General features: G+C 72.5%; 102 protein-coding genes (1 of these 102 cut by a window edge). 51 read left to right on the top strand and 51 right to left on the bottom strand.

What is annotated here, in order from left to right:
- Window positions 1-650: 650 nt before the first annotated feature.
- Both GON04_RS13130 and GON04_RS13135 read right to left on the bottom strand, forming a co-directional pair.
- Window positions 651-2921, bottom strand: coding sequence for a xanthine dehydrogenase family protein molybdopterin-binding subunit (locus tag GON04_RS13130; RefSeq protein ID WP_181654055.1), 2271 nt, complete (start codon window positions 2919-2921; stop codon window positions 651-653).
- Complete coding sequence (locus GON04_RS13135; RefSeq protein WP_181654056.1) at window positions 2918-3370, bottom strand: 2Fe-2S iron-sulfur cluster-binding protein; 453 nt, start codon at window positions 3368-3370, stop codon at window positions 2918-2920. Before GON04_RS13135 ends, GON04_RS13130 begins: the two co-directional genes overlap by 4 nt.
- 87 nt (window positions 3371-3457) lie before the next feature.
- Here GON04_RS13135 and GON04_RS13140 point away from each other — a divergent pair, with 87 nt between their 5' ends.
- Both GON04_RS13140 and GON04_RS13145 read left to right on the top strand, forming a co-directional pair.
- The gene (locus GON04_RS13140) at window positions 3458-5338 is read left to right on the top strand and encodes an ATP-binding cassette domain-containing protein (RefSeq protein WP_157398529.1); all 1881 of its coding nucleotides are present in this window, start codon (window positions 3458-3460) and stop codon (window positions 5336-5338) included.
- An 83-nt stretch (window positions 5339-5421) separates the two neighbouring features.
- Entirely contained in the window at window positions 5422-7143 is a 1722-nt protein-coding gene (locus tag GON04_RS13145; protein WP_157398530.1) for a phospholipase D family protein, read from the top strand.
- 15 nt (window positions 7144-7158) lie between these two features.
- Here GON04_RS13145 and GON04_RS13150 read toward each other — a convergent pair whose 3' ends face one another.
- Window positions 7159-8610 (bottom strand): aminotransferase-like domain-containing protein, encoded by a 1452-nt coding sequence (locus tag GON04_RS13150; RefSeq protein WP_157398531.1) that lies wholly within the window; start codon window positions 8608-8610, stop codon window positions 7159-7161.
- Window positions 8611-8713: 103 nt separating this feature from the next.
- Here GON04_RS13150 and GON04_RS13155 point away from each other — a divergent pair, with 103 nt between their 5' ends.
- The 10 genes from GON04_RS13155 (at window position 8714) to GON04_RS13200 (ending at window position 16108) form a co-directional block, all read left to right on the top strand.
- Entirely contained in the window at window positions 8714-9709 is a 996-nt protein-coding gene (locus GON04_RS13155) for a DMT family transporter (RefSeq protein ID WP_157398532.1), read from the top strand.
- Between the two features lie 20 nt (window positions 9710-9729).
- A complete protein-coding gene (locus GON04_RS13160; RefSeq protein ID WP_157398708.1) occupies window positions 9730-10914 on the top strand; it encodes an aminotransferase-like domain-containing protein in 1185 nt (394 codons plus the stop codon).
- Window positions 10911-11531: a glutathione S-transferase family protein gene (locus tag GON04_RS13165; protein ID WP_157398533.1), complete on the top strand. Its 621-nt coding sequence runs from the start codon at window positions 10911-10913 to the stop codon at window positions 11529-11531. Before GON04_RS13160 ends, GON04_RS13165 begins: the two co-directional genes overlap by 4 nt.
- 16 nt (window positions 11532-11547) lie before the next feature.
- Window positions 11548-12384, top strand: a complete 837-nt coding sequence (locus GON04_RS13170; protein ID WP_157398534.1) for a PhzF family phenazine biosynthesis protein — start codon at window positions 11548-11550, stop codon at window positions 12382-12384.
- Between the two features lie 2 nt (window positions 12385-12386).
- Entirely contained in the window at window positions 12387-13061 is a 675-nt protein-coding gene (locus GON04_RS13175; RefSeq protein ID WP_157398535.1) for a VOC family protein, read from the top strand.
- A complete protein-coding gene (locus tag GON04_RS13180; protein WP_181654057.1) occupies window positions 13062-14066 on the top strand; it encodes a threonine dehydratase in 1005 nt (334 codons plus the stop codon).
- Window positions 14067-14109: 43 nt separating this feature from the next.
- On the top strand, window positions 14110-14421 hold the full coding sequence (locus GON04_RS13185; protein WP_157398536.1) for a hypothetical protein: 312 nt from the start codon (window positions 14110-14112) through the stop codon (window positions 14419-14421).
- A gap of 217 nt (window positions 14422-14638) precedes the next feature.
- Window positions 14639-15310 carry a histidine phosphatase family protein gene (locus GON04_RS13190; RefSeq protein ID WP_157398537.1) on the top strand — a complete coding sequence of 224 codons (672 nt, stop codon included), beginning with the start codon at window positions 14639-14641 and terminating at the stop codon, window positions 15308-15310.
- A 31-nt stretch (window positions 15311-15341) separates the two neighbouring features.
- Complete coding sequence (locus GON04_RS13195; RefSeq protein ID WP_157398538.1) at window positions 15342-15722, top strand: thioredoxin family protein; 381 nt, start codon at window positions 15342-15344, stop codon at window positions 15720-15722.
- 167 nt (window positions 15723-15889) lie between these two features.
- Window positions 15890-16108 carry a KGG domain-containing protein gene (locus tag GON04_RS13200; protein ID WP_157398539.1) on the top strand — a complete coding sequence of 73 codons (219 nt, stop codon included), beginning with the start codon at window positions 15890-15892 and terminating at the stop codon, window positions 16106-16108.
- Between the two features lie 61 nt (window positions 16109-16169).
- Here the strand turns inward: GON04_RS13200 and cynS are convergent, their stop codons facing one another.
- Entirely contained in the window at window positions 16170-16613 is a 444-nt protein-coding gene (cynS, locus tag GON04_RS13205; RefSeq protein WP_157398540.1) for a cyanase, read from the bottom strand.
- Window positions 16614-16719: 106 nt separating this feature from the next.
- A complete protein-coding gene (locus GON04_RS13210; RefSeq protein WP_157398541.1) occupies window positions 16720-17187 on the bottom strand; it encodes a nuclear transport factor 2 family protein in 468 nt (155 codons plus the stop codon).
- Window positions 17188-17334: 147 nt separating this feature from the next.
- Here GON04_RS13210 and GON04_RS13215 point away from each other — a divergent pair, with 147 nt between their 5' ends.
- Together GON04_RS13215 and GON04_RS13220 are read left to right on the top strand one after the other, a co-directional pair.
- Window positions 17335-17877, top strand: coding sequence for an inorganic diphosphatase (locus GON04_RS13215; protein ID WP_157398542.1), 543 nt, complete (start codon window positions 17335-17337; stop codon window positions 17875-17877).
- 54 nt (window positions 17878-17931) lie between these two features.
- Window positions 17932-19197: an MFS transporter gene (locus GON04_RS13220; RefSeq protein WP_157398543.1), complete on the top strand. Its 1266-nt coding sequence runs from the start codon at window positions 17932-17934 to the stop codon at window positions 19195-19197.
- Between the two features lie 11 nt (window positions 19198-19208).
- Here the strand turns inward: GON04_RS13220 and GON04_RS13225 are convergent, their stop codons facing one another.
- From GON04_RS13225 to mdeB, 11 genes are all read right to left on the bottom strand, one after another.
- Window positions 19209-19688 carry a CBS domain-containing protein gene (locus GON04_RS13225; protein WP_157398544.1) on the bottom strand — a complete coding sequence of 160 codons (480 nt, stop codon included), beginning with the start codon at window positions 19686-19688 and terminating at the stop codon, window positions 19209-19211.
- Between the two features lie 100 nt (window positions 19689-19788).
- Entirely contained in the window at window positions 19789-20238 is a 450-nt protein-coding gene (locus GON04_RS13230) for a RidA family protein (protein WP_157398545.1), read from the bottom strand.
- A gap of 22 nt (window positions 20239-20260) precedes the next feature.
- Window positions 20261-21283 (bottom strand): ABC transporter substrate-binding protein, encoded by a 1023-nt coding sequence (locus GON04_RS13235; RefSeq protein WP_157398546.1) that lies wholly within the window; start codon window positions 21281-21283, stop codon window positions 20261-20263.
- A 74-nt stretch (window positions 21284-21357) separates the two neighbouring features.
- Window positions 21358-22773 carry an FAD-binding oxidoreductase gene (locus GON04_RS13240; RefSeq protein WP_157398547.1) on the bottom strand — a complete coding sequence of 472 codons (1416 nt, stop codon included), beginning with the start codon at window positions 22771-22773 and terminating at the stop codon, window positions 21358-21360.
- Complete coding sequence (locus tag GON04_RS13245) at window positions 22770-23954, bottom strand: amidohydrolase family protein (RefSeq protein ID WP_157398548.1); 1185 nt, start codon at window positions 23952-23954, stop codon at window positions 22770-22772. The genes GON04_RS13240 and GON04_RS13245 overlap by 4 nt, the downstream gene beginning before the upstream one ends.
- The gene (locus GON04_RS13250) at window positions 23954-24793 is read right to left on the bottom strand and encodes an ABC transporter permease (RefSeq protein ID WP_157398549.1); all 840 of its coding nucleotides are present in this window, start codon (window positions 24791-24793) and stop codon (window positions 23954-23956) included. The genes GON04_RS13245 and GON04_RS13250 overlap by 1 nt, the downstream gene beginning before the upstream one ends.
- Window positions 24786-25571, bottom strand: a complete 786-nt coding sequence (locus GON04_RS13255) for an ABC transporter ATP-binding protein (protein ID WP_157398550.1) — start codon at window positions 25569-25571, stop codon at window positions 24786-24788. The genes GON04_RS13250 and GON04_RS13255 overlap by 8 nt, the downstream gene beginning before the upstream one ends.
- Window positions 25568-26404 carry a creatininase family protein gene (locus GON04_RS13260; RefSeq protein ID WP_157398551.1) on the bottom strand — a complete coding sequence of 279 codons (837 nt, stop codon included), beginning with the start codon at window positions 26402-26404 and terminating at the stop codon, window positions 25568-25570. The genes GON04_RS13255 and GON04_RS13260 overlap by 4 nt, the downstream gene beginning before the upstream one ends.
- A gap of 33 nt (window positions 26405-26437) precedes the next feature.
- Window positions 26438-27343, bottom strand: a complete 906-nt coding sequence (locus GON04_RS13265; protein WP_157398552.1) for an alpha/beta fold hydrolase — start codon at window positions 27341-27343, stop codon at window positions 26438-26440.
- 48 nt (window positions 27344-27391) lie between these two features.
- Window positions 27392-28201 (bottom strand): N-acyl homoserine lactonase family protein, encoded by an 810-nt coding sequence (locus tag GON04_RS13270; protein ID WP_157398553.1) that lies wholly within the window; start codon window positions 28199-28201, stop codon window positions 27392-27394.
- Between the two features lie 94 nt (window positions 28202-28295).
- Entirely contained in the window at window positions 28296-30908 is a 2613-nt protein-coding gene (gene mdeB / locus GON04_RS13275; protein WP_157398554.1) for an alpha-ketoglutarate dehydrogenase, read from the bottom strand.
- A gap of 105 nt (window positions 30909-31013) precedes the next feature.
- Here mdeB and GON04_RS13280 point away from each other — a divergent pair, with 105 nt between their 5' ends.
- Window positions 31014-31478 (top strand): Lrp/AsnC family transcriptional regulator, encoded by a 465-nt coding sequence (locus GON04_RS13280; protein ID WP_157398555.1) that lies wholly within the window; start codon window positions 31014-31016, stop codon window positions 31476-31478.
- 28 nt (window positions 31479-31506) lie between these two features.
- Here the strand turns inward: GON04_RS13280 and GON04_RS13285 are convergent, their stop codons facing one another.
- Window positions 31507-32820 (bottom strand): PQQ-dependent sugar dehydrogenase, encoded by a 1314-nt coding sequence (locus tag GON04_RS13285; RefSeq protein ID WP_157398556.1) that lies wholly within the window; start codon window positions 32818-32820, stop codon window positions 31507-31509.
- Window positions 32821-32938: 118 nt separating this feature from the next.
- Here GON04_RS13285 and GON04_RS13290 point away from each other — a divergent pair, with 118 nt between their 5' ends.
- The 5 genes from GON04_RS13290 to GON04_RS13310 are packed head-to-tail and all read left to right on the top strand — an operon-like array spanning window position 32939 to window position 37716.
- Window positions 32939-33706: an alanyl-tRNA editing protein gene (locus tag GON04_RS13290; RefSeq protein WP_157398557.1), complete on the top strand. Its 768-nt coding sequence runs from the start codon at window positions 32939-32941 to the stop codon at window positions 33704-33706.
- A gap of 41 nt (window positions 33707-33747) precedes the next feature.
- The gene (locus tag GON04_RS13295) at window positions 33748-35916 is read left to right on the top strand and encodes a protein-disulfide reductase DsbD family protein (protein WP_157398558.1); all 2169 of its coding nucleotides are present in this window, start codon (window positions 33748-33750) and stop codon (window positions 35914-35916) included.
- Between the two features lie 21 nt (window positions 35917-35937).
- Window positions 35938-36546 (top strand): thioredoxin family protein, encoded by a 609-nt coding sequence (locus GON04_RS13300; protein WP_157398559.1) that lies wholly within the window; start codon window positions 35938-35940, stop codon window positions 36544-36546.
- A 22-nt stretch (window positions 36547-36568) separates the two neighbouring features.
- Entirely contained in the window at window positions 36569-37003 is a 435-nt protein-coding gene (locus tag GON04_RS13305; RefSeq protein ID WP_157398709.1) for a hypothetical protein, read from the top strand.
- Entirely contained in the window at window positions 37000-37716 is a 717-nt protein-coding gene (locus GON04_RS13310) for an aspartate/glutamate racemase family protein (protein ID WP_157398560.1), read from the top strand. The genes GON04_RS13305 and GON04_RS13310 overlap by 4 nt, the downstream gene beginning before the upstream one ends.
- 3 nt (window positions 37717-37719) lie before the next feature.
- Here GON04_RS13310 and GON04_RS13315 read toward each other — a convergent pair whose 3' ends face one another.
- Window positions 37720-40128 (bottom strand): glycoside hydrolase family 5 protein, encoded by a 2409-nt coding sequence (locus GON04_RS13315; protein ID WP_338050963.1) that lies wholly within the window; start codon window positions 40126-40128, stop codon window positions 37720-37722.
- A gap of 100 nt (window positions 40129-40228) precedes the next feature.
- Here GON04_RS13315 and GON04_RS13320 point away from each other — a divergent pair, with 100 nt between their 5' ends.
- The 4 genes from GON04_RS13320 (at window position 40229) to GON04_RS13335 (ending at window position 46288) form a co-directional block, all read left to right on the top strand.
- Complete coding sequence (locus GON04_RS13320; protein WP_157398561.1) at window positions 40229-40720, top strand: CoA-binding protein; 492 nt, start codon at window positions 40229-40231, stop codon at window positions 40718-40720.
- Window positions 40721-40728: 8 nt separating this feature from the next.
- Window positions 40729-42051: an O-acetylhomoserine aminocarboxypropyltransferase/cysteine synthase family protein gene (locus GON04_RS13325; RefSeq protein ID WP_157398562.1), complete on the top strand. Its 1323-nt coding sequence runs from the start codon at window positions 40729-40731 to the stop codon at window positions 42049-42051.
- 894 nt (window positions 42052-42945) lie between these two features.
- Window positions 42946-44109 carry a UDP-galactopyranose mutase gene (glf, locus tag GON04_RS13330; RefSeq protein ID WP_338050969.1) on the top strand — a complete coding sequence of 388 codons (1164 nt, stop codon included), beginning with the start codon at window positions 42946-42948 and terminating at the stop codon, window positions 44107-44109.
- 4 nt (window positions 44110-44113) lie between these two features.
- Window positions 44114-46288: a sugar nucleotide-binding protein gene (locus GON04_RS13335; RefSeq protein WP_157398564.1), complete on the top strand. Its 2175-nt coding sequence runs from the start codon at window positions 44114-44116 to the stop codon at window positions 46286-46288.
- Between the two features lie 16 nt (window positions 46289-46304).
- On the opposite strand, the gene GON04_RS13340 is transcribed toward GON04_RS13335, so the two are convergent.
- The 5 genes from GON04_RS13340 to GON04_RS13360 all read right to left on the bottom strand — a co-directional run bounded on the left by GON04_RS13340 (window position 46305) and on the right by GON04_RS13360 (window position 52271).
- Entirely contained in the window at window positions 46305-47000 is a 696-nt protein-coding gene (locus GON04_RS13340; protein WP_157398565.1) for a general secretion pathway protein GspB, read from the bottom strand.
- A gap of 11 nt (window positions 47001-47011) precedes the next feature.
- Complete coding sequence (gene galK / locus GON04_RS13345) at window positions 47012-48148, bottom strand: galactokinase (RefSeq protein WP_157398566.1); 1137 nt, start codon at window positions 48146-48148, stop codon at window positions 47012-47014.
- Between the two features lie 58 nt (window positions 48149-48206).
- Window positions 48207-49298 carry a galactose-1-phosphate uridylyltransferase gene (gene galT, locus GON04_RS13350; RefSeq protein ID WP_157398567.1) on the bottom strand — a complete coding sequence of 364 codons (1092 nt, stop codon included), beginning with the start codon at window positions 49296-49298 and terminating at the stop codon, window positions 48207-48209.
- Window positions 49298-51079 (bottom strand): glycoside hydrolase family 2 protein, encoded by a 1782-nt coding sequence (locus tag GON04_RS13355; protein WP_157398568.1) that lies wholly within the window; start codon window positions 51077-51079, stop codon window positions 49298-49300. The genes galT and GON04_RS13355 overlap by 1 nt, the downstream gene beginning before the upstream one ends.
- A 76-nt stretch (window positions 51080-51155) precedes the next feature.
- Window positions 51156-52271: a methyltransferase domain-containing protein gene (locus GON04_RS13360; RefSeq protein WP_157398569.1), complete on the bottom strand. Its 1116-nt coding sequence runs from the start codon at window positions 52269-52271 to the stop codon at window positions 51156-51158.
- 48 nt (window positions 52272-52319) lie between these two features.
- On the opposite strand from GON04_RS13360, the gene hemE reads away from it, so the two are divergent.
- A complete protein-coding gene (hemE, locus tag GON04_RS13365) occupies window positions 52320-53411 on the top strand; it encodes a uroporphyrinogen decarboxylase (RefSeq protein WP_157398570.1) in 1092 nt (363 codons plus the stop codon).
- Between the two features lie 343 nt (window positions 53412-53754).
- Window positions 53755-55797, top strand: coding sequence for a replication restart helicase PriA (gene priA / locus GON04_RS13370; protein ID WP_157398571.1), 2043 nt, complete (start codon window positions 53755-53757; stop codon window positions 55795-55797).
- Between the two features lie 195 nt (window positions 55798-55992).
- Here the strand turns inward: priA and rsmI are convergent, their stop codons facing one another.
- On the bottom strand, window positions 55993-56901 hold the full coding sequence (gene rsmI, locus GON04_RS13375; protein WP_232533112.1) for a 16S rRNA (cytidine(1402)-2'-O)-methyltransferase: 909 nt from the start codon (window positions 56899-56901) through the stop codon (window positions 55993-55995).
- Window positions 56902-56916: 15 nt separating this feature from the next.
- Between rsmI and GON04_RS13380 the strand changes: the two genes are divergently transcribed.
- Window positions 56917-57294 (top strand): YraN family protein, encoded by a 378-nt coding sequence (locus GON04_RS13380; RefSeq protein WP_157398572.1) that lies wholly within the window; start codon window positions 56917-56919, stop codon window positions 57292-57294.
- A gap of 22 nt (window positions 57295-57316) precedes the next feature.
- Here GON04_RS13380 and GON04_RS13385 read toward each other — a convergent pair whose 3' ends face one another.
- A complete protein-coding gene (locus tag GON04_RS13385) occupies window positions 57317-58078 on the bottom strand; it encodes a YoaK family protein (RefSeq protein ID WP_157398573.1) in 762 nt (253 codons plus the stop codon).
- Between the two features lie 124 nt (window positions 58079-58202).
- Here GON04_RS13385 and GON04_RS13390 point away from each other — a divergent pair, with 124 nt between their 5' ends.
- From GON04_RS13390 to GON04_RS13405, 4 genes are all read left to right on the top strand, one after another.
- The gene (locus tag GON04_RS13390; RefSeq protein ID WP_157398574.1) at window positions 58203-58481 is read left to right on the top strand and encodes a DUF2277 domain-containing protein; all 279 of its coding nucleotides are present in this window, start codon (window positions 58203-58205) and stop codon (window positions 58479-58481) included.
- Between the two features lie 171 nt (window positions 58482-58652).
- Entirely contained in the window at window positions 58653-59810 is a 1158-nt protein-coding gene (locus GON04_RS13395; protein ID WP_157398575.1) for a zinc-binding metallopeptidase family protein, read from the top strand.
- Window positions 59811-59962: 152 nt separating this feature from the next.
- Entirely contained in the window at window positions 59963-60562 is a 600-nt protein-coding gene (locus GON04_RS13400; RefSeq protein WP_157398576.1) for a phosphoheptose isomerase, read from the top strand.
- The gene (locus GON04_RS13405; RefSeq protein ID WP_157398577.1) at window positions 60559-61218 is read left to right on the top strand and encodes a BON domain-containing protein; all 660 of its coding nucleotides are present in this window, start codon (window positions 60559-60561) and stop codon (window positions 61216-61218) included. The genes GON04_RS13400 and GON04_RS13405 overlap by 4 nt, the downstream gene beginning before the upstream one ends.
- 75 nt (window positions 61219-61293) lie before the next feature.
- Here GON04_RS13405 and GON04_RS13410 read toward each other — a convergent pair whose 3' ends face one another.
- From GON04_RS13410 to GON04_RS13425, 4 genes are all read right to left on the bottom strand, one after another.
- A complete protein-coding gene (locus GON04_RS13410) occupies window positions 61294-62196 on the bottom strand; it encodes an NAD(P)-dependent oxidoreductase (protein ID WP_157398578.1) in 903 nt (300 codons plus the stop codon).
- A gap of 35 nt (window positions 62197-62231) precedes the next feature.
- Window positions 62232-62645, bottom strand: a complete 414-nt coding sequence (locus GON04_RS13415) for a tautomerase family protein (protein WP_157398579.1) — start codon at window positions 62643-62645, stop codon at window positions 62232-62234.
- 483 nt (window positions 62646-63128) lie between these two features.
- Window positions 63129-64265: a PilT/PilU family type 4a pilus ATPase gene (locus tag GON04_RS13420; RefSeq protein ID WP_157398580.1), complete on the bottom strand. Its 1137-nt coding sequence runs from the start codon at window positions 64263-64265 to the stop codon at window positions 63129-63131.
- A 44-nt stretch (window positions 64266-64309) separates the two neighbouring features.
- The gene (locus GON04_RS13425) at window positions 64310-65353 is read right to left on the bottom strand and encodes a PilT/PilU family type 4a pilus ATPase (protein WP_181654060.1); all 1044 of its coding nucleotides are present in this window, start codon (window positions 65351-65353) and stop codon (window positions 64310-64312) included.
- A 48-nt stretch (window positions 65354-65401) separates the two neighbouring features.
- Here GON04_RS13425 and GON04_RS13430 point away from each other — a divergent pair, with 48 nt between their 5' ends.
- Window positions 65402-66094 carry a YggS family pyridoxal phosphate-dependent enzyme gene (locus tag GON04_RS13430; RefSeq protein WP_157398582.1) on the top strand — a complete coding sequence of 231 codons (693 nt, stop codon included), beginning with the start codon at window positions 65402-65404 and terminating at the stop codon, window positions 66092-66094.
- 10 nt (window positions 66095-66104) lie between these two features.
- Here the strand turns inward: GON04_RS13430 and GON04_RS13435 are convergent, their stop codons facing one another.
- Window positions 66105-67355, bottom strand: a complete 1251-nt coding sequence (locus GON04_RS13435) for a glycoside hydrolase family 1 protein (protein ID WP_157398583.1) — start codon at window positions 67353-67355, stop codon at window positions 66105-66107.
- Window positions 67356-67561: 206 nt separating this feature from the next.
- Between GON04_RS13435 and GON04_RS13440 the strand changes: the two genes are divergently transcribed.
- Both GON04_RS13440 and GON04_RS13445 read left to right on the top strand, forming a co-directional pair.
- On the top strand, window positions 67562-68179 hold the full coding sequence (locus GON04_RS13440; protein ID WP_157398584.1) for an SCO family protein: 618 nt from the start codon (window positions 67562-67564) through the stop codon (window positions 68177-68179).
- A 33-nt stretch (window positions 68180-68212) separates the two neighbouring features.
- A complete protein-coding gene (locus tag GON04_RS13445) occupies window positions 68213-70048 on the top strand; it encodes a multicopper oxidase family protein (protein ID WP_157398585.1) in 1836 nt (611 codons plus the stop codon).
- A 38-nt stretch (window positions 70049-70086) separates the two neighbouring features.
- Here the strand turns inward: GON04_RS13445 and GON04_RS13450 are convergent, their stop codons facing one another.
- The 4 genes from GON04_RS13450 to GON04_RS13465 all read right to left on the bottom strand — a co-directional run bounded on the left by GON04_RS13450 (window position 70087) and on the right by GON04_RS13465 (window position 77278).
- Window positions 70087-70641, bottom strand: coding sequence for a DUF3617 domain-containing protein (locus GON04_RS13450; RefSeq protein ID WP_157398586.1), 555 nt, complete (start codon window positions 70639-70641; stop codon window positions 70087-70089).
- A 47-nt stretch (window positions 70642-70688) separates the two neighbouring features.
- Window positions 70689-72245 (bottom strand): glycerol kinase GlpK, encoded by a 1557-nt coding sequence (glpK, locus tag GON04_RS13455; protein WP_157398587.1) that lies wholly within the window; start codon window positions 72243-72245, stop codon window positions 70689-70691.
- A gap of 79 nt (window positions 72246-72324) precedes the next feature.
- On the bottom strand, window positions 72325-72537 hold the full coding sequence (locus GON04_RS13460) for a hypervirulence associated TUDOR domain-containing protein (protein WP_157398588.1): 213 nt from the start codon (window positions 72535-72537) through the stop codon (window positions 72325-72327).
- Between the two features lie 118 nt (window positions 72538-72655).
- A complete protein-coding gene (locus GON04_RS13465; protein WP_157398589.1) occupies window positions 72656-77278 on the bottom strand; it encodes a CheR family methyltransferase in 4623 nt (1540 codons plus the stop codon).
- A gap of 248 nt (window positions 77279-77526) precedes the next feature.
- Here GON04_RS13465 and GON04_RS13470 point away from each other — a divergent pair, with 248 nt between their 5' ends.
- From GON04_RS13470 to GON04_RS13480, 3 genes are read left to right on the top strand one after another with little or no spacing between them, the layout of a single operon-like run.
- A complete protein-coding gene (locus GON04_RS13470) occupies window positions 77527-77910 on the top strand; it encodes a hypothetical protein (protein ID WP_157398590.1) in 384 nt (127 codons plus the stop codon).
- On the top strand, window positions 77910-79631 hold the full coding sequence (locus tag GON04_RS13475; protein WP_157398591.1) for a RecQ family ATP-dependent DNA helicase: 1722 nt from the start codon (window positions 77910-77912) through the stop codon (window positions 79629-79631). The genes GON04_RS13470 and GON04_RS13475 overlap by 1 nt, the downstream gene beginning before the upstream one ends.
- Complete coding sequence (locus GON04_RS13480; protein ID WP_157398592.1) at window positions 79628-80461, top strand: MipA/OmpV family protein; 834 nt, start codon at window positions 79628-79630, stop codon at window positions 80459-80461. Before GON04_RS13475 ends, GON04_RS13480 begins: the two co-directional genes overlap by 4 nt.
- A gap of 10 nt (window positions 80462-80471) precedes the next feature.
- Here GON04_RS13480 and rocF read toward each other — a convergent pair whose 3' ends face one another.
- Entirely contained in the window at window positions 80472-81383 is a 912-nt protein-coding gene (rocF, locus tag GON04_RS13485; protein WP_181654061.1) for an arginase, read from the bottom strand.
- Window positions 81384-81834: 451 nt separating this feature from the next.
- On the opposite strand from rocF, the gene GON04_RS13490 reads away from it, so the two are divergent.
- Window positions 81835-82548 (top strand): TerC family protein, encoded by a 714-nt coding sequence (locus GON04_RS13490; protein WP_157398594.1) that lies wholly within the window; start codon window positions 81835-81837, stop codon window positions 82546-82548.
- A gap of 14 nt (window positions 82549-82562) precedes the next feature.
- On the opposite strand, the gene GON04_RS13495 is transcribed toward GON04_RS13490, so the two are convergent.
- Entirely contained in the window at window positions 82563-85232 is a 2670-nt protein-coding gene (locus tag GON04_RS13495) for an excinuclease ABC subunit UvrA (RefSeq protein WP_157398595.1), read from the bottom strand.
- 157 nt (window positions 85233-85389) lie between these two features.
- Between GON04_RS13495 and GON04_RS13500 the strand changes: the two genes are divergently transcribed.
- From GON04_RS13500 to GON04_RS13540, 9 genes are all read left to right on the top strand, one after another.
- Window positions 85390-86412: an NAD-dependent epimerase/dehydratase family protein gene (locus tag GON04_RS13500; protein ID WP_157398596.1), complete on the top strand. Its 1023-nt coding sequence runs from the start codon at window positions 85390-85392 to the stop codon at window positions 86410-86412.
- 12 nt (window positions 86413-86424) lie between these two features.
- Window positions 86425-87492: a dihydrodipicolinate synthase family protein gene (locus GON04_RS13505; protein ID WP_157398597.1), complete on the top strand. Its 1068-nt coding sequence runs from the start codon at window positions 86425-86427 to the stop codon at window positions 87490-87492.
- A 117-nt stretch (window positions 87493-87609) separates the two neighbouring features.
- Complete coding sequence (locus GON04_RS13510; RefSeq protein ID WP_157398598.1) at window positions 87610-88617, top strand: tripartite tricarboxylate transporter substrate binding protein; 1008 nt, start codon at window positions 87610-87612, stop codon at window positions 88615-88617.
- 7 nt (window positions 88618-88624) lie between these two features.
- Window positions 88625-89188 carry a tripartite tricarboxylate transporter TctB family protein gene (locus GON04_RS13515; RefSeq protein WP_157398599.1) on the top strand — a complete coding sequence of 188 codons (564 nt, stop codon included), beginning with the start codon at window positions 88625-88627 and terminating at the stop codon, window positions 89186-89188.
- Window positions 89189-89216: 28 nt separating this feature from the next.
- On the top strand, window positions 89217-90752 hold the full coding sequence (locus GON04_RS13520) for a tripartite tricarboxylate transporter permease (protein WP_157398600.1): 1536 nt from the start codon (window positions 89217-89219) through the stop codon (window positions 90750-90752).
- Window positions 90753-90762: 10 nt separating this feature from the next.
- On the top strand, window positions 90763-91614 hold the full coding sequence (locus GON04_RS13525; RefSeq protein WP_157398601.1) for a sugar phosphate isomerase/epimerase family protein: 852 nt from the start codon (window positions 90763-90765) through the stop codon (window positions 91612-91614).
- On the top strand, window positions 91607-93025 hold the full coding sequence (locus GON04_RS13530; protein ID WP_157398602.1) for an enolase C-terminal domain-like protein: 1419 nt from the start codon (window positions 91607-91609) through the stop codon (window positions 93023-93025). Before GON04_RS13525 ends, GON04_RS13530 begins: the two co-directional genes overlap by 8 nt.
- Before the next feature lie 47 nt (window positions 93026-93072).
- Window positions 93073-94023 carry an ATP-grasp domain-containing protein gene (locus GON04_RS13535; protein ID WP_157398603.1) on the top strand — a complete coding sequence of 317 codons (951 nt, stop codon included), beginning with the start codon at window positions 93073-93075 and terminating at the stop codon, window positions 94021-94023.
- Between the two features lie 80 nt (window positions 94024-94103).
- Window positions 94104-94976 carry a c-type cytochrome gene (locus GON04_RS13540; RefSeq protein ID WP_157398604.1) on the top strand — a complete coding sequence of 291 codons (873 nt, stop codon included), beginning with the start codon at window positions 94104-94106 and terminating at the stop codon, window positions 94974-94976.
- Between the two features lie 47 nt (window positions 94977-95023).
- Here the strand turns inward: GON04_RS13540 and GON04_RS13545 are convergent, their stop codons facing one another.
- From GON04_RS13545 to GON04_RS13580, 8 genes are read right to left on the bottom strand one after another with little or no spacing between them, the layout of a single operon-like run.
- Window positions 95024-95341 carry an AtuA-related protein gene (locus tag GON04_RS13545; protein ID WP_157398605.1) on the bottom strand — a complete coding sequence of 106 codons (318 nt, stop codon included), beginning with the start codon at window positions 95339-95341 and terminating at the stop codon, window positions 95024-95026.
- A gap of 1 nt (window position 95342) precedes the next feature.
- Window positions 95343-96725, bottom strand: coding sequence for an acyclic terpene utilization AtuA family protein (locus GON04_RS13550; protein ID WP_157398606.1), 1383 nt, complete (start codon window positions 96723-96725; stop codon window positions 95343-95345).
- Window positions 96726-96733: 8 nt separating this feature from the next.
- Window positions 96734-97711 carry a Bug family tripartite tricarboxylate transporter substrate binding protein gene (locus GON04_RS13555; RefSeq protein ID WP_157398607.1) on the bottom strand — a complete coding sequence of 326 codons (978 nt, stop codon included), beginning with the start codon at window positions 97709-97711 and terminating at the stop codon, window positions 96734-96736.
- 14 nt (window positions 97712-97725) lie between these two features.
- On the bottom strand, window positions 97726-98229 hold the full coding sequence (locus GON04_RS13560) for an FAS1-like dehydratase domain-containing protein (RefSeq protein WP_157398608.1): 504 nt from the start codon (window positions 98227-98229) through the stop codon (window positions 97726-97728).
- Window positions 98226-99473: a CaiB/BaiF CoA transferase family protein gene (locus GON04_RS13565; RefSeq protein WP_157398609.1), complete on the bottom strand. Its 1248-nt coding sequence runs from the start codon at window positions 99471-99473 to the stop codon at window positions 98226-98228. The genes GON04_RS13560 and GON04_RS13565 overlap by 4 nt, the downstream gene beginning before the upstream one ends.
- Window positions 99473-100612, bottom strand: coding sequence for an acyl-CoA dehydrogenase family protein (locus GON04_RS13570; protein WP_157398610.1), 1140 nt, complete (start codon window positions 100610-100612; stop codon window positions 99473-99475). The genes GON04_RS13565 and GON04_RS13570 overlap by 1 nt, the downstream gene beginning before the upstream one ends.
- 13 nt (window positions 100613-100625) lie before the next feature.
- Window positions 100626-101072, bottom strand: coding sequence for a MaoC/PaaZ C-terminal domain-containing protein (locus GON04_RS13575; protein ID WP_157398611.1), 447 nt, complete (start codon window positions 101070-101072; stop codon window positions 100626-100628).
- 26 nt (window positions 101073-101098) lie between these two features.
- Window positions 101099-101905 (bottom strand): enoyl-CoA hydratase/isomerase family protein, encoded by an 807-nt coding sequence (locus GON04_RS13580; protein ID WP_338050965.1) that lies wholly within the window; start codon window positions 101903-101905, stop codon window positions 101099-101101.
- Between the two features lie 184 nt (window positions 101906-102089).
- Here GON04_RS13580 and GON04_RS13585 point away from each other — a divergent pair, with 184 nt between their 5' ends.
- Together GON04_RS13585 and GON04_RS13590 are read left to right on the top strand one after the other, a co-directional pair.
- On the top strand, window positions 102090-102905 hold the full coding sequence (locus GON04_RS13585) for a helix-turn-helix domain-containing protein (protein ID WP_181654062.1): 816 nt from the start codon (window positions 102090-102092) through the stop codon (window positions 102903-102905).
- Window positions 102905-103699 (top strand): IclR family transcriptional regulator, encoded by a 795-nt coding sequence (locus tag GON04_RS13590; RefSeq protein ID WP_157398614.1) that lies wholly within the window; start codon window positions 102905-102907, stop codon window positions 103697-103699. Before GON04_RS13585 ends, GON04_RS13590 begins: the two co-directional genes overlap by 1 nt.
- Window positions 103700-103716: 17 nt before the next feature.
- Here GON04_RS13590 and GON04_RS13595 read toward each other — a convergent pair whose 3' ends face one another.
- The 3 genes from GON04_RS13595 to GON04_RS13605 all read right to left on the bottom strand — a co-directional run bounded on the left by GON04_RS13595 (window position 103717) and on the right by GON04_RS13605 (window position 105202).
- Entirely contained in the window at window positions 103717-103986 is a 270-nt protein-coding gene (locus tag GON04_RS13595; protein ID WP_157398615.1) for a hypothetical protein, read from the bottom strand.
- Window positions 103987-104372: 386 nt separating this feature from the next.
- On the bottom strand, window positions 104373-104777 hold the full coding sequence (locus tag GON04_RS13600) for a hypothetical protein (RefSeq protein ID WP_157398616.1): 405 nt from the start codon (window positions 104775-104777) through the stop codon (window positions 104373-104375).
- Window positions 104778-104890: 113 nt separating this feature from the next.
- The gene (locus GON04_RS13605; RefSeq protein ID WP_157398617.1) at window positions 104891-105202 is read right to left on the bottom strand and encodes a hypothetical protein; all 312 of its coding nucleotides are present in this window, start codon (window positions 105200-105202) and stop codon (window positions 104891-104893) included.
- 192 nt (window positions 105203-105394) lie between these two features.
- Here GON04_RS13605 and GON04_RS13610 point away from each other — a divergent pair, with 192 nt between their 5' ends.
- Entirely contained in the window at window positions 105395-106510 is a 1116-nt protein-coding gene (locus GON04_RS13610) for an NADH:flavin oxidoreductase/NADH oxidase (protein WP_157398618.1), read from the top strand.
- Between the two features lie 644 nt (window positions 106511-107154).
- On the opposite strand, the gene GON04_RS13615 is transcribed toward GON04_RS13610, so the two are convergent.
- The 4 genes from GON04_RS13615 to GON04_RS13630 all read right to left on the bottom strand — a co-directional run bounded on the left by GON04_RS13615 (window position 107155) and on the right by GON04_RS13630 (window position 111691).
- Window positions 107155-108138 (bottom strand): Bug family tripartite tricarboxylate transporter substrate binding protein, encoded by a 984-nt coding sequence (locus tag GON04_RS13615; RefSeq protein WP_157398619.1) that lies wholly within the window; start codon window positions 108136-108138, stop codon window positions 107155-107157.
- A gap of 82 nt (window positions 108139-108220) precedes the next feature.
- Window positions 108221-109096, bottom strand: coding sequence for an SMP-30/gluconolactonase/LRE family protein (locus GON04_RS13620; protein ID WP_157398620.1), 876 nt, complete (start codon window positions 109094-109096; stop codon window positions 108221-108223).
- Between the two features lie 11 nt (window positions 109097-109107).
- Entirely contained in the window at window positions 109108-110001 is an 894-nt protein-coding gene (locus tag GON04_RS13625; protein ID WP_157398621.1) for an SMP-30/gluconolactonase/LRE family protein, read from the bottom strand.
- The gene (locus GON04_RS13630) at window positions 109991-111691 is read right to left on the bottom strand and encodes a thiamine pyrophosphate-binding protein (protein ID WP_157398622.1); all 1701 of its coding nucleotides are present in this window, start codon (window positions 111689-111691) and stop codon (window positions 109991-109993) included. Before GON04_RS13630 ends, GON04_RS13625 begins: the two co-directional genes overlap by 11 nt.
- A 107-nt stretch (window positions 111692-111798) precedes the next feature.
- On the opposite strand from GON04_RS13630, the gene GON04_RS13635 reads away from it, so the two are divergent.
- Window positions 111799-112411, top strand: partial view of a LysR substrate-binding domain-containing protein gene (locus GON04_RS13635; protein WP_157398623.1) — the 5' portion only. It continues 308 nt past the right edge of the window; the window shows 613 of its 921 coding nt (coding positions 1-613); it begins with the start codon at window positions 111799-111801; the stop codon falls past the right edge of the window.

Raw genomic sequence — 112411 nt, forward strand, 5'->3', positions numbered from 1 at the left:
TTTCGAGGCCACTCATTAAAACGGAATTGAAGTGAACTTCACTTCTATTCTCATGAGCGTTTGTTTGGGTCCTTGCGGACCCAGTTCCGAAGAACTTGGCAATCGCCATCAAACGCCCACGCTTATCGGCTGTATATTGTTAACGAACCATCTTTCGCAACCCGCCGCGCCATCTGCTACTGCATCTGCGCTTCGTTTTGCTCGCTACCGCTGCGATCAGCGGAGCCTTCGATTATGACAGACTTTCGAGTCGTCCGTCAATCTTCACTTTCTTTTTTCTCTGCCTTCGCGTTGCCGCGAAGGCTTCGAATTCGTTTCCAGCGAAGCCCTCGATTATGGCAGAACTTTTCAGCTCCAGTCAACTTCGAGGTTTTTGCTGACTTCTTTTTGATCTCGTTGCCGGCACTGCCAGCCTCGAAGATCCCGTCGTCAGCGGAGCCTTAGATTCTATACCGGATTTTTCATCCGGATCAAGCAATCGACTCGCTTGTTGTTGTTCTCTTCCTTGGCCGCCTCCGGTGCCGCTTGCGCGTTGCCGTTTTCAGCCGAGCCCTCGACTATAGCACCACACAGCACCGGCCTTCAAGGCGCCGTCGCAACTCCTTACCAACGCGGCAAAGGCCCAGTGATGGCAGTCGAGGGTGACGGCGTCACTCCAGCCTGAGTGGCAGCGATCGCAGCCGCTGGCCCGTGAGGCTGAACAGGGCATTCGCCACGGCGGGCGCCAGGGGCGGCACGCCCGACTCGCCCACACCGGAGGGCGGCCGCTGGCTCGGCACGATCCAAGTCTCCACCCGGGGCGCACGGGCTGCCGTCACGAGTGGCGCGTCCGTGAAGTTGCGCTGGACCACCCGGCCGCCACGGATGTCGATGCCGCCGTGGAGCGCGGCCGTGAGGGCGAACACCACGGCCCCTTCCATCTGCTGCGCCACGATGCCGGGGTTCACCACCATCCCACAGTCGAGCGCGCAGACCACCCGGTGCACGCGCGGCGCGCCTTGCTCCAGCGACACCTCCACCACCTGGGCCACGATGGTCCCGAACGATTCGTGCAGCGCCACGCCCCGGGCCCGGCCGGGCGGCAGCGGCTGGCCCCAGCCGCCCCGGCGCGCCGCCAGCTCGAGCACCGCCAGGTGGCGCGCCTCCCCCTTCAGGAGGCGACGCCGGAATTCCACCGGGTCGACACGCCCGGCGGCGGCCAGCTCGTCGACGAATCCCTCGGAGAAGAAGGCGTTGTGCGAGTGGCCCACCGAGCGCCAGTAGCCCACCGGCACGCCCGAGCGGGTGGCCACATGCGCCATGCGCTGGTTGGCGATGGCATATGGCAGGTCGAACAGGCCCTCGGCCGTGGTCTTGTCGGGCAGGTCGACCGGCGGAGCCAGGGCCGGCACGGCCCGCTGCATCCAGCGCGGCGCCACCGCGTCGCCCGCCGACGTGATCGCCAGGCTGTCGACCCGGCCGCCAGGGCCGAGGACGGCCCGCAACCGCGCCACCTGCATCGGCCGGTAGAAGTCGTGGGTGGTGTCCTCCTCGCGCGACCACAGCAGTTGCACCGGCGCGCCGCCTGCATCCATCGCGACGCGCACCGCCTGCGCGACATAGTCCACCTCCAGCCGCCGGCCGAACCCGCCGCCCAGTAGCGGCACGTGCACCGTCACCGCGTCGGCCGGCACACCCGCCACCCGCGCCGCCACGTCGCGCGCCAGCGATGGCACCTGCGTGGGCACCCAGACCTCGACCGTCCCGGTGCGGACGCGCGCCGTGCAGTTCATCGGCTCCATCGTCGCGTGCGCGAGATAGGGCGCCCGGTACCAGCCCTCCACCACCTGCGTGTCCTCGGCCGCGGCCGCGTCGACATCGCCCGTCTCATGGAAGACAAAGCCGTCGCCGCCGCGCACCGCCTCTTCGAGCGCCTGAGAGATCGCGTCGGTGTTCAGGGCCGGGCCGGGAGGCGCGTGCCAGTCGACATCCACCGCGGCCGCGGCCCGCAGCGCATGCCAGGACGTGCGCCCGAGCACGGCGAAGCCGGCCGTCGAGCCAGCCAGCGCCGGCAGCAGCACCAGCCGCTCGGCGCCCGGCAGGGCCAGGGCGCGGCCCGCGTCGATGCGTCCCGGCTGGCCCCCCAGCAGCGGGCACAGCCGGATCGCGGCGTATTTCAGACCGGGCAGCCGCACGTCGATGCCGAACGTCGCCCGGCCGTCGACCTTGCCCGGGATGTCCAGCCGCGGCACGGCCTTCCCGATCAGCCGCCAGTCCTGGGGCGCCTTCAGCTGCACCGTTCCCGGCGGTGTCGCCGCCGCCCGGGCTGCAAGGTCCGCATAGCGCGCCGACCGGCCCGAGGGATGCGACACGACGCCGCCCGCGACGCTGAGTTCGTCCACCGGCAGGCGCCACTGCAGCGCCGCCGCGCCCAGCAGCGTGGCACGCGCCGTCGCCGCCGCCGTGCGCACCACCTCCCAGGCGTCTGCCACGCTGGTGGAGCCGCCGGTGGCGTTGATGCCCAGCTCGCGGGCGACCTTGCCGACCACCCAGCGAGCCGCCTTCACGCGGCCGAAGCCATCCTCGCGCTCGCCTTCCTGCGGATGGAACGGCAGCCCGGTCACCCAGGACGCCACGTTGCCGTAGATGGCGTCGGTGCCGGCGCGCTCGATGCGCACGGCGGACAGCGGCACGTCGAGCTCCTCGGCCGCCAGCATCGGCAGCGCCGTGTACACGCCCTGACCCATCTCGCTGCGCGGCATCGCCAGCACGATGCTGCCGTCGGCACCCACCTTGATCCAGCCGTTCAGCGCCACCTCGCCCTCGCCCGCCGGCAGCAGCGCCCGGGAGCCGAGGCGGGACCGCTGCGGCAGCGCCAGCCAGCCCACCAGCAGCGCTCCGGCGCCCGCGGTCCCGGCCAGCAGCAGGGTGCGCCGCTTCAACCGGCGACCCCGGCGGCCCGCTTGATGGCGGCGCGCACACGCTGGTACGTGCCGCATCGGCACAGGTTGGTGATCGCGGCGTCGATGTCGGCGTCGGTGGGCTTGGGCTTGCGCTCCAGCAGCGCCGCGGCCGCCAGCAGCATGCCGCTCTGGCAGTAGCCGCACTGCGGCACCTGCTCGGCGATCCACGCCGCCTGCAGCTTGTGCGGCGCGCCCGGGCTGCCCAGCCCCTCGATGGTGACGATGCGCTTGCCCGCGGCCGCCGCGGCCGGCAGCACGCACGAGCGCACCGCCGCCCCGTCGACGCGTACCGTGCAGGCCCCGCAGGCGGCCACCCCGCAGCCGTACTTGGTGCCGGTGAGCCCGAGCAGGTCGCGCAGGACCCACAGCAGCGGCATCTGCGGCTCCGCCTCCACCTCGACGCTCCGGCCATTGACCTGTAGCTGCACGGCGACCTCCTTGGCGGCCCACTATATCGAGCACGGTCGAGCCAGCGCAAATCGCCCGGCGGTCCTGCACCCATAATCGCGCGCTCCATGGCCCTCATCACCCTCGCCGACGCCCAGCTCGCCTACGGCCACGTCCCGCTCCTCGACCATGCCGAACTGGCGGTCGAGTCCACCGAACGCATCGGCCTGATCGGCCGCAACGGCGCCGGCAAGTCCTCGCTGCTGAAGATCCTGGCGGGCTTCGAGCGGGTCGACGACGGCACGCTGCAGTTCCAGCAGGGCCTGCGCATCGCGCACGTGGCCCAGGAGCCCACGCTGGAGCCCGAGGCCACCGTGTTCGAGGCGGTGCGCGCCGGGCTGGCCCCGGTGCTGGCCGACATCGAGCACTACTCGCACGGCGAGGGCGACCTCGACGCCCTGCAGGCCCGCATCGAGGCCGAGGACGGCTGGAACTGGGAGCAGCGCGTGCAGGAGACGCTGCAGCGGCTGCACCTGGAACCGCAAGCGCGCATCGGCGCCCTCTCGGGGGGCACGCGCAAGCGGGTCGCGCTGGCCCAGGCGCTCGTCACCCGCCCCGACGTCCTGCTGCTGGACGAGCCGACCAACCACCTCGACCTCGATTCGATCGAATGGCTCGAAGGCCTGCTGGTCGACTTCAAGGGCAGCGTGGTCACCATCACGCACGACCGCACCTTCCTCGACCGGGTGGCCACCCGCATCGTCGAACTCGATCGCGGCCGGCTGCGGTCCTACCCCGGCAACTTCTCGCGCTACCAGGTGCTCAAGGAGGAGCAGCTGGCCCAGGAGGCCATCATCACCGCCAAGGCCGACAAGCTGCTGGCCCAGGAGGAGGTGTGGATCCGCAAGGGCGTCGAGGCGCGCCGCACCCGCGCCCAGGGCCGCATCAACCGGCTCCAGCACCTGCGCGAGCAGCGCGCCAGCCGGCGCGAGGCCGTCGGCCGGGTGCGCATGGAGGTGGCAAGCGGCGCACCCAGCGGCAAGCTGGTCGCCGAGCTGGAGAACGTGAGCAAGGCCTTCGGCGAGCGCACGGTCGTCAGCCGCTTCACCGCCACGCTGCTGCGCGGCGACAAGGTCGGCCTGGTCGGCCCGAACGGCGCCGGCAAGACCACGCTGCTGAAGCTGATCCTGGGCGAGCTCGCGCCCGACAGCGGCCGCGTGCGCCAGGGCGCCAACCTGCAGGTGGCCTATTTCGACCAGATGCGCGACGCGCTCGACCTCGACGCGACGCTGGAGGACTTCATCAGCCCCGGCAGCGAATGGATCGAGATCGGCAACCAGCGCAAGCACGTCAAGAGCTACCTGGGCGACTTCCTGTTCTCGCCGGCCCGCGCCAACTCGCCGGTGCGGTCGCTGTCCGGCGGCGAGCGCAACCGCCTGCTGCTGGCGCGCCTGTTCGCGCGGCCGGCCAACGTGCTGGTGCTCGACGAGCCGACCAACGACCTCGACATCGACACGCTCGAACTGCTGGAGGACCTGCTGCAGGACTACGAGGGCACGGTGTTCCTCGTCAGCCACGACCGCGCCTTCCTGGACAACGTCGTCACCAGCACCATCGCCTACGAGGGCGAGGGCCGCTGGCGCGAATACGAGGGCGGGGTGGAGGACTGGCTGGTGCAATCGCAGCGCGCCCGTGCGATCGCCGCGGCCGCCGCCACGCCAGCAGCCCCTGCGCGGCCGGCGGCGGCGCCGGCTCCTGCCGCCACGCCGGCGGCCGCCGCCGTCGCGCGCCGCAAGCTGAGCTACAAGGAGCAGCGCGAACTCGACGCGCTGCCCGCCCGCATCCAGGCCCTGGAAGCGGAACAGGCGGCGCTGCAGGCCGAGCTGGCCGACGGCACGCTGTATGTCCGCGACGCCGCCCGCGCCGCCCAACTGGGCACGCGCAACGCCGCCATCGACGACGAGCTGCTGGCCGCCCTGGAGCGCTGGGAAGCCCTGGGCGGCCTGTAGGGCTGCGCCGTCGGCAAGAGGCGGTCAAGGCTGACCTTGCACGGGCCCCGTGCTGCCGGGCCCGGGGCTACAGTGGGCTGGCCATGGTCGTGCCGTTTCACCTCCCCCCGGTCGGCGCCATCGCGCACTCCCGCTCCTTCCTCGCCCGCGTCCTGCTGATGCTGCTGCTGGCGACCTGGGCCGCCGGTTGCGCCAGCGTGCCGGCCCAGCAACCGCGGCCTGCCAGCCACGCCTGGGCCGAGCCGCAGGCCACGGCGCTCGGCCGGCTGGTCGACAGCCGCCATGCCCAGGCCCGCACCCGCAGCGACTCCGCCTTCACCCTGCTCGACAGCGTCGATGCCGCCTTCGCCAGCCGCGTGGCCCTGGCCGATGCCGCCCAGCGGACGCTGGACCTGCAGTACTACGCCATCCACGCCGACGCCAGCACCGAGGTGCTGCTCGAGCATGTGCGGGCGGCGGCGCGCCGGGGCGTGCGGGTGCGGGTGCTGCTGGACGACTTCAACACCGTCGGCGAGGACGCGCAGGTGCTGCGGCTGGCGTTCGAGCCGGGCGTCGAGCTGCGCCTGTTCAACCCGCTGGCGGGCTCGCGCAAATCGCTGGTGGGGCGCATCTTCGGCTCGCTGCACGAGGTCGACCGGATCCAGAAGCGCATGCACAACAAGCAGTTCATCGCCGACAACGCCTGGGGCATCACGGGCGGCCGCAACCTGGGCGACGCCTATTTCGGCGGCGACGACAAGAGCACCTTCGTCGACCTCGACGTGCTGGCGGCCGGGCCCATCGTGCGCCAGATGTCGGCCAGCTTCGACCGCTACTGGAACGACGAGCTGGCCTACCCGGTCCAGGCGCTGCTCTCGGCGGACGAGGTGGAGCGGCTGCGCGCCGGCGGCGAGAAGCCGCGGCCGCCGGTCACCGGCGCGGCCGCGCCGTCATCGGCACCGGCGGATCCCGGCGCGGCGGCATCGGTCGCGCTGCGGCCGGCGGCAGTGCTGCCCAACGTCACGCCGACGGCGGTGGTGTCGGCGCAACGCCCGCCCCTGGACCTGGCCAAGGTGCCGCTCACCTGGGCGCCGGCCGCCTTGCTGGCGGACGAGCCGGGCAAGATCGGCCCCGGCGACGACGAGGCCAATGCGGGCGAGACCGTGGTCGACGGCCTGCTGCAGCTGATGCAGGGCGCCCGCCGCGACCTGCTGGTCATCTCGCCCTATTTCGTGCCGGGGGCCGAGATGATGCGGGTGTTCGCCGAGTTGCGCCAGCGCGGCGTGGCCGTCCGGGTGCTGACCAACTCGCTGGCCTCCAACGACGCGCCGGCCGCGCATGCCGGCTACCGGCGCTACCGGCGCGAGCTGCTGGCCATGGGGGTGGAACTGCACGAGATGCGCTCCGATCCCCAGGGGGCCGACCTGTCCGGGGGCGGCCGCGGGGGCTCGGGCGTCGGGCTGGGCAGCGCGGCGGGCGGATCCAAGAGCGGCACCTCCCGGGCCAGCCTGCATTCCAAGGCGGTGGTGATCGACCGTCGCCTGGCCGTGATCGGCTCCATGAACCTCGACCTGCGCTCGCAACGCAAGAACAGCGAGATCGCGCTGCTGGTGCGCAGCCCGGCGATCGCCGAGGCCGCCGCCCGGCTGATCGAGGCCAGCTTCGCGCGCAACGCCTACCGGGTGGAGCTGGCGGGCGACGGCCTGCGCTGGCGCGCGCCGCCCGGCGCCGACTATCCCGATACATCCGGCGAACCCGAGGCCGACTTCAAGCGCCGCTTCCTGGTCGACCTGGTGGCGCCGTTCGCCCCCGACGCGATGCTCTAGCGCCGCCGGCGCGCCTCACATGGCGCGCACCAGCTGCACGTAGGTCTTCCAGAACGCGGCGTCCTGTGTCGTGGCGAAGTTGATGCGCATCAGCGTGCTCGGCTTGCGTTCGGCGTGGAACAGGGCGCCCGGCGCCAGCAGGTAGCCGGCGTCGAGCATGCGCTGCGCCAGGGCATCGGTGTCCACGCCGGTGTCGACCCAGCCGAACAGCCCCGCCGGCTCGGCCGCGAAGCGGCAGCCCGCGCCCAGCGCCAGCCGCACGCTGCGGGCGCGCGCCGCGTCCAGCCGGGTGCGGATGCGCTCGGCATGCCGGCGCAGCTGGCCCTGCTCGATGCACAGGGCCAGCGCCCGCTCCAGCAGGGCCGGGGTGGTCAGCGTGCCCAGCAGCTTGGTGTCCAGCAGGCGCTCGATCAGGCCGGGATGGGCGGCCAGGAAGCCCACCCGCCAGTTCGGCGCCAGGACCTTGGCGAAGCCGCTCACGTGGATGGTGCGCTGCAGCCCGTCCAGCGCGCACAGGCGGGTGGCGTGCTCGGGCGCGATGTGGCTGTAGGTGTCGTCCTCGACGATGTGGAAGTCGTGCTGGTTGGCCAGCTGCAGGATGCGGTGCGCGCTACCCGGCGACAGGCAGTAGCCGGTCGGGTTGTGGAACACGCTCACGCTGACGTACAGCTTGGGACGGTGCACCTCGCAGTAGCGCGCCATCACCTCCAGGTCGGGGCCGTCGGCGCGCCGCGGCACCGGCAGCAGCCGCATGCCCAGCGCGGTCAGGCGCGCGAATTCCACCGCCCAGCCCGGCTCCTCCACCATCACCGGGTCGCCCGGCCGCAGCAGCGCGCGGCTGACGATGTCCAGCGCATGGGTGGCGCCGATGGTGGTGATGATGTTGTCGGGGCCGGCATGCACGTTCAGGGCCGCGAGCTTCTTCGACAGCGCGCGGCGCAACCCGGCGTCGCCCAGCGGCTCGCCGTACTGCAGCGAGACGTCGTTCAGCGCCCGCGTGCCGGTCACCTTGCGCACCGCCGCCGGCATGAAGGTCGACTCCAGCCAGTCCGGCGGGAACACGCCCATGCCGGGCTGCGGCTTGGCGCTGACCTGGTGGAACATGCCGCGGATCAGGGTGGACGCGTCGATCGGCGCGTACGGCCGCGCGCCGCTGGTGTAGCCGGTCGCCGTGGCCCAGGCGTCGGGCCGGCCCGGCCCCGCCCCGTGCGCGGCCGGTGCGGTCGCCACGTCGTGCGGCATCTCGCGCACGAAGAAGCCGCGGTTCTTGCGCGCCTCCACCAGGCCCTGGGCCAGCAACTGGTCGTAGGCGGCGACCACGGTGGACGGACTCACGCCCTGCTGCTGCGCGCACTGGCGCACCGACGGCAGGCGCGCGCCGGGCGCCAGCAGCCGGTCCCGGATGCGCTGGGCGAAGCGGCTGGACAGCTGCTCGGTGAGGGATTGCGACGAGGCCTTCATCAACATGGAAGCGGCTCCTGTGTATTGCCGGCACGACCGATACAGCGTGCAGAGTGATCTGGCCAACTGTATCGGTGGTGTACTGCCAGGCAAGCTTACAGTGATCGCCATGACGACACAACACGCACCCCCGGCGACCCTCGCGGGCGCCCCGTCGCCCGGCGCCGCGGGGCGGGCGGCCCCGCGCCTGCAGGCGCGCGAGCTGCGCGGCCTGTGGCTCGGGCTGCTGGGGGTGGCGATCTTCGCCCTCACGCTGCCGATGACGCGGCTGGCGGTCGGCACGCCGGCCGCGCCGCAGCTGTCCGGCGTCTTCATCGCGCTCGGGCGGGCAGTGGTCGCCGCCGGCCTGTCCATCGCCTTCCTGCTGGCCACCCGCGCGCCGTTGCCACGCCGGGGCGACTGGCCGGCGCTGGCGCTCACCGCCGCCGGCGTGGTGTTCGGCTTCCCGCTCCTGACCTCGGTGGCGATGCGCTACGTCGAGGCGGTGCACGCCGCCGTGATCATCGGCGTGCTGCCGCTGGCCACGGCGGCGGTCGGCGCCTGGCTGCACCGCCAGCGCCCCAGCGCCGGCTTCTGGGCCTGTGCCGGCGTCGGCAGCCTGCTGGTGGTGGCGTTCGCGCTGCTGCGCAGCGGCGGCAGCACGCTGCTGCACCCGGCCGACCTGCTGCTGCTGGCGGCCACGGCCTGCGCCGCCGTCGGCTACGGCTGGGGCGCGCGGCTGTCGCAGACGATGCGCGCCGAGCACGTGATCTGCTGGGCGCTGGTGCTCGCCCTGCCGCTCACCCTGCCGCTGACCTGGCTCAGCCGTCCGCAGGCGCCGGTCGCGGCGCCCGCCTGGTGGGCGTTCGGCTACGTCGCCGTGTTCTCGATGTGGCTGGGCTTCTTCGCCTGGTACCGGGGGCTTTCGCAAGGCGGTACCGTGCGGGTCAGCCAGGTCCAGCTGGTCCAGCCGTTCCTGTCCATGCTGTTCGCGGTGCCGCTGCTGGGCGAACGGCTGGACGCCACCAGCCTGGGCTTTGCCCTGGCCGTCATCGCCACCGTGTTCGTGGGCAAGAAAATGCCGGTGCATCCGACCCACCGCCCGCCATCCAAGGAGACTGCTTGAAACCGAACGACCTGCCCGCCATGCCCTGGACGCTGGCCGCGCGCGCCACGCGCATGAACCCCTCCGTCATCCGCGAGATCCTCAAGGTCACGGAACGGCCCGGCATCATCAGCTTCGCCGGCGGCCTGCCCTCGCCGGCCACCTTCCCGATCGCCGAGTTCGCCGCCGCCAGCGCCGACGTGCTGCGGCGGGACGGGCCGGCCGCGCTGCAGTACGCGGCCAGCGAAGGCTACGGGCCGCTGCGCGAGCAGGTCGCCGCCTCGCTGCCGTGGCCGGTCGATCCGGCCCAGGTGCTCATCACGACTGGCTCGCAGCAGGGCCTGGACCTGGTCGCCAAGGTGCTGGTCGATGCCGGCTCGCGGGTGCTGGTGGAGACGCCCACCTACCTGGGCGCGCTGCAGGCCTTCGCGCCGATGGAGCCGCAGGTGGTGCCGGTGGCCAGCGACGACGAGGGCGTGGACCTCGACGACCTGGCGGCCAAGGCGGCCGGCGCGCGCTTCCTGTACCTGCTGCCCAACTTCCAGAACCCCACCGGCCGCACCATGAGCGAGGCGCGCCGCGCCGCCCTGTCGGCGGCGGCGGCCCGGCTGGGCCTGCCGATCGTCGAGGACAACCCCTACGGCGACCTCTGGTTCGACCGCCCGCCGCCGCCGCCGCTGACGGCGCGCCATCCCGCCGGCTGCCTGTACCTGGGCTCGTTCTCCAAGGTGCTGGCGCCCGGCCTGCGGCTGGGCTTCCTGGTCGCGCCGCCGGCGCTCTACCCCAAGCTGCTGCAGGCCAAGCAGGCCGCCGACCTGCACAGCCCCAGCTTCAACCAGCGCATGGCGCACCAGGTGCTGCAGGGCGACTTCCTGGGCCGCCACGTGCCGCGCATCCGCACGCTGTACCGCGAGCAGCGCGACGCCATGCTCGCCGCCCTGGAGCGCGAGATGCGCGGCCTCGACGTGCAATGGAACGCGCCCGACGGCGGCATGTTCCTGTGGGCCCGCCTGCCGGCCGGCATGAGCGCGATCGAGCTGCTGCCCGAGGCGGTGGAGCGGGGCGTCGCCTTCGTGCCGGGCGCCGCGTTCTATGCCGACGAGACGCCCGATGCCCAGGCGCTGCGCACGCTGCGGCTGTCGTTCGTGACCGCCAGCCGCGAGCAGATCGACACCGGCGTGCGGGCGCTGGCCGCCGCCATCCGCGCGCGGGGAGCCGGTCGATGATCCGCGTCTGGGGCCGCATCACCTCGATCAACGTGCGCAAGGTGGTCCTCACCCTGCAGTTGCTCGACCTGCCGTTCGAGCGCACCGATGCCGGCTCCGAGTTCGGCATCGTGCGGACTCCGGAGTACCTGGCGCGCAACCCGAACGCGCTGGTGCCCCTGCTCGAGGACGACGGCTTCGAGCTGTGGGAGAGCAACGTCATCGTGCGCTACCTGTGCGCGCGCCACGCCGACGGGCTGCTCTACCCGCGCGACCTGCGCGTGCGCTTCGACGCCGAGCGCTGGATGGACTGGCAGCAGACCACGTTGAACAAGGCCGGCCGCGAGGCCTTCCTGCAACTGGTGCGCACGGCACCGGCCCAGCGCCGCCAGGAGGTGGTCGATGCCTCGGTCGCGGCCACCGAGCCGCTGTGGGACCTGCTGGAGGCGCACCTGCAACGCCGCGCCTTCATGGCCGGCGACGCGCTGACCATGGCCGACATCCCGATCGCCTGCGAGCTGCACCGCTGGCGCGGCCTGCCGCTGGCCTGGCGGGCCCGGCCCCACCTGGACACCTGGTGGGCCCGCATGACGGCGCTGCCCGCCGCCCGGGGCGTCCTCGACCTGCCCCTGACCTGACCCCCGGAGTCCGCCCATGGCCCAGCGCCCCTTCCAGCAGGTCGACGTCTTCACCGCGGTGCCGTACCGCGGCAACCCGGTGGCCGTGGTGCTCGACGGCCGCGGGCTGTCGGACGAGGCCATGCAGCGCTTCACCGACTGGACCAACCTGTCCGAAGCCACCTTCGTGCTGCCGCCCGGGAACCCGGCCGCCGACTACCGGCTGCGCATCTTCTGCCCGGGGCGCGAGCTGCCGTTCGCCGGCCATCCCACGCTCGGCAGCTGCCATGCCTGGCTGCGCGCCGGCGGCCGGCCCGCCGGCGAGTTCATCGTGCAGGAGTGCGGCGCCGGGCTGGTGCGCATCCGCCGCGACGGCGACCGGTTGGCCTTCGCCGCGCCGCCGCTGCTGCGCGGCGGCCCGCTCGCGGAGGCGGACCTTGACCATGTCGCCCGCGGCTTGCGCATCGCCCGCTCCGACATCGTCGCGCACGCCTGGTGCGACAACGGACCGCCGTGGCGCGCCGTGCTGCTGCGCAGCGCCGAGCAGGTGCTGGCCCTGCAGCCCGACAGCGCGCTGCTGGCCGGCAGCTTCGTCGGCGCCGTCGCGCCGCAGGGCCTCGGGGCCGACAGCGACTTCGAGGTGCGCGCCTTCTTTCCCGGCCATGCCGGCATCGCCGAAGACCCGGTCACCGGCAGCCTGAACGCCGCCCTGGCCCAGTGGCTGATGGGCGCCGGACTGGCCCCGGCCCGCTATGTCGCCGCGCAGGGCACCGCGCTCGGTCGCCTCGGCCGCGTGCATGCCGAACGCGACGGCGACACGATCTGGATCGGCGGCGCCTCGGTCAGCTGCATCGCCGGCGAGGTGGCGCTGTGACCATGCCGGCCCGCCTCGACCACCTCGTCATCGCCGCCGACACCCTGGCCCAGGGCGCCGCCTGGTGCGAACGCACCCTGGGCGTGGTGCCCGGCCCGGGCGGGCAGCATCCGCTGATGGGCACGCACAACCAGCTGCTGCGCATCGCGACCGTGAACTATCCGCGCGCCTATTGCGAGGTCATCGCGGTCGACCCGCAGGCCAGGCCGCCGGGCCGGCGCCGCTGGTTCGACCTCGACGATGCGGCGCTGCGCCAGGACCTGCGCCAGCGCGGCCCCCGTCTCGTGCACTGGGTCGCCCAGGTGCCCGACGTGCAGGCCGCCGTGGCCGCGCTGGCCCGGCTGGGCATCGACCGCGGCACGCCGACCGCCGCCTCGCGCATGACGCCGCGCGGGCTGCTCGAGTGGCGCATCACCGTGCGCGACGACGGCGCCCGCCTGTTCGACGGCTGCCTGCCGACGCTGATCGAGTGGGGCGACACCCATCCGGCCTCGGCCCTTCCCGACAGTGGCGTGACGCTGCACGGCCTGGCCGTGCGCCACCCGCAGGCGGCCGAGCTGCGCGAGGCGCTCGACGCCATCGGGCTGGACCAGGTCGGCGTCGAGGGCGGCCCGGCCTCGGTCTGCGCCACCCTGCACGGCCCGCGCGGGCCGGTGCGGCTGCAGTCGGGCGCCTGAGTGCGGTTCGACGCCGCCACCCTCGAGGCCGCCCGCCGGACGGTCTACGCCCACCTGGCGCCCACGCCGCAGTTCGCCTGGCCACTGCTGCGCGAGCGGCTGGGCTGCCCGGTGTGGGTCAAGCACGAGAACCACACGGCCGCCGGCGCCTTCAAGGTGCGCGGCGGCCTGACCTACTTCGAGGCCCTGGCGCGCCGGCATCCCGGCCTGGCCGGCGTGGCCGGCGCCACCCGCGGCAACCATGGCCAGTCGGTCGGCTACGCCGCCCGGCTGCACGGCCTGCCCGCCACCATCGTCGTGCCGCACGGCAACTCGAGCGGCAAGAACGCGGCCATGCGCGCCCTGGGGGTGCGGCTGGTCGAGCACGGCGATGACTTCCAGGCCGCGCGCGAGCATGCCCTGCAGCTGGCCGGCGAGCAGGGCCTGCATCTCGTGCCCTCGTTCCACCGCGACCTGGTCGTGGGCGTGGCCACCGCCTGGCTCGAATTCTTCAGCAGCTTCGCCCGCGGCAGCGAGCCCGACGTGGTGTTCATCCCGATCGGCCTGGGCTCGGGCTTCTGCGCCGCGGCCGCCGCCCGGGCCCATTGCGGCGCGCGCAGCGCGCTGGTCGGGGTGGTGTCGGCCCATGCGACCACCTACCTCGATTCGCTGCGCGCCGGGCGCGTGGTGGCGGCACCGGTCACCACCGAGCTGGCCGACGGCATGGCCTGCCGGCTGGCCGACCCGCAGGCGCTGGAGGTCCTGCAGCGCGAGGCCGACGACGTGGTCGCAGTCACCGACGACGAGGTCGCCGAGGCCATGCGGCTGCTCTTCGACGCCACCCACAACGTGGCCGAGGGCGCCGGCGCGGCGGCGTTGGCGGCGGTGCTGCAGCAGGGGCCGCGGCTGGCCGGCCGCAGCGTCGGCGTGGCCCTCACCGGCGGCAACGTCGATGCCGACGTGTTCGCCCGGGTCCTTGCCCAGCGTCGGCACCGTCCTACACCGCTGTCAGCTCCGCCCCCCTAAATTCCCACCCTCGCGCCAGCATCACGGCGCCAGGAGTGGATTCATGGATCGTGTCACCGGGCCGTTCGACGGCTGCTACGTCGCCAGTTCCGCCTCCGAGATGGGCGCCGGCTCCGGCCGCTACCTCGGGTTCGCCAAGGTGTGCTGCAGCCGTCCGGCGAGCTTCTGGCTCGCCACCCTGTGCGAGGAACCCGGCTGCTGCGCCCACCTGTGCGGCGGCGGCCTGTTCGACACCCCGGAAGCCGCCCTGGCCAGCGCGCAATTGCTGGCGCACAACCACATCCGCGGCCGGCAGGCCGCCCTGGCCGCCACCGGACCGACGAGCCGGATGCAGGCACACGCCGCCCAGGCCTGACGCCGCCCGTCCCGGCGGGCCGCGGCGCGCTCGCCGCGGGGGTGCTTGCGCGCGGTCGAGCGCGTGGTTCTTGCGCACGGGCGCCTTGCGCGCCGGGGCCTTGCCGGTGCCGTGGCGATGGTCTGACGGGCGCAGGAAGCCGCCGTCGGATCGCGTCGCCCGCACGACAGTCGCGGCGGGGACGACGGCGCCGCGCCCGCCTCGCCAGAATCCCCGCATGGGCACCCTCTACCTCGTTCGACACGGGCAGGCGTCGTTCGGCGCCGCCGACTACGACCAGCTCAGCGACCTCGGCCGTCGCCAGAGCGTGCGCCTGGGCGAGTGGTTCGCCCACCAGGGCATCCGCTTCGACGGCCTGATCGCCGGCACGCTCCAGCGCCACAAGCAGACCCTGGCCGGCATCCTGGAAGGCATGGACCATGCGGGCGGGCACCTCGACTGGGAGGGCCTGAACGAGTACGACGCCGATGCCGTCATCGCCGCCATCCACCCGCAGCCGCTGGACAAGCCGACCTCGCCGGAGATGGTGCGGCACCACTTCCGGCTGCTGCGCGACGGCCTGGCGCAGTGGATGGCCGGCGTCGTCAGCCCGCGCGGCATGCCGAGCTACCGCGACTGGGCGGCCGGCGTGGCCGGCGCGCTGGACCATGTGCGGGCCAATCACTACGGCCAGTCGGTGCTGCTGGTCACCAGCGGCGGCCCCATCGCCACTGCGGTCGGGCATGTGCTGGGCACCAGCCCCGAGACCACCATCGAGTTGAACCTGCGCATCCGCAACACGTCGGTGACCGAGTTCGCCTTCACGCCCAAGCGCCATGCGCTGGTGGCCTTCAACGCCCTGCCCCACCTGGATGCCCCCGAGCTGCGCGACTGGATCACCTACGCCTGAGCCAGGAGCTGCGGTTCCGTACACTCGGGCGATGGCCCTCCCGCATGCCGCCGCCACCGCGCCCGCCCCGCTGCGGGTGATCTGCCTGTGTGCCGACTGGTGCGGCGTCTGCCGCGAATGGACGGGCATCTTCGAGGAGCTGATGGCACGCCATCCGCACGTGCTCTTCGACTGGGTGGACGTCGAGGACGAAGCCGACGCCATGGGTGACGTCGACATCGAGACCTTCCCCACCCTGCTGGTCGCGCAGGGCTCGCGGGCGCGCTTTTTCGGCCCCGTGCAACCGTCGGCCGCGCATGTCACGAGGCTGCTCGAAAGCCTGCTCGCCGACCCCGCGCAAGGGCGCGATGCGGGCCCGGAAGCGGGCGCGCTCCTGGACCGACTTCACGCTTCCGTGCTTCCAAAACGCTAGCACCCGCTACAGGCGTTGACTGGATGTAACCCAGCAAGGCCAAGTCCTACAGGGGTCACCATCGCCCCCTGACGAGCCCTTCTCTGCTTTGCCATCCAAATGCCTTCGTGGTCGGCACACGGCCGCCATGCAATCGTCCCCTCACGCTTTTTTTCAGGAGTACCCACATGGCATCGAACAACCAGGGCAGTTCGGGCGGCAAGACGTCGAACCGCGGCTTCGCCTCGATGGATCCGGAGCGGCAGCGCCAGATCGCGAGCGAGGGCGGCAAGGCCGCCCACGAAAAGGGCACGGCGCACGAATTCACGTCGGAAGAAGCCCGCGAGGCCGGCCGCAAGGGTGGCCAGGCCCGCAGCCAGAACCGCAAGAAGGCCGCCGCGCAGTGAGCCCGCGCCGGCCCGCGGGCCGGTTCGACGACGGGGCCGCCTGTGGGCGGCCCTTGCGCATTCAGTAGGTCTTGTAGGGCAGGAACTTGCCCGAGAGCAGCACGCTCACCCGATCGCCCCTGGGGTCGGCCTCGCGCGTGATGTCCATCGAGAAATCGATGGCACTCATGATGCCGTCGCCGAACTCCTCGTGGATCAATTCCTTGATCGTGGTGCCGTACACGTTGACGATCTCGTACCAGCGGTAGATCAGCGGGTCGGTCGGCACCGCGGTGGGCAGCGAGCCCTTGTACGGGACCACCTGCAGCCACTTGCGCTCCTCCTCGCTCAGGCCGAACAGGTCGCCGACGGCCTGCGCCTGCTCCGCGTTCGCCGTCATCTGCCCCAGGCACAGCGCGGTCGTCCACTCCTTGGACTGGCCGACCTTGTGCGCGACCTCGTCCCAGGTGATGCCCCGGGACACCTTGGTGGCGATGATCTTCTCGGTGATGGCGTTGCGGTTCATCCGTGTTCTCCTTGCGTGGTGGACGTGGCGCCCCGCCGCAGGGCGCGCACCCCACTCGCGAAGCAACGGCCATGCCATCGGCGGCGTGCGTTCGCCGCGCCGCCGCTCAGAGCCCCAGCTCGCTCAGCCCCGGGTGCGCCTCCGGCCGCCGCCCGAGCGGCCAGTGGAACTTGCGGTCGGCCTCGGCGATCGGCAGGTCGTTGATGCTGGCGAAGCGCCGCCGCATCAGGCCCTGCGGCGTGAACTCCCAGTTCTCGTTGCCGTAGCTGCGGAACCAGTGGCCCGAGTCGTCATGCCACTCGTAGGCGAAGCGCACCGCGATGCGCTCGCCGCTCCAGGCCCAGAGCTCCTTGATCAGGCGGTAGTCCAGCTCGCGCGCCCACTTGCGCTCGAGGAACTGCCGCACCTGCTCGCGCCCGACCGGGAACTCGGCCCGGTTGCGCCACACGGTGTCCTCGGTGTAGACCTGCACCACCCGGGACGGGTCGCGCGAGTTCCAGGCGTCCTCGGCCAGGCGCACCTTCTGGGCAGCGGTCGCGCCGGTGAACGGCGGCAGCGGGGGTTTGGTGTCCATGCGGCCATCCTAGGCGAGCCGGGTCGCCCGCGCCACCGGCCAGCGCGGCCCCCCAACGCCGGCTCCTCCACGCCGGCCCGGCACGGCGGCGGCAGATGCGCCGCGGGCCTACAGGGCGTCCGGCACGGCGCGGCCTAAGCTGGCCTCATGGCCGCCCTGCCTGCCCTGGACCAGCTGCCCGCGCGCGACGACGAGGGTTGCTGGCGTGCCGTGGTGGAGGCGCCGGCCGGCACCCGCAACAAGCTCAAGTGGCAGCCGGCGCTGGGCGTGCTGGAACTGCACGCGGTGCTACCGCTGGGCACGGCCTTCCCGTACGACTTCGGCTTCGTGCCCTCGACCCGCGGCGAGGACGGCGACCCGCTGGACGTGCTGCTGTTCCTGGACGAACCGGTCCCGCCCGGCACGGTGGTCGCGTGCCGGATGCTGGGCGTGATCCTGGCGCGCCAGAAGGCCGCCGGCGTGCCGGTCCGGCGCAACGACCGCCTGCTGGCCGTGGGGCGTGCCAGCCACCGCTACGGCCACTGGAAGAAGCTGGCCGACATTCCGCCGGCGGTGCTGGACGAGGTCGAGCGCTTCTTCGCCTTCTACAACGCCCAGAAGGGCGTGCGCTTCGAGGTGCTGGGCCGGGGCGGGCCGGCCGAGGCCCGGCGGCTGCTGCAGGGCGGCCTGCGCGCCGCCGCCGGGCACTGAGGCGCCGGCGCAGGTAGCATCGCGGCCTCGCGCGCCGCCCGCGCGCCCTCCCGCATGGCCACCACCGCTTCGCCACCCGCCCCCTCCCGGACCTCGTTCGCCGCCCTGCGGCATCCGGGCTTCCGCGCCCAGGTCGGCTTCTTCCTGCTGGCCATGATGGCCGACAACGTCGAGCACGTGATCAGCTACTGGATGGCGTTCCAGAAGTTCCAGTCGCCGGCGCTGGGCGGCTTCGCGGTGGTGTCGCACTGGCTGCCCTTCCTGCTGTTCTCGGTGCCGGTGGGCGCGCTGGCCGACCGCTTCGATCCGCGCCGCATCATCCAGTGCGGCATGGGGCTGTTCATGCTGGCCTCGGCCGGCTGGGCGTACTTCCTCATCACCGACACGCTGCAGCTGTGGCACGCCATGGCCCTGCTGGTCGTGCACGGCTGCGCCGGCGTGCTGTGGCAGGGCGCCACCCAGATGCTGCTGTACGACGTGGTGCCGGCGCCCGACCTGCCCAGCGCCGTGCGCCTGCTGGCGACCGCGCGCTCGCTGGGCGTGCTGGTCGGTCCGGCGGTCGGCGGCGCCCTCATGGCCACCGCGGGGCCGCGCTGGGGCCTGCTGCTCAACGTGCTGTTCTTCCTGCCCAACGTGCTGTGGCTGTGGAAGGCGCCCTACGGGCCGCGCTTCCGGGCCGCCGCGGCGGCGCCGGCGCGCGCCGTGCGCGGCCTGGCCGACATCGCGCGCACGCTGGGCGAGATCCGCGCCGACCGGCGGCTGGTGTCCATGATCGCGCTGGCCGGGCTGGCCTCGCTGCTGGTGGGCAACAGCTACCAGGCCCAGATGCCCGGCTTCGCCAGCGACCTCGGCCACGGCGAGGCCGGCGCCACCTACAGCATGCTGCTGGCCGCCGACGCCGCCGGCGCCCTGCTGGCCGGCTTGCTGCTGGAGACCCGCGGCGGCCTGCTGCGGCCGGCGGCCGGCACCGCGCTCGGCCTGGCCATGCTGTGGTGCTGCGCCCTGGCCGGCTTCGGCGCCACCGGCTCCTATCCGCTGGCGCTGGTGCTGCTGTTCGCCGCCGGCGTGTTCGAGCTGGCGTTCAGCTCGATGGCGCAGGCGCTGGTGCAGCTGCACGCGCCGACGGCGGCGCGCGGGCGGGTGATCGGCGTCTTCAACATGGCGGCGCTGGGCCTGCGCGCCTTCGCCGGCATCACGGTCGGCCTGGGCGGCAGTGCCGTCGGCATCCACGCCTCCCTGGTCGCCTCGTCGCTGGCGCTGCTGCTGGCGCTGGGGGTGCTGCTCGCCTGGCTGCGGACGTCGCCGCCGGCCGGCGCCTGACCCCCACCGGCTCAGGAACTGGCCGGGCTGCGGCCCTGCACGCCCTCGGGGCCGGAGCGGTCCGGCTCGGCGGGCGACGAGATGCCGCCCAGGGACTGGCCGACGTCGCCCTCCTCCTCGGGGCGCTTGGCGGCGATGTCGCCGATCGACAGGATGCCCACCAGCCGGTCCTGGCCGTCGACCACCGGCATGCGGCGGATCTGCGCGCTGGCCATCTCGGCCAGCACGTCGTCGAGGTCGTCATCCTGGCGCGCCGTGCGCACGTGCCCGCTCATCACGTCGGCCAGCTTGCCGTGCGCAGGGTCGGCGTCGCGCGCCAGCCCGCGCACCACGATGTCGCGGTCGGTCACCACCCCGACCAGCCGTTCGCCGTCGCAGATCGGCACCACGCCGACGTTGAGCTCGTCCATCAACTTGGCCGCATCACCCAAGGTGTCCTGCGGGGTCATGCTGCGCACGTCGCGCGTCATCACGTCTGCCACGGTGGCCATCGATCGCTCCTGCTGTGTGAAGGGACCACTCTAGGCAGGAGCGGGCGCACCGCCATCAGCGGCGTCGCAAGCCACCGTAGGACGGCAACGACGGCGCGGCTCAGGCGCCCAGGTACAGCGTGGCCTCGACCTCGACCAGCACCTCGTCCGAGGGCAGCATGCGGCTGACCTCCACCACCGTGCTGACCACCGGCTGCGCGAAGAACAGTCCGCGCACCCGGTTGTAGGCCGGGTACTGGCGCAGGTCGCGCAGGTACTGCACCAGCCGCACCACGGAGTCCATGCCGGCGCCGTGCTCGGCGGCGATGGTGCGGATGCGGTCCAGCACGTACCAGCTCTGGGCCACGATGGGCGCCTCGTGCACGTCGACCGACATCTGGCCGGTGTCGTAGCCGAGCCCGCGCAGCTCGGCACGCGCGGGCTCGGGCAGCTGCTCGAAGCGGGTGACCACCGCGCGCCCCGGATCGACCGCGATGACCCCCGAGAGGAACACCCAGTCGCCGGCGCGCCGCGCCGCCGCGTAGTTGGCCAGGGGCTTGCCGACGGTCATGCGCAACTCCTCGGGGACCCGCTCACTTGCCGCCCGCGAGCTTCTTCTTCACGTCGAGGCCGGCCCCCTTGTTGACGAACTGGGTGGTGGCGACCTTGGACAGGTCGACCTCGCCCGCCTTGTACAGGCCGGCCTTGACCATCTTGTCGTAGAAGTCCTTGATGCGCGCCTCGTTCATGGTGCCGATGCCCCGGGCCAGCGCGTCGCCGCTGTCGACGATGCCGTACTTCTTCATCAACTCGATGCCGCCCTGGACGGCGGCAGCGTCGTTCTCCGGGTTCAGCCTGGCGAGCATGTCGTTGGCCGCCTTGTTGTCGCCGTACAGGTAGTTGTACCAGCCGATGATGGAGGCCTCGACGAACTTGCGCACCGTCTCGGGCTTCTTCTGCACCATGTCCAGCCGCGTCTCGATGGTGGTGCTGTAGGTCGAGAAACCGCTGTCGGCCAGCAGGAACACCAGCGGGTCGAAGCCGGCCTGCTTCCTGATGGAGATCGGCTCGGCGATGGAGTAGCCCTGCTGGGCCGACTTCTTGTCGGCCAGGAACGGGCCGACGTTGAACGTGTAGGGCTTGAGCTGCTCGTCCTTGAAGCCGTACTCCGCCTTCATCCACTGCCAGAAGCTGAACTGGCCGTCCTTGCCGATGAACACCGTGGGCGCCTTGGCCAGGTCGGTGAACTTGGTGTAGCCCTGGTTCGGGTGGGCGAAGATGGCCTGCGGGTCCTTCTGGAAGATGGCCGCGACCACCGTGGTGGGCACGCCGTTCTTGACGTTGTCGAACGTCTGCAGCAGGTTGCCCGTCATCAGGAAGTCGATCTTGCCGGTGGCCAGCAGCGGCCGGTTGTTCACCTGCGGCCCGCCCTGCTGGATGTCGACGTCCAGCCCGTACCTCTTGTAGGTGCCGTCCACCAGCGCCTGGTAGAAGCCGCCATGGCCGGGCTGGGCCTTCCAGTTGGTGGCGAACACCACCTTCTCCTGGGCGGACACGGCGCCGGCCGACAGGGCGAGCGCCAGCACGGCGAGCGGGCGGACGAGGGAGCGGGTCATGGGATATCTCCTGGGTCGATCGGGAACGCTGCGCATGCTTCCACAAGGGTGGCCGGCGGTGGCAGAGGGTTTGCCTAGGGCCGGGCGTAGGCCGGCAGCCAGCCGCGCGTCTTGCCCGGATTCATCAGCCCGTGCGGGTCGGCCACCTTCTTGAAGTCGATCTGGGCGGTGTCGATGGTCTTCATGCCGCCGTCCTCGATCGTGTAGACGTGGTTGTCGAACACCAGGCAGCCGTCGGCCTCGTGCTCACGAATGATCTCGTACAGCCGCTCCTTGCCGAAGTAGCTCACCAGCGGCAGCCCGAAGGACACGCAGCCGTCGGCGTTGCGGCCGAACTCGTGGTGCATCACCACCTCGTCGCCGTAGCGGTCCATCTGGCGCTGCACCAGGTCGATGTCGATGCCCTGGCCGGGCACCCAGGGGTAGACGGTCTGCAGGTTGGTCCAGCTCTTGTCCTGCCGCAGCGCCATCAGGGTGGTGTGGTTCCAGGCGCACTCGAAGGCCGGCGACAGGCCCTGCGCCTTCAGCTCGGGCTCGGTCAGCGCCATCGTCTCGCGCCCGCCGTGCTGGCGCATCAGCTCGCGCCAGCGTCCCAGGCAGGCCGGGTTGACCATGGCGAACACGGCGTCGCCGTCGGGCGGGAAGCGGTGGCCGAACTCGGATTCGTAGTAGGGCGCGAAACGCCGGTCGACCGCGGTGATCAGGAAGGCGTCGAGCGTGGTGCCGATCGCCTCGGTGGCCTGGCAGCCGAAGCGCAGCGCGCCGGCGTAGCTGGGGTACAGGGCGATGTGGTGCACCCAGTCCACCGCCGGCTTCAAAGCCAGCCGCAGCCGGGTGATGATGCCGTTGGTGCCGAAGGCGTGGTGCACCTTCTGGATGTCGGCGCCGTGCAGCTCGATCACGCGCGGCTCCTCCTCCAGCGTCACCACCCGGATCAGCGAGACGTTGCCGGGGTCCTTCAGGATGCCGTTGCGCACCGTGCCGGTGCCGCCGTAGCCGCCGGCGATGAAGCCGCCGATGGTGGCGATGTCGCGCGTGCTGGGGTACATCAGCAGCTCCTGGCCGCCGGGCACCGCCGGGTGCGCATGCACCGCCCGTTCCAGCTCGAGGATGAGGATGCCGGCCTCGCACAGCACGCTGCCCGGCTGCACCTCGAGCACGCGGTCCAGGCCGGTGATGTCCAGGATCACGCCGCCCTCCAGCGGCACGCACTGGCCGTAGTTGCCGGTGCCGCCGCCGCGCACGGTCAGGGGCAGGCGCTGCCGGGCGCAGGCGGCGGCGACGCGGATCACCTCCTCTTCCGTCGTCGGCCGCACCACCAGCTCGCCGCGCTTGCCGTCCAGCAGTACCTGCAGCACCGGGCTGTACCAGGCGTAGTCGCGGCTCTTGGCCTCGAGCAGGGCGGGATCGTCGCTGCAGGCGATGCCGGCGATGGCGGCGCGGAAGGCCTGCAGGCGGTCGGCGCGCAGGCGGGAATCGGTGCCGGTCATAGCGGGCGGCCGGCCCGGATCACCGTGCGGCGGCGTCCGGCCTGGGACAACAGGTCGTAGGGCGTGCGCGCGGCCAGCTGCACCAGGTCGGCCGGGCAGCCGGGCGCGAGGCGGCCGTCCCAGGCCAGGCCCAGGGCCCGTGCCGGCGCGGTGGTGACGGCGTCGATCCAGTCGAGCGCGGGCGCCAGGTGCGCGACCTGCACGCCCAGGCACCAGGACTCCAGCAGGTCGTAGCTGCCGTAGGGATAGAAGCCGTCGGCCACGTTGTCGGTGGCGATGCAGCCGCGCAGGCCCTGGGCCGCCGCTTCGCGCAGGCGGGTGATGCCGCGCTCGACCGGCGTGCGGTCCCAGGCGCCCTGCAGGTACAGGTTGGTGGTGGGCAGCGCGACCAGGTGCAGGCCGGCCTGGACGCAGGCGGCGAGCGTGGCCGCGGCCTGCGCGTCGGGCTGCACCGACAGCGAACAGCAGTGCGAACAGGTGACGCGGCCCCCGTCGCCGCCGCGCGCCGCCAGCGCGGCGATGGCGGCCAGGCCGGTGGCATCCGGGTGCAGGCCCTCGTCGACGTGGAAGTCGAGGGCCAGGCCGTGCTGGTGCGCCAGCTCGAACACCCGGTCCAGCTTGCGCCCGAGGTCGGCGTTGCGGTAGACGAAGGCACCGAGGACGCCCTGCACGCGGGCGACCTCGCGCGCGATCGCCGCGCCGGCGGCGGCGTCGTCGAACAGGTCCAGCGGGGTGAGCGCGACGCACTGCAGTTCGATGCGGCCGGCCCATTCCCGGCGCAGGTGCTCGAACACCGGCAGCGCCGCCGGCGGGGCGGCCTGCCACCAGTCGAGGTGGGTGCGCAGGGCACGCGTGCCGCAGCGCCAGGCGTCGTCGAGCGCGCGCCCCATGCGCGCGTGCAGGTCGGCCGCCGTGAACGCCTCGCGGGCCTGCGCCATCGCGGCGATGGCGGCGAACAGGTCACCCTGCACGGCGCCGACGCGCTCGACCGTGTAGCTCTTGTCCAGATGGGTGTGGGCGTCGACCAGCGCCGGCAGCAGCAGGCCCTGGGCCGGGCCGTCGACCGGGGTGATGGCGGCGACGCAGGCGCCGTCGAGCACGACGTCGTAGGCCTGGCTGTCGGGCCGGCCGTCGTCGAAGGCGCGCACGCGCGCAGGGACCAGGAGGCGGTGGAGGTGCATCAGCGGTCGTGTCCGGCCTCGGATTCGTGCCACTTGCCCAGCACGAGACGTGCCACCAGGTTGAACACCAGGAAGATGCCGATGCCGGTCAGCGACACCAGCACCAGGGCGGCGAACATCTTGGGGATCTCGGTGCGGAAGCTGGCCTCCAGGATGCGCGAGGCCAGCCCGGTCTCCTTGCCGGCCGCGCCGGCCGTGAATTCGGCCACCACGGCGCCGATCAGGCTCAGGCCGCCGGCGATCTTCAGGCCGGCGATGAAGTAGGGCAGCGCCGACGGGACGAGCAGGTGGCGCAGCGTCTGCCAGGGGCTGGCGCGGTACAGGCGGAACAGGTCGCGCAGGTTCAGGTCGGCGCTGCGCAGGCCGGCCACGGTGTTGGACAGGATGGGGAAGAAGGCCACGATCCAGGCGCAGATGAGCAGGGCCGCGGTGGTGCTGTCGACGAAGATCAGGATCAGCGGCGCGATGGCCACGATGGGCGTGACCTGCAGCACGATGGCGAACGGGAACAGGCTCAGCTCCACCCAGCGGCTGAGCGCGAACAGCATGGCCAGCAGCACCCCGCCCAGCACCGCCAGCAGCAGCGCCCCGACGGTGATCTTGATGGTGAACAGCCAGCTGGTCATGAGCGAGCCGAGGTTGTCCCACAGCGTGACGGCCACCAGCGAGGGCGCCGGCAGGATGTAGTGCGGGATCTGGCGGATGCGCACGAAGGCCTCCCAGCCGCCCAGCGCCAGCGCGAACAGCAGCACCGGCAGCGCCACCCGCAGCCAGGGCCGCTGGTGCAGCGGCACGCCGGCCTTGGGCCGCACGGTGCGGGCGCCCTGCAGGTCAGCCATGGGTGGCCCCCGCCGCCTGCAGCGCGCCCGAGACCTGGACGCACAGCGCGTTGTAGCGCGCCGAGGTGCGGAACGCCTCGCTGCGCGGATAGGGCTCGTCGACCGCGATCTCGCTGACCACCCGGCCCGGCCGGGCCGCCATCACCACGATGCGCGTCGACAGGTACACCGCCTCGTAGACGCTGTGGGTGACGAACAGGGTGGTGAAGGGGTTGGCCTGCCAGAGCGCCAGCGTGTCGTTGTTCAGCTTGAAGCGCGTCATCTCGTCGAGCGCGGCGAACGGCTCGTCCATCAGCAGCACCCGCGGCCGGGTGACCATGGCGCGCGCGATCGACACCCGCATCTTCATGCCGCCCGACAGCTCGCGCGGGTAGACGTGGGCGAACTGCGACAGGCCCACGGTGGCCAGGACCGCCTCGATGTCGGCGCGGGCCGCCGCGCGCGACACGCCGGCCAGCCGCAGCGGCAGCCAGACGTTGTCGACCACCGTCGCCCAGGGCATCAGGGTGGGCTCCTGGAACACGAAGCCGATCGCATGGCCGGTGCCGCCACCGCCGGCGGGCGCGGCACCCCAGCGGATCTCGCCGCCGGACGGCGCCGACAGGCCGGCGATCATCTTCAGCGCCGTGCTCTTGCCGCAGCCGCTGGGGCCGAGGAAGGAGACGAACTCGTGCCGGCCGATGGCGACCGACAGGTCCTGCACCGCGACCGTGCCGTTGGCATAGCGCTTCTCGACGCCGCGCAACTCCAGCAGCGCGGATCCGTGCGGCGCGCTCATTCCGGGATGGTGGGCGTTTCGACCAGCGTCGACAGCGGCAGCTGGCCGATCTCCTGCAGCAGCAGCGCGAGCTGCCGGCCGGCGGCCTCGACCACGCTGCGGCCCTTCTCGGCGGTGGCCAGCGTCGCATTGCCGGCCGCGCCCATGGGGTTGTAGTCCTGCACCTGCCAGCCCAGCTTGGCGCTGCTGCCGTTGCCCAGGATGGGGAAGCGGGCGTTGCGGTCCTGCGCGCTGGAGCGGAAGTCGCGCGCCTGCCCCATGTCGACGAACTGCGGGCGCAGCGCCAGCATCATCGAGGTCTCCATGTCGCCGGCGTGGATGCCGAAGCGGTGCTCGTGGGCGCTGAACTGCCCGTTGACCGCTTCGCCCAGCGGCAGCGTGAACCAGTTGGTGGAGAACACCACCAGCTCGCAGCGGGTGCGCAGGTCGCGCGCCACGATGTCCATCACGCTGACCTGGCCGCCATGCGAGTTGAACAGCACCAGCTTGCGCACCCCGGCCCGCGCCACCGATTCGCCGATCTCGGTCCACAGCCGGATCAGCGTCTCGGCCGACAGCGTGAGCGTGCCCGGGAAGCGCTGGTGCTCGTTGCTCTTGCCCACTGCCTGCGTGGGCAGGAACAGCACCGGCAGCCCGGCCGGCAGGTGCGGCAGGCTGGCCGCGATGACGCCGTCGACCAGCGTGGTGTCCACGCTCACCGGCAGGTGCGGCCCGTGCTGCTCGATGGCCGCCACCGGGAGCACGGCGATGGTCTCGGCGGCCGCCCCGGTGCGCTGCAGGCGGGCGAAGTCGCGCGTCGAGAGGTCGGCCCAGAAGCGGGATGGCAGTGTCATGGGCGCCAATGGTAGTTCGCCCCGACGGCCGCCTCAGCCCGACCGCACCAGCTCGAGCACCGCCTGCGCGAACGCGCCCGGCGCCTCCTGCGGCAGGTTGTGCCCGACCCCCGGCACGACGCGGTGCTCGCGGCGGCCGCTGAAGCGGAGGGCCTGCGCCGCCGCCGGTGCCGGCGGGCGCACGCCGTCGTCGGCGCCGTCGAAGGTGATCGCGGGCACGCCGATCGGCGGCAGCGCGGCCAGGCGGCGCTCGATCTCGGCATAGGCCGGGTCGCCGGCGACCAGGTTGTAGCGGTGCCGGTAGGAGTGGATGACCACGTCGACGAAGTCGGGGTGGTCGAAGGCGGCCGCCGAGCGCTCGAAGGTGGCGTCGTCGAAGGCCCAGGTCGGCGACCAGGTCTGCCACAGCAGCCGGGCGATGCCGCGCCGGTCGCGCCGCAGCCCCTCGCGGCCGCGCTCGGAATGGAAGTAGTACTGGTACCAGAGCCGGCGCTCGTTCTCCGGCGTGTCCGGCTCCAGGGCGCGCGCGTGGTCGAAGATGTTGTAGCTGTTGAGCGAGACCAGTCCGGCGCAGCGCTGCGGCCACAGCGCCGCGACCACGCAGCAGGCGCGCCCGCCCCAGTCGTAGCCGGCCAGCACCGCGCGCGGCACCGCCAGCGCGTCCAGCAGCGCCAGCAGGTCGGCGCCCAGGGCGGCCTGCTCGCCCGAGCGCGGCGTGTCGGCATGCAGGAAGCGGGTGGCACCATAGCCGCGCAGGTAGGGCACGACGACGCGGCAACCGGCCTGCACCAGCGGCGGCACCACCTGCGCATAGGCGTGGATGTCGTACGGGAAGCCGTGCAGCAGGACGACGGCCGGCCCGTCGACCGGGCCGGCCTCGTGGTAGGCGACCGAGAGCACGCCGGCGTCGACGGTGCGCAGGGGCTGGAGCAGGTCCATGGCGGTGGGGCCGCCGCGCCGGGATGTCCGCGCGGCGGCTGGTGTTGCCTAGCGGGCGGCGACCGGGAACGCCGGCAGCTTGCCGATGTCGCGCGGGTCGTGCTGGATGATGACCGTGGCCTTGAGGTTCTTCTCGATCTGCTTGAGGCGCTCGAGCGAGGCCAGCGTCTCGGCCCGGTCGTAGTTGAAGCTGGGCACGCCGTTGTTCTGGTAGTTCTCGTGGAAATGCGCCGCGTCGCCCACCAGGATGACCGGGCCCTTGTCCTTCAGCCGCACCAGCAGCGCCTGGTGGCCGGGCGTGTGGCCCGGGGTGCGCAGGATGGTCACGGTGCCGTCGCCGAACACGTCCTTGTCGGCCGCCTGCGGTTCGACCTTGGCGCCGCCGCTGATCCAGGGCTTGAACGCATCGACGTTGGCACCGGCCATCGGCTTGGGCGCGGTGAGGGCGGCCCACTCACGGTCGCCGATGAGCAGCGTCGCGCCCGGCAGCGCGCCGAGCTGGCCGGTGTGGTCGGCGTGGAAGTGGCTGATGCCGACGTACTTCACCTGCTCCGGCCTGATCTTGAGCTGCCCCAGCTGGTCGGCCAGGGACACGGTGGGCGCGTTCGGGTTGGACCCCGGCAGGTAGCCGGTGTCCCAGACCATGTAATCGTCCCCGTGCTTGATGACGTAGCAGCTGAAGGTGAACGGCACCTTGGGCTCGGTGTAGGCGAAGGTGTCGCTGAAGCGCCGCTGGTCGTTGAAGCCGTTGCCGCAGTCCAGGCGCGTCAGCGTCACTTCGGGGGCGGGCTGGGCCGCCACCGGCAGGGCGCCGCAGCCGGACGCGGCGATCACCAGGGCGAGAAGCTTGCGTTGCATCGAGTTTTCCTCTGGGTTGGGGAACGGACGTGAGCGGGCCGGGACCAGGCGGTCACCCGGGCTCCAACGGCATCAACGAAATCGGGGGCCGGTTTCATCCACGCAGCGCGTGCCGGGCCGCCTGCACCACGTGCGCCGCGTCGACGCCGAACCAGCCGCGCAAGGCCGCCCGGGTGTCGCTGCGGCCGAAGCCGTCGGTGCCCAGGGTGCGGTAGCTGCGCCCGGCCGGCAGGAAGGCGCGGATCGCTTCCGGCACCGCGCGCACGTAGTCGGTGGCCGCCACCACCGGCAGCGCCGGGCCGGCCAGCAGCTCGTGCAGCCAGGGCGTCGCACCGGGTTCGCCGCCCAGGCTGCGCTGCTCGCAGGCCAGCCCGTCGCGGGCCAGCTCGCTCCAGCTGGTGACGCTGACCACCTCGCTGGCGATGCCCTCGGCGGCCAGTTGCCGCGCCGCCTCGATCACCTCGGTGAGGATGGCGCCCGACCCCATCAGCGTCAGCTGCGGCGCGCCCTCGCCGTAGCTGGCGAAGCGGTAGCCGCCCCGCACCACGCCCTGCTCCGCCCCGGCCGGCAGGTCGGGCTGGGCGTAGTTCTCGTTCATCAGGGTCAGGTAGTAGAAGACGTCCTGCTGCTCCACCAGCATCTCGCGCATGCCGTGGTCGACCAGCACCGCCAGCTCGCCGGCGAAGGCCGGGTCGTAGGCCCTGCAGTTGGGGATGGTGGCCGCCACCAGGTGGCTGCTGCCGTCCTGGTGCTGCAGCCCCTCGCCGCCCAGCGTGGTGCGGCCCGAGGTGGCGCCGAGCAGGAAGCCGCGCGCACGCTGGTCGGCCGCCGCCCAGATCGCGTCGCCCACGCGCTGGAAGCCGAACATCGAGTAGTAGATGTAGAACGGCAGCATGGGCACGCCGTGCACGCTGTAGCTGGTGGCCGCGGCGGTCCAGCTGGCGATGGCGCCGGCCTCGCTGATGCCCTCCTCCAGGATCTGGCCGTCCAGCGCCTCGCGGTACGACAGCACCGAGCCGATGTCCTCCGGCTCGTACTTCTGCCCCACGCTGGAATAGATGCCGACCTGCTTGAACAGGTTGGCCATGCCGAAGGTGCGCGCCTCGTCGGCCACGATGGGCACGATGCGCGGTCCCAGCGCGCGGTCCTTCAGCAGATTGCCCAGCAGGCGCACGAAGGCCATGGTGGTCGACATCTCCTTGCCGCCGGCCTGCAGCGCGAACTGGGCGTAGCCGGCCAGCGCCGGCACCGGCAGCTGGGGCGCCGCCGATTCGCGCCGCGGCATGTAGCCGCCCAGCGCCTGGCGGCGCGCGTGCAGGTAGCGCATCTCGGCGCTGTCCTCGGCCGGCTTGTAGAAGTCCAGGTTCCGGGCCTGCTCGTCCGAGATCGGCAGGTTGAAACGGTTGCGGAACTGCAGCAGCGCCGCCTCGTCCAGCTTCTTCTGGCTGTGGGTGGTCATGCGGCCCTGGCCGGCCGTGCCCATGCCGTAGCCCTTCTTGGTGTGGGCCAGCACCACCACCGGCTGGCCGGCATGGCGGGCGGCCGCGTGGTAGGCCGCGTGGATCTTCACCAGGTCGTGGCCGCCGCGCTTGAGGCGGTCGATCTGTTCGTCGGTCATGCCCTGTGCGAGCCGCGCCAGGGCCTCGTTCTGGCCGAAGAAGGTGTCGCGGTTGAAGCGGCCGTCCTTGGCGGCGAAGGTCTGCATCTGGCCGTCGACGGTGTGGGCGAAGGCCTGCACCAGCGCGCCGCCGGTGTCGCGGGCGAACAGGCCGTCCCAGTCGCTGCCCCACAGCAGCTTGATCACGTGCCAGCCGGCGCCGCGGAACAGCTTCTCGAGCTCGTCGACGATGCGGCCGTTGCCGCGCACCGGGCCGTCCAGGCGCTGCAGGTTGCAGTTGACCACCCACACCAGGTTGTCCAGCTTCTCGCGCGAGGCCAGCGTCAGCGCGCTCATGCTCTCGGGCTCGTCCATCTCGCCGTCGCCGAACACGCCCCAGACCTTGCGGCCGGCGCAATCGAGCAGCTGCCGGTGCGTGAGGTAGCGCATGAAGCGCGCGTGGTAGATCGAGCTGATCGGCCCGATGCCCATGGAGCCGGTCGGGAACTGCCAGAAGTCCGGCATCAGCCAGGGGTGCGGGTAGCTCGACAGCCCGCGGGCGCCGGCCTGCGGCGCGCTGATCTCCTGGCGGTAGTGCGCCAGGTCGTCGGCGGTCAGCCGCCCTTCCAGGAAGGCGCGCGCATAGACGCCCGGGGCGCTGTGCGGCTGGAAGAACACCAGGTCGCCGCCCTGCTTGTCGTTGCGGGCCTGGAAGAAGTGGTGGAAGCCGACCTCGAACAGGTCGGCCGCGCTGGCGTAGCTGGCGATGTGGCCGCCCAGCTCGCCGTAGGCGGCATTGGCCTTGGCCACCATCGCCAGCGCGTTCCAGCGCATCAGCGAGGCCAGCCGCTCCTCGATCGCCAGGTCGCCCGGGAAGGGCGGCTGCTGCTCCACCGCGATGCTGTTGACGTACGGCGTCACCAGCTCGGGCGACCAGGCCACCTGGGGCGTGCGGGCCTGGACGGCCAGCTGGTCGAGGATGAAGCGGGCACGGGCCGGGCCTTCGTTGGCCACCAGCGCCGCCAGGGCGTCACGCCATTCGGCCGTCTCGGCGGGGTCGCTGTCGGCGCCGGGCGCGAGCAGGAAGCGGTGCAGGCTGTGGTCTGTCATGCGCGCCACTGTAGGCGCGCCGGCGCGGGATGGTGTGTCGAATGTGGCCCACTTGCGCGCCGGGCCAGCATCTTCTCCTGCCGAGTCGGCTATCCTCGGCAGATCATGCAACTGGACGCGATCGACCTGCGCATCCTGCGCGAATTGCAGGACGACGGCTCACTCACCAACGTCGAGCTGGCGCGGCGCGTCCACCTGTCGCCCTCGCCCTGCCTGGCGCGCGTCAAGGCGCTGGAAGCGGCCGGCGTGATCCGCCAGTACGTCGCCCTGGCCGACCCCAAGGCGGTCGGCCTGGGCCTGTCGGTGTTCATCAACATCAGCCTGAAGGAGCAGTCGCGCGAGTCGCTGGCCGGCTTCGAGCGCCGCATCGCCGAGCACGACGAGGTGATGGAGTGCTACCTGATGACCGGCGACAGCGACTACCTGATCCGCGTCGCGGTGGCCGACATCGCGGCGCTGGAGCGCTTCATCCTGGAGCAGCTGACGCCCATCCCGGGCATCGAGAAGATCCGCTCGAGCTTCGCGCTGAAGCAGGTGCGCTACAAGACGGCACTGCCGCTGCCCGGGTAGGAGGCCGACTCAGGGCGGTGTCCGCCTGTCACCGGCGTCCCGCCGCCACCCGCCACACCGCATTGCCGACATCGTCGGCTACCAGCACGCCGCCGGCCTTGTCGATCGCCACGCCGACCGGCCGGCCCCAGGCCTTGCCATCCGGGCTGACGAAGCCGGTGAGGAAGTCGACCGGCGGCCCCGACGGCTTGCCGCCGGCGAACGGCACGAAGCTGACCCGGTAGCCCACGCGCGGCTTGCGGTTCCAGGAGCCGTGCTCGCCGATGAAGGCGCCGGCGGCGAACGGGGCCGGCTGGCGGCCGTCGGCGAAGGCCAGGCCGAGCGGCGCGTGGTGCGAGCCGAGGCCGAAGTCGGGCGCCACCGCCCGCGCCACCATCTCGGGGCGGGCCGGCTGCACGCGGGTGTCGACATGGCTGCCCCAGTAGCTCCAGGGCCAGCCGTAGAAGGCGCCGTCGCGCACGCTGGTGAGGTAGTCGGGCACCAGGTCGTTGCCCAGTTCGTCGCGCTCGTTGACCACCGTCCACAGGGCCCGGGTCTGCGGCTCCCAGGCCAGGCCGTTCGGGTTGCGCAGGCCGCTGGCATACAGGCGCTTGCGGCCGCTGGCGCGGTCGACCTCCCAGATCGCGGCGCGGCCCTCCTCGGCCTCCAGGCCGTTCTCGGCCACGTTGCTGTTGGAGCCCACGGTCACGTACAGGCGGCCGCCGTCGGCACTGGCAATCAGGTTCTTGGTCCAGTGGTGGTTGATCGGGCCGCCCGGCAGGTCAGTCACCCGGACCGGCGGGCCGGCGGCACGCAGGTCGCCGGTGCGGTACGGCAGCTTCACCACCGCATCGGCGTTGGCCACGAACAGCTCGTTGCCCACCAGGGCCATGCCGAAGGGCGAGTCCAGGCCCTCGGCGAACACGCTGCGGGTCTCGGCAACGCCGTCGCCGTCGGCATCGCGCAGCAGCGTGAGCCGGTTGGCGCTGGGCACGCCGGCGCCGGCGCGCTTCATCACCAGCTTCATGGCCGCGCCCTTGAGGCCCTTGCCGTCCTCCGGCTTGGGCGGGGCGTTGCTCTCGGCCACCAGCACGTCGCCATTGGGCAGCACCAGCAGCCAGCGCGGGTGGTCCAGGCCGGTAGCGAACGGCGTGACGCCGTAGCCCGGCGCCGGCCGCGGCAGCGTGCCGGCCGGCCAGCCCTCGGCCGGAGCGATCTCCACCGTGGGCAGCAGCGAGGTCTCGGGGGCCGGCAGGCGCGGGCTGGGCCCGACGCCGATGCGGTCGTCGGTCGAGGCGGAGGCGCAGGCGGCCACGACGCCGGCGGCGGCGAGGGCCGACAACAGAAGGCGGGAAATGGCCATGGCCCGATCATGGGCGCCGGCGCGGCCCGGGTTGTAGGCCAGCGGCGCAATCCGCTGCCACGCAAGGGCGTGCGAACCCCGGCTGGCAGGGCGCCGCCGCGCTGGCGACAATAGGGCGATGACCCAAGACCTCTTCCGTGACGACGGCTACCTGCGCGCCTGCGAAGCCACCGTGCTGTCGGTCACCGAGCACGGTGTCGTGCTCGACCGGACGGTGTTCTATCCGCTCGGCGGCGGCCAGGCCGGCGACAGCGGGGTGCTGGTGTTCGAGGACGGCAGCCGGCTGGCGGTGGCCGACACCCGCAAGGGCAAGGACGAGCAGGGCCAGCCCACCAGTGCCATCTGGCACGTGCCGGCGCCCGGCCAGGAAGCCCTGCTGGCGTCGGTGCAGCCGGGCCAGCGCGTCACGGCGCAGATCGACTGGGAGCGGCGCCACAAGCTGATGCGCTTCCACACCACCACCCACCTGCTGTGCCATCTGGTGCCGCAGCTGGTCAATGGCTGCTCGATCACGCCCGACTACGCCCGCCTGGACTTCAACATGACCGACGCGCTCGACAAGGAGCAGCTCAGCGCCGGCATCGCGCGCCTGGTGGCGGCCGCGCACCCGGTCACCGTCGGCGCCATCACCGACGCCGAGCTCGACGCCAACCCGGCGCTGGTCAAGAGCATGTCGGTGCAGCCGCCGCGCGGCACCGGTCGCATCCGCACCATCCGGATCGGCACCGCGGCAGCGGACGCCGAGCGCCTGGGCGAGGAACTGATCGACTTCCAGCCCTGCGGCGGCACCCACGTGGCCAACACGGCCGAGATCGGCGCGGTGGTGGTGACCAGGATCGAGAAGAAGTCGGCCACCACCCGACGGGTGGTGCTGGGTTTCGCCTGAGCGGCGGAACTTCGCCCGACCGCCGAGCTCGGACACATCCCATGCCCACCCTGCTGCACCGGCTGCCGCGCCTGCTCCTCGCCGCCTGGCTGTTCACCCTCGGCCTGGCCGCCTGGGCGCAGGGCGCCGCCGGCGGCACCGTCGTCACCACCGAGCGGGTGCACGCCGAACTGCTGGCCTACGCGCCCGACGGGCTTGCGCCCGGCAAGCCGGTCTGGGTCGGCCTGCAGCTGGCGCACCAGCCCGGCTGGCACACCTACTGGAAGAACTCGGGCGATTCGGGCCTGCCCACCCAGCTGCAGTGGACGCTGCCGGCGGGCGTCACGGCCGGCCCCATCGACTGGCCGTTGCCCAAGAAGATCCCGATCGGCACCCTGGCCAACTACGGCTACGAGGACACGGTGCTGCTGCCGGTGCCGCTGGCCGTCGCGCCGTCGTTCCAGGGTCCGCTGTTCGGGTCGGACGTCGAGGTCAAGCTGCGCGCCGACTGGCTGGTCTGCCGCCAGGAGTGCATTCCCGAGCAGGGCGAGTTCACGCTCAAGCTGCCCGCCAAGGGATCGACCGCGCTGCACCGCCAGGCCTTCGAGGCCGCCTTCGCCGCCCGCCCGCGGCCGCTGCTGAAGGACCCGGGCGGGATCATCCCGCGCAGCACCGCCACCATCGACGGCCAGGCGCTCGAGCTGCGGGTGCAGGGCCTGCCGGTCGAGGCGCGCGGCCAGCAGCTCGAGTTCTTCCCCGAGACCGCCGAGGTGATCGAGACCGCCGGCACCTGGTCCCAGGCCTGGAACGGCGCCGTCTGGACCGCCCGGGTGCCGCTGTCGGCGCAGCGCAGTGCCAGCCCGCAACCGCTGCCGGTGGTGCTGGCGGCGGGCCGCCAGGGCTGGCGCACCGAGCTGCAGGTGCTGGGCGCCTGGCCGGCCATTGCCGCTCCCGCCGCCGTCTCGCCGGCGCTGCAGGAGGCGTTGCGCGCCAACAGCGCCGCGACCGGTGCGGCGCGACCGTCCGGGCCCGGCATCGGCCTGCTGGCGGCGCTGGTCGGCGCCCTGCTGGGCGGCGTGGTGCTGAACCTGATGCCCTGCGTGTTCCCCATCCTGGCGATCAAGGTGGTGGGCTTCGCCGCCCACGCCCACGACCGGCGGCGGCACCGGGTGGCGGGATGGGCCTACACGGCCGGCGTGGTGGTCTCCTTCCTCGCCCTCGGGGCGCTGGTGCTGGGCCTGCGCGCCGCCGGCGAGCAGCTCGGCTGGGGCTTCCAGCTGCAGTCCCCCCTCGTGGTGGCGGCGCTGGCCGCGCTGTTCACGCTCATCGCACTCAACCTCGCCGGCCTGTTCGAGGTCGGCTCGCTGCTGCCCTCGGCGGTGGCCTCGCTGGAAGTGCGCCACCCGGTCGGCAACGCCTTCCTGTCGGGCGTGCTGGCGGTGGCCGTCGCCTCGCCCTGCACGGCGCCGTTCATGGGCGCCTCGCTCGGGCTCGCGGTCACCCTGCCGGCGGCGCAGGCGCTGCTGGTGTTCGCCTGCCTGGGCCTGGGCATGGCCCTGCCCTACCTGCTGGCCAGCAGCGTGCCCGCCGTCGCCCGCCTGCTGCCGCGGCCCGGCGCCTGGATGGACGTGTTCCGCAAGCTGATGGCGTTCCCGATGTTCGCCACCGTCGCCTGGCTGGTGTGGGTGCTGGGCCAGCAGAGCGGCATCGACGGCGCCGGCGCCCTGCTGGTGCTGCTTGTGGCCCTGAGCCTGCTGGTGTGGACCCTCACCCTGCGCGGGCGGGCCCGTGGCGCGCTGGCCGCCGTCGCGGTGGCGGCGCTGGCGGCGCTGGCCTGGACGCTGGGCCCGCAGCTGACCCAGCTGCCGCCGGCCCAGGCCGCCCGCGCCGAAGGTGACTGGCAGCCCTGGTCGCAGGCCCGGGTCGAGCAGCTGGTGGCCGCCGGCCAGCCGGTGTTCGTCGACTTCACGGCGGCCTGGTGCGTCACCTGCCAGGTCAACAAGAAGACCACGCTCACCCATGCCGGCGTGCTGGCCGACCTGAAGCAGCGCAACGTGGCCCTGCTGCGCGCCGACTGGACCCGCCGCGACCCCGCCATCACCGCTGCCCTGGGCGCCCTGGGCCGCAGCGGCGTGCCGGTCTACGTGTTCTATCGCAAGGGCAGCCCGCCGGTGGTGCTGTCCGAGCTGTTGGGGGTGGACGAAGTCCGCCAAGCTGCCGCCGGCCTCTGATCCACGCCAAGGAGCCTCGCCATGCTGCTGCGCCGTACCCTGCTGGTCGCCTCGTCCCTGCTGCTCGCCACCGGCGCCCGCGCGGCACCGGCGGTCGGCACGCCGGCGCCCGACTTCGAGCTGCGCGACACCAGCGGCAAGCCGGTGCGGCTGGCCGACTTCCGCGGCCAGCACGTGGTGCTGGAGTGGACCAACCCCGGCTGCCCCTACGTGCGCAAGCACTACGACAGCGGCAACATGCCGGCCACCCAGCGCTACGCCACCGGCCGCGGCGTGGTCTGGCTGTCGATCAACTCCACCGAGCGCGCCAGCTACGACTGGCGCGAACCGGCCCAGCTGGTGGCCTGGCAGAAGGAGCGCCAGGCTGCTTCCACCGCCCTGCTGATGGACGAGGACGGCGTGGCCGGCAAGGCCTACGGCGCCCGCACCACGCCGCACCTGTACATCGTCGACCCGCAGGGCCGGCTGGTCTATGCGGGCGGCATCGACAGCATCCCGTCGAGCAACCCGGACGACATCCGCAAGGCCACCAACTACGTGCGCGTCGGCCTCGACGAGGCGCTGGCGGGCAAGCCGCTCACCACCGCCGTCTCGCGGCCGTACGGCTGCTCCATCAAGTACAAGGGCTGAACGGGTCGTGCAGCACGGGGTGTTGCGGCAACTGGCCGCCGACGCCGGCCTGGAACGCGACCCGGCGCTGCAGCTCGCCTTCGGCCTGGCCTGCGTCGAGCGGGTGCGCCACCTGCTGGAGGAGCCGCGCGCCCTCGCCCTCCTGGACGCCCTGCGCGGCGCGGTGCAGGCCGGCGCCGCCGTGCCGCCGGCCCTCGCGGCCGAGGCCGCCGCCGTCGCGCGCGGCCACCGCGGCTCGCCCTCGCTCGACGGCAGCGGGCATTCGGCGGTGTCGGCCACCCACGCGCTGGCCCGGGCCCTGGCCGGCCACGCCCTGGAAGCGGCCGACTACGCCGCCTATGCGGCCGTCTATGCCTACGGCCGCTATGCCGTCCAGGACCCGGCGTCCTTCGAGCCCGAGCACGCCTGGCAGGCCGACTGCCTGCGGCGGCTGGTGCAAGCGCGGCAGGCGGCATGACGCCACCGGTGCCCCTGCACATCGGCATCGTCGGCTGCAGCGCGGAAGGTGCGGCCCTGTGCTTTCGCACCATCTGCGCCGAGGGCGCGGCGCGCCTGGGCGGGCATGCGCATCCCGAGGTGTCGCTGCACACGCCCTCGCTGGCCGACTACATCCGCTGCCTGGACGCCGGTGATCGCCAGGGCGTGGCCGACCTGATGCTGGCGTCGGCCCGCAAGCTCGCGGCCGCCGGCGCCGACTTCCTGGTCTGCCCCGACAACACCATCCACCAGGCCTGGGACCTGGTCGCGCCGCGCAGTCCGCTGCCCTGGCTGCACATCGCGCAGGTGGTGGCGCAGGCCGCCGGGCAGCGGGGCCTGCGGCGCGTCGGCGTGCTGGGCACCGCCTGGCTGGTGCGCAGCGAGGTCTACCCGCAGGCGCTGGGGGCGCGCGGCATCGAAGCGGTGCGGCCGTCCGACGCCGATCGTGCGCTGGTCGACCGCATCATCATGGACGAGCTGGTGCCCGGCACGGTGCGGCCCGCCTCCACGGCGCAGCTGGTCGGCGTCATCGCCCGCCTGCGCGCAACCGGCTGCGACGCCGTCGCCCTCGCCTGCACCGAGCTGCCGCTGGCGCTGCACGACGGCAACGCGCCGCTGCCGCTGCTGGACTCCACCCGCCTGCTGGCGCGCGCCGCGCTCGACCGGTCGCTGGGCGCGCGAACGACGCCCTGACGGTCAGGCCGCGGGCGCGCGCAGGTAGCGCTCGAGCACGGCCAGTTCGGCCTCGGCCGGCCGGCCCTTGCCGGCGGCCACCGCGAACACCTGGCCGCGAAAGCCCGCGCGCGGGAAGTAGCGCACGAAGCCCCAGGCGATCAGCAGCTGGGTGAACACGCTGGGCGCGAAGGTCGCGCCGGCGCGTGCCACCGGCTCGCCATCGACCCGCAGCACCTGGGCGCCCTGCGCGCTGGCCAGCGTCAGCACCACCGGGCGGCCCGGCTCGATGGCGCGCGGGCTGGCCAGGGTGACCTGCTGCCCGCGGGCGTCGACAAAGCGTGCCTGCGGCCGCCCCTCCACCAGCGCGATCTCGCTCAGCTGGCCGTCCTCGGCCCTGGAGGCCTGGAACACCACGCCGGTGTGGGCGGCGCCCGGGGTGGCGATCACCGCGATGGCGAAGTGCTCGTCCTGCAGGTCGTAGGGGACGCGGGCACGCGGATTCGGCTGCACGCCCGGCTCGGGCGTGGCCTTGCGGCACCAGAAGCCGGCCACGTCCTCGCCCCCATGGTCGCTGCAGCGGCGGCCGTCGACGGTGCGCAGCACCGGCAGCGCCAGGGTGCCGAAGGTCGCGCTGTCGGTGTTGAGCGCCACCAGCATCTCCATCGTGTTCGCCAGGCTGGAGCCGAAGCCCGAGTCGGCGACCGCGCGCACCGGCTGGCCGTCGCGCGCCGGCGCGCCCTGCAGGTAGTCGGTCCAGGCGTCGGCCAGCAGCCACTGGCAGGCGCTCCAGCGCGCCAGCAGCGCCCGCCCGGCATCGGCCAGGCGCCGGTCGGCCAGCGCCAGCGGATCCTGCAGGGCGTAGAAGGCGCGCGGCGGCGGCACCGCCGGCTCGGCCGGGCCGCTGTAGCGCACCGTCCCGACCCGGTCCGCGGCCGGCCGGGCGGTGTAGCTGGCGCTGGGGTTGGCGCCGGCCGGCAGCGTGATGCTGGTGCGGTCGAGCCGCACGCCCTCGTCAGGCGTCAGTGTCAGGGTCAGCGGCGCCTGTAGCGCCCCGCGCGCCTGCACCGTCACCGTGACCGGCTGGCCCGGCGTGGCCGCACCGGGCGCCTCGTCGACCAGCACCGCGCGCGCCAGCCCGGCGGCCTGCTGCACGACGCCGAGCGCCGGCGCCGGCACCGTGCGGCCCTGCCACCAGCCGGGTGCCTGGCCGAGCGGATGGCCGCGGATCGGCCAGTGGTCGCCGGCCATCCAGGTCTGCACCTCGACGCCGTGGCGCACCGCGTAGGCCACCGTGCGCTGGAACATCTCCTGCCAGCGCACGTCGTCGGGAGGCAGGCCGACCTCGGTAAGGGCCAGCCGCACGCCGTGCTGGTCGGCCCAGCGCACCGCCTTGTCGAGCCGCTGCACGCCGGTGTCGGGCCCGATGGCGCGCTTGCCCAGGCCGGCGCTGAAGCCCTTGCGCACCTCGGTCTCGTAGTCGAACGCATGGCCGCTGCTGGCGGCATCGAGGTACAGGTGGACCTCGTAGACCAGGTTGTCGCCGGCCAGCGGGAAGCCCGGGTTGCGGTCGGCCAGCGACATGGCCGCGCTCCACTCGTTGCCGCCGACGTAGATCGTCCCCTTGGCATCGACGCGCCGGATCGCCTCCACCGCCGCCCGGGCGAACGCCGGCCAGATCGCCAGGTCCTCGCCGCCGCCCTCGCTGGCGGTGGTCTGGCCGGGCCGCGGCAGGTCGTGCGGCTCGTTCATCAGGCCGTAGCCGGCCAGGCCCGGGTGGTCCTTCCAGCGCCGTGCCGCCCGCGTCCAGACATCGGCCAGGTGCGCCGGCGTGAGGGTGGCGCCGGGCGCCAGCGCGAAGATGCGGTCGAGCGTCGCGTTCGGATCCTCGGTGAAGGCGCGGTGCGCCGGCGTCGGCCGCTGCAGGCCGGGCACGCTGCCGTCGGGCCCGTAGCGGAAGTCGCGGTAGCGGCCGTAGTTGTGCAGGTCGAGGATGCAGGTCGCGCCCACCGCCGCGTGGGCGTCGAGCACGTCGGTGATCCACTGGGCGTAGCCGGCGTGCAACTCCCCCGGGTTGCCCACCAGCGCCCGCACGGCCTCGCCGGGCTTGCTGTCGGGCAGCACCGGCTGCAGCAGTTCCCACTGGAACGGCAGCCGGTTGCGCTTGAAGCCCTGCGCCGCCAGCCAGGCGACCTCGGCCTTGCGCGGCACGCTGAAGTGCAGGTGGGGCAGCGAACTGGCATTGCGGCGCAGGCCGGGCTGGGCCCATTCCATGCCCGACAGGTTGGTGCCGATCACGGCCGGGCCGGCGGGCGTGCGGGCTTCGCTCTCCCGCCACAGGCAGCCCGGCAGGGCGGGAACGGCCAGGCCCGCCGCAGCCGCCTGCAGGAGCAGGCGCCGGCGGACCCGCAGGTCGTCGAGGGGTCGTTTCACCCGGCCACCTTAGGCTGAGCCTGCCGCCGCGCGGGTAGGACGGCAGCCAAGCGGGCTGGCCCGGATGGGCCTGGCGCGGGGGCTTGCGTACACTGGCCGCATGGGTTCCATCGCCGAGTTGCGCCGCATCCTGGGTACCTGCCGCACGCTGGCGGTGGTGGGCCTGTCGCCCCAGTGGCACCGGCCAAGCTATTTCGCGGCCAAGTACATGCAGTCGCATGGCTACCGCATCGTGCCGGTCAACCCGGGCGCCACCGAGATCCTGGGCGAACGCGCCTATCCCAGCGTCACCGCCGCCGCCCAGGCGCTGGCCGCGCAGGGGGTGACGATCGACATGGTCGACTGCTTCCGCCGCAGCGAGGACATCCCGCCGCTGGCCGAGGAGGCCATCGCCGTCGGCGCGCGCTGCCTGTGGCAGCAGCTGGGGGTGGTCAACGAGGCCGCGGCGGACCGGGTCCGGGCCGCCGGCCTGGACGCGGTGCTGGACCGCTGCGTGAAGATCGAGCATGCCCGCCTGTTCGGCGGCCTCAACTGGGCGGGCGTCAACACCCGCGTGATCTCGGCCCGGCGGCCGCAACAACTTCCCTACTGACGGCCCGCATGGCGCAAGACCGCGACTACGGCTTCGGCACCCGCGCCATCCACGCCGGCGCCATCCCCGACCCGGTGACCGGCGCCCGCGCGACGCCGATCCACCAGACCACCAGCTTCGTGTTCGATTCGGCCGAGCACGCGGCCAGCCTGTTCAACCTGCAGACCTTCGGCAACGTCTACAGCCGCATCAGCAATCCCACCGTGGCGGTGCTGGAGGAGCGCGTCGCCGCGCTGGAGGGCGGCCGCGCCGCGCTGGCGTGCGCCACCGGCATGGCGGCCCAGATGACCGCGCTGCTGGCCATCCTGAAGGCCGGCGACCACATCGTCGCCGCCTCCACGCTCTATGGCGGCACCATCGGCCAGCTGGGCATCGGCTTCTCGCGCCTGGGCATCGAGACCACCTTCGTCGACCCGCGCGACCCCGACAACTTCCGCCGCGCGATCCGGCCCACCACCCGGGCGCTGTACGGCGAGACGCTGGGCAACCCGCGCGTGAACGTGTTCGACATCGAACCGGTGGCCGCCATCGCCCACGAGCACGGCCTGCCGCTGGTGATCGACAACACGGTGGCCAGCCCCTACCTGTGCAACCCGTTCGCGTTCGGCGCCGACATCGTGGTGCACAGCGCCACCAAGTACCTGGGCGGCCACGGCACCACCATGGCCGGCGTGGTGGTGGAGTCCGGCAAGTTCGACTGGAGCGCCTCGCCGGCGCGCGAGAAGTTTCCCGAGATGCTGGAGCCGAGCAAGGCCTACCACGGGGTGAAGTTCCACGAGACCTTCGGCGACTTCGGCTACACCATGAAGGCGCGCATGGAGATCAACCGCACCTTCGGCGGCTCCCTCTCGCCGCTCAACGCCTGGCTGATCCTGCAGGGCATCGAGACGCTGCACCTGCGCATGCAGGCGCACTGCCGCAACGCGCTGCGGGTGGCGCAGTTCCTGAGCGACCATCCGCTGGTGGGCTGGGTGAACTATCCCGGCCTGGCGTCCTCGCCCGACCACGCACTGGCGGCCCGGCAGTTCCGCGCCATCGACGGCGGCCCCGGCTGCTCGGGCATCCTCACCTTCGGCATCCGCGCCGCCGATCCGGCCAAGGCCGGCGAACGCTTCATCGACGCCTGCGAATTCCTCAGCCACCTGGCCAACATCGGCGATGCCAAGACGCTGGTGATCCACCCGGCGTCGACCACCCACCGGCAGCTGAGCGAGGACGAACTGGAACGCGCCGGCGTGAGTGCCGACATGGTGCGCCTGTCGGTGGGCATCGAGGACATCGACGACATCCTCTGGGACGTCGACCAGGCGCTGCGGGCGGCGGTGGCCTGAGCCGAAACGTCGCTCGGGTGCGCTGCCAGCGGCGGTGGCCTCGGGCTTACGTCGCTCGGGTGGGGCGAGCCGCGGTGCCCTGGACCGGACCTGCATCGGGGGTGCGCGGCAGGGGGCGCCTGGCAGGGGCTCATGGTGGGCCGGTCGCCGCTTCGCTTCGCTCGCTCCGACTGCGCTGCCTCGAGCGCCGGCCGGGGCTTGCCGGCTCCAACTCACTGCGAGTGCTACGCACTCTCCGTTCAGACAAGGAGCCGGAGTCAGTGCACGATGCGCGCTGGCGCGCGCGCCGCCCCGGCCGTGCCTGAGGCAGCCGTCCCACAAATCGCCCCCGCCAGACACCCCCTGCCGCGTGCACACGCTCTGCCCGGTGCATCGATGGGCGCACGACGGCCCTGTGCCTCGTCTCGTCGTGGCGGGATCCGCCATTCTCCGGAAGGCGGTTCGGGCGAGGCATGACGTCGGGGATGGATGCCGGATCAAGTCCGGCATGACGACATCGTTGGTGACAGGACGCGTCTGCATCGTTGGTGGCAGGCCGCGTCTGGCCTCCACCCCACCACCGTCATGGCGGGCTCGACCCGCCATCCATCTCCGGAACCTGGTCAGGACCGGTCCGCGGCCCCGAGACGGATGCGGCATCAGCGCCTCGTCCGCGCACCAATGCTGTGCCACCCGACCTTTGCTGCGCCGCAGCGTGTCCGACCAGACCGACACCCGTGCAGGCCGATTTCCCCACACGCCACGACGCCCCGCGTCCCTAAGCTCGTCACACCCCACGGGCGTGCCGATTGCCTCCTCGACGGCAGGAGGGCAGCAGCCTGCCCGCCACCAACCCAGAGGGAATTGCAATTGGACAAAGCCAGTGAAGTGTTCCAGTCGGCCATCACGGCGGCCGTGCCGGGCCGGCGGGGGTTCGACTACCTCATCGTCGGTGCCGGCTTCGCCGGCAGCGTGCTGGCCGAACGGCTGGCCCGGGTCCTGAACCAGCGGGTGCTGGTCATCGACAAGCGGCCCCACATCGGCGGCAATGCCTACGACCGCCACGACGACGCCGGCGTTCTCATCCATCCGTACGGGCCGCACATCTTCCACACCAACTCGGAGTCGGTGTTCGACTACCTGTCGCAGTTCACCGACTGGCGGCCGTACCAGCACCACGTGCTGGCCAGCGTCGACGGCCAGCTGCTGCCGATCCCGATCAACCTCGACACCGTCAACCGGTTGTACGGGCTGAACCTCACCAGCTTCGAGCTGGAGAAGTTCTTCGCCTCGGTGGCCGAGAAGGTCGACCCGGTGAAGACGTCGGAGGACGTGGTGGTCAACAAGGTCGGCCGCGAGCTGTACAACAAGTTCTTCCGCGGCTACACGCGCAAGCAGTGGGGCCTGGACCCCTCGGAGCTCGATGCCAGCGTGACCGCCCGCGTGCCCACCCGCACCAACCGCGACGGCCGCTACTTCACCGACAGCTTCCAGGCCATGCCGCTGCACGGCTACACCCGCATGTTCGAGAAGATGCTGGACCACCCGAACATCCACGTGATGCTCAACACCGACTACCGCGACGTGGTCGACCTGCTGCCCTGGCAGCACATGGTGTACACGGGGCCGATCGACGCCTTCTTCCACTTCAAGCACGGCAAGCTTCCCTACCGCAGCCTGGAGTTCCGCCACGTCAACCTGAAGCAGGACCGGTTCCAGCAGGTGGGGACGGTGAACTACCCGAACGACTACGGCTACACGCGCATCAGCGAGTTCAAGCACATCACCGGGCAGGAGCATCCCACCACCTCGGTGGTGTACGAGTACCCGCGCGCCGACGGCGACCCCTACTACCCGGTGCCCAAGGCCGAGAACGCCGCGCTGTACCGCAAGTACGAGGCCGAGGCCGACGCGATGGCGAACGTCACCTTCGTCGGCCGGCTGGCGACCTACAAGTACTACAACATGGACCAGGTGGTGGCGCAGGCCCTCACCGCGTTCAAGCGGCTGCAGGAGCGGCATGCCGCCGCCGAGGCCGAGCAGGCCCTGCACGCCGTGCAGCACGCGAGGGGCGCCTGAGACGATGGGACGCCGCAGCGACCGCCTCGAGCTCTGGGCCGGGCCCGAGTGCACCGTCAACCGCGTCGGCGACCGCTACCTCGACCAGCTGCGCGCCAGCGGCTTCGAGCGCCGGCTGGACGACCTGGACCGGCTGGCCGGCCTGGGCATCACGCGCCTGCGCTTGCCGCTGCTCTGGGAGCGCACCGCCCCCGACGGCCCCGACCAGGCCGACTGGCGCTGGCCGGATGCGCGGCTGGCGCGCCTGCGCGAGCTGGGCGTGCAGCCGATCGCCGGCCTGGTGCACCACGGCAGCGGGCCGCCGCACACCAGCCTGGTCGATCCGCGCTTCCCGCAGCTGCTGGCCGACTATGCCGGCGCGGTCGCGCGCCGCTACCCGGACCTGCCGGCCTACACGCCGGTCAACGAGCCGCTCACCACGGCCCGCTTCGCCGGCCTGTACGGCGCCTGGTACCCGCACGGGCGCGACGACCGCAGCTTCGTGCGCTGCCTGCTGGGCCAGGTGCAGGGCACGGTGCAGGCCATGCGCGCGATCCGCGCCGTCAACCCGGCCGCCGAGCTGGTGCAGACCGACGACCTGGGCTACACCACCGTCGCCACCCCGCGGCTGCAGTACCAGGCCGACTTCGACAACCAGCGGCGCTGGCTCGGCTACGACCTGCTGTGCGGCCGGGTCGACCGCCACCACCCGCTGTGGGACTACCTGTGCGCCAACGGGGCCGCGGCCGGGGAACTGCTGGCGCTGGTCGACGCGCCCTGCCCACCGTCCATCGTCGGCATCAACTCGTACATCACCAGCGAGCGCTTCCTGGACGACCGCCTCGCGCTCTACCCCGAGCACCTGCATGGCGGCAACGGCCGCGACCGCTACGCCGACATCGAGACCGCCCGCGTGCACGGCGCCCACATCGGCGGCTTCGCGGCGCGCCTGCGCGAGGCCAGCGAGCGCTACCGGCTGCCGGTCGCCATCACCGAGGTGCACCTGGGCTGCACGCGCGAGGAGCAGCTGCGCTGGCTGCACCAGGCCTGGAAGGCGGCCCAGGACCTGCAGGACCAGGGCCTGGACATCCGCGCCGTCACGGTCTGGGCCACGTTCGGCAGCTGCGACTGGGACAGCCTGGTCACGCAGGAGCGCGGCCACTACGAACCGGGCCTGTGGGACGTGCGCGGCGGCGGCGCGCCGCGGCCGACCGCGCTGGTGCGCCTGGCCCATGAACTGGGCCACGGCCTGCCGCCCAGCCACCCGGTGCTGGAAGGGCCGGGCTGGTGGCAGCGCGAACTGCGGCTGGCGTACCCGCACCATGGCGAGCTGGAGTCGCTGGCCGTCCTCGGCCAGCCGCTGCTGATCACCGGCGCCACCGGCACCCTGGGCCGCGCCTACGCGCGCCTGTGCGACATCCGCGGCCTGCCGTACAAGCTGCTCACGCGCCAGGACATGGACATCGCCGACCCGGCGTCGGTGGCCGCGGCGCTGGAGCGCTGGCAGCCCTGGGCGGTGGTCAACGCCGCCGGCTACGTCCGGGTGGACGACGCCGAGAGCGACCCGCGCAACTGGCGCGAGAACGTCGACGGACCGGTGGTGCTGGCCAAGGCCTGCGCACGGCGCGGCATCCGGCTGGTGAGCTTCTCGTCCGACCTGGTGTTCGACGGCAGCCTTGACCGGCCCTACGTCGAGACCGACCCCACGGCGCCGCTGTGCGCCTACGGACGCACCAAGGCCGAGGCCGAGCACCGCATGCTGGCGGTTGCGCCGCAGTCGCTGGTCGTGCGCACCGCGGCCTTCTTCGGCCCCTGGGACCGGCACAACTTCGTCACCCAGGCGCTGGCGGCGCTGCGGCGCGGCCAGCCCTGGCCGGCCGCGCACGACCAGTGGGTGTCGCCCACCTACGTGCCGGACCTGGTGCGCACCTCGCTCGACCTGCTGGTCGACGGCGAGCACGGCCTGTGGCACCTGGCCAACCGCGGCGCCGTCAGCTGGCTGGAACTGGCGCAGATGGCGGCCGAGGCGGCCGGCCTCGACCGCGCGCTGGTGCAGGGGCGCAGCGGCGCCGAGCTGGGCCAGGTGGCCTGCCGGCCGCGCTACTCGGCGCTGGACAGCGCGCGCGGCGCCGTGATGCCGACCCTGGAGGAGGGGCTGCTGCGCTACCTCGACGAGGTCGAGGCCGAGGGGACCGCCTGAGGGCCGGCGCGGCCGCTCAGAACCAGACGCTGTAGCGGGAGCCGCGGAAGTCCAGCACCGCGCTGTCCTGCCGCACCTCGGTCAGCACCAGTCCCTCGCCCAGGTCGGCGCCTTCGCGCACCGGCTGGCCGTTGACGATCAGCCGGCGCCGGGCCGGGTCCTTCGACCAGACACCGCCGCTGATCACCACCTTGGGCGCTTCGGGCGGCAGGCCGCGCGCCGCCTGCTGGGAGGCCGCGGACTGCGCCGCTGCCGCCGTGGGCGTCGGCGGGACGGGCCGGGCGCCCGCGCCCATGGACGACGGTGCCGGCGGCAGGGCCCCGCCGCCGCGCGCCGTGCCGGTGCCGTTGGGCGGCACGGCCTGCTGCTGCGCCGGCGCGCCGACCACGGCCGCCGGCGGCGGCGCCGGAGCCGGCGGCGGCAGCGGGGCCGGGGCCTGCACCATCGGTGGGGGCGGCGGCGCCAGCTGCGGCGGTGCCTGCTGCACCGGCGGCGCCGCCATCGGTTGCGGGGGCATCACGTAGACGGGCTGCTGGGGCACCATCACCGGTGCCTGCGGAATGACGGCAGTGGGCGGCGGCGTGCCCGGCGGGGCGCCGAACGGCCGGCCGCCGAACGGCTCGACCGAGGTGACCTGGGCGGCGACCGGTCCGGCGGCCGCCAGCAGGGCGGCCAGCGCGGCCCAGCGCAGGGGGTGGACCGACGGGTTCATGACGTTTCTCCTCAACCGGCGGGCACCAGCAGCCGGCCTTCCTGCCCACCCGCACGATAGCGCGCGAGCACGGCCAGGGCCACCTGCCGTTCCGCGCCCGCCTCGCACAACGCGACGCAGGCACCACCGAAGCCGGCACCGGTGAGACGCGCGCCGTACACCGCCGGTTCCCCCTGCAGCAGCTCGACCAGCAGGTCCAGCTCGGGCGTGGACACCTCGTAGTCGTCGCGCAGGCTGGCGTGGGAGGCGTTCATCAGGGCGCCGAAGGCGCGCGCGTCGCGGCAGTCGACCGCCTGCAGCACGCGGGCGTTCTCGGTCACCACGTGGCGGGCGCGCCGCTGCAGCAGCTCGGGCAGGCCGGCCAGCTGCTGCGGGCCCTCGACGTCGCGCAGCGAGCCCACCCCGAGCAGCCGCGCCGCCTGCTCGCACTCGGCGCGGCGCTGGTTGTAGCCGCTGCCGGCCAGGGTGCGCGCCACCCCGGAGTCGAGCACCAGCACCGCGCTGCCCACCGGCAGGGCCACCGGACGGCGCTCCAGCGAGCGGGTGTCCAGCAGCAGCGCGCGGTCGGTGCCGGCCAGGCTGGAGGCCATCTGGTCCATGATGCCGCAGCGCACGCCGGCATCCTGGATCTCGGCCTGCTGGGCCAGCTGCGCGATGCGCACGTCGTCCATGTCCAGGCCGAGCAGCTCGCGCAGGCAGCGCAGCACGGCCACCTCCAGCGCGGCGCTGGAGGACAGGCCGACGCCGATCGGCACGTCGGAGGCCACGTGGATGTCCAGCGGCGCGATCGCCGCGCCCTGGGCTTCCTGTGCCAGCCGCAGGCAGCCGTAGACGTAGCTGGCGAAGTGGTCCTGCGGGGGCTCGTGCAGCGAGAACTCCACCAGGCGGTCGAGCTCGGCCGCGCACAGGCGGAAGTGCGAGTGGCCGTTCGGCCGCATCGACACCCGGGTGCGCTGCGGGATCGCCACCGGCAGCACGAAGCCGTCGTTGTAGTCGGTGTGCTCGCCCAGCAGGTTGACCCGGCCGGGCGCGCTGGCCTCGGCCTCGGGCAGGGCGTGGAAGGTCTGCTCGAACTCGTGCGCGCAGCACCCCGAGCGCGGATGCTCGGCGCGGGCGGCGACTTCGGCTTCAAACGCAAGATGGCTCATGGGAACACCTCCGCCCGATGGGCTGCAATGCCATGCGCCGCCGGCTCGGCCGTGCGGGTCATGGCGTGACCTCCACTAGCTGCAACTCGCGCGCCTTGTCTTCCGGCAAGGCGTCCATGGCGTAGAACCCGGCCGCCAGCTCGGTGCCGGCCAGGTACTTCAGGCGGTCGCGCGTGCGGTACGGCGGCCAGATCTCGGCGTGCAGCTGCATGCCGGGGTGCGCAGCGCCGTCGGTGGGCGCCTGGTACCACGCCATCAGGTAGGGGAACGGCCGCTGCCACAGGCCGTCGTACTTGAGCAGCACGGTCTTGAGGGCCCGCGCCAGGTCGGCCCGCTCGGCCGGCTCGAGCTGGGCGAAGCCGGGCACCGGGCGCAGCGTCGTGATCCAGACCTCGTACGGGTAGCGCGCGCACGGCGGCACGAAGGCGATGGCGTGCGGGCCGGCATAGACCACCCGCTCGCCGCCGGCGCGTTCGGACTCGACCAGCATCTCCAGCGGCCCGCGCCCGTGTGCCGCATGGTGCTCGGCCGCCACCTGCGCCATGCGCGCCGGCACCGGCGGCACCACCGGGTAGGCGTAGATCTGGCCGTGCGGATGGTGCAGCGTCACGCCGACCTCGGCGCCGCGGTTCTCGAACGGCAGCACGTAGCGGATGTCGGGCCGCGCGCCCAGCCGTTCGGTGCGCTCGCCCCACACCTGCAGCAGCAGTTCGAGGTGGTCCAGCGGCAGCCGCCCGAGCGCGCCCTGCGGGTCCTGGGTGAACACCACCACCTCGCACTGGCCGGCGGCCGGCGCGGTCGGCACCGCCAGCGCCGGCGGCGGCTCGCCGCCCCCCGGCGGCAGGCCGAGCGAGGGAAAGCGGTTGTCGAACACCGCGATGTCCCAGGCGCCGGCCGGCACCTCGGTCGGGTTGTCGGCGCTCACGGTCGGCGCCAGCGGGTTGTACTCGGGCGGCGGCAGGAAGGTGCGGCCCTGGCGGTAGGCCGCGTAGGTCACCCACTCGCCGCGCAGCGGATGCCAGCGCAGGTGCGGCGCGGCGTTCAGCGGCTCGGCGAACGGGCTGGGCGCCCGCAGCCCGGCATCGAGCGGCTGGCGCCCGTACAGCGTCAGGCGCCGCCCGTCCGGCTTGGTGAGCTCCAGGCGGTGCATCACAGGGCTCCGGGGATCCAGGTGCGCGACGTGGTGGTCGCCGCCCGGATCCGCTCGAGCGGGATCTTGGGCGTGCGGTCGGCGTTCAGCAGGCCGTTGGCCTCCTGGTAGGTGTCGGCGAACTGGGTGTAGCAGAAGCCGCTGAACAGGGCGGTGTGGATGATGGTGTCGAGCAGCTGCTCGTACAGCTGGGCGAACTCCTCCTCGTTCTCGGCCCGGTTGTAGCCCCAGATCTTGCGCGCCCCCGGCTCGCTGTGGGCCTGGAACGCGATGCCGCCGAACTCGGTCAGCATGATGGGCTGGCCGCGGTGCGGATAGCCGTCCAGCGTCAGCACGCGCCCGCCCGGCCGGCGGCGGTCGAACAGCTGCTCGGGCGGGATCTCGGCGCCGTAGCGCTGGCGGATGTGCTCGGTATTGGCGTCGTAGTCGTGGATGCCGATGATGTCGGTGGCGCTGGATTCCCAGCCGTCGTTGCCGATCACAGGCCGCGTGACGTCCAGCGTCTTGGTCAGGTGGTACAGCGCCTCCACCGCGTGGCGCTGCTCGCGCACCGCGGTCAGCTCCGGCACGCCCCAGGACTCGTTGAACGGCACCCAGGTGATGATGCAGGGGTGGCTGTAGTCGCGGTCGATCGCCTCGGTCCACTCGCGCACGATGCGCCGGATGGCGGTGCGCGTGAAGCGGTAGGCCGAGGGCATCTCCTCCCACACCAGCAGCCCCAGCCGGTCGGCCCAGTACAGGTAGCGCGGGTCCTCGATCTTCTGGTGCTTGCGCACGCCGTTGAAGCCCATCGCCTTGGCCAGCTCGACGTCGCGCCGCAGCGCGTCGTCGCCGGGCGCCGCCAGCAGCGTGTCGGGCCAGTAGCCCTGGTCGAGCACCAGCCGCAGCACGTAGGGCCGGCCATTGAGCATCAGCCGGTCGCGCAGGATGTGCACCGAGCGCAGCGCGGTGTAGGAGCTGAATTCGTCGATGACCTCGTTGCCGCGCAGCAGCCGCACGCGCGCGTCCAGCAGGGTCGGCCGCTCGGGGCTCCACAGCAGCTCGTTGCGGAAGTCGTCGATGCCGGGGTCGGACAGCACGATGAAGCGGTCGACCTCGCCCTCCACCACCTGGTAGCGGTCGCGCGCCAGCAGCCGCTCGCCGTGCGACAGCTGGATCTCGACCGCCAGGTCGTCGGCCGGGTCGCCCTGGATGCGCACCTCGAAGCCGATCTGGAAGCCCTCCACGCGCGGCGTCCAGCGCACCTTGTCGACATAGGTGCGCGGCACGCGCTCCAGCCACACGGTCTGCCAGATGCCGGTGGTGCGCGGGTACCAGATCGAGTGCGGCTCGAGCTGCCAGTCCTGCTTGCCGCGCGGCTTGGTCAGCTCGTGCGGGTCGTCCTCGGCCCGCAGCGTGACCACCTGCCGGCCCGAGGGCTCCAGCATGTCGGTGATGTCGGCGAAGAACGGCGTGTGGCCGCCTTCGTGGATGGCGCACAGGCGGCCGTTGACCCACACGCGGGCCGCGTAGTCGACGGCGCCGAAGCGCAGCATCACGCGGTCCTTGCCCGGCTTGACGTCGATGTCGCGCTGGTACCAGCACACCTTGTGGAAGCCCTGGTCGCCGATGCCGCTGGCCTTTGCCTCGGGCGGAAACGGCACCGTGATCTGGTGCGTCCAGCGGCTGATGTCCTCGGGACGGCGATACGTCTCGTCGTCGTCCCAGCAGAAGCGCCAGGGTCCGTTCAGGCAGGTCCATTGGGCCCGCTGCAATTGCGGGCGCGGATAGGCGAAATCCAAGTGGCGATCTCCTTGTGACGGGACAGCGGGGGGCTCCCCGACCCCACGCCCGCCGACAGGAGAGCTGGCTCGGACGTCAGGCCACGCGGCCGCGCCTGGCGAGCCAGGCGAACAGGCCGGCGAGAGGCTGTCCCTGGTCGATCCTCAGAGGATGCCGGGCGGTGGCGCGTAGGTCGAAACCGTGTCGGTCGGCCAGCGTCCGGATGTAACCCTCGGAATGCGCGTAGCGGAGGCTGCGGCGCAGCACCAGCCGCTCCTGCTCATCGGCCGCCTCGACGGAGAAACAGAAGGCTCCGCCGTCCTCGAGCACGCGCGCCGCGCCGGCGAACACCGCCTCGAGGTCGCCGACATAAATGAACACATCGGCCGCCAGCAGCAGGTCGTAGCGGCGAGGGGTGGCCGCCAGGTGCGGCGCGAGATCGGCCTCGACCACCTCGTCGTAGAGGCCGCGCGCGCGCGCCTGCCGCACCATGTTGGGCGACAGATCGATGCCGTCGAGCCGCTGCGCGATCGGCCGCAGCAGCGGCGCGCACAGGCCGGTGCCGCAGCCCAGGTCCAGGGCAGCCTGGAAGCGCCGCCCCTGCAGGCCGTCGACCAGCAGCTGCGGCGCCCGGTAGCCCAGCGCCTGCACCAGGTGCTGGTCGAACTCGCCGGCATAGCTGTCGAACAGCTGGCGCACGTAGGCGGTCGGCGGCGCAGGCGGGACGCTGTCGCCGCGCAGCGCAGCCAGGTAGTAGCGCTGCAGCTCGGGCTCGAAGCCCAGCGCCAGCGCGCGCTCGTGCGCCGCGATCGCGTCGGCCGGCCGGCCGAGCTCGCGCAGCAGGTCGCCGCGCAGGCTCCAGCCCAGGCCGGCGGCCGGCGCCAGCGTGGTGGCGCGCTCGACGGCCTGCAGGGCCGGCTCCAGCCGGCGCAGCTCCGAGCGCGCCAGCGCCAGGTGCAGCCAGGCGTTCACGTCCTGCGGCTCCAGCCCCAGCGCCTCCTCCAGCGGCTCGACGGCCTCGGCCATGCGGCCGAGGCGGAAGCGGGCGATGCCGAGGTTGACCAGGGTGGAGGCACGGCCGGGCAGCAGCGCCAGCGAGGCCAGGAACTGGCGCTCGGCGCCCGCGAAGTCGCCGCCCTCGCTGAGCTGGACGCCGCGCAGGAAGAAGGCCTTGGCCTGCTCGAAGGCCGGATCGGGAGCGGGCTGTGTCATGGGTGGGCGATCATAGAAGGCGCCACGGGAAGGCGCGACAATCCCCGGATGACTTTCGCGCCGCTCCAGAACGACACGTTCCTGCGCGCCTGCCGGCGGCAGGCGACGCCGTACACGCCCCTGTGGCTGATGCGCCAGGCCGGACGCTACCTGCCCGAGTACAAGGCCACCCGCGCCAAGGCCGGCAGCTTCATGGGCCTGGCCACCAACGTGGATTACGCCACCGAGGTCACGCTGCAGCCGCTGGAGCGCTACCCGCTGGACGCCGCCATCCTGTTCTCCGACATCCTCACCGTGCCCGACGCCATGGGCCTGGGCCTGAGCTTCGCGCTCGGCGAGGGCCCGCGGTTCGCGCACACGGTGCGCGACGAGGCGGCGGTGAACGCGCTGGCGGTGCCCGACATGGACAAGCTGCGCTACGTGTTCGACGCCGTGACCTCGATCCGCCGCGCGCTGGCCGGCCGCGTGCCCCTGATCGGGTTCTCGGGCAGCCCCTGGACGCTGGCCTGCTACATGGTGGAGGGCGGCGGCTCGGACGACTACCGGCTGGTGAAGTCGCTGCTGTACGCGCGCCCCGACCTGATGCAGCGCCTGCTGGCGGTCAACGCCGACGCCGTCGCGGCCTACCTCAATGCGCAGATCGAGGCCGGTGCCCAGGCGGTGATGGTGTTCGACAGCTGGGGCGGGGTGCTGGCCGACGGCGCCTTCCAGCAGTTCAGCCTGGCATCCACCGCCCGCGTGCTGGCGCAAGTCAAGCGCGAGCACGCCGGCGTGCCGATCCCGCGCATCGTGTTCACCAAGGGCGGCGGGCTGTGGCTGGACGCCATGCGCGATCTCGACTGCGACGTGCTGGGGCTCGACTGGACGGTGAACCTCGGCCACGCGCGCCGCCTGGTCGGCGACGTCAAGGCCCTGCAGGGCAACCTCGATCCCAACGTGCTGTTCGCGCCGCCGGAGCGCATCGAGGAACAGGTGCAGGCCGTCCTCGACAGCTTCGGCGCGCCGCACGCCGGTGCGGGCACCGGCCCCACCCACATCTTCAACCTGGGCCACGGCATCAGCCAGCACACGCCGCCCGAGCACGTGGCGGCGCTGGTCGAGGCTGTGCACCGGCGGTCGCGGCGCAGCGTGACGTCCTGACAGCGCGTCATCGGGAGATTCCCCAGTGGACGCCCGGGCATCCGACCAGTGGTGGCTTGACTTATGCACAAAAGCCGTGCTGCGGCGCAACGTAAGCGCTGCCCGGTGCCGGATTCCGCTACAACTCTGCTAGCAGAGCTAAGTCCTTGATTTTGCTGGTGTTGTGCGGATGCCGCTTTTGCGGGCATTTCAGCCAAGCCCTTGATTTTTCGGGCCTCCCGGGCGGCTGCCGGGCATGTATCAACAAAGTTATCCACAGCAACTGTGAACTTTTGGAAACAAGCTTTGAAATCAATGACTTGGGGCGGTTTCCGATGCCGGGCATGAGGAAAGCGCGCCAAGGATGACCAGTCCGCCGGTCCGGCTGCCGGTGGTCGTCGCCGCCCCCGCCCACAGCGGCATCGTCACGCCCCTCACCTATCGAAGTGAGCTCCCGCTCGCGCCCGGGGCCCTGGTGCGCGTGCCGCTCGGCCGACGCGAGGTGCTGGGGGTGGTCTGGGACGGCGAGCCGGCCGACGCCGGCGTGGAGGAACGCCCGATCGCCGGCGTCCTGGACGGCATCGCGCCGCTGCCGGCCGCCTGGCGCCGCCTGGTCGCCTTCAGTGCGGCGTATTACCAACGCAGTCCCGGCGAAGTGGCCCTGGCGGCGCTGCCGCCCCAGCTGCGCGACCTCAGCCCGGAGCAGTGGCAGCGGCGGCTGGCCCGCAAGCCCGCCGGCGCGGCCACGGCGGCGGCCGGTCCGGCGCCGGTCCTGACGGACGAACAGGCCGCGGCGCTGGCGCAGCTGCGCAGCCAGCCCGGCCCGTTCCTGCTGTACGGCGCCACCGGCAGCGGCAAGACCGAGGTCTACCTGCAGGCCGTGGCCGAGGCCCTGGCCGGCGACCCGGCGGCGCAGGCGCTGGTGATGGTGCCGGAGATCAACCTCACGCCGCAGCTGCAGGAGCGCTTCGTCGCGCGCTTCGGCGCCGACGCGGTGGTGGCGCTGCACAGCGGCATGACGCACCCGCAGCGCCTGAAGGCCTGGCTGGCGGCGCACGCCGGCCGCGCCCGCATCGTGCTGGGCACGCGCATGGCGGTGTTCGCCTCGCTGCCGCAGCTGCGGCTGGTGGTCGTCGACGAGGAGCACGACCCGAGCTACAAGCAGCAGGAGGGCGCGCGCTACTCGGCCCGCGACCTGGCGCTGTGGCGCGGGCGCGAGGAGCGGGCCAAGGTGCTGCTCGGCTCGGCGACGCCGTCGCTGGAAAGCTGGCTGGCCAGCGAGCGCGGACGCTACCTGCGGCTGGCCATGCCCTCGCGCGTGGGCGCCGGGCGGCTGCCGAAGGTGCGGCTGCTGGACCTGAACCTGCAGCCGAAGAAGACCGTGGTCGCCCCGCAGCTGCTGGCCGCCATCGAGGCGCGCATCGCGCGCGGCGAGCAGGCCCTGCTGTTCCTGAACCGGCGCGGCTATGCGCCGGTGCTGGCCTGCACCGCCTGCGAGTGGAAGAGCGAGTGCCCGCACTGCAGCGCCTACCGGGTGTTCCACAAGATCGACCGCACCTTGCGCTGCCATCACTGCGGCTTCACCGAGCGGGTGCCGCGCGCCTGCCCGCAGTGCGGCAACCTGGACATCGCGCCGCTGGGCCGTGGCACCGAGCGGCTGGAGGAACACCTGGCCGAGCTGCTGCACGCGACCCGGCGGCCGGACGGCCAGCCGGTGCGCATCGCCCGCATCGACGCCGACAGCACGCGCGGCAAGGGCGAGCTCGATGCCCGGCTGGCGCAGGTGCATGCCGGCGAGGTCGACGTGCTGGTGGGCACCCAGATGGTGACCAAGGGCCACGACTTCCGCCGCATCACGCTGGTGGCGGCGCTGAACGCCGACACCGCGCTGTTCTCCAGCGACTTCCGCGCGCCCGAGCGGCTGTTCTCGCTGCTGATGCAGGCCGCCGGCCGTGCCGGCCGCGACGCCAGCGTGGCCGATGCCAGCGAGATGTGGGTCCAGACCTTCCACCCGGACCACCCGCTGTTCGCCGCGCTCAAGCGCCACGACTACCCGCGCTTCGCCGCCCAGCAACTGGAGGACCGCGAGGCCGCCGGCATGCCGCCCTATGCCTACCAGGCGCTGCTGCGCGCCGATGCCCGCACCCAGGAGGTGGCGCAGGAGTTCCTGCGGCTGGCCGGCGTGGCGGCACAGGACCTGCCCGAGGCGCCGCAGGTCACGGTCTACCCGCCGGTGCCGCTGGCGGTGCAGCGAGTGGCCGACGTCGAGCGCGCCCAGATGGTGGCCGAGAGCGCCTCGCGCCCGGCGCTGCAGCGCTTCCTGGCCGCCTGGCAGCCGCTGCTGCAGGACAGCCGGCCCAAGGGGCTGATCCGCTGGGCGATCGACGTCGATCCGTTGGCGATCTGAGGCTGGGAGCCCGGCCTGACGACCCAGGGGGTCAAGTCCGGCATTCCTTCTCGCCCGTCATGGCTGGCTTGACCCGCCATCCATCTCCTGAACGCGAACCGGGTGAGGCGCGGATCCGGGGGATGGATGGCGGGCGAGCCCGGCATGACGTGACCTCGGGTCGGGTCCGCCATGCCGTGGGCGGGCGCTGCGCCCTCAGCCCTGCTTGATCCGCAGCGCCGCCTCGTACAAGGCGTTGCGTGAGCCGCCGGTGATCTCCGCCGCGAGCCTCACGGCGGTCTTCACCGGCAGTTCGGCCAGCAGCAGGCGCAGCACGCGCTCGCCGTCGTCGGGCGCGGCGGCGTGCGGGATGCCGTGCAGGACCAGCGCGAACTCGCCGCGGCTGCGCTGCGGATCGGCGGCCAGCCAGGCCGGCAGCGCATCGCAGCGCAGGGTGGCGATCTGTTCGAACTGCTTGGTGAGTTCGCGCCCGACCGTCAGCGGCCGCTCGCCCAGCGCCGCCAGCGCCTGCGCCAGCGCGGCGATGCGGTGCGGCGCCTCCAGCAGCACCACGGCGCGCGCCTCGGCGGCCAGCGCCTGCACCGCGGCATCGCGCTCGCCGGCCTTGGCGGGCAGGAAGCCGGCGAACACGAAGCCGCCCTCCTGCACCGAACCGGCGGCGCTGAGCACCGCGGTCACGCTGCTGGCGCCCGGCAGCGGCACCACCCGCAGGCCGGCGGTGCGCACCGCCGCCACCAGCCGCGCGCCCGGATCGCTGACGGCCGGCGTGCCGGCGTCGCTGGCATAAGCCACCCGCTCGCCGGCCTGCAGCCAGCCGACCACCTTCAGCGCCGCTTCGGCCTCGTTGTGCTGGTGCACGGCCAGCAGGCGTTCGCCGGTGCGGTCGATGCCGCAGGCGCGCAGCAGCGACTGGGTGTGGCGGGTGTCCTCGCAGGCGATGCGGTCGGCCAGCTCCAGCACGTGCAGGCCGCGCAGCGTCACATCCGCCAGGTTGCCGATGGGCGTGGCGACCACGTACAGCGCACCGCGCGGATACTCCTGCGGGCCGGCAGCGGCACGCGCCGCAGCCAGCGCACCGGCGAGGGAGGAAGCGGAAGTGGACAAGGCGGAGTTCCTGCGATGACCGAGGTGCCCGGCGGCGGCCCGACCACCAAGGCGGCCGGCGACGCGGCCGAGGCGCTGGCGCTGGCGCACCTGCGCCGCGCCGGCCTGCGGCTGGTGGCCCGCAATTATCGGACCCCGGGCCGCGGCGGCGGCGAGATCGACCTGGTGATGCGCGAGGGCGCCACGCTGGTGTTCGTCGAGGTGCGGCGCCGCGCCAGCGCGCGCTGGGGCGGCGCGGCGGCCAGCATCGGGGCGACCAAGCGGCGCCGCATCGTGCTGGCGGCGCACCACTACCTGCTGCGGCTGGCCGCACCGCCGCCGTGCCGCTTCGACGTGGTGACGGTCGAGGACGGGCGCATCGGCTGGCTGCGGGCGGCGTTCGACGCCGGCTGAGGCGCCCGCCGCGGTGAACGCCCTAGCGGGTGAGCCGGCCGGCCAGCTCGGCCCCGTCGCGCACCACCGGCGGCGCCGCCAGCGCCAGCAGCAGCGCCGCGATCGGCAGCGTGGCCGCGAACCCCAGGACCTTGAAGCCGATCGCGCCCACGATCCCGCCGGCCAGGAACAGGGCCAGCGTGGCGGCGTGGATCGCCAGCCGCTCGCGGTCGGCCCGGACGAAATGGCGCGCGTGGCGGTGCGCGTCGCGGTTGCGGTACACGAGCCGGCCCAGCTCGATCCCGAGGTCGGTCACGATGCCCGTCATGTGCGTCGTGCGGATCTCGGCCTTCGACACCTTGGTGATCACCGCGTTCTGCAGACCCATCACGAAGCACAGCAGCAGGACCGTGGCGGGAACGAACAGGCCCTGGAGCGCGCCCCCGTTGGCACCGAGCTGGCCGAAGACGAGCAGCAGGACCGCCTCCAGCACCAGGGGCAGCGCGAATTCCGCGTGCAGGTCATGGCGGCGCGCCCAGTTCACCAGCAAGGCCGTGGCCACGGCGCCGGCCAGGAAGCAGCCGAGCATCGCGACGCCGGCCAGTGCCAGCGCCACCTGGCCCAGGACCAGATCGTCGGCGATCGACGACACGATGCCGGTGACATGCGAGGTGTAGCGGGCCACCGCCAGGAAGCCGCCGGCGTTCACGGCCCCCGCCACGAAGGCGAGGCATCCGCCCAGCTGGCGGTTGGCTGCGGTGGTTCGTTCCCGCTGCGCGAGGCGGGACAGGAAGGCAGGACGCATCGATGGGGCACCCCCGGGTCGCAGTGTAGCCAGCGGTCCCGGCGGCCATCGCCATCCCCGCGCCCTGGACCGTGCCTGGCCGGCTGCCTACCATGGGGCAACTGGACTTCCCCCGGGCCGACCCATGTGCCGCAACATCAAGACGCTGTTCAACTTCGAGCCACCGGCGACGGAACTCGAGATCCGCGATGCATCGCTGCAGTTCGTGCGCAAGCTCAGTGGCTTCAACGTCCCGTCCCGGGCCAATGAAGCGGCGTTCGAACGCGCGGTGGAGGAGGTGGCGGCGTCGGCGCGGACCCTGATCCGGTCGCTGGTCACCAGCGCCGAGCCCCGCACGCGGGAGGCCGAGGCGGCCAAGGCGCGGGCGCGGGCCGCCGAGCGGTTCGGCACGCAGTCCTCCTAGGGACCCCGCCGTCCCATGTAGCCAGTTCGCTCTTTTTGTGACCAGGCGTGACACCGGCAGGCGCCCGAGCGCCGGACACCGGAGGCGGCGGGTGTCCGGGTATTGGCCTTTCGGCCAAGTGTGCGGCGCACGGTGCGGACCCTATAACGGTGCTTCGCGGGAGTGAAAGCCATGGAAGACGTTCTGCAGTCCCCGGTCCAGGAAGTCGAGGCCCAACGCGCCGTCGAGCGGGCACGGGCCAGGCGGATGTCGCGCTCGTACAAGTGCCGCTGCGGCACCCACGTCTTCTTCCGCAACACGCAGTGCCTGCACTGCGCCCGGCAACTGGGTTTCCTGCCGGACGACGGCCAGCTGGTGGCGCTCGAATCCGGTCCGCGCCCGGGCACATGGACCGTCCCGGGCCGCAGCGAGATCCTGAAGTTCTGCGCCAACCGCAATTCCCCGGCCGCCTGCAACTGGATGGTGTACGCGGCCAATCCCCGGGACCTGTGCATCGGCTGCCGCCTGAACCGCACCATCCCGAACCTGGACGACCCGGACAACGCCCGCTACTGGGCCAGGATCGAGATCGCCAAGCGGCGGCTGGTCGCGCAGCTGATCGCGCTGGGGCTGCCGGTGCGCTCCAGGCTGCACGACGATCCGCAGCAGGGCCTCATGTTCGACTTCCTGCGCTCGCCGCGGGGGGGCCCGCAGGTGATGACCGGCCATGCCAACGGGCTGATCACGATCAACGTGGAGGAGGCCGACGACGCCAGGCGGGAACAGATCCGCTACGCGATGCGCGAGCCCTATCGCACCCTGCTCGGGCACTTCCGGCACGAGGTCGGCCACTACTACTGGGACCGCCTGGTCTGGGACACGAAGTGGCTGGAGCCGTTCCGCCAGCTGTTCGGCGACGAGCGCGCGAGCTACGCCGAGGCGCTCCAGCGCAACTACGAGCAGGGACCGCCGGCCGACTGGGCCCAGTCGTACATCAGTTCGTACGCCACCATGCACCCGTGGGAGGACTGGGCCGAAACCTGGGCCCACTACCTGCACGTGGTGGACAGCCTGAGCACGGCCAGGGGCTTCGGCCTGGAACCGGAGGACATCGAGGGCGACATCGTGCCGTTCGGCGGCGACGCGCTCTATGCGCCCGACGACCCGAACGCCGGCCGCTTCCTCGAGCTGCTCAATGGCTGGATGGAGATGACCATGGTGCTCAACGAACTGGCGCGCAGCATGGGCCAGCCGGACTTCTACCCCTTCGTCATGTCCAAGCCCGCCGTCGCCAAGCTGCAGTTCGTGCAGATGGTGGTGTTCCAGGCGCACGGCAACGCGGACCTGTGAGCCGGCGGGCGGCGCTCCGGCCGCGGCGCCGCGCGCCTGCAACTCATCGTTGCATGGTCCGCGAAATCAGTGGCTTACACTCGAAACCCGCTTCGGTTTCCGGGCTCTGACGTGTTCCAGGGCCTCGGGCAGCCCCGCTATCATCCCCGCCCATGCTCGAACAAAGGATCCAGCAGCACTTCATCGACAGTGCCGACCTGAAATACCAGGCGGCGCAGACGTTGAGCAAACCGATCGCTGCCGCTGTCCAGGCCATGCTGGCCTGCGTCACCAGCGGCGGCAAGGTGCTGGCCTGCGGCAACGGCGGCTCGGCCGCCGATGCGCAGCACTTCGCGGCCGAATTCGTCGGCCGCTTCGAGCGCGAGAGGCCCGAACTGGCCGCCGTCGCGCTCACCACCGACACCTCGATCCTCACCGCGATCGCCAACGACTATGACTTCAACCGCATCTTCTCCAAGCAGGTGCGCGCGCTCGGCCAGGCCGGCGACGTGCTGCTGGCGCTGTCCACCAGCGGCAACTCGGCCAACGTGATCGCCGCCATCGAGGCGGCGCACGAGCGCGAGATGACCGTCATCGCCCTCACCGGGCGCGGCGGCGGCAAGATCGGCGCCCTGCTGCGCGAAACCGATGTCCACGTGTGCGTGCCGCATGAGCGCACCGCACGGATCCAGGAAGTCCATCTCCTCGTCGTCCACTGTATGTGCGATGGCGTGGATGCCCAATTGCTCGGAGAACAGGAACCGCCCGCATGATTCGACCCCTCGTCCGCCTCGCCACCCTTTCCCTCGCCTGCGCCAGCCTGGTTGCCGCGCTGTCCGGCTGCGCCCCCCTGATCGTCGGCGGTGCCGCCGTCGGCACGATGGTCGCGGTCGACCGCCGCACCTCGGGCGCACAGCTCGAGGACGAGGGCATCGAGCTGCGGGCCTCGTCCCGCCTGCGCGATGCCATGGGCGAGCGCTCCCACGTCAACGTGACCAGCTACAACCGCCAGGCGCTGCTCACCGGCGAGGTGCCGAGCGAGAAGGACAAGCAGGCCGCCGAGCAGATCGTCGCCCGGGTCGAGAACGTCAAGAGCGTGGTCAACGACCTGGCGGTGATGGGCAGCTCGACCCTGCCGCAGCGCTCGTCCGACACACTGGTCACCGGCCGCGTGCGCGCCTCGCTGGTGGACGACAAGGACCTGTATTCCGGCGCCTTCCGCGTCGTCACCGAACGCGGCACCACCTACCTGATGGGCCGGGTGACGCAGCGCGAGGCCGACCGGGCGACCGCCATGACCCGCACGGTCGGCGGCGTGCAGCGCGTGGTGCGCCTGTTCGAGATCATCAGCGAGGACGAACTGCGCCAGATCGCGCCGGACCAGACCAGGCCGGCCAGCGCGCGCTCCTCGGCCTCCCCGGCGTCCTGAGGCGCCACCACGCAGCCCCGCTGTGGCGGGGCGCATCGATCAAGGGCCGCGCGAGCGGCCCTTGCCGTTAGTGCGTTACTTCAGGCGCCGGATCAGCGACGAGGTGTCCCAGCGGTTGCCGCCCATCTGCTGGATGTCGGCGTAGAACTGGTCGACCAGCGCCGCCACCGGCAGGCGGGCGCCGTTGCGATGCGCCTCGGTGAGCGCCAGGCCCAGGTCCTTGCGCATCCAGTCGACGGCGAAGCCGAACTCGAACTGGTCGGCGATCATGGTCTTGCCGCGGTTGTCCATCTGCCAGCTCTGCGCCGCGCCCTTGCCGATCACCTCGAGTACCTGCTCCATGTCCAGGCCGGCGCGCTGGCCGAAGGCGATGGCCTCCGACAGGCCCTGCACCAGCCCGGCGATGGCGACCTGGTTGACCATCTTGGCCAGCTGGCCCGCGCCGCTGGCACCCAGCAGCGTCATGGCGCGGGCATACGCCATGGCCACCGGCCTGGCGGCCTCGAAGGCCGGCGCCGCGCCGCCGCACATGACGGTGAGCAGGCCGTTCTGGGCCCCGGCCTGGCCACCGGAAACCGGGGCGTCGACGAACTGCAGGCCCTTGCCGGCGGCCACGCCCGACAGCTCGCGCGCGACGTTGGCCGAGGCCGTGGTGTGGTCGATGAAGACCGCCCCCTTGGCCATGCCGGCGAAGCCGCCCGACTCGCCCAGCACCACCGAGCGCAGGTCGTCGTCGTTGCCGACGCAGCAGAACACCAGCTCGCAGCCGGCGGCCGCCTCGCGCGGCGTGGGGGCCGCGTGGCCCTTGAACTCGTCGGTCCAGGCCTTGGCCTTGGCGGCGTTGCGGTTGTAGACGGTCACGTCATGGCCGGCCAGCGCCAGGTGGCCGGCCATCGGGAAGCCCATGACGCCCAGGCCCAGGAAGGCCACCTTGCGCGCGGGTGTGGGGTCGTAGGTCTTCGGGTTGGTGCTGGGCATGCGGGGCTCCGGTGTTGGGGGGAAAAGGGCGGATTCTAGGAGGCCACCGCCGGCCGCGCTCGGTCCTGCAGCGCGTACTGGGCCAGGCCGGCGCCGAACGACCAGTTCTCGCGCGCGGTCTCGAGCAGGTTGACGATCACGTCCTCTCCGCGCAGGTCGGCGGCGCGCGCCACGTCACGCGCGATGCGGTCGTACAGCGCCTCCTTCAGCCCGACGGTGCGGCCGGGCGAGCAGGCGATCTGCACGAACGCCACCCGGTCGCCGTGCTCGATACCCAGGAAGCGCGGCGTGCAGACCAGCTCGCCGGGGGCGCGGCGCGCCACCACGTGGAACAGGTCGTCCGGCGGCACCTGGAAGATGTCCACCAGCGCCTGGTGCACGGCGCGCGAGACGGCGGCGGCGGCGGGCGCCGGCACGGAGGCGGGAAGGTCGATGCGCACGAGCGGCATGGGAAGGTCTCCTGGTTGGGAAGACCCGCACTGTGCCGCCGCCCGGCAGCGGCCGAAACGCCGGGGGACGCACAACGGTTTTGCAGCGGCTGCAAATGCAGTGCCGCTCCTCGCGCGGCCGGGCTCGAACCGGCGTCATGCCGGGCACCGCCCACCGCGTCGTCATGCCGGGCTCGACCCGGCATCCACCCCGGAACGACGCCGCACCTGGACGAGGAACTGGAGATGGATTGCGGGTCAAGCCCGCAATGACGGGGAGGGTCACGTCAGCCTCAACCCGGAGTGCCGTCGCCTCACCCTGAAAGTCGTCATGCCGGGCTCGACCCGGCATCCATCCCCCGAACGACGCCGCACCCGGACGAGGGACAGGAGATGGATTGCGGGTCAAGCCCGCAATGACGGGGAGGGCGACGCCCGCGATGACGGGCGCGACAACAAAAAAAGGCCGGGCGAACCCGGCCTTTCTGCTGGCACGCCGCCCGCTCAGACGATGGCGAGGTGTTCGGTCCCGCTCGACAGGTCCTGGCTCTTGGCGCGCTGCGAATTGAGCTTGATCTGCAGCCGCAGGTCGTTGACCGAGTCGGCGTTGCGCAGCGCATCCTCGTACGTGATGATGTTGTTCTCGTAGGCGTCGAACAGCGCCTGGTCGAAGGTCTGCATCCCGAGGTTGCGGCTCTTCTTCATGATCTCCTTGATCTCGGCCACCTCGCCCTTGAAGATCAGGTCGCTGATCAGCGGGCTGTTGAGCATGATCTCCACCATGGCCTGGCGGCCCTTGCCGTCCTGCTTGGGCACCAGGCGCTGCGAGATCATGGCCTTGAGGTTGAGCGACAGGTCCATCAGCAGCTGGGTGCGCCGCTCCTCGGGGAAGAAGTTGATCACGCGGTCGAGCGCCTGGTTGGCGCTGTTGGCGTGCAGCGTGCACAGGCACAGGTGGCCGGTCTCGGCGAAGGCGATCGCGTGCTCCATGGTCTCGCGGTCGCGCACCTCGCCCATCAGGATGACGTCGGGCGCCTGGCGCAGCGTGTTCTTCAGCGCCGACTCCCAGTTGTCGGTGTCCAGCCCCACCTCGCGCTGGGTGATGACGCAGTTCTTGTGCGGGTGCACGAACTCCACCGGATCCTCGATGGTGATGATGTGGCCGTAGCTGTTGTCGTTGCGCCAGTCGATCATGGCCGCCAGCGTGGTCGACTTGCCCGAGCCGGTGGCGCCCACCAGGATGCACAGGCCGCGCTTGGACATCACCACGTCCTTGAGCACCTGCGGCACGCCCAGCTTGTCGATGGTGGGCAGCGTGGTCGGGATGACCCGCAGCACCATGCCCACCTTGCCCTGCTGCACGAAGGCGTTGACGCGGAAGCGCCCGATGCCCGGCGGCGAGATGGCGAAGTTGCACTCCTTGGTGCGCTCGAACTCCGCGGCCTGCTTGTCGTTCATGATCGAACGCGCCAGCGCCAGCGTGTGCTGGCCGGTCAGCGGCTGCGGCGAGACCTTGGTGACCTTGCCGTCGACCTTGATGGCCGGCGGGAAGTCGCCCGTGATGAACAGGTCGCTGCCATTGCGGCTGACCATCAGCTTGAGCAGGTCGTTGATGAACTTCGTCGCCTGGTCGCGTTCCATCGCGGCTCCTCGTGGGTTGTTGGGGCCTGGCAGCCGCCGCCGGGCTAGCCGGGGAAGTTCTCGGGGATCTTGGCCTTGCCGCGGGCTTCCGCGGGGCTGATGACGTTGCGCTTGACCAGGTCGGCCAGGTTCTGGTCGAGGGTCTGCATGCCGAAGCTGTTGCCGGTCTGGATGGCGGAGTACATCTGCGCCACCTTGGCCTCGCGGATCAGGTTCCGGATGGCGCTGGTGCCCAGCATGATCTCGTGCGCCGCCACCCGGCCGTTGCCGTCCTTGGTCTTGCACAGGGTCTGCGAGATGACCGCCTGCAGCGACTCGGACAGCATGGCGCGGATCATCTCCTTCTCCTCGGCCGGGAAGACGTCGATGATGCGGTCGATGGTCTTGGCGGCGCTGGAGGTGTGCAGCGTGCCGAACACCAGGTGGCCGGTCTCGGCGGCGGTCATGGCCAGGCGGATGGTCTCCAGGTCGCGCATTTCACCCACCAGGATGGCGTCCGGGTCCTCGCGCAGCGCCGACTTCAGGGCGGCGGCGAACGAGAGGGTCATGTTGCCCACCTCGCGCTGGTTGATCAGGCACTTCTTGGATTCGTGCACGAACTCGATCGGGTCTTCCACCGTGAGGATGTGGCCGTACTCGGTCTCGTTCAGGTAGTTGACCATCGCCGCCAGCGTGGTCGACTTGCCCGAGCCGGTGGGGCCGGTCACCAACACCATGCCGCGCGGCTTGAGCGCCAGGTCGCCGAAGATCTTGGGCGCGTTCAGCTGCTCCAGCGTGAGGATCTTGGACGGGATGGTGCGGAACACGGCGCCGGCGCCGCGGTTCTGGTTGAAGGCGTTGACCCGGAAGCGCGCCAGCCCCTCGATCTCGAACGAGAAGTCGCACTCGAGGAACTCCTCGTACTGCTTGCGCTGGGTGTCGTTCATGATGTCGTACACCATGCCGTGCACCTGCTTGTGGTCCAGCGCATCGACGTTGATGCGCCGCACGTCGCCGTGGACCCGGATCATCGGCGGCAGGCCGGCCGACAGGTGCAGGTCGGACGCCTTGTTCTTGACGCTGAATGCCAGCAGCTGGGTAATATCCACGCAGTCCCTCTCTCCACGCAACGTTGCGTCAATGAGCCCCGGCCGATTATGACGACGATTGCCAGCAACCTCTACAACGTGCGCGCGCGCATCGCCGACGCCTGTGCGCGGGCGCAACGGCCAGTGAACGAAGTCACGCTGCTGGCCGTGAGTAAGACTTTTGGTCCTGATGCCGTGCGCGAGGCCCATGCCGCCGGCCAGTCGGCCTTCGGCGAGAACTACATCCAGGAAGCGATCGAGAAGGTGGCGCTGCTGGCCGACCTGCCGCTGCAGTGGCACTGCATCGGCCCGATCCAGAGCAACAAGACCCGCCTCGTCGCGCAGCACTTCGCCTGGGCCCACACCATCGACCGCCTGAAGATCGCCGAGCGCCTGTCCGAGCAGCGGCCGCCGGCGCTGCCGCCGCTGTCGGTGTGCGTGCAGGTCAACATCGACGGCGGCGCCAGCAAGGCCGGGGTGGCACCCGGCGAGGCCTTCGGGCTGGCGCAGGAGGTGGCCCGCCTGCCCCACCTGCGGCTGCGCGGGCTGATGACGATCCCGGACCCGCAGGACAGCTTCGAGGCCCAGCTCGTCACCCACGAGCGCGCCGCCGCCCTGTTCCAGGAGCTGCGCGCGGCCGGCCTCGACCTGGACACGCTGTCGATGGGGATGACCGCCGACCTGGAGGCGGCGGTGGCCGCCGGCAGCACGCTGGTGCGGGTGGGCACCGCCATCTTCGGCGGCCGCGCGCGCGCCGGCTAGCGGTCGCGCGTCAGGCCCAGTCGCGGTCGGGCGCCGGCCGCAGCCGGCGGGCGGCGTCCACCACGTCCTGCAGGTCCACCGGGTCGCTGAACGGGTCCTCGTCCAGTTCGGTCACCCGGTTCAACTCCTTCTGCCAGCGCCGCAGCTCCGCCACGTAGGGCGCGTGCGGCACCCGCGACAGGCCGCCCTCGCAGGGCACCAGGTCGCAGATGCCGTTGTGCAGCCATTGCCCGGTGTGCCAGTCCGGCATGTCCACGCCCGGGAACAGGCAGATGCCGTGCAGGTCCATGCCCTGGTTGACGGCTGCCATCGACTCGTTCATCACGTCGCGCAGCCACTCGGGCCGGCCCTTGCCCATGCCGCTGGTCTCGCCGATCAGCATCGGCCGCCGATAGCGCTCCCAGACCCGCTGCAGCAGCGTGCACAGCGGCTCGATGCCGGGGCTGCCGGGCGCCAGCGCCTTGTGCGGCCCGTGCTCGCGGTACTCCATCTGGCCGAACGAGTAGTTGTTCGCGCCGACGATGTCCAGGATCTCGGGCGCCCCGCCCAGCTCCGGGTGTTCCTTGCCGCACAGGATGTCCCAGGCCAGGAAGGCATCGACGAAGGTCTCGTGCGCCGCCGCCTCCTGCTGGTCCGGGCGGTCGGGCGGCGCCACCACCTGGATCAGCGGGTCGACGTGGACCATGCGCGCCTGCGGCAGCACCTCGCGCAGCGCCCGCACCCCGGCGATCGCGGCCTTGCACAGCGCCACCCGCAGCCGCTCGCGGCCCTCGCGCGTGGTGCCGTACGGCGCCACCCAGCCCCACTCGCCGCCGGCGAAGGAGAAGAAGGTGATCTCGTTGATGGGGGTGAACCAGGCCGGCCCGTCGAGGTGCTGCGAGACATGGCGCGCGCAGGCCCGGCAGTAGTCGGCGAAGCGGGCGGCGAAGGCATCGTCGAACGGGTCGGCATCGTCCGGGTAGCCGTAGTGGAACAGGTCCCAGACCGGCCGGATCCGGGTGCGCCGCATCGCCTCCAGCATCGGCTCGATCGGCGAGAAGTCGTAGCGCCCCCCGCCCTGGTCGACCAGCGGCCAGGGGATGCCTTCGCGGGCGACCGCGATGCCCAGGTCGTGCAACAGCTGGTAGTCCTCCAGGGCGTGCTCGCGGTGGTGCGTCTCGGCCACCAGGTCGCGGCGCCGCCCGTCCTTCCAGCGGAAGGTCGAGCACTCGAAGCCGGAGAGGAAGAAGGTGGGGAAGATCCCCTCGTGGCGTGCGCCCATGTCGCCACTGGACCACGGCCGTGCACCCCACGGTGGTGCGGCCTGTACCCAATCGCAAGAACTGGTGTCCGCACAAACCCGGCCGCCAGCGCGCCGCCCGGCCCGGCGATTCGACCGGCGCCCGATGGGCTGTGGCCCGGCCGTTTACGGGGTGGCGCAGGCGCGACCCAGACTGAGCCGGCATTTCCCCACCCAGGAGGCCTGCCATGCAAGAGCCGTCCCTTTTCCCCGCCCCCCTGCCGCCGGTGCGGCGCCGCCACCTTCCCGCCCTGCTGGCGCTGGCGCCCTGGGCGGTGCGGCCGGCCCGGGCCGCACCGAGCGCGGCGCCGCCCGACCGGGCCGACTTTCCCAACGTGGTGCTGGTCAACCAGCACGGGCGGCCGGTGCGCTTCTACGACGACCTGGTGCTCGGCGACCACGTCGTCGCCGTCCACTTCATGTACGCCCAGTGCGCCGACATCTGCCCGATGACGACGGCCAACCTGGCCCGGGTGCAGGGCCTGCTGGGCGAGCGGCTGGGACGCGAGGTGCGCCTGGCCTCGATCAGCATCGATCCGCGGCGCGACACCCCGGTCATCCTGAAGGCCTATGCGGAGAAGTTCGACGCCCGCGAGGGCTGGCAGTTCTTCACCGGCCAGCCCAAGGACATCGAGCAGATCCGCCGCCAGCTGGGCGTCTGGGAGCGCGACCCGGCACGCGACCGCGACAAGTCGCAGCACACCGGGATGCTGGTGTACGGCAACCAGGCGCGCGGCCGCTGGAGCCGCGTGTCCGCGCTGGCCGACCCGGCGCGCATCGCCGCCAGCCTCACCCGCTGGGCCTGAGCCCGGCCCCGTCCCCTCTGCCAGGAGAACAGCATGCACCGCAGACACCTGTTCCAGCTGGGCCTGGGAGGCTCGGCCGCCGCGGCGCTGTCGTGGCCGATGCTGCGGGCCCAGACCCGCTCCGCGAGCGACCTGCGACCGGTGCTGACGCCGTTCCGGGACCCCCTGCCGTCGCCCCCGGAGCCGCGCCCGATCGACTGGAGCCCCAACCGGCTGCCGTTCGCCGACCTCGACACCGAGGCGCGCCGCTTCGTCGACCCGACCCAGGTGCGCGGCAAGGTCACCTTCTACCGCATCGTCTCCGAGGTGCGGCGGGTAAACTTCCATTCGCAGCTGCCCGACACCGAGATCTGGGGCTACCGCGACGGCACCGTGCTGGCGGGCCAGTGGCCGTATGCGCTCGGCCCGACCTTCCGCCGCCCGCTGTCCAACCACAACGAGTTCGTCGGCACGGTGGTGCGGCACGAGAACCAGCTGCCGACCGTGGCGGAGCACCGCGGCTTCGGCGAGCCGCGCACCACGGTGCACCTGCACGGCGCCCACGTGCCGGCCCGCTTCGACGGCTACCCGGTGAACATGACGCTGGCCGACGGCACGCCGTTCAACGTCACGTTCGAGAGCGGCGGCCACTTCGACTACGCCTATCCGCTGGTGGAACCGGGCTTCTTCACGGACGGCAACCACGGCAAGCACACCGAGCGCGCCTGCACGCTCTGGTACCACGACCACGTCCTGGACTTCACCTCGCAGAACGTCTACCGCGGCCTGGCCGGCTTCTTCCTGCTGTACGACAACCCGCAGATCGACCCCAACGACCCGAACGGCGCGGCCCTGCAGGAGCACACGCGCGACACCGGCGACGAGACCAACGCGGCCGGGAACCCGTTCGCACTGCGGCTGCCCAGCGGCGCCTTCGACATCCCGCTGGTGCTGCAGGAAAAGACCTTCGGCCTGAACGGCGAGCTGGTCTACGACGTCTTCAACACCGACGGCTTCCTGGGCCAGTACCCGCTGGTCAACGGCAAGGTGCAGCCGTTCGTGCCGGTGAAGCGGCGCAAGTACCGCTTCCGGGTCCTGAACGGCTCGAACGCGCGCATCTACCAGCTGTTCCTGACCGACCGCAACGGCCGCAGCTACCCGATGACGCAGATCGCCACCGAGGGCGGCCTGCTGGCGCGACCGGTGCGCCGGTCCAGCTTCCTGCTGGGCATGGCCGAACGGGTCGAGGTGGTCATCGACTTCAGCGCCTTCCCGGCGCCGCAGTTCGGCGAGCTGTACCTGGAGAACCGGCTGCGGCAGGACGACGGGCGCGGCCCGAGCGGCACCTTCGAGCGGCCCGAGACCCAGTCACGCGGCACGCAGCTGCTCAAGTTCGTGCTGGAGGAGACGGTGCCCGACCCCAGCCAGGTGCCGGCCGAACTGCGGCCGTTCACGGCCACCACCGCCGCCGAGATCGCCGCGGCGCGGGTGCGCACCTTCGAGTTCGAGCGCACCAACGGCCAGTGGGCGATCAACGGCAAGCTGGCCGGCGACCTGGCCAGCCCGATGGCGAGCCCGGCGCTGGGCGTGGGCGAGCGGTGGCGGCTGGTGAACAAGGGCGGCGGCTGGTGGCACCCGATCCACGTGCACCACGAGTTCATGCGGGTGCTGCGGCGCAACGGCCGGCTGCCGTTCGACGGCACCGGCCCCGACCTGGGCCAGAGCGTCGAGCGCGACGGACTGGCCAAGAAGGACACCATCCTGCTGGGCCCCAACAGCGAGGTCGAGGTGTACGTGAAGTTCGAGAACTACCGCGGCCCGTTCGTCTTCCACTGCCACAACATCGAGCACGAGGACCACGCGATGATGGCCCGCTTCGACGTGGTCTGAGGCACCGGGCAGGAAGGCCGGGAGCCGGCCTGCTCCACTCAGTTCTTCGGCGGCTGGACCGGCTTGACGCTGCCGCAGTCGGCGCCCAGCCACTTGCCGGTGCCCTCGATGGTGGTGGTGGCCGGCGCCTTGCCGGCCTCGGTGCTGGTGACCGTGGTCTTCGAGGTGAAGGCATCGCTGCCCACCATGGTGATCTGCGACTCGCCCTTCGAGGGCGGCTTGCTGCAGGTGAAGGCCATCGTCAGCGTGCTGCCGCTGCGCGACTGCTGGGTGGTCTTGCAGTCGCCCTGGCTGGCCGGCACCTCGTTGCGCTCGACCATCTCCCGGGTCATGCACACCTTCACCGCCATCGCGCCGCCGGCGCCCGGCGCGACCTGCATGCCGCGGCCGGCCATCATGGCCTCCATCTGCTTGCGCTGCTCGGGCGGCATGGCCGCCAGCTGCTTCTGCATCTCGGCCATGGCCTGGTCCATCTGGGGGTTGCCGCCCACCTTCTGCTGCATTTCCCACAGCCCCGGCTTGAGGGTCTGGGCGGTGGCCGGCGCGGCGGCGCAGGCGGCGGCCAGGACGGCCAGGACAGCGAGGCGGGACATGGAGGACTCCTTTCAGGTGGATCGGGGCAGATGGGGCGTGCGCGCGCTCAGGCGGCCGTCGCCTGGCGCACGGCCTGCTCCCAGCGCGCCATGAGTTCGTCGGCGCGCTCGCGTGGCAGCGTGGGGGTGAAGCGGCGCTCGACCTTCCACTGCGCCTGCAGTTCCTCGGCGCCGGCGTAGACGCCGCAGGACAGTCCGGCCAGGTAGGCGGCGCCGAGCGCGGTGGTCTCGGTGACGGCCGGCCGCACCACCGGGATGCCCAGCAGGTCGGCCTGGAACTGCATCAGCAGGTTGTTGACGCTGGCCCCGCCGTCCACCCGCAGCTCGGCCACCGGCGCCGCGCCGGCCGCGGCCGCATCGCGCGTCATCGCCTGCAGCAGGGCGGCGCTCTGGTAGGCGATGCTCTCCAGCGCCGCCCGCGCCACGTGCGCCACCGTCGAGCCGCGCGTCAGCCCGGTGATGGTGCCGCGCGCATCCGGCTGCCAGTAGGGCGCCCCCAGCCCGGTGAAGGCCGGCACCAGCACCACGCCGCCGGCATCCGGCACCGAGGCGGCGAGCGCCTCGATGTGGGCGCTGGACTCGATCGCATGCAGGCCGTCGCGCATCCACTGCACCACGGCGCCGCCCACGAACACGCTTCCCTCCAACGCGTAGGCGTTGGAGGGAAGCGTTGCGCCTGCTGGACGCCCGCCCCCTCCCAGGCCCGCCCCCTCGCGGGGGAGGGCTTCGGCGAAGGAGCAGGCGGCGGTGGTCACGAGATTGTTGGTGCTGCGGATCGCCCGGGGCCCGGTGTGCATCAGCAGGAAGCAGCCGGTGCCGTAGGTGTTCTTGGCCATGCCCTCTTTCAGGCAGGCCTGGCCGAACAGGGCGCTCTGCTGGTCGCCGGCGACGCCGCCGATGCGCACCGGGGCCCCCAGCAGGGTCTCGGCGGTGCGGCCGTAGTCGGCGCTGGAGGGCAGCACCTGCGGCATCAGCGCGGCCGGCACCTGCAGCAGCTCGAGCAGCTCGGCGTCCCAGGCGTGGCGGTGGATGTCGTACAGCATGGTGCGCGAGGCGTTGCTCACGTCGGTGGCGTGCAGCGCGCCGCCGGTGAGCTGCCACAGCAGCCAGCTGTCGATGGTGCCGAAGGCCAGCTCGCCGCGTTCGGCCTGGGCGCGGGCGCCGGGCACGTGGTCCAGCAGCCAGCGCAGCTTGGTGGCCGAGAAGTAGGAATCGACCCGCAGCCCGGTGCGCTGCTGGATCAGGTCGGCATGGCCCTGGGCGCGCAGCTGGGCGCACAGCGGCTCGCCGCGCCGGTCCTGCCAGACGATGGCGTGGTGGATCGGTTGCCCCGTCCGGCGGTTCCACACCACCGCCGTCTCGCGCTGGTTGGTGATGCCCAGCGCCGCGACGTCGCGCGCGGCGATGCCGGCGCGGGCCAGCGCCTCGCGCGCGGTGGCCAGCTGCGCGGCCCAGATCTCCAGCGGGTCGTGCTCCACCCAGCCGGGTTGCGGATAGATCTGCGGCAGCTCCCGCTGCGCCATCGCCACGATGGCGCCGGCGCTGTCGAAGACGATGCTGCGGGAGCTGGAGGTGCCCTGGTCGAGTGCTAGCAGGTAAGCCATGCGGCGATGCTAGCGGCCGGGTCGCGTCCCGGGAGCCGATTGAAACCCGGACGCGGACGATTCGTCCGCGGATCGCCGGCTAGGGGGTGGGCTTGGGCAGGGCGTCCGGCTGGTGCGCCGCCTGACCGCCTTCCTCGGTCTCGACCTGCAGTTCGGGGTTGTCGGGGTCGGCCGCGACCTGGTGGCCCTTGATGGTGGTGCGGCTGGTGAGCTTCTTCTTCACCTTGCCCTTGGCGATGCCGCCGTGGGAATTCCATTCGACGGCCTCGCCGGGCCGGAACTTGTCATTCATGCAGGCTCCTCTTCGTGCTGGACAAGGCCCGCATGATGGCGGGCAACTTCCTCATCCGTTGTCACCGCATCCGTGCAGACGCAACCGGCGGCAACGGGAGGAAGGCGGACTTGCGCTCTCAGCGGCCGCGGCGGGCGCTGATCTCCTCGACCAGGCTCTTGACCCGGCCGACGTTGAGCGGCTTGGTGAGGTGGGCGTCGAAGCCCGCCGCCATCGACTGGCGCACGTCCTCCTCCTGGCCCCAGCCGGTGGCGGCGATCAGGATCATCTGCTGGCCCCAGGGTTCGGCCCGCACGCGCCGGGCGACGTCGTGGCCGCTGAGGTCGGGCATGCCGATGTCCAGCAGCGCCACCGCCGGCCGCTGCTCCTGGGCCAGGCGCAAGGCCTCCTCGCCGCTGCGCGCCAGCAGCGCCCGGAACCCCGACAGCTCGAGCAGCTTGGCCATGCCCCAGGCGGCATCGCCGTTGTCGTCCGCCACCAGGATCAGGTCACCCTCGGCCGCGGCCGCGGCCACCACGGGCTGAGGCTGCGGCTGCGGCACCAGCACGGCCGGCGGGGCCGGCTCGCCGGTGCCGGGCACCAGCGGCAGGCCGACCCGCATCTGGCAGCCGCGCCCGGTGCCGGCCGAGCTGGCCATGATCCAGCCGCCGTGCAGCTCGACGATGTTGCGCGCCAGCGCCAGGCCGATGCCCAGCCCGCCATTGGAGCGGCTCATGGAGCGCTCGCCCTGCGAGAACAGGTCGAACATGCGGTCGATCTCGGCCGGCTCCATGCCGATGCCGTTGTCGCTGACCGTGATCACCACCTCGTCGTGGAAGACCTCGGCCGACACCTCGATGCGGCCGCCCTCGGGCGTGTACTTTGCCGAATTGCCGACCAGATTGGACACCACCTGCGCCAGCCGGACCGGGTCGGCGTCGACCTCGACCGATTCGGGCGGCAGGCTGACCACCAGTTCGTGGGCGGCGGCCTGCACCAGCGGCCGGCTGGCCTCCAGCGCGTTCTGGATCACCAGCGTCAGCGAGATCCGGCGGCGCGACAGGCTCAGGCGGCCGAGCGCAAGCCGCGACACGTCCAGCAGTTCGTCCAGCAGCACCTTCATCGCCCGCGCCTGCCGCTGCACCACTTCGGCAGCCTTCCCGCGCGCCGCCTCCGGCAGCCCGGTCATCAGCAGCAGCTCGGACGCGCTGGCGATCGAGGCCAGCGGGTTGCGCAGTTCGTGCGACAGCACGGCCAGGAAGCGGTCCTTCGCGACGTCGGCCTCCTCCAGCGCCCGCCGGGCGGCCTGGGTCTCCTGCAGCGACTGCACCAGCTCGGCCTGGCTGCGCTGCAGCGCCTGCTGGGTCTCGCGCGCCTCGGTCTGGTCGCGCAGCACCTTCACGAACCCGATCGGCCGGCCCTGCTGGTCGTGCATCGGCATCGCCACGCCATCGGCCCAGAACTGGCCGCCGTCCTTGCGCACGTGCACCCGGTCGTCGCTGGCGCGGCCGTCGGCCAGCGCCCGGCGTGCCTCGTCCTCGGGGGCACCGGCCGCGCGGTCCTCGGCGGTGAAGACGATGTCGGCCGACCGGCCCAGCATCTCGCTGCCGGAGTAGCCGAGCAGCCGTTCGGCGCCGGTGTTCCAGTGGGTGACGTTGCGCTCGAGGTCGGTGGCGAAGATGGCGTACTCACGCGCGCTCTCCACGATCAGGCGCAGCCGTTCCTCGCTGAGGCGCAGGGCTTCGGCGGCGGCGCGGCTGGCCGTGATGTCGCGGGCGATGGCGGTGCCGCCGATGACCGCGCCGCCGCCGTCGCGGATCGGGGCGGCGCTCAGCGAGATGAAGACCGGCTGGCCGTCCTTGCGCCGCCGCTGCACCTCCAGCTGCGTCACCGGCTGGCCGGCGACGATGGAGGCGACGATCCGCTGCGGCGAGCCGTCGTCGTCGCCATCCTGGACCAGCAGGTCCAGCAGCTGGCCGATCGATTCCTCGGCCGTGTAGCCGAACATCGCCTCGGCGGCCGCATTCCAGCTGAGGATGGTGCGGTCGAGGGCGAAGCTGATGATGGCGTCGTTGACCGAGCCCACCACGGCCGACAGCCACATCCGCACCTCCTCCGCCTGCTTGCGCTCGGTGATGTCGATGAACGACAGCACGACGCCGGCGATGCGGTCGTCCACGGTGCGGTAGGGCAGCAGCCGGGTGAGGAACCAGGTGCCGTCGGCCAGCCCGATTTCGCGCTCGATCGGTGCCAGCCGCTCGAGCACCCGGCGCGCGTCGTCGCTCAGGTCGGGGTAGTCCAGCCGCGTGGCCAGGTCGCCCAGCGGCCGGCCGACGTCGGACGGGATCAGGCTGAACAGCCGCACCGCCATGGGCGTGTAGCGCATGATCTGCAGGTTGCGGTCGAGGAACACCGTGGCGATGGCCGTCGCATCCATGAGGTTCTGGATGTCGCTGTTGGTGTGGGCCAGCTCGTCGACGTTGCTCTCGAGCTCCTGGTTGACGGTGCTGAGTTCCTCGTTGATCGACTGCAGTTCCTCGCGGCCGGTCTCCAGTTCCTCGGTGGCCGAGCGCAGCTCCTCGTTCATGGCCTGCAGTTCCTCGTTGCTGGCCTTGAGTTCCTCGGTCGAGGTCTCGTACTGCTCGACGGTCTCGCGCAGCTGGGCCTTCAGGCGCTCCACCTCGCGGTCCAGGTGGCTGGCCAGCTGGTCCTGCGGTGCGGGCTCCGGCCGCGGGGCCGGCTCCTGGCCGGCCACCGGCACCGGCTCGAGCAGCACCATGAACAGCAGGTCGGCGCCCACGTCCGGCAGCGGGTGCACGCGCACGCGCACCGCGGCGTGCTGGCCGTCGACGGTGACGCAGGGCCCCTGCACCTCGGCCACCTGCCGGGTCGCGCCGGCCTGCGACAGCGCCGCGCGCACCTCGATGCGCAGGTCCGGCAGCACGGCACGCAGCAGGTTGCGGCTGGGCTCGCCGCCGGCGTACTGCAGGTAGCGCGCCGCACCAGGCGACAGGTGCAGGATGTCGTGCTCCTTGTCCACCAGGATGGAGGGCGGCGCCAGCGTCTCGAGCAGCCGCAGGTGCAGCGCGCCCGGGGCGAGCAGCCGGTCGTCGGCCCGCTGCGGGCGGGCCGGAGCCGCCGACGCCTCGATGGCGCGGCCGCCGAGGGGGGGCACGACTTCGGCCGCGGCGCGCAGCTGCAGGGCCTGCTTCAGGGCGCTGGCGCCGCTGGGCGGCACGACCACCATCCGGCCCGCCGGCCGCTGCAGGTAGATGCGGTGCTTCTTGTCGGCGATGGTGAACAGGTTGTCGGCCTCGTCGCAGGTCTCCGACGAGCCCAGGAACAGCAGCCCCTGCGGGCGCAGCGCGAAGTGGAAGGTCTGGAACAGGCGCTGCTGGGCAGACTTGCTGAGGTAGATCAGCAGGTTGCGGCACGACACCAGGTCGAGCCGGGAGAACGGCGAGTCCTTCAGCACGTCGTGCTGCGCGAACAGCACCATCTCGCGCACCTCGCGCCGCACCCGGTAGCCGCGGTGCTCGCGGATGAAGTAGCGGCGCAGCCAGTCCTGCGGCACGTCGGCCTCGATGGCCGCCGGGTAGACGCCGTCGCGGCAGGCGCGGATGGCCGCCTCGTCCAGGTCGGTCGCGAAGACCTGGATCAGCGGCGGCGCATCCAGCTGGCGCGCCGTCTCGCTCAGCAGGATGGCCAGCGAGTAGGCCTCTTCGCCGGTGGCGCAGGCCGGCACCCAGACCCGCACCACCTCGGTCGACGCCTTCGACCGCACCAGCGCCGACAGCTGGGGTTCGAGCGCCTTGAAGTAGTCGGGGTCGCGAAAGAAATTGGTGACGCTGATCAGCAGGTCCTGCAGCAGCGCGCCGGCCTCGCCGGGACGGGTGCGCAGGCAACCGAGGTAGTCCGCCATGGATGCCGTGTCGTTGACCTGCATGCGCCGGGCGATGCGGCGCACGATGGTGGCGCGCTTGTAGCCGTTGAAGTCGCGGCCGGTGCGGGTGCGCAGGAAGGCCAGCACGTCGTGCAGGCCGGCTTCCTCCTGTGAGTCGCGCGCCGCCGCCGGCACCGACTCGGAGCCGATCTCGGACGGCAGGTGCAGGCGCGGCTCGAGCCGGAAGTACGCCAGCAGGCGCCCGGCCATCTCGGCCACCGGCAGCGTCCAGTCGACCATGCCGGTGCCGATCGCCGTGCGCGGCATGCTGTCGTCGCGGCACTCATCCGGGTCCTGGGCGATGGTCAGGCCGCCGCGCTCCTTGATGCGCTTGATGCCGATGGCGCCGTCGCCGTCCAGCCCGGCCAGCACGATGGCCGCCGCGTGCGCGCCGCGCGAATCGGCGGCGACGCGGAACAGCAGATCGGCCGTGGCATGGCGCACCTGCTCGGCCCGCATGTCGGCCGGCACCAGCGCCTCGCCCTCGGCCCGCAGCACCTTTTGGGCCGGCACCACGTACACATGGTTGGCCCGCACCGTCTCGCGCCCGGACAACAGCAGCACCGGCATCTCGGTGGCGCCGTGCAGGACGTCCAGCAGCTGCGGCTCCTGGGACGGGTCGATCTGGATGGCGACCACGAACGCCAGACCGGTGTCGCCCGGGATGCCCTGGAAGAACACGGGGAGCGAGGGGAGTGCGGCCGTGCCACCGCCCAGCGCAACGAGCGGCACCATGGCATACCCGTGCGTGGGCACGGCGTCATCGAGGCGGGGACTGACTTCCTGCTGAGTGGGATCGGGAGCGGTTGCGTCGACCATCGGGCGCCTCGGCTGGTCGGCGAATTATGCGCCGCCGGGCTCGTCTTCCTGCGCGCCGGCGCATGCCTGGCGCGCCGGGCGGCGCGCCATCGCGCGGGTCAACACACGAACGCGTGCCACGCATGAGGTTGCCTCCGCGCGGGCCCCCGCCGGGCCGTAGCCCTAGTCCCACAACGGACGCGCCGACACTCCGACGGCCAGCAGCAGGCCCGGGCCGCACACTGGCCAGCACTTCGGAGGTCCCTTCCATGGCCTACAGCAGCATCCTCGGCGGCGACCCCGCACCCGCCCAACCCAGTGGCCGCAGCAGCGAGCTGCTGGGTCCCAGCGACAACTCCGACAGCGGCAGCGACGCGATGGGCACGCAGGAGATCCACGGCGACAGCGACGCCGTGGGCACCGGCGAACGCGGCGCCGTGAACGGCGTCGACGCCTTCGAGGGCGCCGACATCTCGCCCGACCGGGTGGTGCGGCTGGACGCCGGCGAGGACGAGGACGACCTCGGCGCCGACGTCGACAGCGGACCCGGCTCCGGGCGCGGTTTCCCCGAGTCCGATCCCGACGGCCAGGAGATGACCGACCTCGACGCCGACTCGGACGCCGACGACGCCGACACGCAAGCCGACAGCTGATGCCCGCGGCGCGGGCAGTGGCGGCGGCGCGCGACCCGCGCATCGCCAAGGTCCTGCGGGACACCTTCCACCTCGAACGGCTGCGGCCGGGGCAGCGCCAGGTCATCGAGCGCGCGCTGGCCGGCCGCCCCACGCTGGCCATCATGCCCACCGGCGCCGGCAAGTCGCTGTGCTACCAGCTGCCGGCGCTGCTGTTGCCGGGACGCACGCTGGTGGTCTCGCCGCTGATCGCGCTGATGCAGGACCAGCTGGACGCGCTGCGCGAGCTGGGCATCCCGGCCGTGCAGTTGAACAGCGCGCTCGACAGCGAGGCGACCCGGGTGGCCGAGGCGGCGGCGCTGGACGGCAGCGCCCGCATCGTGATGACCACGCCGGAGAAGCTGGCCGAGCCCGGCTTCCTGCAGGCACTGGCCGCGCACCCGACCAGCCTGCTGGTGGTGGACGAGGCGCACTGCATCTCGCAGTGGGGCCACGACTTCCGGCCGGCGTTCCTGGAGATCGCACCGGCGCGGTCCGTGCTGGGCGATCCCACGGTGCTGGCGCTGACCGCCACCGCCACCGACGCGGTCGCGCGCGACGTCGCCCAGCAGCTGGGGATCCCGCGCGAGGGCATCGTCCAGACCGGCTCGTACCGGCCCAACCTCGCCCTGCAGGTCGAGCCGGTCGGGCGCGAGCAGGACAAGCTGGAGCGGGCACTGGACTTCGTACACCGCACGGCGGGCGCCGGGCTGGTCTACACGGCGACGGTGAAGGCGGCGGTTGCCGTGCACGCGGCGCTGGCCGCCGCCGGCGAATCGGTGGGGCTGTACCACGGCCGGCTGGCGGCGTCCGAACGGCATGCGGCGCAGGACGCCTTCATGGACGGCGGCTGCCGCGTGATGGTGGCCACCAACGCCTTCGGCCTGGGCATCGACAAGCCCGACATCCGCTTCGTGCTGCACTACCAGCTGCCCGCCGGCCTCGAGGCCTACTACCAGGAGGCGGGACGGGCCGGGCGCGACGGCCAGGCCGCGCTGTGCACGCTGCTGTTCCTGCGTGCCGACAAGGCGGTGCAGCAGTTCTTCCTGGCCGGCCGCTACCCGAGCGACGACGACGCGATCGCGCTGTACCGGGCGCTGCAGGAGCAGCCGGTCGCCGGCGGCCGCTGGACCCTGCCGCTGCTGCAGGCGCGGCTGCAGCGGCCGCGCAGCAAGGTGCAGGTGGCGCTCGGCCTGCTGCGCCGGCGCCGTGTCGTCGCTCTCGACGACCAGGGCGCGCTGCGGCTGCACCGGGCCGGGCTGGACGAGGAGGCGCTGCGCGGCTGGATGGCGGCCTACCGCGACAAGCGCGTGAGCGACCGCGAGACCCTGGAGCGCATGGTGTTCTACGCCCAGACCGGCCAGTGCCGCTGGCACCTGCTGCTGGAGCACCTGGAGGGCGAGGCCGGGTTCGAGCGCTGCGGCCACTGCGACAACTGCCTGCGCATCGCGCGCCAGGAGCTGGCGCTGGCGCGCGCCGAGCAGGAGCAGGCGGCGGCCAACGATGACCACGCCCACGAGCCGGCCGCGCGCGCGGCGTTCGCGCCCGGCGACGTGGTCTCGGTCAAGCGCTACGGACGCGGCGAGGTGCAGCGCGCCACCGCGCTCGACGTGACGGTGGCCTTCGCCGACGGCTCGCAGCGCAGCTTCCAGCCCGACTTCGTGCGCAAGGCACGCCCGGCCCGAACGGCCGCCGCCGCATGAGTGGCCACACGGGGCCGGCCTGGAGGCGCCCGGCCGCCGTCCTGCTGCTGGCCGCCGCCGCCGGCAGTGCCGACGCGGCGGCCGATCCGCGCTGGGAGGTCGGCGCGGTGGCCCTGGGCGTCGACCAGCAGGCCTACCCCGGCGCCTCCGACCGGGTGCGGCGCGGCCTGCTCCTGCCCTACTTCATCTACCGCGGCGACGTGCTGCGGGCCGACCGCGAGGGCGCCGGCCTGCGGGCGTTCCGCTCGCGCGACCTGGAACTCGATGTCAGCGCGGCGGCCGCGTTCGGCGCCAGCGCCACCGACGTGCCGGCGCGGCGCGGGCTGGAGCCCCTGGGCACCATGGTGGAAGTGGGGCCGCGGCTGCGCTGGACGCTGGCCGGCACGCGCGAGGCCGGCCGCTGGCGCCTGGACCTGCCGCTGCGCGCCGTGTTCGACCTCGAGCACCAGCTGGCGCACCGCGGCTTCGTGCTCCAGCCCGGCGTCGCCTGGGACCGCGAAGGCGCCGCCGGCTGGACCATCAACCTGACGGCCGGCGCGCTGCTGGGCGACCGCCGGCTGGCCAGCACCTACTACGGCGTGCCGGCCGCGGCCGCCCTGCCCGGCCGCCCGGCCTACGACGCCCGCGCCGGCCTGGTGGCCTGGCGCCTGGGCGCCACGCTGTCACGCCCGCTGGGCCGCGACTGGCGCGTGTTCGGCTTCGCCCGGATCGACTCGGTGGCCGGCGCCGCCAACCGCGCCAGCCCGCTGGTGACCCAGCAGACCGGTGGCACGCTCGGGCTGGGCGTGGCCTACACCTGGCTGCGGTCGGCGGCGGCCGCGGTCGACTGAGGCCGTCGCCTCAGCGTTGCAGGGTCGAGGCGCCGAACAGGCTGAGCACGAAGTCGACCGCCAGCTCGGCGGTGCGGTTGCGCACGTCGAGCGCCGGGTTGATCTCCACCACGTCGAGCGAGGCCAGCCGGCCGGTGTCGGCGATCATCTCCATGCACAGCTGCATCTCGCGGTAGGTCGGGCCGCCGCGCACCCCGGTGCCGACGCCGGGCGCGTCCAGCGGGTCCAGGCAGTCGAGGTCGAAGCTCACGTGCAGGTGGGTGTCGTCGTGCACGTCCTGCAGCACCTCGGCCATCGTGGTGCGCATGCCGTGCTCGTCGATGTGCCGCATGTCGAACACCTGCAGCCCGAGCTGGCGGATCGCCTGCTTCTCGTCGGCGTCGACGCTGCGGATGCCGACGAAGTCGATCTGCTCCGGCGTGATCGCGGCCGGCTCGCCGCTCCACCCGACCAGGTCCCTGGGGCCATGGCCCAGCAGGCAGGACACCGGCATGCCGTGCAGGTTGCCGCTCGGGCTGATCGACTCGGTGTTGATGTCGGTGTGGGCGTCCAGCCAGACCACCCGCAGCTGCCGGCCGCTGGCACGGCAATGGCGCGCCACGGCGCTGATCGAACCCAGGGCCAGGCTGTGGTCGCCGCCCATCAGCAGGGGCACGTGGCCGTCCGACAGGGCCTGGTCGACCGCCGTGTAGACGGCCCAGTTCCAGGCCACCACCTCGGGCAGGTGGCGGGTGCCGTTGTGCGGCGGCTGCCAGGGATTGGGCGGGCCGGCGAGGTTGCCGCGGTCCACCACCTCCAGCTTGGAGGCGCGCAGCGCCTCCAGCAGGCCGGCCACCCGCAGGGCATCGGGGCCCATGCCGGCACCACGGACGCTGGCGCCGATGTCGGTCGGCGCGCCGATCAGGCTCACGGGTCTGCGCATCGCGGCCATTGTGCGGTGGCGCGGGCGTTCCGTGTGGCCCGTTCGCCGCCGCTGCAGATGGGCCTGCGATGGCACGAGACGACAGCGAACAGTGGCGACGGCCGGGACCTGTTGCGCCGGCGCCGCTGAGCCGCGCGGCGCATGGGCCGAGCCGCGTGCCTGCGGCGACTACTTACCCGCAGCGAGCCGGATTCGTGGTCCAATCGCCGCCTGAAGGGGAGTAGCTCCCAGGTGTGCCGGCCCACGGCGCGGCGCACCGATCGACGTATCGTCAATACGAAGCCGGAAGGCTTCCGGTGCGTCGGGCCCGACTTTCACCAGCCGAGCAAGACCTTCGATCGCGGCCTGCGCACCGGGCCGGCTCGAGGTCATCGTCGCGGTCCCGCCGCGCCGCATCCCCGATCCCCCGGCGCCAGTCCACACGACCACTTGTTTCGACTGGGAGCCCTTCATGGAATTGTTCTCCACCGCCTGGTTCAGCGCCCTGCTGGCCATCATCCTGATCGACCTGGTGCTGGCCGGCGACAACGCGATCGTGATCGCGCTGGCCGCCCGCAGCCTGCCGGTCCACCTGCGCCGCAAGGCCATCGTCTGGGGCACCGTCGGCGCCATCATCGTGCGCTCGGTGATGACCGTCGGCGTGGTCTGGCTGCTCAAGATCCCCGGCCTGATGCTGGTCGGCGGCGTCGGCCTGCTGTGGATCGCCTACAAGCTGCTCGCCCCGGCCGACGACGAGGGCGGCCATGCCCCCATGGCCTCCACCTTCTGGGGTGCGATGAAGACCATCGTGGTGGCCGACGCCCTGATGGGGATCGACAACGTGCTGGGCGTGGCCGGCGCCGCGCACGGCTCGTTCGACCTGGTGGTCATCGGCCTGCTGGTGAGCGTGCCCATCGTGGTGTTCGGCAGCTCGGTGGTGCTCAAGATGGTGGACCGCTTCCCCATCATCATCCAGCTGGGCGCCGGCGTGCTGGCCTTCACCGCCGCCAAGATGATCGTCGGCGAGCCCTTCCTCGATCCGCTGTTCGACGCCGACACCGCCGGTGCCATCCTGGCGCGCTACGCGACCTACGCGGTCGCCGTGGCCGGCGTGCTGGGCGCCGGCTGGCTGACGGCGCGCCGGCACGCGGCCGCGCAGCAGCACCGTCCCGGCATCGAGGGCTGAGGCCCCGCCCGGGGTCAGCGCCGCCGCGCCTCGGCCAGCGCCTGCGCCAGGTAGGGCGCGGTGCGGCTGGCGCGCGTGGCCGCCACCTGCGCCGGCGCACCGGCGGCGACGATGCGGCCGCCGTCGTGACCGGCACCCGGGCCGACATCGAGCACCCAGTCGGCCTGGGCCGCGACCCGCATCTCGTGCTCCACCAGCACCACCGTGTGGCCGGCGTCGGCCAGCTGGTGCAGTTGCGCCATCAGCCGGTCGACATCGGCCGGGTGCAGCCCGGTGGTCGGTTCGTCCAGCAGATACAGGGCCGGCGTGCGGCTGGCCCGCTGCAGCTCGGTGGCCAGCTTGATGCGCTGGGCCTCGCCACCCGACAGCTCGGTGGCCGGCTGGCCCAGGCGCAGGTAGCCCAGGCCGATCGCCTGCAGCACCTGCAGCGGCCGCGCCACCGCCGCCTCGCCGGCGAACAGCTGCGTGGCCTGGTCCACGGTCAGCGCCAGCACCTCGGCGATCGTCCGGCCCTCCCAGCGCACCTCCAGCGTCGGCGCGTTGTAGCGCGCCCCGCGGCAGCTCGGGCAGGGCGCGTAGACGCTGGGCATGAACAGCAGCTCCACCGACACGAAGCCCTCGCCCTCGCAGGTGGCGCAGCGTCCCTTGGGCAGGTTGAAGGAGAAGCGGCCGGCGTCGTAGCGGCGCCGGCGCGCCGCCGGCGTGGCGGCGAACAGCTGGCGCACCGCGTCGAACAGGCCGGTGTAGGTGGCCAGGTTGGAGCGCGGCGTGCGGCCGATCGGCTTCTGGTCCACCTGCACCAGCCGCCCGATCGCCTCCAGCCCGGCGACGATGCGGCCGCGCACCGGCTCGGTCCGCTCGGCCAGCGGATCGGCCTCTGCTTCCGGCGCGGCCTCGCCGCCCAGGTGGGCGGCCACCAGGTCGTGCAGCGCCTGCGTCACCAGGCTGGACTTGCCCGAGCCCGAGACGCCGGTCACCACCGTCAGGCAGCCCAGCGGGATCTCGGCGTCCACGCCCTGCAGGTTGTTGCGGTGCACGCCCTGCAGCCGCAGCCAGCCGCGCGGCGTCCGCGGCGCGCGCACCGGCGCGGCCACCTCGCCCAGCAGGTAGGGCCGGGTGCGCGACTCGGCCACGCCGGCCAGGCCGGCCGGCGCCCCGCTGTACAGGACACGGCCGCCGTGCTCGCCGGCATCGGGGCCCACGTCCACCAGCCAGTCGGCGCGCCGCATGGTGGCCACGTCGTGCTCGACGACGAACAGCGTGTTGCCCGCCGCCCGCAGCCGCTGCAGGGCGTCGAACAGGGCCTCGCCGTCGACCGGGTGCAGGCCGGCCGAGGGCTCGTCCAGCACGTACACCACGCCGAACAGCTGCGAGCCGAGCTGGGTCGCCAGCCGCAGCCGCTGCAGCTCGCCCGGCGACAGCGTGGGCGTGGACCGGTCGAGCGACAGGTAGCCCAGCCCGAGCTGCTCCAGCGTCGCGATGCGCCCGACCAGCTCGCGCGCGAGGCGCTGGGCGGCCAGGCGCTTTTCCTCCGACAGGTCGGGCGTGCGGCGCACGTCGGGCGCGGCCGCGTGCGCCGCGCCGCCGGCCGCCACCCGCCTGGTGACCGCGGCCCGGGCCGCCGCCCGCCCCAGCGCCTGGCCGTGGGCGGCGACGAACTCGCCGCGCGCCGCCGGCTCGAGCAGCTGGCGCAATGACGTCAACGGCAGGCGCGCCAGCTGGCCGATGTCCTGGCCGGCGAAGGTGACCGACAGCGCCTCGGGCTTGAGCCGCTTGCCCTCGCACACCGGACAGGTCGCGCCCGACAGGAAGCGGGTGACCCGCTTCTTCATCAGCGCGCTCTGGGTGGTGGCGAAGGTCTGCAGCACGTAGGCGCGGGCACCGGTGAAGGTGCCCATGTAGCTCGGCTCCGTCTTCGCGCGCAGGGCGGCCCGGGTCTCCCGCGGCGTGAAGCCGGCGTACACCGGCACCGTGGGCGTCTCGTCGGTGTACAGGATCCAGTCGCGGTCCTTCTTCGGCAACTCGCGCCAGGGCTTGTCGACGTCGTAGCCCAGCGTGACCAGGATGTCGCGCAGGTTCTGGCCGTGCCAGGCCGGCGGCCAGGACGCGATGGCGCGCTCGCGGATGCTGAGCGAGTCGTCCGGCACCATCGCCCGCTCGGCCACCTCGTACACCTGGCCCAGCCCGTGGCAGCGCGGGCAGGCGCCCTGCGGCGTGTTGGGCGAGAAGTCCTCCGCGTACAGCATCGGCTGGCGCGCCGGGTAGGTGCCGGCGCGCGAGTACAGCATCCGCAGGTGGCTCGACAGGGTGGTGACGCTGCCCACCGAGGAGCGCGCGCTGGGCGTCCCGCGCTGCTGCTGCAGCGCCACCGCCGGCGGCAGGCCGTCGATGGCGTCGACGTCCGGCACCCCGGCCTGGTCGATCAGCCGGCGCGCATAGGGCGACACCGACTCCAGGTAGCGCCGCTGGGCTTCGGCATACAGGGTGCCGAAGGCGAGCGAGGACTTGCCCGAGCCGGAGACGCCGGTGAACACCACCAGGGCATCGCGCGGGATGTCGACGTCGACGTCTTTCAGGTTGTGCTCACGGGCGCCGCGCACGCGCACGCAGGCGCCTGGCGGCGGCGGTGCGGCGGGCTCATCCGGCTGGCGCTCAGGGTCGGGGCGGGGGCGGTCGCGGGCCATGCCGGATGCTCGGCCGGCGCCGCCGCGGCCAGGGTCGGAAGGCACGGAACGGCCATGTAGTCCGGCGCGGCGTTTGGTTCTACGGGTTGCCCGCATGGTCGCGATGGCGCGACCGGTGAAAGATGCCCCGATCCACCGCCGCCTCCCGTCCGCAGCCATGCCCCTGCCCGACCGCTTCGCCGACGTCGACCAGCTCGAGGACGCCCTGTCCAGCCCCTCGCCGGCGCTGGTGCAGGCGCTGCGGCGCGTGCCCGGCGACCTGCTGGTGCTGGGCGTGGGCGGCAAGATGGGCCCGACCCTGGCCCGCATGGCCAGGCGCGCCGACCCGGACCGGCGCGTGATCGGCGTGGCCCGCTTCTCCCAGCCCGGCCTGCGCGAGGACCTGCAGCGGCACGGCATCGAGTGCATCGAGGCCGACCTGCTGTCGCGCGAGGCCCTGGCCGGCCTGCCGGATGCGCCCAACGTCGTCTTCATGGCCGGGCGCAAGTTCGGCTCGACCGGCAGCGAGTGGCTCACCTGGGCGATGAACGCGCACGTGCCGGCGCTGGTGGCCGAGCGCTACGCCCGTGCCCGCATCGTCGCCTTCTCCACCGCCTGCGTGTACCCCTTCGTCGACGCCGCCGGCCCCGGTGCGCCGGAGTCCCAGCCACCCACCGCGCCAGCCGGCGAGTACGCCAACTCCTGCGTCGCCCGCGAGCGCCTGTTCCAGCATTTCTCGCACCAGCAGCGCACGCCGGGGCGCCTGCTGCGGCTGTCGTACGCGATCGACATGCGCTACGGCGTGCTGCACGACGTCGCCCGCAAGGTGCTGGCGCGCGAGCCCATCGACCTGGCGATGGGGCACGCCAACATCATCTGGCAGGGCGAGGCCAACGACTGGGCGCTGCGCGCGCTGGCGCACTGCGACACGCCGACCAGCCCCCTCAACCTGAGCGGGCCCAAGGTGGCGATCCGGGCCGTGGCCCAGGGCCTGGGCCGGCGGCTGGGCATCGCGCCCGTGCTCACCGGCGCCGAGGCGCGCACCGCCTGGCTGGTCGACTGCGCCGAGGCCTTCCGCCTGTTCGGCCTGCCGCAGGTGTCGCTGGAGACCATGCTGGACTGGACGGCCGACTGGGCCGCGCGCGGCGGCGCCAGCCTGAACAAGCCGACCCACTACGAGGCGCGCGATGGCAAGTACTGAACTGCCCTGACCATGCACTGGACCGCCCTGCCCCCCGAGCCCCTCGCCGTGCTGCGGCGCGGCGCCGTCATCCCGGCGCACCTGCTGGCGCTGGACGCCGGGCGCCGGCTCGACGCACGCCGCCAGCGCGCCCTGACCCGCTACTACCTGGACGCCGGTGCCGGCGGCCTGGCGGTGGGCGTGCATTCGACCCAGTTCGCCATCCGCGACGTCGGCCTGTACGAGCCGGTGCTGGAGCTGGCCCTGCGCACCGCGCACGACTGGGAGCCGCTCGGCGGCCGCCGGCCGCTGTTCCTGGTGGCCGGGCTGGCGGGCGGCACCGCGCAGGCGGTGCGCGAGGCCACCATCGCGCGCGGGCTGGGCTACCACGCCGGCCTGCTCAGCCTGGCGGCGCTGCTCGGCGCCGGCGAGGACGAGCTGGTTGCGCACTGCGAGGCGGTGGCGGCGGTGCTGCCGCTGGTGGGCTTCTACCTGCAGCCGGCGGTCGGCGGCATCCACCTGCCGGCCAGCTTCTGGCAGCGCTTCGCCGCCATCGACAACGTGGTGGCGATCAAGATGGCGCCGTTCCACCGCTACCGCACGCTGGACGTGATCCGCGGCGTGGTGGCGGCGCGCGCCGAGGAGCGGGTGACGCTCTACACCGGCAACGACGACCACATCGTGCTGGACCTGCTGGCCCCGTTCACGCTGGTGCGTGACGGCCAGCCGGTGACGCTGCGCATCCGCGGCGGCCTGCTCGGGCACTGGAGCGTGTGGACCCGCTGCGCGGTGGAGCTGCTCGAGCGCATCCACGCCGCCGTCGCGGCCGGCAGCGTCCCGCCGCAGCTGCTGGCGCTGGACGCCCAGGTGACCGACTGCAACGCCGCCCTGTTCGACGTGGCGCACGACTTCCACGGCTGCATCGCCGGCTGCCACGAGGTGCTGCGGCGCCAGGGCCTGCTGGCCGGCACCTGGTGCCTGGACCCGGCCGAGGGCCTGAGCGCCGGCCAGGCCGACGAGCTCAGCCGGGTGGCGCGCGACTACCCGCACCTGGTGGACGACGCCTTCGTCGCCCGGCACCGCGAACGCTGGCTGGCGTGAGCGGCACCGCCGCGGCAACCCGGGCAAGCCTCGTTGACAGTGCCGGCACCCATCCCTAGAGTGAATTTCAATTCACCAAGTAGGGAATTGATCCCGCAGCCTCCAGGAGACAACCCGATGCACAAGCGCCTGTTCCTCCACGCCGCGGCCGCCGCGGTCGCCCTGGCCGTCGCCGGCCCCGCCGCCGCCCAGGCGTGGAAGCCGTCACGCCCCATCAACCTCATCGTGCCGTGGGCGGCCGGCGGCTCCACCGACCAGGTCACGCGCGTCACCGCGGCCGAACTGGAGAAGGCGCTGGGCCAGACCATCGTCATCGTCAACCAGCCCGGCGCCTCGGGCGCCATCGGCACCAAGAGCGCGCTCGACGCCGCCAAGGACGGCTACACCTGGACGGCCGGCGCCGCCCAGGACCTGGGCACCTACCAGGCGCTGGGCTCGGTCAACACCAGCATCAAGGACTGGCACCTGTTCCTGAACGTCGCCAACATCCAGGTGATCGGCGTCAATCCGGCGCGGCCCTGGAAGACCGCCAAGGAACTGCTGGACGACATGAAGGCCAAGCCGGGCCAGATCAGCGTCGCCACCGCCGGCGTCACCTCCGCCGCCCACGCCGCCATGGACCAGATCGTCAAGGCCACCGGGGTCAAGTACAAGGAGGTCTCGTACGACGGCGGCAACCCGGCCGTGGTGGCCACGGTGGCCGGCGAGGCCGACCTGACCACCCAGCTGGCGGTGGAGCAGGCCGACATGATCCGCGGCAAGCGCCTGCGCCCGCTGGCCACCGTCAGCGACAAGCCGCTCGAGCTCGAGGGCTACGGCAGCATCCCGCCGCTGTCGCAGACCGTGCCGGGCTTCACCGCGCCGGCCAACTACTTCGGCATCTTCATCCCCAAGGGCGTGCCCGACGAGGTGGTCAGGACGGTGGAGAAGATCTGGGCCGAGCAGATCGCCAAGAGCGATTCGCTCAAGAAGTACGCCACCAGCCGCGGGGCCCTGTTCAACCCGCTGGCCGGCGAGGCGGCGCAGAAGGCGGTGTTCCCGGCCGTCCAGGCCAACGCCTGGAACCTGCACGGCAGCGGCAAGACCAAGGTCGCACCCAACACCGTGGGCATCCCCAAGCCCTGAGCCAGCGATGACCGCTCCCGCCCCGCTTCCCGAGCAGTCCGTGGCCGCGGGCCCCGGCGAGCACCATGCGCCGCCACGCGCCGACCTGCACGACGCGATCGGCTGGTGCGTGTTCGGCGCCGCGGTGGTGGCCGGTTCGCTCACCATGGACCGGCTGGAGCAGCAGAACATCAACCCGGTCACGGTGCCGGGCCTGCTGCCCGGCCTGCTGGGCGGCGCCATGGTGCTGCTCGGGCTGGTGCTGGGCGTGCGCAGCTGGCGCCGCGGCGCGCTGGCGCAGCCCCTGCCCCCGCCCGACGCCGACGCCCGCGAGCAGCGCCGCCGGGTGGCGATCGCGGTGGCGCTCTGCCTGGGCTACGGCGTGGTCCTGATCGGCCACGGCCTGCCGTTCTGGCTGGCCTCCAGCATCTATGTCACCGGCTCCATCCTGGTGTTCCAGCGCCTGAGCCGCGATCCGGCCGAGCGCGCCGCCGGCCCGCGCGCCTGGGCCCGCGCCCTGGCCATCGGCGTCATCTCCTCCGTCGTCACCTGGCTGGTGTTCGAGCACCTGTTCCTGGTGCGCATGCCCTGAGACCACTCTTTTTCGTCGACCCGCTGCCATGCTGCAAGGACTGTCGGACCTGGGCCAGGCCTACCTGAGCTTCATGAACCCGCTGACGCTGCTCTACGGGCTGGGCGGGGCCTTCGTCGGCATCGTGATGGGCATCCTGCCGGGCCTGTCGGCCACGCTGGCGATCGCGCTGCTCACCACGCTGACCATCAAGCTGGGCACCAACGACGCCATCCTGGTGCTGATCTGCTCCTACGTCGGCGCGCTGTACGGCGGCTCGCGCACCGCCATCCTGCTGAACATCCCCGGCACCGCCGCCAACGCCGCCTCCTGCGCCGACGGCTACGCCCTCGCGCTGCAGGGCCAGGCCGGCCGCGCGATCGGCATCGCCACCTCGGGCGCCTTCGTCAGCACGCTGCTGGGCGTGGTCTGCCTGGCGCTGTTCACGCCGCTGCTGGCCGAGGTGGCGCTGCAGTTCGGCGCCTTCGAGTTCTTCTGGCTGGCGCTGTTCGGCGTCACCATGTCGGGCAGCATCGTCGGCGGCGATCCGCTCAAGGGCTGGCTGATGGGGCTGCTGGGCCTGTTCATCGCGCAGGTCGGGCAGGAGAGCCTGTACGCCTACAACCGCTTCACCTTCGGCTGGGACGAGCTGTCCGGCGGCATCGCCCTGATCCCGGCGCTGGTGGGCGCGTTCGGCCTGGCCGAGGTGCTGACCACGCTGGCCGACCCGGTGGAACGCAAGATCGTCGAGCTGCGCGACTCGGTGCTGCCGCGCTGGCGCGAGATCATCCAGTACAAGTGGACGGTGCTGCGCTCGGGCGTCATCGGCGTGCTCACCGGCCTGCTGCCCGGGGTCGGCGAGGACGCCGGGGCCTGGATGTCGTACGCCGCCGCCAAGGCGGCCAGCAAGGAGCCGGAGAAGTTCGGCAAGGGTTCCATCGACGGGCTGATGGCGGCCGAGACCGGCGACATGTCGTCCATCCCCGGCCACATCATTCCCTCGCTGGCGCTGGGCATCCCGGGCTCGGCGCCGTCGGCGGTGCTGATGGCGGCGATGATCATCCATGGCGTGCAACCCGGCCCGATGCTGATGATCCAGCACCCGCACTTCATCTACGAGGTGGTGGCCATGACCACCCTGGCCTCCATCACCATCCTGCTGTTCGGCCTGTTCGGGGTGCGGCCGCTGCTGCACGTGCTGAAGGTGCGGCGTGCCATCCTGATGCCCATCGTGTTCCTGCTGTGCACCATCGGTGCCTTCGCCACCGCCTCGCGCCTGTTCGACGTCTACGCCATGCTGGCCATCGGCATCGGCGCCTACGTGCTGCGCCGGCGCGGCTACGAGATGGCGCCGCTGGTGCTCGGGCTGGTGCTGGGCCCGCTGCTGGACAAGAGCCTGCGGCGCGGGCTGGTGCTGTCCGACGGCAGCATCGCCCCCTTCTTCAGCCGGCCGATCGCGATGGCGTTCGCCGCCGTCACCATCTTCACCATCCTGCTCTACGTGCCGGCGTTCAAGGCCGCCGTCCAGCGCGCCAAGGCGGCGGCCTTCGGCGGGCTGCGCTCGCTGGCCGGCCGCCGCGCCTGAAGGAAGCGCCATGCGCATCGCGCTGTGCAACGAGGTCCTGCAGCCGCTGCCGTTCGAGCGCCAGTGCGCGCTGGCGGCCGCGCTCGGCTACGACGGCCTGGAGCTGGCGCCGTACACGCTGGCCGCAAACCCGATGGACATCGACGATGCCGAGGCCACGCGCCTGAGCCGCATCGCCGAGGACCACGGGCTGGAGATCACCGGCCTGCACTGGCTGCTGGTGGCACCCGCCGGCCTGTCCATCGTCAGCGACGACACCGCCGTGCGCCAGCGCACCGTGGCCGTGATGGAACGGCTGGTGGAGCTGTGCGGCGTGCTGGGCGGCCAGTACCTGGTGCACGGCTCGCCGCGCCAGCGCTCGGTGCCGCCCGGCGCCACGCGCGAGCAGGCACTGGACCGCGCCCGCGCCTGCCTGGCCCGCGTGGCCCGGCGCGCCCAGGCCTGCGAGGTGGCCTACTGCCTGGAGCCGCTGGCGCGCCGCGAGACCGACCTGTTCAACACCGTGGCCGAAGCGGCGGCGCTGGTCGACGAGGTCGGCTCGCCCAACCTGCGCACCATGATCGACTGCAGCGCCGCCGGCCAGGACGAGACCGAGTCGGTGGAGGCGCTGATGGAGCGCTGGATCCCCACCGGCCACATCGCCCACGTACAGGTGAACGACCCCAACCGGCGCGGGCCGGGCCAGGGCGCGATGCGCTTCGAGCCCATCCTCGCCACCCTGGTGCGGCTGCAGAACGAGGGCCATTACCCGGGCCTGATCGCGGTCGAGCCGTTCGAGTACGTGCCCGACGGCCCGGGCTCGGCGGCACAGGCCATCGGCTACCTCAGCGGCATCCTGCACCAGCTGGGCGCCCATGGCTGAGGCGCCGGCACTGCGCCTGCGCGCCATCGAGCTGGCCGAACGGCCGGTGCGGCTGCGGCTGCCGTTCCGCTTCGGCGTGGTCACCCTGACCGAGTGCCCGCAGGCCTTCGTGCGGGTGCGAATCGAGGACGCCGCCGGCCGCTCCCAGTGGGGCGCGGCGGCCGAGATGATGGCGCCCAAGTGGTTCGACAAGAACCTGCAGCTGTCCAACGCCGACAACTTCGAGCAGCTGCGCGCCGTGCTGCGGCTGGCCCGCGCCGCCTACCTGGCCGACACCACGCCGGCCAGCGCGTTCGGCCACTTCGCCCGCCACCAGGCCGCCCACCAGGCGGCGGCGGCCGCGCAGGGCTTCAATCCCCTGCTGGCCAGCTACGGCCCGGCGCTGCTCGACCGGGCCATCCTCGATGCGCTGTGCCGCCTCCAGGGCGTCGCGTTCGCCGCGGCGCTGCGCCACAACCTGCCCGGCATCTCCGGCGATGTCCATCCGGCCTTCGCCGGCGTCGGCATCGAGGCGCTGCTGCCCGGGCTGCGCGAATCCGGCCGCATCGAGGCCCGCCACACGGTCGGCATGGTCGACGCCATCACCGCCGCCGATGTCGGCGCGCGGGTCGGCGACGGCCTGCCCGAGACGCTGGAGGAGGTGGTGGCCCGCTACGGCCACCGCTGGTTCAAGCTCAAGGTGGGCGGCCGGCTCGCGGCCGACCTGGACCGCCTGGTCGCCATCGCCGCGGTGCTCGACCGCAGCCCGGCGCCCTACTTCGTCTCGCTCGACGGCAACGAGCAGTACGCCTCGGCGGCCGGCGTCGCCGAACTGGTGGCCGGGATCCGCGCCACCCCGGCGCTGGCCCGGCTGTGGTCGGCGGTCGCCTTCATCGAGCAGCCGATCGCCCGCGCGCTGGCGCTCGAGGAGGACCTGCGCGGCGCCGACCTGGGCAAGCCGGTGATCATCGACGAGTCGGACGGCGAGCTCGACGCCTTCGTGCAGGCGCGCGCGCGCGGCTACGCCGGCGTCTCCTCCAAGACCTGCAAGGGCCTCTACCGCTCGCTGCTGAACGCGGCCCGCTGCGCGGCCTGGAACCGGGCCGACGGCGGGACGCGCCACTTCCTCTCGGCCGAGGACCTCACCACCCAGGCCGGCCTGTCGGTGCAGCAGGACCTGGCGCTGGTCGACCTGCTGGGCATCACCCATGTCGAGCGCAACGGCCACCACTACGTGAATGGCATGGCGGCGCTGCCGGCCGCCGAGCAGCAGGCCTTCCTGGCCGCCCATCCCGACCTCTACGAACACAGCCACGGCGCGGTGCGGCTGGCCATCCGCGACGGCGTCATCCGGCTGGCCTCGCTGCACGGCGTCGGCTATGCGTCCGGCGCCATGCCGCAGTGGGACGCGATGCAGCCGATCGCGGGCTAGACCCCACCGCAGCCCGGCGCGCGGGCCACGGGTACCATCCGGGCCCCATGCCGACCACCCCCGACCTCATCGTCCTGCACGAACACCCGGAGTGGCAGAAGCCGCTGTTTGCCGCCCTGCAGCGGCGCGGCGTCGCCTTCGAGCCGTTCGACGTCACCCGCGCCGCCTTCAGCAACACGGCGCCGCCGCGGGCCCGGCTGTACTTCAACCAGGCCAGCCCCAGCGCCTACCTGCGCGGCAACACCCGCGCCGTGCCGCTGGCGCTGGCCTACATGCGCACCCTCCAGCAGCAGGGCGCGCGCGTGCTCAACGGCGCCGACGTGTTCGCGCTGGAACTGAGCAAGAGCGTGCAGGCCACCCTGCTGCAGACCCTGGGCATCGACACCCCGCGCTCCATCACCTTCAACGAGGCCGCCGCGCTGCGCGCCCACGCGCACGAGATCACCTGGCCGGCCGTGCTCAAGCCCGACCAGGGCGGCAGCGGCGCCCGCATCGAGGTGGTGGAGTCGATCGAGCAGGTCGAGGCGATCTTCCGGCGCGACCCGTCGTACTGGCTGCCCGACAACCTGTTCCTGCTGCAGGAGTACCTGCCCCACGATCCCGAGCAGGGCATCGTGCGGCTGGAGTTCCTGGGCGGCCAGCTGCTGTACGCGATGCGGGTCAAGACGCATGGCCGCTTCAACCTCTGCCCCTCGCCGGTGTGCAACCCGGACGACGGCGACGGGATCTGCGAGATCCCGGCTGCGGTGGAGGCGCCGCCGGTCGAGTTCTTCGCCTATCCCGAGGTACCGGCGGCGGCCGTCGCGACCGCCCAGCGCATCGTGCAGGCCGCGCGGCTGGACGTCGGCGGCATCGAGTACCTGGAGACGCCGGACGGCCGCCGGGTGTTCTACGACATCAACGCCAACTCCAACCTGCGGCCCTCGGTCGCGGCCGAGTTCGGCTTCGATCCGTTCGAGCGCGTGGTGGACTACCTGGTCGCCCAGCTGCGCGCCTGAGCGGCACCCCATCCGTCCGGCGGCTTGCCACGGCCGGGCCGCCGCCGTAGATTCGCGGCTTTCGCTCTGGCGGAGGACGCATGGCAACGTTCAGGCAGTGGGGATGGTGGGCAGCGATCGCGGCGGCCGGCGCGGCCACCCAGGCGGCGGCACAGGCGCCCGGCTCGCTGGAGCGCGGCCGCTACCTGATGCAGACGGTGGTGGCCTGCGGCAACTGCCACTTCCAGCGCGGGCCGCAGGGCCAGCCGCTGCCCGAGAAGGGCCTGTCGGGCGGCATGCTGTTCGACGAGCCGCCCTTCAAGGCCTACGCCTCCAACATCACGCCCGACCCCGAGACCGGCATCGGCAAGTGGACCGATGCCCAGCTGGCCAAGGCCATCCGGGAAGGCATCCGCCCCGACGGCCGCGTGATCGGCCCGCCGATGCCGATCGAGTTCTACCGCCACCTGGCCGACGACGACCTGGCGGCCCTCATCGCCTACCTGCGCGCCCAGCCGCCGGTGAAGAACGCGGTGCCCGCGTCCACCTACACCATGCCGCTGCCGCCCAACTACGGCCCGCCGGTGAAGTCGGTGACGGCGCCGCCGCGCAGCGACAAGGTGAAGTACGGCCGGTACCTGGCCGACATCGCCCACTGCATGGAGTGCCACACCCCGCGCAACGACAAGGGCATGCTGGAAACGGCCCGGCGCGGCGCCGGCGGCCAGGTGTTCAAGGGTCCCTGGGGCGCCAGCGTCTCGCGCAACCTCACGCCGCACCCGAGCGGCCTGAAGGGCTGGAGCGACGCCGAGATCGCCAAGGCCATCCGCACCGGCATGGATCGCCAGGGCAAGCCCTACCGGCCGCCCATGGGTTTCGGCTTCTACGAGGGGATCAGCGAGCCCGACATGGCGGCGCTGGTGGCCTACCTGCGCTCGCTCAAGCCGCTGCCGTTCGCCGGGGCGCAGAAGTAGCCAGCGCCGCGAATGCGGACGCCGGTACGGCGTCCGGGAGCTCCGCCTCAGCCGCGCTCCACCACCGGCAGTCGCAGCAACGCGTGCCCCAGCGACTTGCCGGTCTGGTCCAGGCGCAGGGTGCTGGTGGCGCCGCCGCCCAGGGCGCCGCGCATCACCACCACCAGGGCCTCGATGTTGTCCATCGGGTAGCACTCGACCTCGCCGGTCACCCAGTCGCCGTACAGCGCCCGCACCTTCTCGGGCGTGACGCTGGCCAGCAGGGCCGGGTAGTCGGCCGGTGTGCGGGCGATCAGGCCGGCGGTGCAGACGTTGCCCTTGTCGCCCGATCGCACGTAGCAGATGTCGCTCAACAGCTTGGCCATCTCATGCCTCCAGGATGCTGACGGACTGGCGCACCAGCTCGCGCGGGATCAGCGTCGGCCACAGCGAGACCACCGGGCGCGGCTTCATGGGCGTGCCGAACGAGGTGCCGCCGGGACCCATGATCCACAGGTGGGCGCCGGCGCGGCGCACCTTCTCGGCCTCCTCCGCCGTGCGTGTGCGCACCGCGCAGCGCAGGCCGACCTCGTTGCAGTCGGCCAGCCGCTTCGCGTCGGGCAGCGGCGCGGCCGGGCCGTGCAGCACGTTCAGGCCGACGAAGTCGAAGTGCACCTGGTCGGCCTGCAGGCCCATGCGCTCGAAGCGCTCCAGCATGGTCTCGCGCGCCTTGAGCGCCCGCTCGTAGGCATGCGGCCAGGGGAAGAAGGCCAGGCTCTCGCCGATCCAGCCGTCCTGATAGCCGATCACCAGCTTCAGGGTGTCGGGCCGGCCGCGGCCGCGCACGCCGCTGACGCGCACGCGGTCCGGACCCGTCTCCTGCAGCCGCAGCGAGGTGAAGTCGGCCACGCCGTCGGGCATGAGGTAGGCGCGCGGGTCGGCGATCTCGTAGACCAGGTGCTCCTTGACCGTGTGGGCATCGACCCGGCCGCCGGAGCCCGCCACCTTGCCGATCTCGGCGCTGCCGTCGGCATGGAAGTCGACGATGGGAAAGCCCACCCGGCCCATGTGGGGCATCTCGGCGAAGCGCGACGACATGCCGCCGCTGCAGGCCGAGGCGCACTCGACGATGTGGCCCAGCGTGATGGCGGCGGCGATGCGGTCGGCGTGGGCGGCGTCGTGGCGCCAGCCGAACTCGTGCATCACCGGGCCGACGTAGAGCGCGTTGTCCGAGACCCGGCCGGCGATCACCACGTCGGCACCGCCCTGCAGCCCCTCGACGATGCCGCTGGCATCGGTGTAGACGTTGGCCGCGACGACCCGGCCGCGCACGCGCGCGAAGTCCTCGTCGCCGGTTTCCATGTGCGGCAGCCGCAGGCCCGCCGCCAGCAACTCGTCGATGCGGCCCAGCAGGTCGTCGCCCTCGACCAGCGCCACCCGCGTGCCCTGCAGCCCGAGGGCGCGCGCGTCCTCGACGATGCGCTCGGCGCCGCTGCGCGGGTTGACGCCGCCGCCGTTGGAGATCAGCCGGGTGCCGCGCTCGCGCGCCAGCGGCATCATGGCCTTCATGGCCTGCACCGCGTCCGGGATGTAGCCGGCCTGCGGGTTCTTCTGCCGCTGGCGCTGCAGCAGCGCCATCGTCAGTTCGGCGAGGAAGTCGAAGCACAGGTAGTCGACGTTGCCCTCGCGCAGGACTTCCATCGCCGGATCCAGGGCGTCGCCCCAGAAACCGCTGCCGGCGCCCAGCCGCACCGTCTGCTTGTCGGCCATCTGCGTCCTCACTCGGGTTCGATGCCGGCGTTCTTCACCAGCCGGTTCCAGCGGTCGATCTCGGCGCGCTGGAACTTGGCCAGCTCCTCGCGCGTGCCCGGGATCGGCGTCCAGGCGTTCTCGCCGAAGTACTTGGCCGCCTCGGGCGTCTTCATCGCGCTGACGATCAGGGCGTTGAGCCTGTCGGCGATGTCGTTGGGCGTTCCCTTGGGCGCGAACGCGGCCAGCCAGCCCGACACCTCGTAGCCGGGCACGCCCTGCTCGGCGACGGTGGGGATGGTCTCGTAGCCCGGCATGCGGTTGCGGGTCGACACCCCCAGCGCCTTGAGCTTGCCGCCGCGCACCAGCGGCATGATGGCCGGGGCGTCGCCGAACACCATGTCGATCTGGCCGCCCATCACGTCGGTGATGGCCATCGGCAGGGTCTTGTACGGCACGTGCAGGATGTCCACGCCCGCCAGTTCCTTGAAGACCTCGCCGCCGGCGCGCGAGGACGAGTTGCCGCTGCCGAAGGTCATCTTGCCGGGCCTGGACTTGGCCAGCGCCACCAGCTCCTGCACGTTGTTGGCCGGCGTGTTCGCGCTGATGGCCAGCACCACGCCGCCGATGATCACGCCGCTGAGCGGCACGAAGTCGGCCACCGGGTCGTACGGCAGCTTCCTGAACAGGCTGGCGTTGGCGGCATGCGTGGTGTTGGTGCCGATGACGATGGTGTAGCCGTCGGCCGGCTGGCTCAGCACGTACTGCAGCGCGATGAAGCCGTTGGCGCCCGGCTTGTTGTCCACCACCACCGGCTGGCGGGTGGCGTCGGTCACGTGCTTGGCGATGAAGCGTGCCGCCAGGTCGGTGGTGGTGCCGGCGCCGAAGGGCACGACGAAGCGCAGCGGGCGGTTGGGGAAGCCCTGTGCCTGGGCGCTGGCGCTGCCGGCGGCGGCGGCCACCAGGGCGCCGAGCAGCAGCTTGTGGAGGGTGCGTCGGGAAGTCATGGGCGTTGTCTCCTTCATGTTGTCTGCCGGCCTTTGACCATGCGCAGGGGGTTGTAGGTGGCCACCACCTCGCCGCGCTGGTTCACCACGCGGTTGAAGGTGCGCAGCAGGCCGCGGCCGGGCTTGCTGGTGGCGCGCGCCTCGGCCACCTCGCACTGCACGTGCAGGGTGTCGCCGGCGACGGTGGGCTTGAGGATGCGCAGGTCGCATTCGAGGAAGGCCATGCCGGTGCGCTGCATGGTCGACTGCATCAGCAGCCCCTCGCAGATGCAGAACACCAGCGAGCCGGGCACCGGACGGGCACCGATCTTCGACTCGGCCTGGATGTACTCGAGGTTGGTGAACATCTCCTCGACCATGCCGGTCACGCCGACGAACAGCGTGATGTCGGCCTCGGTGATGGTGCGGCCCAGGGTGCGGAAGCGCTGGCCGATCCGCACGTCGTCCCAGTGCAGGCCCATGCCCATCACGGGCGCCTGGTCCCAGCCGGTGTCGGCGCTGGCGGTCGTGGTGCTCATCGTGTGAAGTCCTTGGTGACGCCCTGGCGGTCCCAGGCGCGCAGTTGCTCGTCGTCGGCGCCCAGCACGCGCCGCAGCACCTCGCCGGTGTGCTGGCCCAGCGCCGGCGGGCCGTTGCGGTACTGCACCGGGGTGTCGGAGAAGTGGATCGGGTTGGCGACCGAGGGCACTTCGCCGCAGCGCAGGTGCGGCAGGTCCAGCCGCCCGCCGCGCGAGCGCAGCTGCGGGTCGGCGAACACGCGGTCGATGGTGTTGATCGGCCCGCACGGCACGTCCACCGCCTCCATGGTGGCCACCCACTCGGCGATGGTGCGGGTGGCGATGACCTCGGCCAGCAGCGGGATGAGGGCGGCGCGGTTGGCCACCCGCAGCGCGATGGTGCGGAAGCGCGGGTCCTCGCTGATCGCCGGCTGGCCCATCGCCTGCGCCATCTTGCGGAACTGGGTGTCGTTGCCCACCGCCAGGATCAGGTGACCGTCGGAGGCGCGGAAGGCCTGGTAGGGGGCGATGTTGGGATGGCCGTTGCCCATGCGCTGGGGCACCTGGCCGGTGGTGAGGTAGTTCATCGCCTGGTTGGCCAGGCAGGCGGCCTGCACGTCCAGCATGCCGATGTCGATGTGCTGGCCGCCGCCGCCCTGGTCGCGGTGGCGCAGCGCCGCCACGATGGCCAGCGCCGCGTACATCCCGCTCAGGATGTCGGCCAGCGCCACGCCGGCGCGCTGCGGCCCGCCGCCCGGCGCACCGTCGGGCTCGCCGGTCACGCTCATGAGGCCGCCCATGCCCTGGATCAGGTAGTCGTAGCCGGCCCGCTCGGCGTAGGGGCCGGTCTGGCCGAAGCCGGTGATGGAGCAGTACACCAGCTGGGGCAGCTCGGCGTGCAGCGAGGCGTAGTCGAGGCCGTATTTGGCCAGGCCGCCGACCTTGTAGTTCTCGATCAGCACGTCGCACTTGGCGGCCAGCGCCCGCACCAGCTTGCGGCCTTCGGCGCTGGCGATGTCGATGGCGACCGATTCCTTGCCGCGGTTGCAGGACAGGAAGTAGGCCGCGTCGGCCTCCTCGCCGGTCTGGGCGTCGTGCACGAACGGCGGCCCCATGCGGCGGGTGTCGTCGCCGCCGTTCGGGTTCTCGATCTTGATCACCTCGGCGCCCAGGTCGGCCAGGTTCTGGGTGGCCCAGGGGCCGGCCAGGATGCGCGTCAGGTCGAGGACGCGGACGCCGGCGAGGGGGAGCGCAGCGGCGGCCATCAGATGCGCAGCGCCTTGGCGATGATGGTGCGCTGGATCTGCGAGGTGCCGCCGCCGATGGTGGCCTGCATGCCCTCGCGGAAATAGCGCTCCATGTCGGCCTCCGGCAGCATGCCGTGGCCGCCCAGGATCTGCATGCCCTGGCGGGTGACCGTCTGCAGCGTCTCCGAGGCGATCAGCTTGGCCATGCTCACCTCGCGCGTGCACGGCACCCCGCGCGAGGCCATGTCGGCGGCGCGGTAGACCATCAGCCGCGCCGCGTCGACGGCGGTCTGCATGTCGGCCAGCATGTGGCGGATGACCTGGAACTCGTAGATCGCGCGCTCGAACTGGATGCGCTCGTGGGCGTACTTCAGCGCGTCGGTCACGGCCTGCTGGGCGTTGCCCACGTAGGCCGCGGCCACCGCGATGCGCTCGAGCTCCAGGTGGTCGGTGATGATGTGCCAGCCGTCGCCCGCCTGGCCCAGCAGGTTGGCGTCGGGCACCACGGCGCCGTCGACGAAGATCTCGGTCGTGCCGGTGGCGCGCCGCGCCATGGTCGGCAGCCGGCGGATGTCCAGCCCCGGGGTGTCGTTGGGCACCAGCAGCACCGACAGGCCGTGGTGCTTCCTGGCTTCCTTGTCGCTGCGCACCAGCATCGCGATCACCACGTTCCTGGCCGCCGCGCCGGAGCACCACAGCTTCTGGCCGCGGATGGTCCAGCCGTTGTCGCCGTGCTCGGCGCGGGTGCGGGTGGACGCGGCGTCGGAGCCGGCCGAGGGCTCGGAGATGGAGATCGAGAACCGCAGGTCGCCGCGCATGAAGGCCGGCAGGTACTTCTCCCGTTGCTGCGGGGTGCCGAACTTCACGATGTTCATGCCGGTGAAGGTCGACACCATGAAGGCGGTGGCGAAGTCGAAGCCGTAGCGCGCCAGGCCCTCGCACATCAACGCGTAGTCGAAGATGGTGCCGCCGTCGCCGCCCTGCTCCTCGGGGATCAGCAGGCGCAGCCAGCCGAGCCGGGCCACCTTCTCGTAGGCCTCGTAGGGATAGGCGCGCTCGGTGTCGCAGGTGCGCACGTACTCGCGCCCGATCTCGTTTTCCATCACGCGGGCGACGGTGTCGCGCCACAGCACTTGTTCGTCGGTCAGGAAGTCCATGGTCATTCGTTGGTCACTCGGCCGGCAGGCGCTCGCGGCGGATCAGCAGGCTGAACTCGCAGCTGAGCACGGTTTCGTCGCGCTGGTTGACGGCGGTCAGGCGCGTGGTGGCGATGCCGTGGCGTTCGCCCTTGTCGCGCAACGCGATCACCTCGCTCTCGGCGTGCAGGGTGTCGCCGATGAAGGTGGGCTTGAGGAAGCGCAGCTTGTCGACGCCGTAGAAGGCCTCGACCACCGCCGGCTCGAAGCCGAACAGCGCGTTGGCCACGACGAACACCAGCCCGCCCTGCACCACGCGCTGGCCGTAGAGCGATTTCTTGGCGTACTCGGCGTCGGCGTGGATCGCCAGCCAGTTGCCGGTCAGGCCGCAGAAGTTGACGACGTCGGTTTCGGTGATGGTGCGACCGCGCGACCGGGCCTTCTGGCCGATCGCGAGCTCGCCGTAGGGCAGCTGGATCATGCGGGTGCTTCTTTCGGGGTGGGTGCTCAGCGGCCCTGCCAGCGCGGCGGCCGCTTCTCGGCGAAGGCGCGCGGGCCTTCCTGGGCGTCCTCGCTGGCGTAGACGGCGCGGTGCTGCTCGCGCGAGCGGGCATAGCCGGCCTGAGCGCCGAGCTCGACGCTGGCCAGCAGGCCGGCCTTGGCGGCCTGGACCGACAGCGGCGCGTTGGCGGCGATGGCGCGGGCGTAGCCGAGCGCGCGCTCGCGCACCGCCTGCGGCGTGGCCTCGACGGCATTGAGGAAGCCGAGCGCCAGCAGGCGCTCGACCGGCAGCATCTCGGCGGTGGTCACCAGCTGCATCAGCACCGCCAGCGGCAGCATCGCCACCATCGGCGCGGCCCAGGGCGTGCCACGGCCCACCTTGGCCTCGGTGATGCCGCCGCTGGTGCCGGCCAGCCCGACGCGCAGGTCGGCGTTGGCCGCCAGCACCATGCCGGCGGCGGTGAAGTGGCCGGTCATGGCGGCGATGACCGGCACCCGCACCTGGCGCATGCGCTCGTAGAACGGGTCGTCGAGCAGGTCGAGGATGTCGCGGCCGGTGCTGCGCCGCAGCTCGGCCGCCTCCTGCAGGTCCATGCCGGCGCAGAAGGTGCCGCAGTCGGCGCTGGTGAGGATGACGGCCCGGATCGCCGGGTCGGCATCGATCTGGCCCCAGAGCTGGAACAGCCGGCGGTTGGCGGCCATCGACAGGGCGTTGCGCCGCTCGGGGCGGTTGAGCGTCACGGTGGCGACGCCGTCGGCGACGGCGAACTGGACCGTGAAATCGGCCTCGGCAGACGGGTTGGCAGGTGTCACGGGGCCCGATGCTACGTCCATCTTCTGTTCCGTCAACTGGAATTCCGTTACGGTCATGACGCCTCTGGCCGCCATCGACGGCGGCTGCTGCCATATTCCAAAACGGCTCCCCAGATCCGCTTGGCAAGCCCGGCACGAGCCGATACGATGCCGCATTCCTTTTTGTTCATTCAAATTCCATTCTGTGAGCAGCTCTCTCGGTGTTTACCCTGAAGGGGCCGATGACCGGTCCGACGGCGGGGTGCGGGTGCTGGCGCGCGGCCTGGTGCTGCTGCAGGCCTTCAGCCCGCGCAACCAGCCGCGTTCCAACGGCGATCTGGCCGAGCTGTGCGCGCTGCCCAAGGCCACGGTCTCGCGCATCACGGCCACGCTCACCCGGCTGGGCTACCTCGACTACCTGCCCGGGCCGGCGCAGTACCGGCTCGGCTACGGCGCGCTGGCGCTGGGGTTCGGCGTGCTCTCGACCCTGGACGTGCGGGTGCGGGCGCGGGCCCACATGCAGCGCTTCGCCGAGCAGAACGACCTGCTGGTGGTGCTGGCCGTGCGCGACCGGCTGGCCATGGTGTGCCAGGAGGTGTGCCGCGGCCGCGGCGCCCTGACCATCCGGGTCGGCGTGGGCTCGCGGCTGGCGCTGCCGCATTCGGCCATGGGCCGGGCCTGGATCGCCTCGCTGCCGCCGGCCGGCTACGAAGCCCTGCTGCGCGAGCTGCCGCCGGCCTACGACCCCGCCGCCCTGCGCCCGCATTTCGAGGAGGCCGCGACCGAGATCCGCGCCAGCGGCTACTGCGTGACCGTCAGTTCGCTGGAGCCCGACGTGAACAGCCTGGGCACCCTGGTCGACCTGCCGCAGGCGCCCGGCCAGTACGTGCTGGGCTGCTCGGTGCCGGCGTTCCGCTACCCGCCCGAGCGCTGCCGGCAGGAGATCGGGCCGCGCCTGCTGGAACTGCGGCAAGCGATCCAGGACGACCTGGCCGCCGGCCTGCTGCAGGGGGAGGCCTGATGCGGCGGCGCACGGTTGCGCTGGCCGCTGCGGGCCCGGCCGGCGGCGACGACAAGATCGATTCGCTGCAGCGCGGGCTGGAGGTGCTGCGCTGCTTCCAGCCCGGCGAAGGCCTGCTGGCGGTGGCCGACATCGCCCGCCGCCTGGCACTGCCCAAGCCGACCACGCGCCGCCTGCTCGACACGCTGGCGCAGCACGGCTTCGTGCTGCGCTCCCCCGGCGGCGAGAGCTACGGCCTGCACGTGGCCAGCTTCGTGGTTGGGCAGGCGGTGCTGAACGGCTCGCCCATGGTGCGCCAGGCGCAGCCGCTGCTGCAGGGCCTGGCCGACCGGTTCGCGGCCCACGCCCTGCTGTGCGTGGGCGACCGGCGCGACATGCTGGTGCTGGCCCACCGCGCCGCCCCCGGTGCGCCGGCCTGGTCGGTCGGCGCCGGCCTGCGGCTGCCGATCGCCGACACCGCGGTGGGCCATGCCTGGCTGTGGGCCCAGCCGGCGACGGTGCAGAGCGCGTGGATGGCGCACCTGCGCGAGGCCGGCAGCGGCGGCGCGGCCGAGGTCTGGAAGGCCTTCCACACCATCGAGGCCTCCGGCACCTGCGAATCGGTCCGCCCGGAGCGGCGCCAGTCCCTGCTGCTGGCGGCACCGGTGGTGTGGCGCGACGGCGCGACCGCGGTGCTCGCCTGCGCGTGCGGCGCCGATGCCGAGGCGGCAGCGCAGCTGCGCCCGGAGGTGTCGCGGGCGCTGGTCGAGGCCGCGGCGGTGCTGCGCGACCAGGTCGGCCGGTCCGGCGCCTGAGCGCCGCCAGCGGCCGCTCAGGCGCCGGCGGTCAACGGCGACGCGCCGTCCTGGCCGCGATCGCGCAGCAGCCGCGCGTGCTGGTCGGCGATGTCCAGCAGCTGCGCGTAGCGGGCCTCGCAGATGTCCTGCTGGGTCGCGATGGCGGCGAAGAGGGCCGCCAGTTTCGGCGACTGCGCAAACTGGCCGCTGCCGGGCGGCGGCAGCTGGGCGCGCAGGCGGTCCAGTTCGTCGCGCGCACCGGACCACGACGCGTACGCCTCGAAGAGCTTGTCGTGCAGGTTCATGCGGTGGGCGCGCGGCCGGCAACCCCGACGGCAGGTGCGCCGGACTGGCGTCGCCGGCGCGGCTGTGCCGCACGGGCGAACGTGGGAATGCAAAGCCACTCTAGCCCCTTCGGATACCCCTGGTCCGCGGATGCCGCGGGACTGCCCACCCTTGCCCGTCGTGGCGGGCTTGACCCGCCATCCATCGCCCGGCCGTCCTCCACGGCGCAGCCTCGTTGCGGAGATGGTGCCGGGTCGAGCCCGGCATGTCGATTCGGAGGTCAGGATGGGGCCGTCGAGGCGTGCAGCGGCTGCGCTGCATGGCCCGAGAACGACGACGCCCGCCGGGCCGGAGCCGGGCGGGCCGTCGTCGCAGGCCTCGGCGCCACCGCGGTGGCGCCATCCGCTCACTGCACCAGGGCAGGGGTGCCGCTGGCCAGGGTGGCCGGCACCGGCGTGGCGACGCGCGTCACGATGGCGCCGCTCTGGCCGCCTTCGTACACCTGCGTGCCGCCTTCGCGCAGCGAGGCCAGCGCCTCGGCGCGCACGTCGCTGCGGCTGCGGGTGCCGGTGAAGCGCGCGTTGATGGCGCGCTCGGTCTCGCCCTGGTGGCCGCTGCGTGAGTTGATGTGGCGCGCGGCCTCGTTGCCCTGGGCGCGCACGGTGGCGCGGTCGAGCGTGCTGGCCACGGGCGCGGCGGTCGCCAGCGCATTGGCCGACTGGCCGCCCTCGAATGGGCCGGCGAGCTGGGCCGAGGCGAGCTGGGCGCCCAGGGCGAGGGCGGCGGCGAGGGTGAGTTGGAGCTTCTTCATGGTGGGTCCTTGGATGCGTGAGAGGGAAACGAACGGGGGATCGGGAAGTGCGGAGCCGTGCTCACCGCGCCATGACGGCACGCGTCAGGGTGTGGTCAGCGCCGGCCGTGCGCTCATTCGAAGGAGGTGGCGGCTTGCGCGCCGAGCTCGCGGCCGACGCTGGCGGCCTCGGCGCGAACCTCGTCGCGCGTGCGGCTGGGCGTGAAGTGCCGGTTGCTGGCCTGCTCGACCTCGCTTTGCTGGCCGCTGCGCGAATCGACCGCGACGGCGGCGTTGGCGCGCGGGCTGGTCGCCGAGACCAGCGGCTGACCGAGAGCGAAGGCGTTGGCGGACTGGCCGCCCTCGAACGGCACGCTGGCCTGCGCGGCGGCGAATTGCGATCCCAGGGCCAGGGTGGCGGCGAGGGCGATGTGGAGCTTGTTCATGGTGTGTCCTTTGCGTTGTCGGTTGAAGGTGAACCAAGAATAGGAACGACACCGCCCGGCAAAAAGAGCGGCTTGCTCAACGCGGTATTGCTGGAACTGAAACGATCGGGCCGCAGCAACCCCACGCCGCCACCGCGCAAGACCCGGTGGCACACTCGCCCGCTCCCGCTCCCGCGCCCCGCCCCTTCACCCATGCCCCATCTTTTCACTCCCTGGCAGCTCGACGGTCTGCAGCTGGCCAACCGCATCGTCGTGGCGCCCATGTGCCAGTACTCAGCGGTCGAGGGCAACGCGACCGACTGGCACCTGCTGCACCTGGGCCACCTGGCGCTGTCGGGCGCCGGCCTGCTGGTGCTGGAGGCCAGCGCGGTGTCGGCCCAGGGCCGCATCTCGCCGCAGGACCTGGGCCTGTATTCCGACGCCAACGAGGCGGCGCTGGCGCGCGTGCTGCAGGCGGTGCGCGCCCACTCGCCGATCGGTGTCGCCATCCAGCTGTCGCACGCCGGCCGCAAGGGCTCGAGCCGCGCGCCCTGGGACGGCGGCGTGCAGATCCCGGCCGGCGCGCCGGACGGCTGGCAGACCGTGGCGCCCAGCGCCTGGCCGCACGCCGCCGGCGAGGACGCGCCGCTGGCCCTCGACCAGCGCGGGCTGGCGCAGGTGCGGGACGACTTCGCCGCGGCCGCGCGCCGCGCCGCCCGCCTGGGCTTCGACGGCATCGAGCTGCATGCGGCGCACGGCTACCTGCTGCACCAGTTCCTGTCGCCGCTGGCCAACCGGCGCGAGGACGCCTACGGCGGCAGCCTGGACAACCGGATGCGCTTTCCGCTCGAGGTGTTCGATGCGGTGCGGGCGGCGTTCCCGGCCGGCAAGCCGGTGTGGGTGCGCGTGTCGGCCACCGACTGGGTGGACGGCGGCTGGGACCCCGACAGCACGCTGCGCTTCGCCCAGGCCCTGCAGGCGCGCGGCTGTGCCGCCGTCCACGTCTCCACCGGCGGCGTCTCGCCGGCGCAGAAGATCCCGCTCGGCCCCGGCTACCAGGTGCCGTTCGCGCAGCGCGTGAAGGAGGTCACCGGCCTGCCCACCATCGCGGTCGGGATGATCACCGAGCCGCAGCAGGCCGAGGCCATCGTGGCGCAGGGCCAGGCCGACGCCGTCGCGCTGGCCCGCGCCATGCTGTACGACCCGCGCTGGCCCTGGCACGCGGCGGCGCTGCTCGGCGCCCACGTCACGGCGCCACGCCAGTACTGGCGCTCGCAGCCGCGCGAGCACAAGGATCTGTTCCAAGGGGCGCACTTCGGGCAGCGCTGAAAACCCTCCCAGGCAGGGAACCCTCTCACCCCAACCCTCTCCCCCGAGGGGGAGAGGGAGCGGAGCTTCAAGATGCGATGGCGGCTCGCATTTGCGCGCGCCGTGCCTGCGGGACGCGCCTCCCGACGCGGCTCCCCCGGGTCTGGTCATAGCGGGATCGACCCGCATCCAATCCAGCGGTTGCGCAAGGCTTTCGCTGGGGTCAGGACTGCCCGGGGGGTGCGCGGCAGGGGGCGCCTGGCAGGGCCTCATGGTGTGCCGGTCGCCGCCTCGCTGCGCGCGCGGCGACTGCGCCGCGTCGAGCGCAGGCCGGGGCTTGCCGGCTCCAACTCACTGCGCGCTGCGCGCTCGGTTCAGACAAGGAGCCGGAGTCAATTCACGATGCGCGCTGGACGCGCGCTGCGCCCCGGCCCGCCTGACGCGGCCGTCCCACAAATCGTGCCCTGCCAGGCACCCCCTGCCGCGTGGAGAGGCTCGCGCGGATCACCGAGGGCGCGCACCACGCCCTGCCCCTGATCTCGTCATGGCGGGCTTGACCCGTCATCCATCTCCCGACCGTGGCCCGGGGGCGGCATGACTTCGGAGGTGGATGCCGGATCAAGTCCGGCATGACGACATGTGTTCGTGACAGGACCGACGGCCGTTCAATCCGCGGTGATCTTCGCCGCCTGGATGGTCTTGGTCCAGAAGGCGGTCTCGCGCTGCACCAGCGCGGCCAGGTCGGCCGGCGGCAGGTAGCGCAGGTCGATGCCGGCCGCGGCCGCCCGCGTCCTGGTCTCGGGCAGTTCCAGCGCCTGCTTGATGGCGCCGGTGAGCTTGGCCACCACGTCCGGCGGCGTGCCGGCGGGCGCGAAGATGGCGACCCAGGCCTCGAGTTCGAAGCCGGCCAGCCCGGCCTCGGCGGTGGTGGGCACCTGCGGCAGCGCGGGGTGGCGCACCTTGCTGGTGACCGCCAGGCCACCGAGCTTGCCGGCCTGGATGTGGCCCATCACCGAGGGCGGCGTGGTCATGAACACCTGCACCTGTCCCGACAGCACGTCGGCGATGGCGGCACCCGAGCCCCGGTACGGGATGTGGACCATGCTGGTGCCGGTCTGCATCTTGAACATCTCGGTGCCCACGTGCGAGAGCGAGCCATTGCCCTGCGAGGCATAGCTCAGGCGGCCGGGGTTCTTCTTCAGGTAGGCGATGAACTCGGGCAGGGTCTTGGCCGGCACCGAGGGATGGATCGCGATCACGTTGGTCGCCGCCGTGATCAGCGCCACCGGTGCCAGGTCGGCCTGGGACCACGGCATCTTGGGAAACAGCGACGGGTTGCCCACGTGGTAGGCCGAGTAGGACGTGAGCAGGGTGTAGCCGTCCGGCGCGGCCCGCGCCACCATGCCGTAGGCCACGTTGCCGCTGGCGCCGCCGCGGTTGTCGACCACCACCGACTGGCCCAGGATGCGCTGCAGCGGCTCGCCCAGCAGGCGGGCCGAGCCGTCGACCAGCCCGCCGGGCGGGTTGGGCACGACCAGCGTGATCGGCTTGGCGGGAAAGCCCTGCGCGGCCGCGAGGCCGCAGGCGCCGGTTGCCGCGGCGGCGGCGGCCCAGGCCAGCAGGGTGCGCCGGCGGGATGGTGTGGTCATGTCTCGCTCCTGGTGGCTGCTGCGCGGCGGCATGGGCCGGCGCAGCAGCGTTGTACACCAGGAGCGGGCGGCGCCGCGCGCCTCAGGCGTCCATGCGGCTGCGGTACAGGTGGCCGTCGCTGCCGCTCACGTAGAGCGAGCCGCCGCCCACCGCGCAGTGCATCGGCAGGCACTCGCCCGGCAGCGCATGCACCTGCGCCAGCCGGCCCTCGGGCGTGAACAGGTACACCGACGGCCCCGGGCCGACGCCGGGCGCGCCGCCGCAGCCGACCACCCAGCCGTCCTCGCGCAGGCACAGGCCCTCGATGCCGCGGTGCACGCCCGTGTGGTCCTCGCCGAAGCGGTGCAGCACCCGGTACGGCCCCACCGAGCCGTCCGGCCGCAGCGGGTAGGCGCGCAGCTCGCGCGGGCCGGCGCGGCCCACCTCGCCCTCGCCGACGAACAGCAGCCGCTCGTCCTGCGACAGCAGCACCGCGCGCGGCGCCACCGTGTCGGCGGTGACGCGCCGCATCACCCACTGGCGGCGGTCGTCCTTCTCGATGCGCATCACCGCCGCCGGCTCCAGCAGCGGGAAGATGCGCGGGCCGAACACCTGCACGCCGGTGGGCGAGTCGCAGAACCAGACGCGCTGCTGCCGGTCCACGGCCAGGCCGGCCGGGAAGTTGTGGATGGCACCGGCGAAGCGGGTCGCGGTGACCTGCGCGCTGCCGTCGGGCAGCAGCTCGATCACCCGCCGGCCGCTCTCCTGCGCCGCGAACACCGAACCGCCCGGCGCCACTGCCAGCCCGTTCACGCGCCCGGTGTAGCGGCGGAAGTCGCTCACGGCGCCGCTGGCCGGGTCGTAGCGCCGGATCACGGTCTCGTCGGGCAGCGCGAACAGCACGCCGCTGCCATCCCAGGCGACGCCGGTCGCCGGTCCCTTGCCGCCGGCGGCGACACGTTCGAAAGTCCAGGCCATGGTCGCCCTCCTCACCAGACGGCCACGCCGGGAATGCCCAGGCGGGTGCGGTACAACGAGCTGTACGAGGTGATGTACAGCGTCTGCCAGTCGTCGCCGCCCCAGGCCATGTTGGTGGCGTGGCCCGGGATGCGGATGCGCCCGAGCAGGCGGCCCGACGTGTCGATCACGTGCACGCCGCCGGGGCCGGTGCAGTACACGTTGCCGCGGCTGTCGACCTTCATGCCGTCGGCCACGCCGGGCTCGCTGCCCGTCATGCGGTGGAACACCCGGCCGTTGGCCACGCTGCCGTCGGCGCGCACGTCGTAGACGTTGATCAGCGCCTCGCGCGTGTCGTTCACGTACAGCAGCGACTCGTCGGGCGAGAAGGCCAGCCCGTTCGGGTAGCTGATGTCGGGGATGACCAGCTGCACCTCGCGGCCGTCCGGCGCCAGCCGGTACACGCCCTGCACGTCGAGGTAGCGCTGCACATCCTCGGCCACCATGCCGGGGATCCCCAGCCCGCCGGCCGAATCGGTCCACCAGACCGAGCGGTCGGAGCGCACCACGATGTCGTTCGGGCTGTTGAACTTGCGCCCCTCGTAGGTCGAGGCCATGGTGGTGAGGCTGCCGTCGTGCTCGAAGCGGAACACGGTGCGGTTGCACCAGCCGGCCACGGTCAGCCGGCCCTCGCGGTCGAAGGTCATGCCGTTGGCGTGGCCGGACGGCTTCATCACCACCTCGCGGCCGGCGCCGGCCTTCCAGCGCCAGATGGTGCTGCCGATGATGTCGACCCAGTACAGCCAGCCGCTGCGGCGGTCCCACACCGGGCCCTCGCCGAACTGCAGGCCGTGCGCGATCAGGTCCAGCGGCGCGTCGGCCGACGCGATGGCCGCGAACTCGGGGGTGCGGGCATCAATATCCACCGGTGCCTCCCGGGATCCAGGCGCGCGGCGCGAACGCGTCCACGCCGCTCACCACATCCACCACCACCGGCCGGTTCATCGCCAGCGCCTGCTCGAGCGCGCCGCGCAGCTCCGACGGGTGGGTCACGCGGATGCCCTCGCAGCCGAGCGAGCGCGCCACCTCGGCGAAGTTGGTGTCGCGCATCCGCCAGAGGTCGTCGACGCGCGCATTGGCGGCCGACTTGCCCGGGTACACGTTGTCCCAGAGCGGGATCTCCTGGTTCAGCGCGCTGTTGTTGTTCACCACCACGACCAGGTTGATGCCGAAGCGCGCCGCCGTCTCCAGCTCGGCCAGGTGGTAGTAGAAGGCGCCGTCGCCGGTGAAGCAGATCACGGCGCGGTCGGGCAGGGCGCACTTGACGCCCATCGCCCCCGGGAAGCCCCAGCCCATCGAGCCCGCACAGCGGATGTAGCGCTGGTCCGGTTGCGTGAGTTCCAGCATGGCGCCGGTCCACATGCCCGAGTGGCCGGTGTCGGAGACCACCACGCCATCGGGCGGCAGCAGGTCGGAGATCTCCTTGCAGATGCGCTCGGGCCGCAGCGGCGCGGCATCGGAGGCGCGCAGCGGCTCGAACTGCGCGCGCCAGTCGGCGACCAGCCCGGCGGTGCGGGCGTTCCAGGCCGCGCGGTCGGTCGGCGGGCGGTCGGCGGCCAGCGCCAGCAGGCGCGCCAGCGTGGCCTTGGCGTCGCCCTGCAGCGAGACCACGTTCGGGTAGTTTCGGCCCAGCTCGACGCCGTCGATGTCCAGCTGGATGACGCGCGTGCCGCGCGGCGGCACCTGCCAGTCGACCGTGGTCTGGCCGCCGGTGCGGCTGCCGATGAAGAACACCAGGTCGGCCTCGCACACGGCCTGATTGGCGCAGGCGCGCGAGTACGAGCCGACCACGCCGACCGACAGCGGATGCCGCTCGGGGATCGTGCCCTTGCCGTTGAGCGTGGTCGCGACCGGGAGCGACAGCGCCTCGGCCAACCGCAGCACCTCGGCGCGCGCATCCGAGGACGCGACGCCGCCGCCGGCGACGATGAGCGGGCGCTGCGCCTGCAGCAGCTGCGCGAGCGCGGCGCCGATGTCGGCCTCGTCGGCCACCGGCCGGAACGGCGGCAGCCGGCCGAAACGCGGCTCGGCCAGCGGCTCCATGTCGGCGCTCTGGTAGGCGACGTGGCCGTGCGGGCCCTGCACCTCCAGGTGCACCGGGCCCGGCGCGCCGGTGGTCGCGGCGCGAAACGCCTGGCGCAGCAGGTCGGGCAGGCGGTCGACCCGCTCGACCCGCGCGTTGAACTTGGTCACCGCGTCGAACTGCCCGAGGTCCTCGACCTCCTGGTAGCCGTTGCGGTAATGGGCCGCCGGGGCCGGCCCGCCGGACAGCGCGATCACCGGCGCGCACGCCATGTAGGCGTCGCGCAGGCCGGCCGCGAGGTTGGAGCCGCCGATCTGCTGCGCCATGCAGATGCCGGGGCGTCCGCTGGCGCGCGCATAGCCGTCGGCCATGTAGGCGGCCGATTTCTCGCCGTGGGTCATGATCCGGCGCACCGGCATGTCCTCCATCTCGGCCAGCACGCCCAGCAGCATGGCGGGGATGTAGAACACGTGCGACACGCCGTAGTCGCGCAGCATCTCGGCGATCAGCCGGGAGCCAGTCATCGTCGTCATCGAAGGGATTCCAAAAGCACGGGGAGCGCGGATGCTAGGGCCGGCCGTCGATAGCCGAAAGGAAGTTTTGTCTATCGGACGATTCCCTCTCGTTATAGTCACGCCCCATGACCCTGCAGCAACTGCGCTACCTGTGCGGCGTCGTCGACCACGGCTTCAGCGTGTCCAACGCCGCCCGCGTCCTCTTCACCTCGCAGCCCGGCATCAGCAAGCAGATCCAGGCGCTGGAGCAGGAGCTGGGCATCGAGATCCTGATCCGCCAGGGCAACCGCATCACCGGCACCACGCCGGCCGGCGCCGAGGTGGTGGAGATGGCCCGCCGCACGCTGCAGAGCGCCGAGAACATCCGCCGCATCGGCGGCGACCACGCCCCGCGCGACAAGCTGCGACTGGTGGTCGCCACCACCCACATCCACGCCCGCTACGTGCTGCGGCCGGTGATCGCGCGCTACGTGCGCGAGCACCCCGAGGTGGAGCTGGTGCTGCGCCAGGGCTCGCCGGCGCAGATCGAGCAGTGGGTGGCCTCGGGCGACGCCGACCTGGGCGTGGGCGGCAACACGCCCGACCCGCTGCGCGAGCTGGTGTTCCTGCGCTGCGGCGAACTGCAGCGCAGCGTGCTGGTGTCGCGCGACCACAAGCTGCGGCGTGCCCGCAGGATCAGCTTCGCGCTGCTGGCCGAATACCCGCTGATCACGCTGGACGTCAGCTTCTCGGGCGGCT

Origin of the sequence: Ramlibacter pinisoli (assembly GCF_009758015.1) — a bacterium.
Classification (GTDB): Bacteria; Pseudomonadota; Gammaproteobacteria; order Burkholderiales; family Burkholderiaceae_C; genus Ramlibacter; species Ramlibacter pinisoli.

Bases quoted from the DNA above. Each gene is read 5' to 3' on its own strand.
- GON04_RS13575 (WP_157398611.1), bottom strand. From the start codon at position 101,072: ATGATCCAGCTGCCCTACGGCGAGCTCGCGATCGGCCAGAAGGCCCGG.
- GON04_RS13160 (WP_157398708.1), top strand. From the start codon at position 9,730: ATGCCCTGGACGCTGGCCGCGCGCGCCACGCGCATGAACCCCTCCGTC.
- rocF (WP_181654061.1), bottom strand. From the start codon at position 81,383: ATGCGCAGACCCGTGAGCCTGATCGGCGCGCCGACCGACATCGGCGCC.
- GON04_RS13520 (WP_157398600.1), top strand. From the start codon at position 89,217: ATGCTGCAAGGACTGTCGGACCTGGGCCAGGCCTACCTGAGCTTCATG.
- GON04_RS13490 (WP_157398594.1), top strand. From the start codon at position 81,835: ATGGAATTGTTCTCCACCGCCTGGTTCAGCGCCCTGCTGGCCATCATC.
- GON04_RS13340 (WP_157398565.1), bottom strand. From the start codon at position 47,000: ATGAACCCGTCGGTCCACCCCCTGCGCTGGGCCGCGCTGGCCGCCCTG.
- GON04_RS13570 (WP_157398610.1), bottom strand. From the start codon at position 100,612: ATGGACTTCCTGACCGACGAACAAGTGCTGTGGCGCGACACCGTCGCC.
- GON04_RS13220 (WP_157398543.1), top strand. From the start codon at position 17,932: ATGGCCACCACCGCTTCGCCACCCGCCCCCTCCCGGACCTCGTTCGCC.
- GON04_RS13150 (WP_157398531.1), bottom strand. From the start codon at position 8,610: ATGTTGATGAAGGCCTCGTCGCAATCCCTCACCGAGCAGCTGTCCAGC.
- GON04_RS13560 (WP_157398608.1), bottom strand. From the start codon at position 98,229: ATGAGCACCACGACCGCCAGCGCCGACACCGGCTGGGACCAGGCGCCC.
- GON04_RS13450 (WP_157398586.1), bottom strand. From the start codon at position 70,641: ATGTCCCGCCTCGCTGTCCTGGCCGTCCTGGCCGCCGCCTGCGCCGCC.
- GON04_RS13400 (WP_157398576.1), top strand. From the start codon at position 59,963: ATGCTCGAACAAAGGATCCAGCAGCACTTCATCGACAGTGCCGACCTG.
- GON04_RS13595 (WP_157398615.1), bottom strand. From the start codon at position 103,986: ATGAACCTGCACGACAAGCTCTTCGAGGCGTACGCGTCGTGGTCCGGT.
- GON04_RS13175 (WP_157398535.1), top strand. From the start codon at position 12,387: ATGCCGGCCCGCCTCGACCACCTCGTCATCGCCGCCGACACCCTGGCC.
- GON04_RS13335 (WP_157398564.1), top strand. From the start codon at position 44,114: ATGGGACGCCGCAGCGACCGCCTCGAGCTCTGGGCCGGGCCCGAGTGC.
- GON04_RS13420 (WP_157398580.1), bottom strand. From the start codon at position 64,265: ATGGAACGCGACCAGGCGACGAAGTTCATCAACGACCTGCTCAAGCTG.
- GON04_RS13480 (WP_157398592.1), top strand. From the start codon at position 79,628: ATGAGTGGCCACACGGGGCCGGCCTGGAGGCGCCCGGCCGCCGTCCTG.
- GON04_RS13445 (WP_157398585.1), top strand. From the start codon at position 68,213: ATGCACCGCAGACACCTGTTCCAGCTGGGCCTGGGAGGCTCGGCCGCC.
- GON04_RS13380 (WP_157398572.1), top strand. From the start codon at position 56,917: ATGACCGAGGTGCCCGGCGGCGGCCCGACCACCAAGGCGGCCGGCGAC.
- GON04_RS13565 (WP_157398609.1), bottom strand. From the start codon at position 99,473: ATGGCCGCCGCTGCGCTCCCCCTCGCCGGCGTCCGCGTCCTCGACCTG.
- GON04_RS13390 (WP_157398574.1), top strand. From the start codon at position 58,203: ATGTGCCGCAACATCAAGACGCTGTTCAACTTCGAGCCACCGGCGACG.
- GON04_RS13240 (WP_157398547.1), bottom strand. From the start codon at position 22,773: ATGACCGGCACCGATTCCCGCCTGCGCGCCGACCGCCTGCAGGCCTTC.
- GON04_RS13255 (WP_157398550.1), bottom strand. From the start codon at position 25,571: ATGAGCGCGCCGCACGGATCCGCGCTGCTGGAGTTGCGCGGCGTCGAG.
- GON04_RS13260 (WP_157398551.1), bottom strand. From the start codon at position 26,404: ATGACACTGCCATCCCGCTTCTGGGCCGACCTCTCGACGCGCGACTTC.
- GON04_RS13185 (WP_157398536.1), top strand. From the start codon at position 14,110: ATGGATCGTGTCACCGGGCCGTTCGACGGCTGCTACGTCGCCAGTTCC.
- GON04_RS13295 (WP_157398558.1), top strand. From the start codon at position 33,748: ATGCCCACCCTGCTGCACCGGCTGCCGCGCCTGCTCCTCGCCGCCTGG.
- GON04_RS13510 (WP_157398598.1), top strand. From the start codon at position 87,610: ATGCACAAGCGCCTGTTCCTCCACGCCGCGGCCGCCGCGGTCGCCCTG.
- GON04_RS13525 (WP_157398601.1), top strand. From the start codon at position 90,763: ATGCGCATCGCGCTGTGCAACGAGGTCCTGCAGCCGCTGCCGTTCGAG.
- GON04_RS13235 (WP_157398546.1), bottom strand. From the start codon at position 21,283: ATGACCCGCTCCCTCGTCCGCCCGCTCGCCGTGCTGGCGCTCGCCCTG.
- GON04_RS13615 (WP_157398619.1), bottom strand. From the start codon at position 108,138: ATGACCACACCATCCCGCCGGCGCACCCTGCTGGCCTGGGCCGCCGCC.
- GON04_RS13250 (WP_157398549.1), bottom strand. From the start codon at position 24,793: ATGGCTGACCTGCAGGGCGCCCGCACCGTGCGGCCCAAGGCCGGCGTG.
- GON04_RS13475 (WP_157398591.1), top strand. From the start codon at position 77,910: ATGCCCGCGGCGCGGGCAGTGGCGGCGGCGCGCGACCCGCGCATCGCC.
- mdeB (WP_157398554.1), bottom strand. From the start codon at position 30,908: ATGACAGACCACAGCCTGCACCGCTTCCTGCTCGCGCCCGGCGCCGAC.
- GON04_RS13545 (WP_157398605.1), bottom strand. From the start codon at position 95,341: ATGGCCAAGCTGTTGAGCGACATCTGCTACGTGCGATCGGGCGACAAG.
- GON04_RS13550 (WP_157398606.1), bottom strand. From the start codon at position 96,725: ATGGCCGACAAGCAGACGGTGCGGCTGGGCGCCGGCAGCGGTTTCTGG.
- GON04_RS13555 (WP_157398607.1), bottom strand. From the start codon at position 97,711: ATGACTTCCCGACGCACCCTCCACAAGCTGCTGCTCGGCGCCCTGGTG.
- GON04_RS13505 (WP_157398597.1), top strand. From the start codon at position 86,425: ATGCACTGGACCGCCCTGCCCCCCGAGCCCCTCGCCGTGCTGCGGCGC.
- GON04_RS13495 (WP_157398595.1), bottom strand. From the start codon at position 85,232: ATGGCCCGCGACCGCCCCCGCCCCGACCCTGAGCGCCAGCCGGATGAG.
- GON04_RS13300 (WP_157398559.1), top strand. From the start codon at position 35,938: ATGCTGCTGCGCCGTACCCTGCTGGTCGCCTCGTCCCTGCTGCTCGCC.
- GON04_RS13630 (WP_157398622.1), bottom strand. From the start codon at position 111,691: ATGACGACGATGACTGGCTCCCGGCTGATCGCCGAGATGCTGCGCGAC.
- GON04_RS13165 (WP_157398533.1), top strand. From the start codon at position 10,911: ATGATCCGCGTCTGGGGCCGCATCACCTCGATCAACGTGCGCAAGGTG.
- GON04_RS13515 (WP_157398599.1), top strand. From the start codon at position 88,625: ATGACCGCTCCCGCCCCGCTTCCCGAGCAGTCCGTGGCCGCGGGCCCC.
- GON04_RS13395 (WP_157398575.1), top strand. From the start codon at position 58,653: ATGGAAGACGTTCTGCAGTCCCCGGTCCAGGAAGTCGAGGCCCAACGC.
- GON04_RS13460 (WP_157398588.1), bottom strand. From the start codon at position 72,537: ATGAATGACAAGTTCCGGCCCGGCGAGGCCGTCGAATGGAATTCCCAC.
- galK (WP_157398566.1), bottom strand. From the start codon at position 48,148: ATGAGCCATCTTGCGTTTGAAGCCGAAGTCGCCGCCCGCGCCGAGCAT.
- GON04_RS13605 (WP_157398617.1), bottom strand. From the start codon at position 105,202: ATGAACAAGCTCCACATCGCCCTCGCCGCCACCCTGGCCCTGGGATCG.
- GON04_RS13230 (WP_157398545.1), bottom strand. From the start codon at position 20,238: ATGACCGTCGGCAAGCCCCTGGCCAACTACGCGGCGGCGCGGCGCGCC.
- GON04_RS13320 (WP_157398561.1), top strand. From the start codon at position 40,229: ATGGGTTCCATCGCCGAGTTGCGCCGCATCCTGGGTACCTGCCGCACG.
- GON04_RS13155 (WP_157398532.1), top strand. From the start codon at position 8,714: ATGACGACACAACACGCACCCCCGGCGACCCTCGCGGGCGCCCCGTCG.
- GON04_RS13245 (WP_157398548.1), bottom strand. From the start codon at position 23,954: ATGCACCTCCACCGCCTCCTGGTCCCTGCGCGCGTGCGCGCCTTCGAC.
- GON04_RS13385 (WP_157398573.1), bottom strand. From the start codon at position 58,078: ATGCGTCCTGCCTTCCTGTCCCGCCTCGCGCAGCGGGAACGAACCACC.
- glpK (WP_157398587.1), bottom strand. From the start codon at position 72,245: ATGGCTTACCTGCTAGCACTCGACCAGGGCACCTCCAGCTCCCGCAGC.
- GON04_RS13195 (WP_157398538.1), top strand. From the start codon at position 15,342: ATGGCCCTCCCGCATGCCGCCGCCACCGCGCCCGCCCCGCTGCGGGTG.
- GON04_RS13190 (WP_157398537.1), top strand. From the start codon at position 14,639: ATGGGCACCCTCTACCTCGTTCGACACGGGCAGGCGTCGTTCGGCGCC.
- GON04_RS13435 (WP_157398583.1), bottom strand. From the start codon at position 67,355: ATGGGCGCACGCCACGAGGGGATCTTCCCCACCTTCTTCCTCTCCGGC.
- GON04_RS13410 (WP_157398578.1), bottom strand. From the start codon at position 62,196: ATGCCCAGCACCAACCCGAAGACCTACGACCCCACACCCGCGCGCAAG.
- GON04_RS13430 (WP_157398582.1), top strand. From the start codon at position 65,402: ATGACGACGATTGCCAGCAACCTCTACAACGTGCGCGCGCGCATCGCC.
- GON04_RS13590 (WP_157398614.1), top strand. From the start codon at position 102,905: ATGCGGCGGCGCACGGTTGCGCTGGCCGCTGCGGGCCCGGCCGGCGGC.
- GON04_RS13310 (WP_157398560.1), top strand. From the start codon at position 37,000: ATGACGCCACCGGTGCCCCTGCACATCGGCATCGTCGGCTGCAGCGCG.
- GON04_RS13285 (WP_157398556.1), bottom strand. From the start codon at position 32,820: ATGGCCATTTCCCGCCTTCTGTTGTCGGCCCTCGCCGCCGCCGGCGTC.
- GON04_RS13210 (WP_157398541.1), bottom strand. From the start codon at position 17,187: ATGGACACCAAACCCCCGCTGCCGCCGTTCACCGGCGCGACCGCTGCC.
- GON04_RS13610 (WP_157398618.1), top strand. From the start codon at position 105,395: ATGCCCCATCTTTTCACTCCCTGGCAGCTCGACGGTCTGCAGCTGGCC.
- GON04_RS13500 (WP_157398596.1), top strand. From the start codon at position 85,390: ATGCCCCTGCCCGACCGCTTCGCCGACGTCGACCAGCTCGAGGACGCC.
- GON04_RS13540 (WP_157398604.1), top strand. From the start codon at position 94,104: ATGGCAACGTTCAGGCAGTGGGGATGGTGGGCAGCGATCGCGGCGGCC.
- GON04_RS13465 (WP_157398589.1), bottom strand. From the start codon at position 77,278: ATGGTCGACGCAACCGCTCCCGATCCCACTCAGCAGGAAGTCAGTCCC.
- priA (WP_157398571.1), top strand. From the start codon at position 53,755: ATGACCAGTCCGCCGGTCCGGCTGCCGGTGGTCGTCGCCGCCCCCGCC.
- GON04_RS13265 (WP_157398552.1), bottom strand. From the start codon at position 27,343: ATGGACCTGCTCCAGCCCCTGCGCACCGTCGACGCCGGCGTGCTCTCG.
- hemE (WP_157398570.1), top strand. From the start codon at position 52,320: ATGACTTTCGCGCCGCTCCAGAACGACACGTTCCTGCGCGCCTGCCGG.
- GON04_RS13530 (WP_157398602.1), top strand. From the start codon at position 91,607: ATGGCTGAGGCGCCGGCACTGCGCCTGCGCGCCATCGAGCTGGCCGAA.
- GON04_RS13620 (WP_157398620.1), bottom strand. From the start codon at position 109,096: ATGGCCTGGACTTTCGAACGTGTCGCCGCCGGCGGCAAGGGACCGGCG.
- GON04_RS13470 (WP_157398590.1), top strand. From the start codon at position 77,527: ATGGCCTACAGCAGCATCCTCGGCGGCGACCCCGCACCCGCCCAACCC.
- GON04_RS13215 (WP_157398542.1), top strand. From the start codon at position 17,335: ATGGCCGCCCTGCCTGCCCTGGACCAGCTGCCCGCGCGCGACGACGAG.
- GON04_RS13360 (WP_157398569.1), bottom strand. From the start codon at position 52,271: ATGACACAGCCCGCTCCCGATCCGGCCTTCGAGCAGGCCAAGGCCTTC.
- GON04_RS13280 (WP_157398555.1), top strand. From the start codon at position 31,014: ATGCAACTGGACGCGATCGACCTGCGCATCCTGCGCGAATTGCAGGAC.
- GON04_RS13290 (WP_157398557.1), top strand. From the start codon at position 32,939: ATGACCCAAGACCTCTTCCGTGACGACGGCTACCTGCGCGCCTGCGAA.
- GON04_RS13200 (WP_157398539.1), top strand. From the start codon at position 15,890: ATGGCATCGAACAACCAGGGCAGTTCGGGCGGCAAGACGTCGAACCGC.
- GON04_RS13145 (WP_157398530.1), top strand. From the start codon at position 5,422: ATGGTCGTGCCGTTTCACCTCCCCCCGGTCGGCGCCATCGCGCACTCC.
- cynS (WP_157398540.1), bottom strand. From the start codon at position 16,613: ATGAACCGCAACGCCATCACCGAGAAGATCATCGCCACCAAGGTGTCC.
- GON04_RS13415 (WP_157398579.1), bottom strand. From the start codon at position 62,645: ATGCCGCTCGTGCGCATCGACCTTCCCGCCTCCGTGCCGGCGCCCGCC.
- GON04_RS13225 (WP_157398544.1), bottom strand. From the start codon at position 19,688: ATGGCCACCGTGGCAGACGTGATGACGCGCGACGTGCGCAGCATGACC.
- GON04_RS13405 (WP_157398577.1), top strand. From the start codon at position 60,559: ATGATTCGACCCCTCGTCCGCCTCGCCACCCTTTCCCTCGCCTGCGCC.
- GON04_RS13270 (WP_157398553.1), bottom strand. From the start codon at position 28,201: ATGCAACGCAAGCTTCTCGCCCTGGTGATCGCCGCGTCCGGCTGCGGC.
- GON04_RS13325 (WP_157398562.1), top strand. From the start codon at position 40,729: ATGGCGCAAGACCGCGACTACGGCTTCGGCACCCGCGCCATCCACGCC.
- GON04_RS13440 (WP_157398584.1), top strand. From the start codon at position 67,562: ATGCAAGAGCCGTCCCTTTTCCCCGCCCCCCTGCCGCCGGTGCGGCGC.
- GON04_RS13600 (WP_157398616.1), bottom strand. From the start codon at position 104,777: ATGAAGAAGCTCCAACTCACCCTCGCCGCCGCCCTCGCCCTGGGCGCC.
- GON04_RS13140 (WP_157398529.1), top strand. From the start codon at position 3,458: ATGGCCCTCATCACCCTCGCCGACGCCCAGCTCGCCTACGGCCACGTC.
- galT (WP_157398567.1), bottom strand. From the start codon at position 49,298: ATGCACCGCCTGGAGCTCACCAAGCCGGACGGGCGGCGCCTGACGCTG.
- GON04_RS13535 (WP_157398603.1), top strand. From the start codon at position 93,073: ATGCCGACCACCCCCGACCTCATCGTCCTGCACGAACACCCGGAGTGG.
- GON04_RS13170 (WP_157398534.1), top strand. From the start codon at position 11,548: ATGGCCCAGCGCCCCTTCCAGCAGGTCGACGTCTTCACCGCGGTGCCG.